This is a genomic window from Psychrobacillus faecigallinarum, assembly GCF_014836595.1.
Classification (GTDB): Bacteria; Bacillota; Bacilli; order Bacillales_A; family Planococcaceae; genus Psychrobacillus; species Psychrobacillus faecigallinarum.
The window spans coordinates 403700-519042 of sequence record NZ_JACSQO010000002.1; the positions used below are offsets into that span (position 1 = coordinate 403700).

At 36.2% G+C, this 115343-nt stretch carries 128 protein-coding genes, 1 pseudogene and 1 riboswitch (2 of these 130 running past the window's edge); of the genes and pseudogenes, 107 read left to right on the top strand and 22 right to left on the bottom strand.

Annotated elements, in window-relative coordinates:
• The 4 genes from greA to H9650_RS20635 form a co-directional block, all read left to right on the top strand.
• Positions 1–354: the 3' portion of a transcription elongation factor GreA gene (gene greA / locus H9650_RS06650; RefSeq protein WP_144535801.1), read on the top strand. It extends 120 nt beyond the left edge of the window; only the last 354 of its 474 coding nucleotides appear in the window; the start codon falls outside the window, past its left edge; the stop codon is at positions 352–354.
• A 168-nt stretch (positions 355–522) separates the two neighbouring features.
• Positions 523–1188 (top strand): YrrS family protein, encoded by a 666-nt coding sequence (locus tag H9650_RS06655; protein WP_151109372.1) that lies wholly within the window; start codon positions 523–525, stop codon positions 1186–1188.
• A gap of 83 nt (positions 1189–1271) precedes the next feature.
• Positions 1272–1964: a 5'-methylthioadenosine/S-adenosylhomocysteine nucleosidase gene (gene mtnN / locus H9650_RS06660; RefSeq protein ID WP_144535805.1), complete on the top strand. Its 693-nt coding sequence runs from the start codon at positions 1272–1274 to the stop codon at positions 1962–1964.
• A gap of 66 nt (positions 1965–2030) precedes the next feature.
• Complete coding sequence (locus tag H9650_RS20635) at positions 2031–2156, top strand: hypothetical protein (protein WP_255475375.1); 126 nt, start codon at positions 2031–2033, stop codon at positions 2154–2156.
• Positions 2157–2162: 6 nt separating this feature from the next.
• Here the strand turns inward: H9650_RS20635 and sigK are convergent, their stop codons facing one another.
• Positions 2163–2891, bottom strand: a complete 729-nt coding sequence (gene sigK, locus H9650_RS06665) for an RNA polymerase sporulation sigma factor SigK (RefSeq protein WP_144537143.1) — start codon at positions 2889–2891, stop codon at positions 2163–2165.
• Between the two features lie 113 nt (positions 2892–3004).
• Complete coding sequence (gene pssA, locus H9650_RS06670) at positions 3005–3544, bottom strand: CDP-diacylglycerol--serine O-phosphatidyltransferase (protein WP_144535807.1); 540 nt, start codon at positions 3542–3544, stop codon at positions 3005–3007.
• An 88-nt stretch (positions 3545–3632) separates the two neighbouring features.
• On the opposite strand from pssA, the gene H9650_RS06675 reads away from it, so the two are divergent.
• The 12 genes from H9650_RS06675 (at position 3633) to H9650_RS06730 (ending at position 13040) form a co-directional block, all read left to right on the top strand.
• Positions 3633–4415, top strand: a complete 783-nt coding sequence (locus H9650_RS06675) for a phosphatidylserine decarboxylase (RefSeq protein ID WP_151109374.1) — start codon at positions 3633–3635, stop codon at positions 4413–4415.
• A 37-nt stretch (positions 4416–4452) separates the two neighbouring features.
• Positions 4453–4974: a YqeG family HAD IIIA-type phosphatase gene (locus H9650_RS06680; protein WP_144535811.1), complete on the top strand. Its 522-nt coding sequence runs from the start codon at positions 4453–4455 to the stop codon at positions 4972–4974.
• Positions 4971–6074: a ribosome biogenesis GTPase YqeH gene (gene yqeH, locus H9650_RS06685; protein WP_191696847.1), complete on the top strand. Its 1104-nt coding sequence runs from the start codon at positions 4971–4973 to the stop codon at positions 6072–6074. The genes H9650_RS06680 and yqeH overlap by 4 nt, the downstream gene beginning before the upstream one ends.
• Positions 6075–6085: 11 nt before the next feature.
• On the top strand, positions 6086–6901 hold the full coding sequence (gene aroE, locus H9650_RS06690) for a shikimate dehydrogenase (protein WP_191696848.1): 816 nt from the start codon (positions 6086–6088) through the stop codon (positions 6899–6901).
• A 1-nt stretch (position 6902) separates the two neighbouring features.
• Entirely contained in the window at positions 6903–7208 is a 306-nt protein-coding gene (gene yhbY, locus H9650_RS06695) for a ribosome assembly RNA-binding protein YhbY (RefSeq protein ID WP_144535817.1), read from the top strand.
• The gene (locus H9650_RS06700; protein ID WP_151109378.1) at positions 7205–7777 is read left to right on the top strand and encodes a nicotinate-nucleotide adenylyltransferase; all 573 of its coding nucleotides are present in this window, start codon (positions 7205–7207) and stop codon (positions 7775–7777) included. The genes yhbY and H9650_RS06700 overlap by 4 nt, the downstream gene beginning before the upstream one ends.
• Positions 7767–8342, top strand: coding sequence for a bis(5'-nucleosyl)-tetraphosphatase (symmetrical) YqeK (gene yqeK / locus H9650_RS06705; protein ID WP_151109380.1), 576 nt, complete (start codon positions 7767–7769; stop codon positions 8340–8342). Before H9650_RS06700 ends, yqeK begins: the two co-directional genes overlap by 11 nt.
• Positions 8339–8692, top strand: a complete 354-nt coding sequence (gene rsfS, locus H9650_RS06710; RefSeq protein ID WP_144535823.1) for a ribosome silencing factor — start codon at positions 8339–8341, stop codon at positions 8690–8692. The genes yqeK and rsfS overlap by 4 nt, the downstream gene beginning before the upstream one ends.
• Positions 8692–9429 (top strand): class I SAM-dependent DNA methyltransferase, encoded by a 738-nt coding sequence (locus tag H9650_RS06715; protein WP_191696849.1) that lies wholly within the window; start codon positions 8692–8694, stop codon positions 9427–9429. The genes rsfS and H9650_RS06715 overlap by 1 nt, the downstream gene beginning before the upstream one ends.
• A gap of 79 nt (positions 9430–9508) precedes the next feature.
• Positions 9509–10126, top strand: coding sequence for a helix-hairpin-helix domain-containing protein (locus H9650_RS06720; protein WP_191696850.1), 618 nt, complete (start codon positions 9509–9511; stop codon positions 10124–10126).
• Positions 10127–10194: 68 nt separating this feature from the next.
• The gene (locus tag H9650_RS06725; RefSeq protein ID WP_151109386.1) at positions 10195–10776 is read left to right on the top strand and encodes a ComE operon protein 2; all 582 of its coding nucleotides are present in this window, start codon (positions 10195–10197) and stop codon (positions 10774–10776) included.
• A gap of 11 nt (positions 10777–10787) precedes the next feature.
• Positions 10788–13040, top strand: coding sequence for a DNA internalization-related competence protein ComEC/Rec2 (locus H9650_RS06730; protein WP_191696851.1), 2253 nt, complete (start codon positions 10788–10790; stop codon positions 13038–13040).
• Between the two features lie 53 nt (positions 13041–13093).
• Here H9650_RS06730 and H9650_RS06735 read toward each other — a convergent pair whose 3' ends face one another.
• Positions 13094–13228 (bottom strand): YqzM family protein, encoded by a 135-nt coding sequence (locus H9650_RS06735; RefSeq protein ID WP_144535833.1) that lies wholly within the window; start codon positions 13226–13228, stop codon positions 13094–13096.
• Between the two features lie 154 nt (positions 13229–13382).
• Here H9650_RS06735 and holA point away from each other — a divergent pair, with 154 nt between their 5' ends.
• The gene (gene holA, locus H9650_RS06740; protein WP_151109390.1) at positions 13383–14387 is read left to right on the top strand and encodes a DNA polymerase III subunit delta; all 1005 of its coding nucleotides are present in this window, start codon (positions 13383–13385) and stop codon (positions 14385–14387) included.
• Between the two features lie 171 nt (positions 14388–14558).
• Here the strand turns inward: holA and rpsT are convergent, their stop codons facing one another.
• On the bottom strand, positions 14559–14807 hold the full coding sequence (gene rpsT, locus H9650_RS06745) for a 30S ribosomal protein S20 (RefSeq protein ID WP_144535837.1): 249 nt from the start codon (positions 14805–14807) through the stop codon (positions 14559–14561).
• A gap of 160 nt (positions 14808–14967) precedes the next feature.
• Between rpsT and gpr the strand changes: the two genes are divergently transcribed.
• The 7 genes and pseudogenes from gpr to lepA all read left to right on the top strand — a co-directional run bounded on the left by gpr (position 14968) and on the right by lepA (position 23937).
• On the top strand, positions 14968–15978 hold the full coding sequence (gene gpr, locus H9650_RS06750) for a GPR endopeptidase (protein ID WP_191696852.1): 1011 nt from the start codon (positions 14968–14970) through the stop codon (positions 15976–15978).
• 54 nt (positions 15979–16032) lie between these two features.
• On the top strand, positions 16033–16854 hold the full coding sequence (gene spoIIP / locus H9650_RS06755; protein WP_151109393.1) for a stage II sporulation protein P: 822 nt from the start codon (positions 16033–16035) through the stop codon (positions 16852–16854).
• A gap of 384 nt (positions 16855–17238) precedes the next feature.
• Entirely contained in the window at positions 17239–18030 is a 792-nt protein-coding gene (locus H9650_RS06760) for a M15 family metallopeptidase (protein WP_151109395.1), read from the top strand.
• 701 nt (positions 18031–18731) lie between these two features.
• Positions 18732–19948 (top strand): annotated as a pseudogene (locus H9650_RS06765) (ATP-grasp domain-containing protein).
• A gap of 18 nt (positions 19949–19966) precedes the next feature.
• Positions 19967–20407, top strand: coding sequence for a CotY/CotZ family spore coat protein (locus H9650_RS06770; protein WP_151109397.1), 441 nt, complete (start codon positions 19967–19969; stop codon positions 20405–20407).
• 66 nt (positions 20408–20473) lie between these two features.
• Positions 20474–21508 carry a YheC/YheD family endospore coat-associated protein gene (locus H9650_RS06775; RefSeq protein ID WP_191696853.1) on the top strand — a complete coding sequence of 345 codons (1035 nt, stop codon included), beginning with the start codon at positions 20474–20476 and terminating at the stop codon, positions 21506–21508.
• A 599-nt stretch (positions 21509–22107) separates the two neighbouring features.
• On the top strand, positions 22108–23937 hold the full coding sequence (gene lepA, locus H9650_RS06780) for a translation elongation factor 4 (protein ID WP_144535845.1): 1830 nt from the start codon (positions 22108–22110) through the stop codon (positions 23935–23937).
• Positions 23938–23990: 53 nt separating this feature from the next.
• On the opposite strand, the gene H9650_RS06785 is transcribed toward lepA, so the two are convergent.
• On the bottom strand, positions 23991–24323 hold the full coding sequence (locus H9650_RS06785) for a DUF3889 domain-containing protein (protein WP_151109401.1): 333 nt from the start codon (positions 24321–24323) through the stop codon (positions 23991–23993).
• Positions 24324–24601: 278 nt separating this feature from the next.
• On the opposite strand from H9650_RS06785, the gene hemW reads away from it, so the two are divergent.
• The 21 genes from hemW (at position 24602) to recO (ending at position 45814) form a co-directional block, all read left to right on the top strand.
• Positions 24602–25735, top strand: coding sequence for a radical SAM family heme chaperone HemW (hemW, locus tag H9650_RS06790; RefSeq protein WP_151109403.1), 1134 nt, complete (start codon positions 24602–24604; stop codon positions 25733–25735).
• Between the two features lie 95 nt (positions 25736–25830).
• Positions 25831–26868 carry a heat-inducible transcriptional repressor HrcA gene (hrcA, locus tag H9650_RS06795; protein WP_144535851.1) on the top strand — a complete coding sequence of 346 codons (1038 nt, stop codon included), beginning with the start codon at positions 25831–25833 and terminating at the stop codon, positions 26866–26868.
• Positions 26869–26885: 17 nt separating this feature from the next.
• The gene (grpE, locus tag H9650_RS06800) at positions 26886–27458 is read left to right on the top strand and encodes a nucleotide exchange factor GrpE (protein WP_151109406.1); all 573 of its coding nucleotides are present in this window, start codon (positions 26886–26888) and stop codon (positions 27456–27458) included.
• A gap of 90 nt (positions 27459–27548) precedes the next feature.
• Entirely contained in the window at positions 27549–29378 is a 1830-nt protein-coding gene (gene dnaK, locus H9650_RS06805; protein ID WP_151109408.1) for a molecular chaperone DnaK, read from the top strand.
• A gap of 149 nt (positions 29379–29527) precedes the next feature.
• Positions 29528–30649: a molecular chaperone DnaJ gene (gene dnaJ, locus H9650_RS06810; protein WP_144535857.1), complete on the top strand. Its 1122-nt coding sequence runs from the start codon at positions 29528–29530 to the stop codon at positions 30647–30649.
• 13 nt (positions 30650–30662) lie between these two features.
• Positions 30663–31607: a 50S ribosomal protein L11 methyltransferase gene (gene prmA, locus H9650_RS06815; protein ID WP_151109410.1), complete on the top strand. Its 945-nt coding sequence runs from the start codon at positions 30663–30665 to the stop codon at positions 31605–31607.
• 13 nt (positions 31608–31620) lie between these two features.
• Entirely contained in the window at positions 31621–32361 is a 741-nt protein-coding gene (locus H9650_RS06820) for a 16S rRNA (uracil(1498)-N(3))-methyltransferase (protein ID WP_151109412.1), read from the top strand.
• Between the two features lie 15 nt (positions 32362–32376).
• Positions 32377–33717 (top strand): tRNA (N(6)-L-threonylcarbamoyladenosine(37)-C(2))-methylthiotransferase MtaB, encoded by a 1341-nt coding sequence (gene mtaB / locus H9650_RS06825; protein ID WP_144535863.1) that lies wholly within the window; start codon positions 32377–32379, stop codon positions 33715–33717.
• A gap of 511 nt (positions 33718–34228) precedes the next feature.
• Positions 34229–34900: a deoxyribose-phosphate aldolase gene (gene deoC, locus H9650_RS06830; RefSeq protein WP_144535865.1), complete on the top strand. Its 672-nt coding sequence runs from the start codon at positions 34229–34231 to the stop codon at positions 34898–34900.
• A gap of 102 nt (positions 34901–35002) precedes the next feature.
• Positions 35003–35176: a 30S ribosomal protein S21 gene (gene rpsU, locus H9650_RS06835; RefSeq protein WP_004227078.1), complete on the top strand. Its 174-nt coding sequence runs from the start codon at positions 35003–35005 to the stop codon at positions 35174–35176.
• A gap of 165 nt (positions 35177–35341) precedes the next feature.
• Positions 35342–36670 carry an NfeD family protein gene (locus tag H9650_RS06840; RefSeq protein WP_445322752.1) on the top strand — a complete coding sequence of 443 codons (1329 nt, stop codon included), beginning with the start codon at positions 35342–35344 and terminating at the stop codon, positions 36668–36670.
• An 11-nt stretch (positions 36671–36681) separates the two neighbouring features.
• Positions 36682–37668, top strand: coding sequence for a flotillin-like protein FloA (floA, locus tag H9650_RS06845; protein ID WP_186318093.1), 987 nt, complete (start codon positions 36682–36684; stop codon positions 37666–37668).
• Positions 37669–37695: 27 nt separating this feature from the next.
• Positions 37696–38148 carry a hypothetical protein gene (locus H9650_RS06850; protein WP_191696854.1) on the top strand — a complete coding sequence of 151 codons (453 nt, stop codon included), beginning with the start codon at positions 37696–37698 and terminating at the stop codon, positions 38146–38148.
• Between the two features lie 289 nt (positions 38149–38437).
• Entirely contained in the window at positions 38438–39547 is a 1110-nt protein-coding gene (locus H9650_RS06855; RefSeq protein ID WP_191696855.1) for a sporulation protein YqfD, read from the top strand.
• Positions 39544–40500, top strand: a complete 957-nt coding sequence (locus tag H9650_RS06860; protein WP_144535874.1) for a PhoH family protein — start codon at positions 39544–39546, stop codon at positions 40498–40500. The genes H9650_RS06855 and H9650_RS06860 overlap by 4 nt, the downstream gene beginning before the upstream one ends.
• Before the next feature lie 190 nt (positions 40501–40690).
• Positions 40691–42799, top strand: coding sequence for an HD family phosphohydrolase (locus tag H9650_RS06865; protein ID WP_191696856.1), 2109 nt, complete (start codon positions 40691–40693; stop codon positions 42797–42799).
• Positions 42800–42819: 20 nt separating this feature from the next.
• A complete protein-coding gene (gene ybeY, locus H9650_RS06870; protein WP_144535878.1) occupies positions 42820–43305 on the top strand; it encodes an rRNA maturation RNase YbeY in 486 nt (161 codons plus the stop codon).
• Positions 43292–43657: a diacylglycerol kinase family protein gene (locus H9650_RS06875; RefSeq protein ID WP_151109418.1), complete on the top strand. Its 366-nt coding sequence runs from the start codon at positions 43292–43294 to the stop codon at positions 43655–43657. Before ybeY ends, H9650_RS06875 begins: the two co-directional genes overlap by 14 nt.
• Before the next feature lie 14 nt (positions 43658–43671).
• Positions 43672–44082 (top strand): cytidine deaminase, encoded by a 411-nt coding sequence (locus tag H9650_RS06880; protein WP_191696857.1) that lies wholly within the window; start codon positions 43672–43674, stop codon positions 44080–44082.
• Entirely contained in the window at positions 44066–44986 is a 921-nt protein-coding gene (gene era, locus H9650_RS06885) for a GTPase Era (RefSeq protein ID WP_144535884.1), read from the top strand. Before H9650_RS06880 ends, era begins: the two co-directional genes overlap by 17 nt.
• Positions 44987–45028: 42 nt before the next feature.
• Positions 45029–45814 (top strand): DNA repair protein RecO, encoded by a 786-nt coding sequence (recO, locus tag H9650_RS06890; RefSeq protein ID WP_154310641.1) that lies wholly within the window; start codon positions 45029–45031, stop codon positions 45812–45814.
• Positions 45815–45894: 80 nt separating this feature from the next.
• Here recO and H9650_RS06895 read toward each other — a convergent pair whose 3' ends face one another.
• Positions 45895–47277 (bottom strand): glycine--tRNA ligase, encoded by a 1383-nt coding sequence (locus H9650_RS06895; protein WP_144535888.1) that lies wholly within the window; start codon positions 47275–47277, stop codon positions 45895–45897.
• A 328-nt stretch (positions 47278–47605) separates the two neighbouring features.
• Between H9650_RS06895 and H9650_RS06900 the strand changes: the two genes are divergently transcribed.
• The 9 genes from H9650_RS06900 (at position 47606) to H9650_RS06940 (ending at position 57088) form a co-directional block, all read left to right on the top strand.
• Entirely contained in the window at positions 47606–48244 is a 639-nt protein-coding gene (locus H9650_RS06900; RefSeq protein WP_151109423.1) for a helix-turn-helix transcriptional regulator, read from the top strand.
• A gap of 11 nt (positions 48245–48255) precedes the next feature.
• Entirely contained in the window at positions 48256–49065 is an 810-nt protein-coding gene (locus H9650_RS06905) for a pyruvate, water dikinase regulatory protein (RefSeq protein ID WP_144535892.1), read from the top strand.
• 215 nt (positions 49066–49280) lie between these two features.
• Positions 49281–51113: a DNA primase gene (gene dnaG / locus H9650_RS06910; RefSeq protein WP_151109425.1), complete on the top strand. Its 1833-nt coding sequence runs from the start codon at positions 49281–49283 to the stop codon at positions 51111–51113.
• Between the two features lie 32 nt (positions 51114–51145).
• On the top strand, positions 51146–52273 hold the full coding sequence (gene rpoD, locus H9650_RS06915; protein ID WP_144535896.1) for an RNA polymerase sigma factor RpoD: 1128 nt from the start codon (positions 51146–51148) through the stop codon (positions 52271–52273).
• Between the two features lie 160 nt (positions 52274–52433).
• Positions 52434–53000 (top strand): hypothetical protein, encoded by a 567-nt coding sequence (locus tag H9650_RS06920; protein WP_191696858.1) that lies wholly within the window; start codon positions 52434–52436, stop codon positions 52998–53000.
• 260 nt (positions 53001–53260) lie between these two features.
• Positions 53261–54400, top strand: a complete 1140-nt coding sequence (locus H9650_RS06925; RefSeq protein WP_191696859.1) for an acyl-CoA dehydrogenase family protein — start codon at positions 53261–53263, stop codon at positions 54398–54400.
• 141 nt (positions 54401–54541) lie between these two features.
• Positions 54542–54925 (top strand): cytochrome c550, encoded by a 384-nt coding sequence (gene cccA / locus H9650_RS06930; protein WP_144535902.1) that lies wholly within the window; start codon positions 54542–54544, stop codon positions 54923–54925.
• Between the two features lie 349 nt (positions 54926–55274).
• Entirely contained in the window at positions 55275–55967 is a 693-nt protein-coding gene (locus H9650_RS06935) for a tRNA (adenine(22)-N(1))-methyltransferase (protein WP_191696860.1), read from the top strand.
• Positions 55968–55969: 2 nt separating this feature from the next.
• Positions 55970–57088, top strand: coding sequence for a Nif3-like dinuclear metal center hexameric protein (locus H9650_RS06940; protein ID WP_191696861.1), 1119 nt, complete (start codon positions 55970–55972; stop codon positions 57086–57088).
• A gap of 52 nt (positions 57089–57140) precedes the next feature.
• Here H9650_RS06940 and H9650_RS06945 read toward each other — a convergent pair whose 3' ends face one another.
• Positions 57141–58118, bottom strand: coding sequence for a 4-hydroxy-3-methylbut-2-enyl diphosphate reductase (locus H9650_RS06945; RefSeq protein ID WP_151109431.1), 978 nt, complete (start codon positions 58116–58118; stop codon positions 57141–57143).
• Between the two features lie 68 nt (positions 58119–58186).
• A complete protein-coding gene (gene vrrA / locus H9650_RS06950; protein ID WP_144535910.1) occupies positions 58187–58876 on the bottom strand; it encodes a VrrA/YqfQ family protein in 690 nt (229 codons plus the stop codon).
• 104 nt (positions 58877–58980) lie between these two features.
• Between vrrA and H9650_RS06955 the strand changes: the two genes are divergently transcribed.
• Both H9650_RS06955 and H9650_RS06960 read left to right on the top strand, forming a co-directional pair.
• Positions 58981–60279 (top strand): DEAD/DEAH box helicase, encoded by a 1299-nt coding sequence (locus tag H9650_RS06955; RefSeq protein ID WP_144535912.1) that lies wholly within the window; start codon positions 58981–58983, stop codon positions 60277–60279.
• Positions 60280–60291: 12 nt separating this feature from the next.
• The gene (locus H9650_RS06960; RefSeq protein ID WP_151109435.1) at positions 60292–61179 is read left to right on the top strand and encodes a deoxyribonuclease IV; all 888 of its coding nucleotides are present in this window, start codon (positions 60292–60294) and stop codon (positions 61177–61179) included.
• Between the two features lie 28 nt (positions 61180–61207).
• Here H9650_RS06960 and H9650_RS06965 read toward each other — a convergent pair whose 3' ends face one another.
• Positions 61208–61468 carry a hypothetical protein gene (locus tag H9650_RS06965; protein ID WP_144535916.1) on the bottom strand — a complete coding sequence of 87 codons (261 nt, stop codon included), beginning with the start codon at positions 61466–61468 and terminating at the stop codon, positions 61208–61210.
• A 102-nt stretch (positions 61469–61570) separates the two neighbouring features.
• Here H9650_RS06965 and H9650_RS06970 point away from each other — a divergent pair, with 102 nt between their 5' ends.
• The 3 genes from H9650_RS06970 to H9650_RS06980 are packed head-to-tail and all read left to right on the top strand — an operon-like array spanning position 61571 to position 63590.
• Positions 61571–62338 (top strand): metal ABC transporter ATP-binding protein, encoded by a 768-nt coding sequence (locus H9650_RS06970; protein WP_154310647.1) that lies wholly within the window; start codon positions 61571–61573, stop codon positions 62336–62338.
• Positions 62335–63183: a metal ABC transporter permease gene (locus H9650_RS06975; RefSeq protein ID WP_191696862.1), complete on the top strand. Its 849-nt coding sequence runs from the start codon at positions 62335–62337 to the stop codon at positions 63181–63183. Before H9650_RS06970 ends, H9650_RS06975 begins: the two co-directional genes overlap by 4 nt.
• Positions 63180–63590 carry a Fur family transcriptional regulator gene (locus H9650_RS06980; RefSeq protein WP_144535922.1) on the top strand — a complete coding sequence of 137 codons (411 nt, stop codon included), beginning with the start codon at positions 63180–63182 and terminating at the stop codon, positions 63588–63590. Before H9650_RS06975 ends, H9650_RS06980 begins: the two co-directional genes overlap by 4 nt.
• Positions 63591–63915: 325 nt before the next feature.
• Here the strand turns inward: H9650_RS06980 and H9650_RS06985 are convergent, their stop codons facing one another.
• The 5 genes from H9650_RS06985 to H9650_RS07005 form a co-directional block, all read right to left on the bottom strand.
• Positions 63916–64533 carry an NAD(P)-dependent oxidoreductase gene (locus tag H9650_RS06985; RefSeq protein ID WP_191696863.1) on the bottom strand — a complete coding sequence of 206 codons (618 nt, stop codon included), beginning with the start codon at positions 64531–64533 and terminating at the stop codon, positions 63916–63918.
• A 168-nt stretch (positions 64534–64701) separates the two neighbouring features.
• Complete coding sequence (locus H9650_RS06990) at positions 64702–65280, bottom strand: hypothetical protein (RefSeq protein ID WP_154310650.1); 579 nt, start codon at positions 65278–65280, stop codon at positions 64702–64704.
• Positions 65281–65291: 11 nt separating this feature from the next.
• Positions 65292–66419: a flavodoxin-dependent (E)-4-hydroxy-3-methylbut-2-enyl-diphosphate synthase gene (gene ispG / locus H9650_RS06995; RefSeq protein WP_144535927.1), complete on the bottom strand. Its 1128-nt coding sequence runs from the start codon at positions 66417–66419 to the stop codon at positions 65292–65294.
• A gap of 84 nt (positions 66420–66503) precedes the next feature.
• A complete protein-coding gene (locus H9650_RS07000) occupies positions 66504–66839 on the bottom strand; it encodes a hypothetical protein (RefSeq protein WP_144535929.1) in 336 nt (111 codons plus the stop codon).
• Between the two features lie 49 nt (positions 66840–66888).
• Positions 66889–67389 carry a DUF1189 family protein gene (locus H9650_RS07005; RefSeq protein ID WP_154310652.1) on the bottom strand — a complete coding sequence of 167 codons (501 nt, stop codon included), beginning with the start codon at positions 67387–67389 and terminating at the stop codon, positions 66889–66891.
• A gap of 170 nt (positions 67390–67559) precedes the next feature.
• Between H9650_RS07005 and H9650_RS07010 the strand changes: the two genes are divergently transcribed.
• The 9 genes from H9650_RS07010 (at position 67560) to phoU (ending at position 77615) form a co-directional block, all read left to right on the top strand.
• Positions 67560–69191, top strand: coding sequence for a Na/Pi cotransporter family protein (locus H9650_RS07010; protein WP_318245393.1), 1632 nt, complete (start codon positions 67560–67562; stop codon positions 69189–69191).
• Positions 69191–69670 (top strand): DUF456 domain-containing protein, encoded by a 480-nt coding sequence (locus tag H9650_RS07015; protein ID WP_144537147.1) that lies wholly within the window; start codon positions 69191–69193, stop codon positions 69668–69670. The genes H9650_RS07010 and H9650_RS07015 overlap by 1 nt, the downstream gene beginning before the upstream one ends.
• Before the next feature lie 115 nt (positions 69671–69785).
• A complete protein-coding gene (locus H9650_RS07020; RefSeq protein WP_144535934.1) occupies positions 69786–70394 on the top strand; it encodes a superoxide dismutase in 609 nt (202 codons plus the stop codon).
• Between the two features lie 123 nt (positions 70395–70517).
• A complete protein-coding gene (locus tag H9650_RS07025) occupies positions 70518–72755 on the top strand; it encodes a peptidoglycan D,D-transpeptidase FtsI family protein (RefSeq protein WP_144535936.1) in 2238 nt (745 codons plus the stop codon).
• Positions 72756–73242: 487 nt separating this feature from the next.
• Positions 73243–74217 carry a PstS family phosphate ABC transporter substrate-binding protein gene (locus H9650_RS07030; protein WP_151109447.1) on the top strand — a complete coding sequence of 325 codons (975 nt, stop codon included), beginning with the start codon at positions 73243–73245 and terminating at the stop codon, positions 74215–74217.
• A gap of 93 nt (positions 74218–74310) precedes the next feature.
• Positions 74311–75243 carry a phosphate ABC transporter permease subunit PstC gene (gene pstC, locus H9650_RS07035; protein WP_151113636.1) on the top strand — a complete coding sequence of 311 codons (933 nt, stop codon included), beginning with the start codon at positions 74311–74313 and terminating at the stop codon, positions 75241–75243.
• Positions 75244–76122, top strand: coding sequence for a phosphate ABC transporter permease PstA (pstA, locus tag H9650_RS07040; RefSeq protein WP_144535939.1), 879 nt, complete (start codon positions 75244–75246; stop codon positions 76120–76122). It abuts the gene before it with no gap.
• A 12-nt stretch (positions 76123–76134) separates the two neighbouring features.
• Complete coding sequence (gene pstB, locus H9650_RS07045) at positions 76135–76935, top strand: phosphate ABC transporter ATP-binding protein PstB (protein WP_191696864.1); 801 nt, start codon at positions 76135–76137, stop codon at positions 76933–76935.
• Positions 76936–76955: 20 nt separating this feature from the next.
• Positions 76956–77615, top strand: a complete 660-nt coding sequence (phoU, locus tag H9650_RS07050; RefSeq protein ID WP_154310655.1) for a phosphate signaling complex protein PhoU — start codon at positions 76956–76958, stop codon at positions 77613–77615.
• Between the two features lie 57 nt (positions 77616–77672).
• On the opposite strand, the gene H9650_RS07055 is transcribed toward phoU, so the two are convergent.
• Together H9650_RS07055 and H9650_RS07060 are read right to left on the bottom strand one after the other, a co-directional pair.
• Entirely contained in the window at positions 77673–78134 is a 462-nt protein-coding gene (locus H9650_RS07055; protein ID WP_191696865.1) for an endolytic transglycosylase MltG, read from the bottom strand.
• Positions 78134–78484: a hypothetical protein gene (locus H9650_RS07060; RefSeq protein ID WP_144535947.1), complete on the bottom strand. Its 351-nt coding sequence runs from the start codon at positions 78482–78484 to the stop codon at positions 78134–78136. Before H9650_RS07060 ends, H9650_RS07055 begins: the two co-directional genes overlap by 1 nt.
• Positions 78485–78659: 175 nt before the next feature.
• Between H9650_RS07060 and rpmG the strand changes: the two genes are divergently transcribed.
• From rpmG to H9650_RS07085, 5 genes are all read left to right on the top strand, one after another.
• Positions 78660–78809, top strand: a complete 150-nt coding sequence (rpmG, locus tag H9650_RS07065; RefSeq protein ID WP_053588882.1) for a 50S ribosomal protein L33 — start codon at positions 78660–78662, stop codon at positions 78807–78809.
• 69 nt (positions 78810–78878) lie between these two features.
• Positions 78879–79469: a 5-formyltetrahydrofolate cyclo-ligase gene (locus H9650_RS07070; RefSeq protein WP_144535949.1), complete on the top strand. Its 591-nt coding sequence runs from the start codon at positions 78879–78881 to the stop codon at positions 79467–79469.
• Positions 79466–79666 (top strand): YqgQ family protein, encoded by a 201-nt coding sequence (locus H9650_RS07075; RefSeq protein WP_151109459.1) that lies wholly within the window; start codon positions 79466–79468, stop codon positions 79664–79666. The genes H9650_RS07070 and H9650_RS07075 overlap by 4 nt, the downstream gene beginning before the upstream one ends.
• A 218-nt stretch (positions 79667–79884) precedes the next feature.
• Positions 79885–81786: an LTA synthase family protein gene (locus tag H9650_RS07080; RefSeq protein ID WP_144535953.1), complete on the top strand. Its 1902-nt coding sequence runs from the start codon at positions 79885–79887 to the stop codon at positions 81784–81786.
• 95 nt (positions 81787–81881) lie between these two features.
• The gene (locus H9650_RS07085) at positions 81882–82991 is read left to right on the top strand and encodes a YqgU-like beta propeller domain-containing protein (protein ID WP_144535955.1); all 1110 of its coding nucleotides are present in this window, start codon (positions 81882–81884) and stop codon (positions 82989–82991) included.
• Positions 82992–83034: 43 nt separating this feature from the next.
• On the opposite strand, the gene H9650_RS07090 is transcribed toward H9650_RS07085, so the two are convergent.
• Complete coding sequence (locus H9650_RS07090) at positions 83035–83214, bottom strand: DUF2759 domain-containing protein (protein WP_144535957.1); 180 nt, start codon at positions 83212–83214, stop codon at positions 83035–83037.
• A gap of 152 nt (positions 83215–83366) precedes the next feature.
• Here H9650_RS07090 and H9650_RS07095 point away from each other — a divergent pair, with 152 nt between their 5' ends.
• Positions 83367–84005 carry an MBL fold metallo-hydrolase gene (locus H9650_RS07095; protein ID WP_191696866.1) on the top strand — a complete coding sequence of 213 codons (639 nt, stop codon included), beginning with the start codon at positions 83367–83369 and terminating at the stop codon, positions 84003–84005.
• Positions 84006–84097: 92 nt separating this feature from the next.
• Here the strand turns inward: H9650_RS07095 and H9650_RS07100 are convergent, their stop codons facing one another.
• Positions 84098–84337 (bottom strand): DUF2626 family protein, encoded by a 240-nt coding sequence (locus tag H9650_RS07100; protein WP_144535961.1) that lies wholly within the window; start codon positions 84335–84337, stop codon positions 84098–84100.
• A 141-nt stretch (positions 84338–84478) separates the two neighbouring features.
• Entirely contained in the window at positions 84479–85159 is a 681-nt protein-coding gene (locus tag H9650_RS07105) for a helix-turn-helix transcriptional regulator (RefSeq protein WP_191696867.1), read from the bottom strand.
• Between the two features lie 387 nt (positions 85160–85546).
• On the opposite strand from H9650_RS07105, the gene comGA reads away from it, so the two are divergent.
• The 14 genes from comGA (at position 85547) to H9650_RS07175 (ending at position 98466) form a co-directional block, all read left to right on the top strand.
• On the top strand, positions 85547–86563 hold the full coding sequence (comGA, locus tag H9650_RS07110; RefSeq protein WP_191696868.1) for a competence type IV pilus ATPase ComGA: 1017 nt from the start codon (positions 85547–85549) through the stop codon (positions 86561–86563).
• A complete protein-coding gene (comGB, locus tag H9650_RS07115) occupies positions 86544–87605 on the top strand; it encodes a competence type IV pilus assembly protein ComGB (protein ID WP_191696869.1) in 1062 nt (353 codons plus the stop codon). The genes comGA and comGB overlap by 20 nt, the downstream gene beginning before the upstream one ends.
• Before the next feature lie 12 nt (positions 87606–87617).
• On the top strand, positions 87618–87947 hold the full coding sequence (gene comGC, locus H9650_RS07120; RefSeq protein WP_144535969.1) for a competence type IV pilus major pilin ComGC: 330 nt from the start codon (positions 87618–87620) through the stop codon (positions 87945–87947).
• A complete protein-coding gene (gene comGD / locus H9650_RS07125; protein WP_144535971.1) occupies positions 87934–88374 on the top strand; it encodes a competence type IV pilus minor pilin ComGD in 441 nt (146 codons plus the stop codon). Before comGC ends, comGD begins: the two co-directional genes overlap by 14 nt.
• Complete coding sequence (locus H9650_RS07130; protein WP_191696870.1) at positions 88364–88675, top strand: hypothetical protein; 312 nt, start codon at positions 88364–88366, stop codon at positions 88673–88675. The genes comGD and H9650_RS07130 overlap by 11 nt, the downstream gene beginning before the upstream one ends.
• A complete protein-coding gene (gene comGF, locus H9650_RS07135; protein ID WP_191696871.1) occupies positions 88648–89100 on the top strand; it encodes a competence type IV pilus minor pilin ComGF in 453 nt (150 codons plus the stop codon). The genes H9650_RS07130 and comGF overlap by 28 nt, the downstream gene beginning before the upstream one ends.
• On the top strand, positions 89081–89287 hold the full coding sequence (locus H9650_RS07140) for a hypothetical protein (RefSeq protein ID WP_144535977.1): 207 nt from the start codon (positions 89081–89083) through the stop codon (positions 89285–89287). Before comGF ends, H9650_RS07140 begins: the two co-directional genes overlap by 20 nt.
• Positions 89288–89301: 14 nt before the next feature.
• Positions 89302–89814, top strand: coding sequence for a shikimate kinase (locus H9650_RS07145; protein ID WP_144535979.1), 513 nt, complete (start codon positions 89302–89304; stop codon positions 89812–89814).
• 117 nt (positions 89815–89931) lie between these two features.
• A riboswitch (glycine riboswitch) is annotated at positions 89932–90026 on the top strand.
• A gap of 193 nt (positions 90027–90219) precedes the next feature.
• Positions 90220–91323, top strand: coding sequence for a glycine cleavage system aminomethyltransferase GcvT (gene gcvT, locus H9650_RS07150; RefSeq protein WP_144535981.1), 1104 nt, complete (start codon positions 90220–90222; stop codon positions 91321–91323).
• Positions 91324–91347: 24 nt separating this feature from the next.
• The gene (gene gcvPA / locus H9650_RS07155; RefSeq protein WP_191696932.1) at positions 91348–92694 is read left to right on the top strand and encodes an aminomethyl-transferring glycine dehydrogenase subunit GcvPA; all 1347 of its coding nucleotides are present in this window, start codon (positions 91348–91350) and stop codon (positions 92692–92694) included.
• A complete protein-coding gene (gene gcvPB, locus H9650_RS07160; protein ID WP_191696872.1) occupies positions 92687–94147 on the top strand; it encodes an aminomethyl-transferring glycine dehydrogenase subunit GcvPB in 1461 nt (486 codons plus the stop codon). The genes gcvPA and gcvPB overlap by 8 nt, the downstream gene beginning before the upstream one ends.
• An 811-nt stretch (positions 94148–94958) precedes the next feature.
• Positions 94959–95618, top strand: a complete 660-nt coding sequence (locus tag H9650_RS07165) for a suppressor of fused domain protein (RefSeq protein ID WP_191696873.1) — start codon at positions 94959–94961, stop codon at positions 95616–95618.
• Positions 95619–95800: 182 nt separating this feature from the next.
• Positions 95801–97702, top strand: a complete 1902-nt coding sequence (locus H9650_RS07170) for an ABC transporter permease subunit (RefSeq protein ID WP_191696874.1) — start codon at positions 95801–95803, stop codon at positions 97700–97702.
• A complete protein-coding gene (locus H9650_RS07175) occupies positions 97657–98466 on the top strand; it encodes an alpha/beta fold hydrolase (protein WP_191696875.1) in 810 nt (269 codons plus the stop codon). The genes H9650_RS07170 and H9650_RS07175 overlap by 46 nt, the downstream gene beginning before the upstream one ends.
• A gap of 257 nt (positions 98467–98723) precedes the next feature.
• Here the strand turns inward: H9650_RS07175 and H9650_RS20410 are convergent, their stop codons facing one another.
• The 3 genes from H9650_RS20410 to H9650_RS07185 form a co-directional block, all read right to left on the bottom strand.
• Positions 98724–99419, bottom strand: coding sequence for an ATP-binding protein (locus H9650_RS20410; RefSeq protein WP_318245396.1), 696 nt, complete (start codon positions 99417–99419; stop codon positions 98724–98726).
• Between the two features lie 27 nt (positions 99420–99446).
• The gene (locus tag H9650_RS20415; protein WP_225215976.1) at positions 99447–99986 is read right to left on the bottom strand and encodes a hypothetical protein; all 540 of its coding nucleotides are present in this window, start codon (positions 99984–99986) and stop codon (positions 99447–99449) included.
• A 70-nt stretch (positions 99987–100056) separates the two neighbouring features.
• Positions 100057–100440 (bottom strand): rhodanese-like domain-containing protein, encoded by a 384-nt coding sequence (locus tag H9650_RS07185; protein ID WP_144535993.1) that lies wholly within the window; start codon positions 100438–100440, stop codon positions 100057–100059.
• 102 nt (positions 100441–100542) lie between these two features.
• On the opposite strand from H9650_RS07185, the gene H9650_RS07190 reads away from it, so the two are divergent.
• The 19 genes from H9650_RS07190 to H9650_RS07280 form a co-directional block, all read left to right on the top strand.
• Entirely contained in the window at positions 100543–101379 is an 837-nt protein-coding gene (locus tag H9650_RS07190; protein WP_191696876.1) for a lipoate--protein ligase family protein, read from the top strand.
• A gap of 159 nt (positions 101380–101538) precedes the next feature.
• A complete protein-coding gene (locus H9650_RS07195) occupies positions 101539–104106 on the top strand; it encodes a vitamin B12-dependent ribonucleotide reductase (RefSeq protein WP_225215954.1) in 2568 nt (855 codons plus the stop codon).
• Positions 104107–104275: 169 nt separating this feature from the next.
• On the top strand, positions 104276–104695 hold the full coding sequence (locus tag H9650_RS07200) for a hypothetical protein (RefSeq protein ID WP_144535998.1): 420 nt from the start codon (positions 104276–104278) through the stop codon (positions 104693–104695).
• Between the two features lie 70 nt (positions 104696–104765).
• Positions 104766–105830 carry a M24 family metallopeptidase gene (locus tag H9650_RS07205; protein WP_144536000.1) on the top strand — a complete coding sequence of 355 codons (1065 nt, stop codon included), beginning with the start codon at positions 104766–104768 and terminating at the stop codon, positions 105828–105830.
• 15 nt (positions 105831–105845) lie between these two features.
• A complete protein-coding gene (gene efp, locus H9650_RS07210) occupies positions 105846–106403 on the top strand; it encodes an elongation factor P (RefSeq protein ID WP_144536002.1) in 558 nt (185 codons plus the stop codon).
• A 683-nt stretch (positions 106404–107086) separates the two neighbouring features.
• Complete coding sequence (locus H9650_RS07215) at positions 107087–107296, top strand: SpoIIIAC/SpoIIIAD family protein (protein ID WP_144536004.1); 210 nt, start codon at positions 107087–107089, stop codon at positions 107294–107296.
• Between the two features lie 3 nt (positions 107297–107299).
• Entirely contained in the window at positions 107300–107683 is a 384-nt protein-coding gene (locus H9650_RS07220) for a hypothetical protein (RefSeq protein WP_151109493.1), read from the top strand.
• Positions 107684–107697: 14 nt separating this feature from the next.
• Entirely contained in the window at positions 107698–108609 is a 912-nt protein-coding gene (locus H9650_RS07225) for a stage III sporulation protein AE (RefSeq protein ID WP_151109495.1), read from the top strand.
• Positions 108609–108764: a hypothetical protein gene (locus tag H9650_RS07230; RefSeq protein WP_191696878.1), complete on the top strand. Its 156-nt coding sequence runs from the start codon at positions 108609–108611 to the stop codon at positions 108762–108764. Before H9650_RS07225 ends, H9650_RS07230 begins: the two co-directional genes overlap by 1 nt.
• 241 nt (positions 108765–109005) lie before the next feature.
• The gene (locus tag H9650_RS07235; RefSeq protein WP_144536008.1) at positions 109006–109245 is read left to right on the top strand and encodes a hypothetical protein; all 240 of its coding nucleotides are present in this window, start codon (positions 109006–109008) and stop codon (positions 109243–109245) included.
• Position 109246: 1 nt separating this feature from the next.
• Positions 109247–109780 (top strand): SpoIIIAH-like family protein, encoded by a 534-nt coding sequence (locus H9650_RS07240; protein ID WP_144536010.1) that lies wholly within the window; start codon positions 109247–109249, stop codon positions 109778–109780.
• A gap of 247 nt (positions 109781–110027) precedes the next feature.
• Positions 110028–110537 carry an acetyl-CoA carboxylase biotin carboxyl carrier protein gene (gene accB, locus H9650_RS07245; protein WP_144536012.1) on the top strand — a complete coding sequence of 170 codons (510 nt, stop codon included), beginning with the start codon at positions 110028–110030 and terminating at the stop codon, positions 110535–110537.
• A gap of 33 nt (positions 110538–110570) precedes the next feature.
• Entirely contained in the window at positions 110571–111920 is a 1350-nt protein-coding gene (accC, locus tag H9650_RS07250) for an acetyl-CoA carboxylase biotin carboxylase subunit (RefSeq protein ID WP_191696879.1), read from the top strand.
• 15 nt (positions 111921–111935) lie between these two features.
• Positions 111936–112328 carry an Asp23/Gls24 family envelope stress response protein gene (locus H9650_RS07255; RefSeq protein WP_144536016.1) on the top strand — a complete coding sequence of 131 codons (393 nt, stop codon included), beginning with the start codon at positions 111936–111938 and terminating at the stop codon, positions 112326–112328.
• Positions 112329–112441: 113 nt separating this feature from the next.
• Positions 112442–112819: a transcription antitermination factor NusB gene (gene nusB / locus H9650_RS07260; RefSeq protein ID WP_191696880.1), complete on the top strand. Its 378-nt coding sequence runs from the start codon at positions 112442–112444 to the stop codon at positions 112817–112819.
• 25 nt (positions 112820–112844) lie between these two features.
• Complete coding sequence (gene folD / locus H9650_RS07265; protein WP_191696881.1) at positions 112845–113699, top strand: bifunctional methylenetetrahydrofolate dehydrogenase/methenyltetrahydrofolate cyclohydrolase FolD; 855 nt, start codon at positions 112845–112847, stop codon at positions 113697–113699.
• A gap of 60 nt (positions 113700–113759) precedes the next feature.
• Complete coding sequence (xseA, locus tag H9650_RS07270) at positions 113760–115112, top strand: exodeoxyribonuclease VII large subunit (RefSeq protein WP_318245397.1); 1353 nt, start codon at positions 113760–113762, stop codon at positions 115110–115112.
• A 1-nt stretch (position 115113) separates the two neighbouring features.
• A complete protein-coding gene (gene xseB / locus H9650_RS07275) occupies positions 115114–115335 on the top strand; it encodes an exodeoxyribonuclease VII small subunit (RefSeq protein ID WP_144536024.1) in 222 nt (73 codons plus the stop codon).
• Positions 115328–115343 carry the beginning of a polyprenyl synthetase family protein gene (locus H9650_RS07280; protein ID WP_191696883.1) on the top strand. Its footprint extends 866 nt past the window's final position, so 16 of the gene's 882 nt are visible here — the first part of the coding sequence; the start codon lies at positions 115328–115330; its stop codon lies off the right edge, out of view. Before xseB ends, H9650_RS07280 begins: the two co-directional genes overlap by 8 nt.

A 115343-nucleotide genomic window follows, 5' to 3' on the forward strand; every position in this document is an offset into this window, starting at 1 on the left:
AGCTTTGGGGATCTATCTGAGAATTCAGAATATGATTCTGCTAAAGAAGACCAAGCATTCGTAGAAGGAAGAATTTCTACCATTGAATCCATGATAAGAAACGCTGTTATCATCGAAGAGGAAGGCAATAATGATATCGTTTCTTTAGGAAAAACGGTTACTTTCGTTGAAATACCAGATGGTGATGAAGAAAGCTATACAATCGTTGGATCTGCAGAAGCCGATCCTTTAGAAGGACTTATCTCAAACGATTCACCAATTGCTAAAGGCCTTTTAGGAAAGAGCACTGGAGATAAAGTGAAAATCATTACTCCGGGTGGAGAAATGGACGTAGAAATCATCTCTATTTCATAATTGGAAGATATTTTATACAAGAGGGGGTAAACAATTTATGTTTGCCCCTTTTTTGCCGTCTTGATAGTATTAAAGTTGATAGACAAAAGTGGGTAATTAAAATGAAACTTAAACCTTTTATTCGCGTCTATTAAATTATAGTTCTCTATCTTTAAAAGGAGGAAGAGTATGCCAGACCAAAACCAAAGAGTTAATTCGCGCTTAAACAATCGAAAGAAAAAAAACAATACAATTTTGAATGTGTTAATCGGAATAGTACTTCTGTTAATTATTGTAGTTATAGTTAATTTAGTGACAAGTGATGATGACAAAAACAACAGTGCAACAGGGAAAGAGGATACTGAATCTGTTTCAGATATCAAAGACTCTGAAGAAGTGCCAGAACAAGATAAAGAATTGACTACGGAAGAAATTGAAGAAGATAGTGAACAAAATGAGCCCACAACGGAAGACAATGATTCAGCTAATGAACCAGATTCTTCTACCAATAGCTCTCTTGTAACGACAGAAGAATCAGGAGATCCCAATGTTGAATCTGTTATGGTAGACTCGTCCTGGGAGCCCATCGGCACGTCACAAGCGGGTGAACATGTTTCAAGCTATGACAAGGATTCGGTAGATTGGAAGGAAAAGGTCGATGCTCTAGCTTACGCTGCAAACTTAGATCCTTCTAGTATGTATGTTAAATTCCTAGGCAATGGAGGTAGCCCTCAAAAGTCTATAGGAACTGTTACATCTAAGGATGGTTCTGAAATTTATCGAATATCGTTAGAATGGGTTGAAGGACAGGGATGGAAGCCAACTAAAAAAGAAAAGCTCAAAGCTGTAAAATAACATTATAAATTGGGAGCGGTACTTGACTAAAGTGCCGCTCTCCTTTACTTTAAAAGAAGTACTTTTTGAAAGGGGTTATTATTATGAAGATTGCAGTAATCGGAGCAATGGAAGAAGAAGTGGAACTATTAAGAAATACGATTGAGAATTCAGAGACTAAAGAAATTGCAAATAGTGAATTTACAACTGGTACATATAAAAATCATGAGATTATATTGTTGAAAAGTGGAATTGGTAAAGTAAATGCAGCGATGTCTACAGCTATTCTCTTGAATGAGTATAAGCCCGACTATGTGATCAATACAGGTTCAGCGGGTGGATATGACCCTCATCTAGAAGTAGGAGCAATAGTCATCTCAGATGAAGTGAGATATCACGACGTAGACGTTACTGCTTTTGGATATGAAATAGGACAAGTACCTCAGCTACCACCTGCATTTAAATCCGATGAGCGTTTAATGAAGCTTGCAGAAGATGCTGTAAATGAAATTGGTGAACACCAAGCAGCTACTGGCTTAATTGCGACAGGTGATACATTTATGCATAACCCAGACAAAGTTGAAATTGTTCGAAACTACTTTCCTAAGATGAAAGCGTGTGAAATGGAAGCGGCAGCTGTTGCACAGGTTTGTCACCAATTTTCAGTGCCTTTTGTGGTAATTCGTGCATTATCTGACATTGCCGGTAAAGAATCATCAATCAGTTTTGATGAGTTTTTACCTGTAGCAGCAAAGCATTCGACAGAAATAGTATTACAAGTAATTGGGAACATTTAAGTTGTCATTATTTTGACAAACTAAGGCATAGAATACATATAATTTGCATTTCCATTATATGCTATGATGAAGGTATCAAAACGCTTTCACATCAGTCTAGGGGGAGATCAAATGGTTTTTATTATGGCTATGTCTGTTTTAGTTACAGCTGTTTTAGCATTTGTAATGATTGCAGAAACAAGTGAAGATTAAGTTCCTCTAAGCTCTTTTGGTGTTTGATGCATCAAGAGAGTTTTTTTCATGAACATAATATTGATATAATTTGACGAGTGCACGCTTTTCTATTCGTGAGACATAGCTTCTGGATATTTTTAATTGTTTGGAAATCTCTTTTTGTGTCATCGGCTCATGACCTAATAGTCCATACCGACGCACGATGATATCAAGCTCTCGTTTTTCTAACTGAGATAAGTGTTTATATAATCGATTTGTATCCTCCTCTTCAACAAGCTGTTCGTCAGAGCTTTTGTCTAGCCCTTGCAGTAAATCAGTTATTTCTAAGGAATGACCATCCTTATCCATTCCGATTGGCTCATGTAAAGAAATATCCTTTTGTACTTTTTTTAATGAACGTAAGTACATTAGAATCTCATTTTCAATACAGCGTGCTGCATAAGTAGCTAATTTTGTTTTTTTGGTAGGTGTATAGCTATTTACGGCTTTCATCAGACCAATTGTTCCTATTGATATATAGTCGTCTAAAAGCTCGTGTTTAGGGTGAAATTTTTTTACTACATGCGCTACAAGACGCATATTACGCTCTATTAGTTCATCTCTTGCTGTAAGGTCTCCATCTAGAAAACGTTGAATCATTACTTGTTCTTCTTCCGGGGAGAGTGGTTGATGGAACGCCTGCCCTTTCAAATACCCTAGCACAAGTGGCAAATCGATGACAATGTTTATAAATGCGGTTAGAAGACCAGAAATCTTTTTCACCTCCATCTAGTTATACATTCAATATATGTGCAAATCCGACAAAATATGAAAAAAACGACTGCATTTGCAGTCGCTTCTAGAAAATATTATTTCTTGAAATTGTATTAAACTTTTCTCAATGTAAAAGTGCTAATCATTAAAAGTGCAAGTATAATAAATAAGAACATAAAGGTAACAGGTGGAACTAAGTCGATTGCAAAATAGGAAAGAGTCAGAATAACTCCGGCTACGGTAATCGGAAGACCTGTAAAAAATCCATTTGACTCTGAAATATTGAAGCGTGCCAATCTAAAAGCTCCACACGCGATGTATATAACAGTTATAATCATTCCTGCAACACTAAAATTTTGTAATACTAATGAGTACATTAAAAGTGCGGGTGCTATTCCAAAAGAAATAATATCGCTCATAGAATCTAATTGTTTGCCTAGCTCGGATTCCAAGTTGAATCTCCTAGCTACCATTCCGTCAAAACGATCTAATAAACCTGCTATAAATATAAATAATACGCTAAAAGAGTAGTATTCATTTACTGTAGCCATAATAGCTGCTCCACCAAACGCTAGATTGCCAATCGTAATCATATTGGCAGCTTGTGTTTTCAGTTTTTTTAATGTTTGAGTCATAGCATTTTGTAAATACATTGCAAATCACTCCTTTACAAATAACATATTTGTTCATTATACTTCGAGTAAACAAAAATTGTAAGTAAATCTTTATAGGGAGACCAAAATGAAAGAAAAATTATACCAATCTATGATTGAATTAACAAATGGTAGATGGTCATCATCTTTAATCAAAGGTTTTGCCCAGTCTAATCTTAGCAAAAAAGTTATACCCGCTTACATTAAATATTTTAATATAGATATAGATGAAATACCATGTCATGTCCATGAATTTTTGACATTACATGATTTTTTTATTCGTTCATTAAAAAAAGATAGTAGAATGATAGATCAAAGTGAGTCTGGAATAATAAGCCCTGTCGACGCAACCATTGAAACTTTTGGTGATATAACGTATGATGGAATTTTTCATGTTAAGGGAAAAGCGTATACGCTTTATGATATGCTCGGCTCCACAAAAATAGGTAAAGAATATGAGAATGGTAAGTTTATGATCTTATATCTTAGTCCTGCTGAATATCATCGCATTCATGCCCCGGTAGACGGTAAGGTTACTCGGCAATATTTGCTAGGAAAGAAATCTTTTCCAGTCAACAAATGGGGCTTAGCATATGGAAAGGAAACAATTAGTGGAAACTATCGTTTGTTGACTGAGCTCCAGATGCCCAATGAAAAGCACTGCTTCCATGTTAAGGTGGGGGCTATGTTTGTGAATTCCATCGAACTAACAAACAAAGGCACCGAATGGAGAAAAGGAGAGGAAGTGGGATATTTTTCCTTTGGCTCGACTGTTGTCTTATTGTTTCAAGAAGGCAGTATCGAGTTCTCCAAAGAAATTGGTCCAGGAAAGTTTGTTCAAATGGGTGAGAAAGTCGCAAATATGCTATAATCGTTAAAGAAAAAGTGTCGAATTGGAGTGTTCGTCTTTGTATTCAAATTTTATACCAAGTGAGTTCGTTAGAAGTGTATTTCATATAACACCTGAAATGTTGAAGGAAAAAGGTGTTAAAGCAATTATTACAGATTTGGATAACACATTAGTAGAATGGGATCGTCCAGATGCAACCCCTAAACTAATTGAATGGTTTTCTGCGATGAAAGAAGCTGGAATTCAAGTAACCATTGTTTCAAATAACAATGAATTACGAGTGAAATCGTTCGCAGACCCATTAGGGATTCCTTTTATATATAAAGCGAGAAAGCCTTTAGGAAAGGCTTTTCGTCATGCGCTGAGTATAATGTCTGTAAAAAAAGAGGAGGTTGTAGTTATCGGAGACCAACTCTTAACAGACGTTTTCGGAGGAAATAGACAAAAGCTCCATACTATTTTAGTAATACCGGTTGCAAAATCAGATGGATTTGTTACCAAGTTTAACCGGATGGTTGAAAGAAGAATTTTTAGTTACTTGGACAAAAAAGGACAAGTTACATGGGAGGAAGAAGCGTGACAGAAGCACCAAAGTGTATCGGTTGTGGAACAGTTATCCAAACCGAAGTTGTAGGAGATCCGGGATACGCTCCTGTTTCATCCCTAGAAAAAGAAGATATTATTTGCCAACGTTGTTTTCGATTAAAGAATTACAATGAATTACAGCCTGTATCATTAACTGACGATGACTTTTTAAGAATATTAAATGGCTTAGGCACGCAAAAAGGTTTGATTGTTAAAGTTGTTGATATATTTGATTTTAACGGAAGCTGGCTACCAGGCTTACATCGTTTTGTCGGGAACAACCCTATACTATTAGTCGCAAATAAAGCAGATTTATTACCTAAATCAGTTAAGAAAAATAAAGTAATCAATTGGATGAAACAAGAAGCTAAGAAATCAGGCCTTTCTCCGATCGACGTTTTGTTTGTTAGTGCTCATAAAGGTACGGGAATGCCTGAAGCTATGGACGCAATTGAACATTATCGTAAAGGTGAAAATGTCTATGTTGTAGGATGTACTAACGTCGGGAAGTCTACTTTTATTAACAGAATTATTAAGCAGGCCACTGGAGAAGATGCAGTAATCACTACGTCACATTTTCCCGGAACAACTTTAGATATGATTGAAATACCTTTGGATGACAAAAAAGCACTTTATGATACGCCGGGGATTATTAATCATCATCAAATGGCTCATTACTTAGATCCGACTGAACTTAAATTCATCACGCCTAAAAAAGAAATAAAGCCTAAAGTTTTTCAGCTTAATAACGAGCAAACTCTTTATTTGGGTGGATTATCCCGTTTCGATTTTATTAAAGGCGATCGTTCAGCATTTACTTGTTATATAGCAAATGATATTCCAATTCATCGTACTAAGCTGGATAACGCTGAAAACTTATGGAAAGAGCATCGAGGAGAGTTATTGTCACCTCCTTCGGAGAAGTTTACAGATTTACTACCTCCATTAGTTCGCCATGAATTCAAGATTAAAGAAGACAAAACAGATATCGTGTTTTCAGGACTTGGATGGATTACTGTGCAAAAAGGTGGAGTAATTGTAGCGGCTCATGCACCTGCAGGAGTAGAAGTGTCCATTCGTCCATCTCTTATATAGGGGGAAATACTATGAAGAAATGGTTTGCAGTTATAGGAAATCCGATTGCTCATTCGTTATCTCCATATATGCATGATTATTGGCTTTCGTCACAAAATATTAATGCTAGCTATATTCCCATACAAGTCGAGGATGGAAAGCTTGAGCAGGCTGTACAATCTTTAAAGCTACTAGGCTGTAGTGGTTGGAATGTTACAGTGCCATATAAGGAGGCAATTATTCCTTTTTTGGACCAAATAGATGAGTCAGCCGTAGGAATCGGTGCAGTTAATACAGTAGTAAAAACAGAGAGTGGACAATTTGTAGGCTATAATACCGATGGCTTAGGATTTATACGTTCTTTGGGCCAGACCGAGAACACAAATCGTATATTAATTCTTGGTGCGGGAGGAGCAGCGAGAGGTATCGTTTATGCCTTTAAGCAGCTTGGCTATCAAAAACTATCTATTGCGAACCGTACGAAAACCAACGCAGAAAAACTCGTACAAGAGCTCCAATTTGGACAAGCTATAACTTTTCAAGAGGCAGAGGAACAATTGCAAACATTTGATATTGTGATTCAAACTACACCTCTTGGCATGAAAAATAACACTAAAACGCTTCCCATAAATTTAAAGGGGATAAAAGAGAATGCAATTGTTGCTGATATTGTATATAATCCTTTAGTTACCCCTTTTTTAGAGGAAGCAGAAAAATATAATGTTCGAACAATTAATGGACTAGGTATGCTTGTACATCAAGGTGCCCTAGCCTTTTCATATTGGAACGGAAGTTATCCGAATACCAATGATATGATTCAACGATTGACAGAGCAATTAGGAGGATAATATGTTAACAGGTAAGCAAAAAAGATTTTTACGTAGTCAAGCGCATCACCTTTCACCAATATTCCAAGTAGGTAAGGGTGGCGTTAATGATGCAATGACAAAGCAAATAAGTGAAGCTTTAGAAGTGCGTGAATTGATCAAGATCAGTATCTTACAAAACTGTGAGGATGAAAAGCAAGAAGTTGCAGAAGCTCTTGCAAAAGGTGCTAGAGCAGAGCTTGTTCAGTTAATTGGTTTAACGGTAGTTCTTTATAAGCCTTCTAAAAACAATAAACGAATTGAGCTTCCTAAAGCGAGTAAGGCATGAAAAAAAAAGTAGGGATATTGGGAGGAACATTTAATCCTCCACATATTGGCCATCTAATCATTGCTAACGAAGTGTTTCATGCACTGGGTTTACATGAAGTGAGACTAATGCCAAATGCAATTCCCCCTCATAAGTCAAAAGATATACGCATTACCTCTGAACAACGCTTAAAAATGCTAGAAATTGCTGTTACTGATATTGCTTATCTGGCTATAGAAAAAATAGAGCTTATTCGAGGTGGAACCTCTTATACATTTGACACTATGAAAATTTTAGCAGAACGGGAAGCAAATACTGATTTCTATTTCATCATTGGTGGGGACCAGGTAGAATATTTACCAAAATGGCATCGTATAGACGAGCTATTAAAAATAGTTCAACTTGTTGGTGTTGCAAGACCAAGCACCTCTATAGAGACTGCATATCCTATTACTACACTAGATATACCCCAAATCGATATATCTTCTTCTGTCATACGAAAACGTTTGGAAAACGGAGAAACGACGAGGTTTCTTCTCCCGGATAACGTAAGAGATTACATTGAAAAGGAGAAGCTTTATGAGATTTGAACATATTCTAGAGCAAATGAAAAATCGTATGCCGGAGCGACGTTATATCCATACAAGAGGTGTTGCAGAAACTGCTATTCAACTAGCGGGTAAATACGGAGCAGATACTGAAAAGGCAGAAATTGCCGGAATTTTACATGACAGTGTGAAATATGCCGAAAAAGAGTGGTTGAAAAGTATAATCATATCTGAAAACATGGATGCAAAATTATTAGAATTTCACCATGAATTATGGCATGCTCCGGTAGGAAGCTACGTAGCGAAAAAAGAATTTAATATCGATGATGAGGACATACTAAATGCCATAAAATTTCATACCACTGGCAGAGCTGGAATGTCTGATTTAGAGAAGATAATTTATATTTCCGATATGATAGAACCTAGTCGTAATTTTCCAGGAGTAGAGGATTTACGAAAAATAGCGAATATAGACCTAGAAGAGGGCATGCTAAGTTGTGTGCAGCATAGTATGGCATTTCTAATAAAAAAAAGACAGCCGGTTTTTCCGGATTCATTTCATTGTTATAATGACTTGATACAAAAGAGAGGAAAAGTGAAAGAATGACTTCAAACAAAACATTAGTCGAGATTGCTTATAAAGCTGCCGATGACAAAAGAGCAGAGGATATTGTTATATTAAATATGCAAGGAGTATCATTACTTGCTGATTATTTTCTTATTTGCCACGCTAACTCTGATCGTCAAGTTCAAGCGATTGCAAAGGAACTTTTTGACCAAGCGAGCAAAGAAGGATACAACGTTAAACGCATGGAAGGCTTTGATGAAGCACGTTGGGTATTAGTGGATATGGGCGATGTAGTAGCTCACGTATTTCACAAGGATGAGCGTTCTTATTACAACCTAGAGCGCCTATGGGGAGATGCTCCTATGATCGAAGTAGGGCAAGATGCTTAATGTCTACTTATGATCAGTTTGCCTTTATCTACGATTCGTTGATGTCAGATATACCATATGACAAGTACGCCGAATGGGTGCAGGGTAAAGCACCAGTTTCGGAAAATAAACGACTAGTTGATATAGGCTGCGGCACAGGAGTACTAAGTGTAAAGTTTGCAAAAGCTGGCTATGAGGTTATCGGCATTGATTTATCTGAATCAATGCTGACTGTAGCCCAAAACAGAAGCCTTGAGGAAAACGTTAACATTTCTTTTTTGTGCCAATCTATGGCTGAGATAGATGGGATAAACGATGCAGATATAGCAGTAATAGCTATAGATTCTATCAACTATCTAGAGACCTTAGAAGAGACAGAACAGACCTTTGCTCGAGTGTATGATTGTTTAAATGATGGAGGTCAATTGTTTTTTGATATCCACTCATTATTTAAAATGGATAATATATTCCCAGAAGGACCTTTTACTTACGAGGATGACCAGGTGGCATATATTTGGCATACAGAGCAAGGCGAGGAAGCTCATTCTATCTATCATGATATAACCTTTTTTGTACGTGGAGAATCTGGCTACTATGAGCGATTTGAGGAATCTCATTATCAGCGCAGCCACCCTTTAGAAATATATTTCGACTTACTCCAAATGAGTGGGTTTTCTAACGTCTCTGTTTCAACCTCTATTTTTGGCGAACAGTCAGAGGATGAAGTAGAGCGGTATTTTATTCATGCAATAAAATAATACTTTTCAAAAAGAGGTAAATTTAGTATATTTTGTATAACTCCATATATTTACCTCTTTTCGAAAGAGGATGATTGCATTGAATTCCAAATTTAAATTGATACACATTAAGAAATTTCTGCTCCCAATAATAGTTTTAACCTTTCTCCTGTTTATTTTAATCCAAAAGCAATTTAACTCAGCAAACCCCTCCGCTGAGGAAATTCAACCTTCCCTATTAACTAAATCTAATTTCCCTGAAGAAGAAACAACTGAATACGAAGAGAATACCACTATTTTTGTCGAGATTAAGGGCGCTGTTTCAAGGCCTGGAGTCTATGAGCTAGAAGTTGGTGACCGTGTTTTAGAGGCTATCTCACTTGCTGGAGGTTATAAGCCAGAAAGTGATAGTAAAATGATTAATCACGCTCAAAAAGTGGAGGATGAAATGATTATTTATGTTCCTGAGTTAGGTGAAGTAATGGAAGACTCATTTAACATCTCCTCATCCAATTCTTCTGACCAATTAGTTAATATTAACAAAGCAGATGTACAAAGTTTAACTACTCTCCCAGGAGTTGGCCCATCTAAGGCTGCAGCTATTATTACCTATAGAGAGGAGAGTGGGGGCTTTAAGGTAAAAGAAGACTTGTTAAAGGTGACAGGAATAGGTCAGAAGACTTTTGAGAAAATAGAACCCCATATCAAAGTGAATTAAATGACCATATTGAAGTTTAGCCACTAAAGCACTAAACTTAAAGAAGTACTAGTATGGGAGGTATTTATATGGAGCGAATCACTTGGGACCAATTTTTCATGGCACAAAGCCATTTACTTGCTTTAAGAAGTACATGTACTCGGTTAGCAGTTGGAGCAACGATTGTTCGAGATAGACGTATTATGGCTGGAGGCTATAATGGTTCAATCTCTGGTGGAGAACATTGTATTGATCATGGATGTTATGTAGTGGACAATCATTGCGTTAGAACAGTACACGCTGAAATGAATGCGTTATTACAATGCGCAAAATACGGTATTACTGTAGGCGGCGCAGATTTATATGTTACTCATTTTCCATGTTTACCATGTACAAAATCGATTATTCAAGCAGGCATTTCAAGATTATATTATGCACAAGACTATAAAAACAACGACTATGCGATTGAATTACTTAACAAAGCTGGAGTAGAAATTATTCATGTTCCTTTCGATGAACGCAAAATTGATTTTTTGAGTGATGAAAAGGTAAACCTATATATGGAGCTAATTGTAAAGCTTAAGGAGAAGGGCGCAAGTGAAGAAGAATTATTGCCATATGAAAGGAAGGTGGCTGAATTATTTGGATTGGAGCAATCCGAGGTAATGTAATATATTTTGCAATGTCGATTTTACTGGCCACTATAGCTGCTTTTGAATCGACATGGCTATTGTTCTTTTTTGTAATCCTATTTTACTGGTTTCTTTATAAGCAAATTCCTATTCTTTTATCTTCTAGTATAATAGCTATTGGGATTTGTACATTTTTCCTTGTAGAACTCGTTAATCCTGAAAATATAACTAAAAACGATGTAAACACTATCACATGGACAGATAATTATCGTATTAATGGTGGCTTTATAAGAGGTTTTGCAGCTTCTGATTCCGGTCAAAAGTGGTATGTACAGCTTAAAATATCAGATGAGCAGGACAAGGTTTTTTTCTCAAACTATTCTCTAACTGGATGGGAGCTTCAAGTCAAGGCTAACTCACCGTTGGATCAACCCCTAGCTCATCGATATGCGTTTGACATGGAATCTTATATAAAAAGCCATGGAGCGGTTGGTCAATTAAATATTGATGAATACGAGCTGGTAAGTAAAAAATATAGTTTTCGAGTTTATATGGCTGAGCAACGATATAGGATTAAGCAGCATATTCAAAGGACCTTTCCAAATTCTCTTCAAGCGGAGGCTGAGGCTCTATTAATTGGCAGTAGAGAAAGTATGCCACCTGAACTTCAAGATGCCTATCAAACATTAGGAATAACTCATTTATTTGCTATCTCAGGCCTCCATGTAGCATTAGTAGTGCTACTTCTTCATGAAGTATTAATACGTCTCGGAGTACGAAGAAAAACAGCTAATTGGTTATTAATCATTGTTTTACCGCTTTATGGGCTTATTGCTGGTGGAGCGCCTTCAGTGTGGAGGGCGGTATCTGTGACAGAAATTCTTTTAATAAGCGGTCTTTTCAAAAAAAAGCTTGTCATTTCTGACGCATTTTCTTATAGCTTTATTGGTTTTCTTCTTTATTCTCCATGGATAATTTATCAAGTAGGATTTCAGCTATCCTACTTAGCTGCTTTTTCTTTAATATTTTCCGCGAGCATGTTAAAACTAGGGCGCTCTTATATAACTCAATCATTTATCTTAACAGCTGTTTGTCAGCTTATAGTTTATCCTATTTTAATATATCAATTCAACGAAATTTCTCTATCCTCTTTTATAGCCAATCTTTTGTTTGTCCCTCTATTTTCATTTATTGTACTTCCTATCAATATTATTTTACTTTTAATCACCTTTCTTTCTCCATCTATATGTAATCTTGTTTTTTTATTCTACGAACCAATTCGCCTATTACTGGACGATTTTATCCTCTATATAGGATCGTTTCCATATCAGGTTTGGAATCCTATTCAACCGAAAGTTTGGTATGTAGTAATAGCATATGTGAGTGTCATTACTTTTTTTATTCAATTGGAAAGAATGAAATCTATAAAGAATGGCTTGCTCGTTCTTTTTACCCCAATCATTTTATTGCAACTAGCGCCATATTTAGATTCTTCGACTCGAATTACCTTTTTAAATGTAGGACAAGGAGATTCTATTGTTATTGAAATGCCTTATAGAGAAGCAGTCATTATGATAGATACTGGAGGTGTGCTTAGATTCGACCAAGAGGCTTGGAAAGAGTCTAATAATAAGTACGAGGTTGGAAGACAAGTTGTTGTTCCCTTTTTAAAGGGAAGAGGGATAAGGAAAATTGATACAATGGTGTTATCACATGCAGATGCAGATCATATGGAGGGCGCCGAGGAGGTGCTTCAAGAAGTTAAAGTTGGAGAAATACACATTACACCTGGCTCCTATGAAAAAGCTATTATGCATGATTTAAGAGAGGAAATAAACTTAAAGCAAATACCTGTCATAGAAAAATTTACAGGTGAGAGAATTGAATCTTCTTACTATAACCTATCTTATTTATATCCGATGGATAACATATATGAAGGAAATAATGATTCATTAGTTTTATCTATGAGTAACGATTATTTTAAAGGGCTTTTTATTGGAGATTTAGAAAGAGAGGGAGAAATAGTATTAAGTTCTGCTTATCCTGACATCCTCCAGGATCAGACTGTACTTAAGTTAGGACATCATGGTAGTAAAACATCTAGCACGCAAACTTTTTTGGAAGTGGCTAATCCTCATTTGGCAGTTATTTCAGCAGGCTTTAACAATAGATATGGGCATCCGCATTCTGAAGTTTTGGAACGATTGCATACTTTAAAAATTCCATTTTTGCAGACCGGTATAGATGGAGCTATAGAGATAATTATATCAAAAGAGGGAGAAGTAACTATTTCTACTCATTAAAATTTGAAAGAGAAAAGGGTTTTGTCTGTGAAAGACAAAACCCTTCTCGTGTATTATCGAGAAACAAACTCGATAACTACTGCAATAATAAACATAATGGCAAAAAATCCAAAGGAGACTACAAAACCTACGCCAGAGTCGATTGCGTCATTACGTTTCGACTGTACATTTTGTTCAAATTCATTCATTGTTAACCCTCCTATTTCCACATAATTATAAAGGATAGTGCTCAAAAAATCTACACACAAACTTTCTTATTTCCCTTTAATTATATAATGTCACAAAGTTTTCACCATATTTACGCTATAATATATATATCTAAAAGTAGTAAGGAGCACCAACATGATTTCAGAAAAGTGGATGGAAATTTCAAAAGGAAATATTTCAAATGTATATTTATTATACGGAACAGAAGCATATTTCATAGAAGAAACTATAAAAAAATTGAAAAATAAACTTGAGGATGAAGGAGAGCCAGAGATTATCTACTTTGATTTAGAGGAAAGCAATGTAGAGCAAGTTTTATATGAGGCAGACACACTTCCTTTTTTCTCAGATAAAAAATTAATTATCGCGAAAAATACATTCTTCTTAAAAGCTACGGAAAAGGGAAAAGAGAAAATCATTCATGATACGGCATTGCTGGAGAACTGGCTAAAAAATCCTTCTCCCTCCGCTATAGTAGTTTTTGTAGCTCCGTATGAGAAGCTGGATGAACGGAAGAAAATCACAAAGGCGATGAAGCAGGCTTCTAATGTAATAGAGGCAATGAGTTTACAAAATCATGATTTAAAAAGCTGGGTTTTACATGAAGCTTCAAATGAAGGGAAAAGTATATCAGAGGAAGCGGTAAACCGTTTAATTGAAAATGGAGGAACAAATTTAGTTCACTTAAAAACGGAAATCTCTAAAATTGCCACTTTTATTGGCGAGGAACAAGAAATCGATGAGGAAACTGTTAAGTCATTACTGGTTCGTACCCTTGAAGAGGATGTTTTTACACTGGGGAATGCTTATTTAGCAGGCCGAAAAAGTGAAGCAATTGAGATTTATCATGACTTATTGAAGCGAAAAGAAGACCCTTTAAAGTTAAATGCGCTTATAGCTACTCAGGTGAGATTAATGATACAAGTAAGCCATTTGAAGAAAAAAGGCTATCATGCCCAACAAATTGCCACTCAATTGAAGGTACATCCTTATCGTGTGAAGCTATTGTTCGATAATCCATTACTTCATCAAGAGGAGAAGTTGATTCACACATTAAATGATTTAGCTACTGTTGATCTTCAGTTGAAAACTTTAAGTACAAATAGAGATCGTATTTTAGAATTGTTTTTATTGAAGTAGTAGAATCTGTCTGGTTTTGGCCTGCTCCAAACGCTAATCTTGTTTTTTAGCACATGTCATCTAATTCTCAAGAATATAGATTTTTGAAATCAAACTAATTGTCGAATAATAAATATAAAAAAGCAAAAAATAAAGACTGACCGAGTTTGAATTCGGATCAGTCTTTTTTTATTACGCTTTTTTCATTAATTGAGCTTTCTTACGAGAAGCTGCGTTTTTATGAATTAAACCTTTAGAAGCTGCTTTTTCAACTTGTTGAATTGCAGTTTTAATAAGTTCTTTTGCGTTTTCATCGTTATTAAGTGCAGCAGTGTCAGCTTTTTTTACAGCAGTACGCATAGCTGATTTTGCTTTTGCATTTTGAGCGTTTAAAGTCTCGTTTTTCTTAACACGCTTGATTGCAGATTTAATGTTTGGCATACCTTTCACCTCCTAATAAGGTCTGAGATGATACATTTTTTTGTTGGTAACAGTTTATACAACAAGCATTATTTTAACAAACGAAAAAACAAATTGCAATATATAAATGCAAAGAATATTTACTTGACACTTTGAACAAACTATTTTAGAGGTGATTATAATGTGGGGAAGAACAGATTTAATCGATGAATCGGAAGAAATGGTGAAACACCGTACAGAAAGTCAGAAAGCTAAATTAGACAATTCAGAAGGTATTAAATTTGATGAGGGTCGCAATGGAGCGGTACTTATTACTTCCATTGAAGTGAACGAAGAAGGTGAAAAACAGATTGGTAAGAAACAAGGGAAGTATATTACCTTGACTGATCTGACCCTTAGTCCACACGATGAGAAGAGTTTTGAAAACATAGCGAGGACTTTCATTGATCATCTTCGAGATATGCATAAAGAGTTTAGTTTAACAGATGAATCCAAAATATTAATAATTGGACTTGGAAATGCGACAGTTACACCCGATGCTATTGGACCAAAAGCAATTGAATACCTACAAAATTCTTCTTTGACTAATAATGAAAAAGTGAAAGTTGTTATGTATGCTCCAGGTGTAACTGGTCAAACCGGTTTTGAGACAAGCGATTTTGTCAGTGCCATAAGCGAAGCATTTAAGCCTGATCTTATTCTTGTGATGGATGCTTTAGCTGCAAGAAATAGCGAACGTCTTTGTAAGACTATACAAATTACAAATACAGGTATACACCCTGGTTCTGGTGTAGGAAACCAGCGCAAGGAAATATCAAAGGAAGTTTATGGTGTTCCTGTTACAGCAATTGGAGTACCAATGGTTGTAGACGGTCCAGTGTTATATGCAGATGCAGTTGAGCAAGTCATTCATCACGTGGCAGCACGCGTGGAGGAGAAGGGAAAACCTTCTTCTGCCCTATCTGTTACTCCAATGGTTTCAAATAAGACAAACATCGATAAAAAAGTGCTTGAGCCTATTTTTGGAGAATGGGTTGGTTGGTCTACTGAAGAGAAAAGACAATTATTTGAGGAAGTTTTTGTTGGAAAAAATCCTTCTTTATTTGTTACACCAAAAGAAACTGATTTATGGGTAGAACAGTATGCATATATGCTTTCCACAGGCATTGAAACATGGATTACAAGTAAATAGGTCGTTCTAAAATTCCTTCTCTTCTCATACGATTGTGTGAGGAGAGTGGAACCTATGACTAATACCTTAAAGAAGCTGACTAGCATTTTATTACTCTTATTTTTAGCCCCTATCATCATTGCAATAATCCAAACACCTCTTATGACCGAAACGACAACGGAAAAAGTAACTGAAAAGAAAAAAGAGGAAATACCTGTTGTATATGCAGCGCAAATTGAAACACCCCCTGTTACTCAGACACAAACGGTAGCAGAAATTTTGCCACCTCGAAAAGCTTTCGTCTATTTTACACATTGGCAAGAAGCATTTAAACCAATATTAGCTGCAAGTGGAGAAAAGATCGAGATATATCATCAAGAAAAGAATATTACTAACTTTCAAGAACAAATTACGGCTCAATTTGCTTTTCATCAAGTAGAAACAGAATTCCTTTCACTTGAAAATCCATCTGAAACTAAAAACTATAATTCTGTAAGACCTTTTGTGAAAGATGCATTATCCCAAAGTAACTATGATATTATTTTAGATATTCATAGAGACTCTGCAAAGGCTGCAACCACTACTTTACAGGTGGGAGAAGAGAGCTATGCCAAGCTTATGTTTGTCGTTGGAGGAGAACATGAAAATTATAAATGGAATCTCCAGCTAGCAAATAAGTTAACAGAAGAGCTAAATACATTGGTTCCGGGAATTGCTAGGAAAGTAACTGTTAAAGTCGGTGATGGTGTAGATGGAGTATATAATCAGGATCTCAATAAAAACTCTGCGCTCATTGAGCTTGGTGGAATTGACAGTACAGAAGTGGAGTTAAATAGGTCAATTGCTATATTAGCGAAAGCTATTTCAAATATTCTTAATGAACAAGTAGTATCTTAGCGTAGTGGAATTGCTTAGCTATATTTAAAAGTTGAAAGGGCTAATGAGGCACCAGTTTGAAATTCATCCCATAATGGATCTTAAGAAAAACATATAGATAAAAGTATGCCGTGAACTCAAGTGTTCCCGGTATTTTTTTATGGAAAATAAATGTGTCGCTTTTGATGTAGTTTTTTGCATTATGAAGTAATCAATTTAGAATTAGCAAACTAATTATTCGATAGGTTGCGTTAATAGCTTAAACTTAATAGATTTTGCTGAATACAATAAATATAGGGATGCTTTTACGCTAGCTATATTAACAGATGGTTGTAAATCGCAAGCCTATCTATCCTTTTAAAAAAAGGTGATTACAAACTTAAAGTGAATTGAGGTGAATAAAATATGGTGGTATCACTTGAAGAACTGATAAAACGCTCCATTAATCGGATGGGAGCTGTTCATCCTTCTCTAAAGGAATATACAATTGAGCTAATAAAACGTTGTTACAGTGAAGGTATCCATATACAAATATCCTCTGGATTTCGTTCCAAAGAAGACCAAGCATATATTTATGGTCAAGGAAGACCGAACTTCATTTGGAATGGCAAAAAATACGGCTCAAAGGGTAGTATAATCTCCAATGCTGCCCCAGGGACGTCCATTCACAATTATGGACTGGCTATTGATTATTTTTTAGTTACTGATGACGGAAACAAATCAATATGGACAGTTAATGAGAATTGGAAACGTGTTGCAGAAATCGCAAAGTCTATGGGCTTTGAATGGGGTGGAGATTGGACAAGCTTTAAGGATTACTCGCATTTGCAATATAACAAAGGTTTATCCATTGCTCAATTGAAGGCCGGGCAAAGGCCTATCTTTCCTTTGATTAAGGTAGATGATAAGGAAGTTACAGACACTGCTAAAATCATGTGGGGTAAAACTGAGCTTAAAAAAGGTCAAATAGGTAAGCTCACAATTCTGAAGCCCATTAATCTGTGGACAGAAAAAGAGGGAAAGCTAGTAGAGGTCCGAATTTTAAATCCAGGAGAGGAATATCGGGTTTATAATTATCGAGAGTTACATGGGGGTCAATATAATGTCGGGGATAACCATTGGGTAACAAAAATGGATGGATATATTAAATATGAAACACCATCCAAGGCAGTTCTAGAACAATTAAATGGGAAATGATAATAGCCTCGCTCACTTAACGTGGGTGGGGTCTCTTAGTTTCATAATTCTATATTTACATTAACAACCACGAAGAAATGGTATTTATGTTATTTGGGAAGAGAATCTTTTTTTGGATGCTATAGTGAAAAGAATTCGAGAGAGTATGTCTATCTCAACCTAAGGCATTAATAACAAATTTAAATAAGTTCTACCATAGAGGTACGCTATTCTCTTATATTTGCGTTTTATGGAGTTATAAAAAATAAGTTGATAGAATGGTCCAACTAATTTTTATGATCTTGTAATGATTTAAAAATGGCTTTAAATAGAGTCGTATAATTGTTATTTTCTATTTAGATTTTGGTCTATGTTAGGTGCATCGGTATAGAGTAAAAGAGGCAGTTCAAATAAACATGTCTTAAGTAACCCTAAAAAAATAATGCAGAGGAAGGGTAAGTCGAGATCACTCGCGGTTGATTATGTCTTAACTGTTCGCTCCTTCCAGTAAAGTCAGCGCTTGTCACTACAATCTACCAAGTGACAAATGTTCGTATTTTAATGATAAAGTGCTGTTTATGAAATTTAACTTTAAAATATTTCATTTATTTATTCTTAATATGTAGGTAAGTTGTCCTAAACAAATCAAGCTGCTATCGAATAAACTGCTTAAGGACTAAAGATACTAAGAAAGTCACTAGAAAGGTTGATAATACAAAATTATGAAAACCATTATTTTTATAGGTAGTAATAAATCGGGTTCAAGTAGGGAGGCAATAAAAGCTGCTGAGAGGCTAGGTTTTTTTACTATATTGTTAACAGATAGGGAATTGCAATTTAAAAACAGGCCTGATTTTCCCGATGTTCATCAATTGGTCTTTGTTGAATTGACCAATTATAATTTGTTAAAGGAAAATATAAAAGCAATACAATCACAAGGGAAAAGAATAGAAGCTATATTGAGTTTTATTGATCCTTACGTCCATGTAGCGGCTCAACTCTCAAAAGAATTTGAATTGACTGCTGTGCCCCCGGAACCTTTAGCGAAAATGGAGGATAAGCTTTTAACACGTGAACTATTAAAAGATCTTCCTGTCTCCCCCTATTTTGCAAGGATTGTAAAAGATGACTCTTTAGAAGACTTTATCGATAGACAAAAAGAGTCATTTCCTCTCATTGTAAAAACACCCGTATCATCTGGTTCTAAAGATGTTTTATTTGTCAAAGATGAAGAAGAATTAGTTCTCTCCATTAATAATCTATTTAAAAAAGGAAGTAATGAAGTATTATTAGAGGAATATTTAGATGGACCTCAATATTTGATTGAAGCTTGTGTTTACAATGGTGAAGTTCATATCATTGCAGTCCTTGAACAAGAAATTTCTTTCTTAGAACGTTTTATTGTTACTGGTTATTCTTTGTTAGGGGAAATGGATGAAGCCTTTTATAACGATATATATAAAACTGTGTGTTTGATTTTAGAGCGTTTTGAAATGGATAATGGATCTTGTCATTTAGAAATGCGATTAATTAATAATGAATGGAAATTAATTGAAATAAATCCTCGTATTTCTGGTGGCGCAATGAATAGAATAATTGAACTAGCATATGGAATTAATTTGGTTGAAGAGACAATAAAAATATTTTTAGGACAAGAGCCTAACTTCGAAAAAAATACAGCAGGTTTGTGTATGCTCAGTATTTAACGAGTCATTCTACAGGGAAATTAATAAAGGTCACAGGAAAAAATCGCAGTTCCCGGCTACCGGGAGTAGAGGAAGTTTTTATAAAGCCTAAAAAAGGGAAAATACTCCATCCACCTCTATCCATGGGCGATCGCTATGGTTATGTATTGGCTTCTTCAGACAATAAAGAGGAAGCAATGAGCATTGCGAAAGAGGCCGCAAAAGAAATTCGTTTTTATATTGAACCAGTATAACTTTTGGAGTGAATAATAATGATTAGTAACGGAGAAACAAACTCATATGAGGGCGAATCAACCAGTAACATTAAATCCATATTGAAAACAGTCTACGAAATGCAAGTCAAGGCAAAATTACCAATCTTTAAAGGTATACTTCACGATACCATTCCAATTGTTTTTAATTCTTCTGACGCTACTGAACCTTATTTTGCTTACGGTATAACCTCAACTTGTCAAACCTCATTTAGAACTTGCTTTTTCCGTATTGAAGACCTAGTCCACTCGATTGTCCACTTATCATTATTATATCCAATTGATATAGAAGGAAATTATACTGATACTATACGCATGCCATATGGTTTAGAAAAAACGCAAATTAATGTGATTGTATCCGTTCAAGATTTTTGCAGTATCCAGTGCATCAATCCGAATCTAATTAATCGTCAAAGTATAATAATTGGAGATAAATGGTGATAAGTAAAATAAATTTTTTATAATAATTATCAGTGATATTTTGTAAAAGGAGTTGAGAAAGACATCATGACTTTAATCGGTATGATGCATCATAGAGCGGAACCAGAGAAAGTAAAGAAGGCATACGCCTATTCGGTTGTAGCTAAAGCAGAAGGGGTGGAGTTTTTTTACTGTACACCAGGGAAAGTGGATATAAAAAACCAAAAAATAATGGGTAAATATTATGAAAATGGTATGTGGATTGAAAAGGAATACCCTTTTCCAGACGTTATTTATAATGCGAGTTATCCTTTAAGTAAAAAAGCAGAGAGAATAGTCGACTATTTATCTGAAAGCATCCCATTTACAAGTCATTCAATTGGAAGTAAATTAAGTGTCTATAAAAGGGTGACGAAAGGTGAGGAATTTAAACAATACCTGATTCCTACACTCGAACTAACAAGTGTCAAAGATTTACTAGATATGATTAATTTATATTCAAAGATTATTATGAAACCTACTTCTGGACACCAAGGCGAGAGTGTTCTCTTTATTGAAAAAGAAGAGGATGAATTCAAAATTAATGACGCGGGCAAAATCTCAATATATACGAAAGAAGAGTTGCTAGACTTTGTATCACATAAAATCCAAGAACAAGAATATATAGTTCAGAGGTTTATATCATGCCAGATAAAATCAGGCCATGTATACGACTTACGTTTGCATGTTCAAAAAAATGGAGAAGGCAAATGGGTCATAACATCGATATACCCCCGTATTGGACCATTAGGAAGTATTACATCAAATTTAGGTAGTGGCGGTTATACTGCTTATCTGGACCGTTTTTTGCAAAAAGAGTTTAATGATGACTGGTTTAATATTAAAAGAGAACTTGAGCATTTTTCGTTAAGCTTTTCTAACCATTTTGATGCATTATACGATGGTTCTCCACTCGATGAATTAGGAATCGATGTTGGAATCGATGAAAACCAAAGACTATGGTTATTTGAAGTAAATTGGCGACCAGGAATTCCAATAATATTTAATAGTGAATTAGACGTAGCAAGAAATACGATTCATTACGCCAAGTATTTAGCTCTTAATAAAAAGAAATATTTTTGAATAGAGGTTTAGAGAAGTCAAGCTGCCTGTATTTTTTGAAAAGCACATTTATTATAAGACTGTGTACAACATTGAAGAACTACACTAGCTAAAAGAAGACAGTTAGGCTTAAGAAAGTGATTTTAAAAGAAAAGGGGATAACTAGAGTCTTAAAAATACATTTTTAAAAACAAAATTAAAGCTTCTCTTCAACTAAAATGTGCTTAGTTGAAGAAGAGTTTTAAAAATAATAATCATTTTAAAACTGTATTTTGAATACCCCAAAAAGAACATTTGTATAATATAATCTCGAAGTGCATTTATTTTTGTTGTTAACACATGATCGAAAATTTCAGTGAGTTAACCTAATGATTGAAAAAGTTAGTTATCCTAATTCTAATAAAATACTTACTCATTCCTGTACATTCGCCCCTGTTATATATATTTTTGTTGCCCAATATAGCCTCAATTATGCTTATTAAAGAATGTAATTTTCCATAGAATGAAATTCCTCCATTCTTTCAAAACATTGAAATATAAGGGTTTTAAGCTTGTTGTTGTTGTAATATACATTCTTTTCATAGTATAATTCATAATAGTTTAATTAGGAGTGAACATGCATGAATAATGAAGAAAGATTGGCACGACAGAAAAAAATCCGTAATTTCTCGATTATCGCCCATATAGACCATGGGAAGTCGACACTTGCGGACCGTATTTTAGAAAAAACGAAAACATTAACATCTCGTGAAATGAAAGACCAATTGCTTGACTCTATGGATCTTGAAAGAGAACGAGGAATTACGATCAAATTAAATGCAGTACAGCTTAAATACTTGGCACAAGATGGGGAAGAATATATTTTCCACTTAATTGATACTCCTGGACATGTCGATTTTACATATGAGGTATCTCGAAGCTTAGCAGCCTGTGAGGGTGCTATATTGGTTGTCGATGCTGCACAAGGTATTGAAGCTCAAACATTGGCAAACGTATATCTAGCTCTTGATAATGATTTAGAAATTTTACCAGTTATCAATAAAATAGATTTGCCCGCTGCTGATCCAGAACGTGTGAAAAAGGAAGTTGAAGAGGTAATTGGTTTAGATGCTTCTGAAGCTGTGCATGCATCAGCAAAAGCTGGAATTGGTATAGAAGAGATTTTAGAGCAAATTGTGGAGAAGGTTCCTGCACCAACAGGTGACCCGGAAGCCCCACTACAAGCACTAATTTTTGATTCTCTTTATGACCCTTACCGTGGTGTAATTGTCTATATCCGAATCATGCAAGGAACAGTTAAACCGGGAGACCGCATTAAAATGATGTCATCTGGCAAGGAATTCGATGTGGTTGAGACTGGAGTATTCACACCAAGAACGACACAACGTGATGAACTGACAGTAGGGGATGTTGGCTTCTTAACAGCTTCTATGAAGGATGTCGGTGATTCAAGTGTTGGGGATACCATTACTTTAGCGGATAATCCAGCTACAGAGGCATTAGCTGGCTATCGAAAAATGAACCCGATGGTATTCTGTGGATTATACCCAATTGATAATTCAAAGTATAATGACCTTCGTGATGCTTTAGAAAAGCTACAGCTGAATGACTCTGCATTAGAATTCGAACCAGAATCCTCTCAAGCTTTAGGATTTGGTTATCGTTGTGGTTTCTTAGGACTATTACACATGGAAATTATTCAAGAGCGTATTGAAAGAGAGTTCAAAATTGACCTTATTACTACAGCACCAAGTGTTATCTATAACGTAAAACTAACTAGCGGTGATACACTTAAAGTAGATAATCCTTCTATGATGCCAGATGTTCAAAAGGTTGACTCCATCGAGGAGCCTTATGTAAAAGCTTCTATTATGGTTCCAGAAGATTACGTAGGATCAGTTATGGAGCTTTGCCAACGTAAACGTGGTAACTTTATTACAATGGACTTTCTATCATCTGCACGTGTAAATATTATTTATGAAATTCCACTTTCAGAAATAGTGTATGATTTCTTTGATTCGTTAAAATCTAGCACTAAAGGATATGCTTCCTTTGACTATGAGCTTATCGGCTACAAGGAATCTAAGCTTCAAAAGATGGATATTTTATTGAACGGCGAAAAAGTAGATGCATTAAGCTTTATTGTTCATAAGGATTTTGCATACGAGCGTGGAAAGCTTATTGTAGAAAAGCTGAAAGCCTTAATCCCAAGACAGCAGTTTGAAGTACCTGTTCAAGCAGCAGTGGGACAGAAAATTATAGCTCGTTCTACTATCAAATCTATGGGTAAAAATGTTTTAGCTAAATGTTACGGCGGAGATATTTCTCGTAAGCGTAAGCTACTTGAAAAACAAAAAGAAGGTAAAAAGCGTATGAAACAAGTTGGATCTGTGGAAGTACCGCAGGAAGCCTTTATGGCAGTTCTGAAAATGGATGAGCCAAATAAATAAGTTTCCGTTAACCTAACCATGGAGAGGCGTATCAGCTCTCCATGGTTTTATATTTATTGGGGAGTTTCCTGGAACTCTATCTTAATCAATTCTCCCGTAGAGGTAGTATATTCAATACTTACAAAAACACCAAACTCTTTGCTGCCATCCTTTATCCAGAGCTTAAATCTCTCAATTGTTGAATTTTCTTTTGTTTCTCTTCCTTCGTACAAGTAGTCAATAATAGACGCATTTGGATATTTTGACTGAGTCTCCTTTACTGCAAGATTCCCCCATTTAGCATAGGCTGGAACTGCTTCTTGAGCATTTACATTGGTTGATAAACTAATCGGAACAGAGACTCCAGCTATAAGTATTCCGAGGGTGAAATAGATTTTTCTAAGCATTTAACTTCAGCTCCTTTTTCTATAAGATGAGCATATTATTTAAAGTCATTCTTCCTATAAGAAGTAAACAAATAGCTTAGTTAGAATAATTTGCTCAATTCATCTAGCGAGTACGCTAATTTCAATAGTTTGAAGGAACATAGAATATAAGCTATAATTTATGTATACAAAGATTGAAAACGTGAAAATTTTAATGCTTTGATAAATATCATGGGGAAGGAGGCACTGTTTGCCTCCTTCTTCGTATTTTATAAAAGAACATAGAAAGAAGGCTTAGAATGGTTCGTGGAGTGTATATACATATCCCTTTTTGTCATCAAATATGTAATTATTGTGACTTTAATAAATTTTATTTTCATAATCAGCCAGTCGATGAGTATATCGAGTCGTTAGGAAAAGAAATGGCACTTTGGCAAGACGATTTAGCGAAAGCTAAGATAGAGACAATTTTCCTTGGAGGAGGAACACCTACTGCCTTGTCGCTTGAACAGTTAGAACGTTTGCTTACTCTGATACATCAATATATTCCGCTTGAACACGTAAAGGAATTTTCTTCGGAAGCAAATCCAGATGAGCTAACTCTGGAGAAAATGCAGCTAATGCGAAAATTTGGTGTGAATAGATTAAGTATGGGAGTGCAAACTTTCAATCAGGACTTGTTAAAAATCTTAGGAAGAACACATTCTAATAATCACGTTTATGATGTTATTCAATACGCAAAACAGACGGAGTTTCCTTCTATAAGTATTGACTTGATGTATGGTTTACCTAATCAAACCATGGAGCAGTGGAAGGAATCACTCCAGGAGGCATTCCGTTTGAAGATTCCTCATATTTCAGCATATTCCTTACTCGTAGAGCCAAAAACAATATTTTATAATCTCCTTTCAAAAGGCAAACTTTCCTTACCAGGAGAGGATTTAGAGGCTGAAATGTATGGCTATTTAATGGATGAAATGAAGAGAAATGGATACAAACAGTATGAAATTAGCAACTTCTCATACGAGGGAAAGGCTTCAGAACATAACTTACTGTATTGGAATAATGATGAATATATTGGTTTGGGAGCAGGTGCACATGGATATGTGAACAGTATTAGATATTCTAATCATGGCCCCCTAAAAAAATATATGCAGCAGCTAGAGATAGGTGAAAAGCCTGTAATGATGCAAAAAGAAGTGACTTATGAAGAGAAAATGGAAGAAGAAATGTTCCTCGGACTTAGAAAGAACCAGGGAGTTTCCCTATCCAATTTTGAAAAACGGTACGGTAAAAGTCTTTACGAGGCTTACGGTAACGAAATAGAGGAGCTTCTAAAAAAGGAACTTATAGAAATAAAAAATGATTACGTATTTTTAACTAATCGAGGAAGATTTGTTGGCAACGAAGTATTTCAATATTTTCTAAAATAATTAATACTTAATCGTTGACAGTTTTCTTTAGATTTGATAAGTTTTATATGAGTATTAGCACTCTCTATAGATGAGTGCTAACAGAGGTGATGATCATGCTAACTAACAGGCAATTGTTAATATTGCAAGTAACGGTAGATGATTTTATTGAAACTGCTCAGCCAGTTGGATCTCGTCAACTTTCGAAGAAGGAGGAAGTACCTTTTAGTCCTGCTACTATTCGAAACGATATGGCGGATTTAGAAGATATGGGTTTCTTAGAGAAAACACATACTTCTTCTGGCCGCGTACCTTCAGAAAAGGGCTATCGTTATTATGTGGATAATTTATTAACTCCACAGCTTATTTCCAAAGATGAGATCAAACAAATTCGTTCTATTTTTGAAGAAAGAATGGTAGAGACAGAGCAAATAATTCGAAAGTCAGCAAACATTTTGTCTGAGCTAACGAACTATACCTCTATTATGTTAGGCTTAGATGTTAGAAAGCATCGGGTCAAACGGTTATCTATTGTGCCATTAACGGATGATTCTGCAGTTGCTATTATTGTTACCGACAGTGGACATGTGGAAAATCGTGTATTTTCTATACCTGAAAATTTTACTGCTTCAGATATTGAGCGTATGGTCAATATCATTAATGAGCATCTAGTTGGAGTTCATTTACACGAACTACAATCTAAGCTAGAGATTGTGACTCAATCAGTGCTTCGTCAAAATAGTGGACGTTTAAACGCTCTAGTTGGATCTTTAAACAAAGCTATGACTATTGAGCACGAGGATAAAGTTTATTATGGCGGTAAAATGCAACTTTTAAGCCAACCAGAATTTAATGATGTAGAAAAAGCAAAAAGTATCATGTACTGGATGGAACACGTCAATGAGTTCCCCGGACTATTCCATTTGAACAAAAAAGGCATCAATATCAGTATTGGTTCTGAAAACAATCAATTTGGAATGGACAATTGTAGTATCATTACAGCCTCTTATGATATTGGAGAGGAACAAAGTGGCTCTATTGCTATAATTGGCCCCACAAGAATGGACTATAGGCGTGTAGTATCGTTATTAGACGTGATAAGTGGGGACTTGTCTAGAGAGTTGTCTAGGATATTACGTGGTCAACATGGATAAAGGAGAGTTGCTGCTAAATGGAAAACAAAAACGAAAATGTAAATGAAGAAGTAAAAACAGAACAAGAGACTGTTACTCAAGAAGTAGTAGACGAAACGACAGAGGCGACTGAAAATAATGAAGCTGTCGAGGTAGAAGAAGTAGATGAATTAACTCTTCTCAAACAACAATTGGAAGAAGAGCAGGATCGAGTTATTCGTATTCGTGCAGACTTTGAAAATTACAAACGACGTGTTCAATTAGACAAAGAAGCAGATTATAAATATCGTGCCCAAGCATTGTTGAATGATCTTTTGCCGGTTTTAGATAATCTAGAGCGTGCTCTAGCAGTAGAACCAAAAACAGAAGAGGCAGTTTCTTTAGCTAAAGGTGTAGATATGGTTTACCGCTCTCTAGTGACTGCAGTTGAAAAAGAAGGCTTAGAAGCAGTGAAAGCTGAGGGAGAGCCTTTTGATCCGAATTTACATCAAGCAGTTATGCAAGAGAAGGATGACACGAAAGAATCTGGCATTGTCCTTCAAGAATTACAAAAAGGTTATAAATTGAAAGATAGAATACTACGTCCATCAATGGTTAAAGTAAACGAATAGTAAATTCAAACAGATTTTTATTGGTGCCATTTTGGTCACCAATTATATTATAAATTGCATATAAACAGTATTTATTAGGAGGAAAATTGTATGTCAAAAATTATCGGTATTGACTTAGGAACAACAAACTCATGTGTATCTGTACTAGAAGGTGGAGAACCAAAAGTAATTCCAAATCCAGAAGGAAATCGTACGACACCATCTGTAGTTGCTTTTAAAAACGGCGAAAAACAAGTTGGGGAAGTAGCAAAACGTCAATCTATTACAAATCCAAATACAATTTCTTCAGTTAAACGTTTAATGGGTACAAGTGAAAAGGTTTCTGCTGAAGGAAAAGAATACACTCCACAAGAAGTTTCTGCTATGATTCTTCAATATTTAAAAGGATTCGCTGAAGAATATCTAGGAGAAAAAGTAACTAAAGCTGTAATTACTGTACCTGCATACTTTAACGATGCTGAGCGTCAAGCTACAAAAGACGCTGGTCGTATTGCAGGACTAGAAGTAGAACGTATTATCAATGAACCTACTGCAGCAGCTCTAGCATATGGTTTAGATAAAATGGATCATGATGAAAAAATTCTTGTTTATGACCTTGGTGGAGGTACTTTCGACGTTTCTATCCTTGAACTTGGTGATGGAGTATTTGAAGTATTAGCTACTGCAGGGGACAACCGTCTTGGTGGGGATGACTTTGACCAAATAATCATGGATTACTTAGTACAAGAATTTAAAAAAGAAAATGGTATTGATCTCTCTAAAGATAAAATGGCGGTACAACGTTTGAAAGATGCAGCTGAAAAAGCGAAAAAAGATCTTTCTGGCGTTACATCAACACAAATCTCACTACCGTTTATCACTGCTGGAGAAGCTGGTCCACTTCACTTAGAATTGACAATGACTCGTGCAAAATTCGATGATCTTACTGCTCAATTAGTAGAGCGTACAATGGTACCAACTCGACAAGCATTAAAAGATGCTGGATTATCTTCATCTCAAATTGATAAAGTTATCTTAGTTGGTGGATCTACTCGTATTCCTGCTGTACAAGAAGCTATTAAGAAAGAAACAGGTAAAGAACCACATAAAGGTGTAAACCCAGATGAAGTAGTAGCAATGGGAGCAGCAGTACAAGGTGGAGTTTTAACTGGTGACGTAAAAGATGTAGTACTTTTAGACGTAACACCACTTTCTTTAGGGATTGAAACAATGGGAGGAGTATTCACGAAGTTAATCGATCGTAATACAACAATTCCGACATCTAAATCACAAACTTTCTCAACTGCTGCTGATAACCAACCAGCTGTAGATATTCATGTGTTACAAGGTGAACGTCCAATGGCAGCAGACAACAAAACTCTTGGCCGCTTCCAACTTGCTGATATTCCACCAGCACCACGTGGAGTACCACAAATCGAAGTTACATTTGATATCGATAAAAATGGTATCGTAAATGTTAAAGCTAAGGATCTTGGAACTCAAAAAGAACAAACAATTACTATCCAATCAAACACTTCATTATCTGACGAAGAAATTGATCGTATGGTAAAAGAAGCAGAAGCAAACGCTGAAGCAGATAAAGTTCGTAAAGAAGAAGCGGAAGTTAAAAATGAAGCAGACCAACTAGTATTTATGACTGAAAAAACTCTAAAAGATCTTGAAGGTAAAGTTTCAGATGATGAGAAAAAATCAGCAGAAGATGCAAAAGAAGAGCTTAAAGCAGCTTTAGAAGCTGGAAACTTAGAAGACATTAAAGCTAAAAAAGACAAGTTAAATGAAATCGTTCAACAACTTACAATGAAGCTTTATGAACAAGCACAAGCTGATGCAGCTGCTAATGGACAACAAGAAGGCGGACCATCTGATGACGGCGTAGTCGATGCAGAGTTTGAAGAAGTAAACGACGATAAAGACAAGTAATGTCGACCAGAAAAAGTCAAAGACCGTTTTCGGCTTTGGCTTTTTCAATGTCTGTAATATGGAGAAAAACGCTAATTGTTTTGCTATTACGAAATTGTCCATGTTACAATTATCTTTATGTGTAAGTTAACAGAGCAGGAGAGTGAACTATGAGCAAACGTGATTATTACGAAGTACTTGGTGTAGCCAAGAGTGCATCTGGGGACGAGATAAAAAAGGCATATCGTAAATTGTCTAAGCAATATCACCCAGATTTAAACAAGGAAGCTAATGCAGAAGAGAAATTCAAGGAAATCTCCGAAGCGTATGAAGTTTTAAGTGACGACCAAAAACGTGCACAATATGATCAATTTGGTCATGCGGGACCAAACCAAGGATTTGGTGGTGGTTTCAGTGGTGCAGATGGTTTTGGATTTGAAGATATATTCAGTTCATTCTTTGGGGGCGGAGGAACACGTCGTCGAGACCCAAATGCGCCAAGAAAAGGGAACGATCTTCAATACTCTATGACTATAGAATTTGAAGAAGCAGTTTTTGGTATGGAAAAAGAGATTGAAATATCTAAAGAAGAAACTTGTGATACATGTAGTGGTACTGGAGCTAAACAAGGTACTCATCCTGAAAAATGTTCGCACTGTAACGGAAATGGTCAAGTGAATGTCACTCAAGACACTCCTTTTGGTCGAATTCAAACGAAGCGTGCATGTAACTACTGTGAGGGTACTGGGAAAATCATCAAAGAGAAATGCTCAACCTGTCATGGTAGAGGAACAGTTAATAAGCGCAAAAAGATTAAAGTTACTGTACCAGCTGGTGTAGATGATGGGCAACAGCTACGTGTAAGTGGTCAAGGTGAGCCAGGAGTAAACGGTGGTCCTGCTGGTGACCTTTATGTAGTATTCCGTGTAAAAGCCGATCCTCGCTTTGAGCGTGATGGCGACGATATTTATTACGAGCTACCTTTAACCTTTGCTCAAGCGGCACTAGGAGACGAAGTAGAGATTCCAACTGTTCAAGGAAAAGTTAAGCTTAAAATTCCTGCAGGTACACAGTCTTCTACAACATTCCGTCTTAAAGGAAAAGGTGTGAAAAATGTACATGGCTATGGTGTCGGTGATCAACATGTTATCGTAAAAGTAGTTACACCTAAAAAGCTTACAGAAAAACAAAAACAATTACTACGTGAATTTGCGGAAATCAGTGGAGATATTCCGGAAGAACAAGGTAGTTCATTATTTGATAAAATCAAAAGAACAATAAAAGGCGAATAAGGAGTTGGAGCAAGTGAAATGGTCGGAGCTATCTATTCACACTACTAATGAGGCAGTGGAAGCGGTAAGCAATATTTTGCATGAGGCTGGTGCAAGTGGAGTAGTTATTGAGGATTCAGAAGAATTGGTTAGAGATAGAGAAGATATCTTTGGAGAAATCTATAGCTTAAATCCAGATGATTTTCCGGTAGATGGTGTGCGAATAAAAGCTTATTTAGCCGAAACAAGCTTTTTATTGGAAACAGTAGAAGAGATTAAGGTTGCGATCAACAACTTGCTAAATTTCAATATCGACTTAGGACATAATATAATCACAGTAACAGAAGTTGACGAGGAAGATTGGGCAACGGCTTGGAAAAAATATTACCATCCTGTAAAAATCTCTAATCGATTTACTATTGTCCCAACATGGGAAGAATATGAAAGAGTTAACTCAGACGAGTTAATTATTGAGTTGGATCCTGGTATGGCCTTTGGTACAGGTACACATCCAACGACTGTTATGTGCTTGCAAGCACTCGAGAAAACAGTTCAGCCAAATACTTCAGTAATTGATGTTGGAACTGGCTCAGGAGTTCTGTCAATAGGAGCAGCAAAGCTAGGGGCTTCTTCGATTCATGCTTTAGATCTTGATGAGGTAGCAGTAAAATCTGCAAAAGAGAATATTGCCATTAACAGAGTGGATGATATCGTTCAAGTTACTCATGGGAACCTACTTGATAATGTAACTGAACAAGCAGATATTGTTGTCGCAAATATACTAGCCGAAATTATTATGACCTTTACAGATGATGCCTATTCTATTGTTAAGCCTGGTGGACTATTTATCACTTCAGGTATTATTGCGACAAAGAAAGAAGATGTAAGAGAATCTTTACAGCAGTCAGGCTTTAAAGTGGATGAAGTCATGATGATGGAAGACTGGGTTACAATTATTTCTAGAAAGCCTGTAAAGTAAAGGGGTAATTATCTTGCAACGTTATTTTACAAAAGAGCCTGTAGGCGAAAACAATACTGTTACTATAACTGGAGAAGACGCGCATCACATGATTCAGGTGATGCGTATGTCTCCTAGTGACCATGTATATATAGTAAGTGAAAAAGATACTTATATTATGTCGATTGTACAAGGGACCTCTAAAGAAGTATTGCTAGAAGTCGTTGAAAAGCTGAAAGTTACAAACGAAATGCCTTTGCAAGTTTCAATTGTTTGTGGGCTACCTAAAGGAGACAAACTGGAACTTATAACTCAAAAGGGAACCGAGCTTGGTATGCATTCACTTTTCCCATTTGAAGCAAAGCGATCTATTGTAAAATGGGATAAAGCAAAAAACGATAAAAAGATTGGCAGACTTCAAAAAATTGCTAAAGAAGCAGCAGAGCAATCGCATAGATCTTTTATTCCACAGATACATAATCCTGTAACGATGTTGGAACTTTTAGAAATTGCTAAACAGTATGATGTTAAATTTGTAGCAGATGAAGAAGATGCTAAACTAACAGAACGACAAAAGTTTGCCGACCAATTAAAAAAGGTGTATGATAAACAATCGATACTGATTGTTTTTGGTCCAGAGGGTGGATTGGACAGACAAGAGGTAAGGCAATTATTAGAAAATGATTTTAAACCTATTGCACTTGGACCTAGAATTTTAAGAACAGAAACGGCGCCATTATATGCGCTTGCTGCAATTTCCTATGAATATGAATGAAAGAGGTGTAAGGATATGTCATCCGTTGCATTCCATACATTAGGCTGTAAAGTAAACCATTACGAAACAGAGGCTATTTGGCAACTGTTTAAGGATAATGGTTATGAACGTACGGATTTTGAAAAAAAATCTGATGTGTATGTAATAAATACTTGTACTGTAACGAATACAGGAGACAAAAAAAGCAGACAGGTCATTAGACGTGCTATTCGTCAAAATCCTGATGCTGTTATTTGTGTTACTGGATGTTATGCTCAAACTTCCCCTGCTGAAATTATGGCTATTCCAGGAGTAGATATTGTTGTCGGTACTCAAGAACGTACGAAAATGCTTGGTTATATTGAACAATATAAAATGGAGCGTAAACCGATTAATGCAGTAGGAAACATTATGAAAAATCGTGTATATGAAGAGCTAGATGTGCCTTCATTTACTGACCGTACTCGTGCATCCTTGAAAATCCAAGAAGGTTGTAACAATTTCTGTACATTTTGTATCATTCCATGGGCTCGTGGTTTGATGAGATCCAGAGACCCTCAAGAAGTAGTAAGACAAGCCCAGCAACTAGTTGATGCAGGGTATTTAGAAATCGTGTTAACTGGTATTCATACTGGTGGATATGGAGAAGATTTAAAGGACTATAATTTAGCTCAATTATTACGAGATATTGAGATGAATGTTAAGGGCTTGAAGCGTTTAAGAATTAGTTCCATTGAAGCAAGTCAGCTATCAGACGAAGTGATTGATGTATTAAAAGAATCTAAGATTGTAGTGAGGCATTTGCATATTCCTATACAATCGGGTTCCGATACGGTTCTTAAAAGAATGCGTCGTAAATACACGATGGAATTCTTCGCTAATCGCTTGGATCGCCTAAGAGATGCTCTTCCCGATTTAGCGATCACTTCAGATGTAATTGTAGGATTCCCAGGAGAAACGGAAGAGGAATTTATGGAAACATATAACTTTATCCGTGACCAAAGATTCTCTGAATTGCACGTTTTCCCATATTCAAAACGTACTGGTACACCAGCAGCTAGAATGGAAGACCAAGTAGATGAAGAGATTAAAAATGAACGTGTTCATCGCCTAATAACACTGAATGACCAATTGGCGGTAGATTATGCTTCTCGTTTCGAAGATGAGGTACTTGAAATTATTCCTGAGGAAGTAGTAAACAATGAATCAGGAGAGTCATTTGTAGAAGGATATACAGATAATTACTTAAAAGTTATTATTCCAGGTACGGAAGAGTTAATAGGTAAATTAGTGCGCGTAAAAATAACCCGGGCTGGATATCCACAAAATGAAGGACAGTTTGTACGAATATTAGAAGAAGTAAAAGAACTAGTGTAACATTCATACTAAGCTTCTAACCTTAGACAAAGTACCCTGAGAGTTCAATTCTCGGGGTACTTTGTCATTTTTGAAGATAATTGAGTTCATATCTCCCCTGAACTCTAAGGGTTAGTAGTATCTACGAAAAGTCAGACGGTCAAACTGCTCAATCGGTAGCATGTGTTCAAGGTCATTGATTTGGTTTATTGTCCTCATGATATTTAACACGTTAAACCTTAATGTCATAGTAGATTTAGAAATTCAACACTTATTGATGTGCAAATGCTAGTCACTGAAGTGGAAGGAGCTAAGAATCCTACGAGGACAGCGCGCGGATCCGTTGCATTCAGACTTGCCCGTGAAAAGCAAGACGCTTGAAACTAAAATCGACGATTACATATTATGTAGTAAAAATAAAAAAACTATTTGTTTTGTTTACAGTCTGAAGCTAGTATGGCTTTCACACTAGCTTTTTTTTGTTTTTATCAGTAATATTAAGAGGTACGTACAACTGGAAGGAGTTTATATGATGACACAAAACATAGCCGCATTAATAGATCATACTCTATTAAAACAAGACGCAACAAAAACACAAATTGAAAAACTTTGCGAGGAAGCGAAACAATATAACTTTGCTTCTGTTTGTGTAAATCCTTCATGGGTAAAATTAAGCGCATCTTTATTAAAAAATTCACCTGCTAAAGTTTGTACAGTTATTGGCTTTCCATTAGGAGCTACTACTAGTGAAGTTAAAGCTTTCGAAACAACTAATGCTATCGATAACGGTGCTGAAGAAATTGATATGGTTATCAATGTAGGTGCTTTAAAGGATGAAGATTATGATTATGTCCAAAAAGACATAGAAGCAGTAGTTAATGCTGCAAAAGGCAAGGCAATAGTGAAGGTAATTTTAGAAACTTGCTTGTTAACGGATGAACAAATTATTAAAGCTAGTGAGTTATCTAAAACTGCTGGGGCAGATTTTGTCAAAACTTCTACTGGTTTTTCTACTGGAGGAGCAACAGTCAGCGCAGTGAAAATCATGCGTGAAACAGTTGGACCAGACCTTGGTGTCAAAGCTTCTGGTGGAGTTCGAAGCCTTGAAGATCTTGAAGCGATGGTAGATGCAGGAGCTACTCGAATAGGGGCAAGTTCTGGTATTGAGATTGTAAACGGATTAGAAAGTAAATCTGATTATTAATTAATGCCAAAGTATTGACCAAGACTTTATTATACGGTATAATTTTTTAGTACATAACACTTGGTTATGTACTGACGTGTGTTCGGAGGGAGGGAAAGAGAGATGTCAAAAACTGTCGTTCGCAAAAACGAATCGCTTGAAGATGCTCTTCGCCGCTTCAAACGTACTGTATCTAAAAGTGGTACAATTCAAGAGGTTAGAAAGCGCGAGTTTTATGAAAAACCAAGCGTGAAACGTAAAAAGAAATCAGAAGCTGCACGTAAACGTAAGTGGTAATTTAATCCCAACCATCCCTACGTTCAAAACACGTACTGTATGATTAAAATTTACAATTATGTAAACCGAGAAAATTTATTTTCTCGGTTTATTTTAATTTATTGAAACTTTTTTGATTTTCAACCGTAAACAGTAATATACATATAGAAGAAGGGAGGTTTAAGTGTGAGATTAGCGCGGCTGTTTATTTCTTTTTGCTTATTACTTGCCGCATTTGCAATGGTTGTACCCTCTTTTTCAGCAGACACTCAGACTGTCTATAAGGTTCCTATATACGAAGAAGTAGAAGACGGCTTATATGCTTTCTTAAAAAGGTCTATAAAAGAAGCGGAGGAAGCAGAAGCAGATGCTATAATTTTTGATATAAATACTCCTGGTGGATTCGTAGACTCGGCAGAGAAAATCGTGAATTTGTTAGATTCAACACCTATTAGGAAAATAGCCTATATTAATTCGCAGGCATTATCGGCTGGAGCCTATTTAGCTCTACACACAGACGAGATTTATATGTCACCTAATGGGTCGATGGGAGCAGCAGCAGTTATTGATAGCGCCGGAAATGCTGCTGACATGAAGGCAACTAGTGCCTGGAAGGCTAAAATGAGAAATGCAGCTGAAAGAACCGGCAAAGAACCTATTTATGCTCAAGCGATGGCAGACGAGTCTGTTGATCTTCCTGAGTACAGAGCGGGAGAAGGACAATTGTTAACGCTTTCAGCAAGAGAAGCAATAGAAGTCGGTTATTCAGAGGGAACGGTTGCTACTTTTGATGAATTGCTTAAAAAAAGCAATTTAACAGGAGCGAAAGTAGTTGAAACAAAGGAAGCTTTTGTAGAAACGCTAGCAAGAATTGTAACTAACCCAGTAGTAGTGCCGATTTTATTATCTCTTGCCAGCTTAGGGCTAATCCTAGAGTTATATTCTCCAGGTTTTGGAGTACCTGGAACGGTAGGTTTACTTTCTTTAGGTCTATTCTTTTACGGGCATCTTGTAGCAGGATTAGCAGGATATGAAACCTTTGTTTTACTGGCACTGGGAATCCTGCTAGTAATAGCCGAATTCTTTATTCCTGGTGGGATTATTGGTATATTAGGTTTAGTAGCTATATTATTTAGCATAATATTAGCAGGTGGTAATCTTTTTTATATGAGCGTTGCGGTTTTAATAGCAATAACAGTAGCTATAATAGGAATGGTGATTATTGTGAAATTCTTCGGAAAAAAGGTTAGGTTATTAAACAAAATGATTTTGACGGATGCAACTACTACTGAAAAAGGATATGTGTCCAATCATAATCGTTTAGATTTAGTTGGAAAAATAGCTGAAACGATGACACCGCTTAGACCTTCTGGGACTATACGTATTGAGAACGAGCGCATCGATGCTGTATCCGACGGAAGTTTTATCGGAAAGGATAAGCAAGTGGTTATTATTAAGGTTGAAGGCTCTCGAATAGTTGTTCGAGAAGCAAGAGAAGGGGAGGCAACACAATGATTAGTGGTAGCATGATAGGTACAATAGTAATAATTGTCATAGCTTTCATCCTATTATCGGTATTTTTAACATTTTTCCCGATAGCATTATGGATTTCAGCTATTGCAGCAGGAGTTAAAATTAGTATTTTTACACTAGTAGGTATGAGATTACGTCGAGTAATTCCATCTCGTATTGTAAATCCTCTTATTAAAGCACATAAGGCTGGATTGAATGTAACTATCAATCAGTTAGAAAGCCATTACTTAGCTGGTGGTAACGTTGACCGAGTTGTCAATGCGCTTATCGCTGCACATCGTGCAAATATTGAGTTATCATTTGAACGTGCAGCAGCAATTGATTTAGCAGGCCGTGATGTACTAGAAGCAGTACAAATGTCCGTTAACCCGAAAGTAATTGAAACACCATTTATTGCAGGTGTTGCGATGAATGGTATCGAAGTAAAAGCAAAAGCACGTATTACAGTTCGTGCCAATATTGACCGTTTAGTCGGTGGTGCTGGTGAAGAAACAATTGTAGCTCGTGTTGGTGAGGGTATCGTTAGTACAATTGGTTCGAGTGTAAGCCATGAACGCGTATTAGAAAACCCGGATTTAATTTCACAAACAGTTCTGTCTAAAGGGCTAGATTCTGGTACAGCATTTGAAATTCTATCGATTGATATTGCGGACGTTGATGTCGGCAAAAACATCGGTGCTGAATTACAAACAGAGCAAGCAGAAGCAGATAAAAAGATTGCTCAAGCTAAAGCAGAAGAACGTCGTGCAATGGCAGTAGCCTCAGAACAAGAGATGAAAGCGAAAGTTGTAGAGATGCGCTCTAAAGTCGTAGAGGCAGAAGCAGAAGTGCCACGTGCAATGGCTGAAGCTTTACGCGAAGGTAATATGGGTGTTATGGATTATATGAATTATAACAACATCAAAGCAGATACTGGTATGAGAGACTCTATCAGCAAGGTTGGAAATGATAAACCTTCCACTGATGAGTTAAAAGACTAGTATTAGCGCAGAAAGGAGGACTTCTCCTTGGAAGGTTTAATACTACCCTTAATAATTATTATTCTTACTTCATTGTTTGGAAGAAAGAAGCAGGAAGAAAAACCTGCACCTAAGCCTGCACAGCCCAATATACAAAGGGCTCCACAGCAAAAGCCGGTTGCTCAAAATCCTTTTAAAAGCTTAGGGGATTTAGCGAAAGAGTTTCAACAGGAGCAACAAACCAAAATGGAAAGAAAACCTCTTTCTGTACCTAAAGAAATACGGGTAGATGCTCCTCCGGTTATAGAAAAGGTCGGAAGGGAAGTAGGAAGAGACCAAGGTGTTCCGAGGTCAACTGGCCGTCTTTCCGTACATCAAGTCAGCCAACGAAATGCTGCTAAAAATTCGGTTGTTCAAAATATTATGCCCGATACAAAAGAAGAGCTAATGCGTGCTATAGTTTTATCGGAGATATTAGCTCCTCCAAAATCAAAAAGATAAATCATGAACACCCCTTTACATGCATAAATTCATGTAAAGGGGTGTTTTTTATCAAACAATTATTTCCACTCCACGCGAGTATTATGATTGATAATTTTGATGACATTATTTTAGATTATGAAATTTCGCTTCTTCGATTATCAGATACGGAGTTAGTCTGTTCCTACAATCATCATCTACTAGAAATACAAGCTGAACGTTTATTTATAAAGTCGATGTCAATGGAACGCCTTCATCTTCAAGTAGATAAACTCCAGTGCTTTAAACTTACTAGGAAGGACAACGGCTAATGTCAAAACAACTAGTACGTATCCAATTAGCAAGCACCACTGATCAGTTTGTTTTGTTTCAGAAGTTATTGTCTCACGAAATCGAAGTGTATCGAGTTTATAGCACGGAGGATAGTTTGTTCTTCTCCATTCAGAAAAAAGATTTGAAGCAATTTAGGAAAATACGAAAAACGCTGAAACTTCCTGTAAAGCTAAAGGACGAAGCAACAAGCGGCACTATTTCCATATATTCTTATTCCATTATTGGGGTAATCTTTTTTTTCATAATACCGCTGATCTTTGCACAATTTATATGGAAGGTCAACATTGATTCATATACGCCAGAGAGTAACATCATGATAACGGAACAGTTAAAGGAAATGAAAATTAAAGAAAGGATGCTTATTTCTTCATTACCATCTGAACAAGAAATTAGGCAGAAACTTCTTTTGAAGCATAAGGAATTTTCTTGGATTCATTTTACTCAATCTGGTTCAACTTTAACAGTCACCCCTATGCTTGCCCCGGTAACAAATGAGCGAGAAGTGAAAAATGCACCTCCCTCTCATCTTATCGCTAAAAGAAGTGGAGTAATTACAGACTTTGAATTAGTAAAAGGGGTACGAGCGGTAGAAAAAAATACTGCAGTTAAAAAAGGTGATATTCTTGTTAATGGATTTGTAACTCAAGGTGACAAACGGATAATTACAAGTGCTGAGGGTAAAGTGTACGCAAGCTATTGGATAGAGCTTAACTTTGAACTTCCAAGAAAGGTCACTATTATAAAGCCTACAACACGAGAAGTGCTCATTCAAAAAAAGACAGATGATAAGAATGACTTTTGGAAGGAAATAGCTATGCCACGGTTTTTGCAGCCTTATTTTAAAGCAGGGTATGTACAAGGTAGTGAGGTGGTCTCTTATGATCTAAATGAGGAATCAGTTAAACATCTAGTACGTCCTTTATTATTTCAAAAAATCATGAATGAATTACCTATTGGCACTCAAATATTAGAAGATAAAGTTTTACAGATGTCTATTGAAAATGATAAAGTGAAAGGGAAGATATTATTACTAATAAATGAAAATATTGCAACACCACAAGTTATACCCCAAGGAGACGACACATGAGCCAACAAAAACAACTAGACATTAATCTGCAAGACCCAACCGAAGCAGTTATGCTGCTAGGTATTTCAGATAAAAATATTAAGCTTATTGAAGAAGAGCTAAAGGTGCAGTTGATTACTAGAGGCGAGTTGATACAAATTGCTGGAGAAGAACAAAATGTGGAAGATGCAAGACAGTTAATCATACAGCTACTACTTGTAATTAGAAAAGGTATTAATATTAACCTTCGTGATGTTTCAACTGCAATTGAAATGAGCATTAATGGAACTATTGAGTATTTCGCAAGCCTCTATGATGAAGAGATTGCTCGGAATACAAAAGGGAAAGCAATTCGAGCGAAGACAATTGGTCAAAGAGAATATATTCAAGGTATTAGACATTCTGATTTGACATTTGGAATCGGGCCAGCTGGAACAGGGAAAACCTATCTTGCTGTAGTAATGGCAACCCAAGCCTTAAAAAATGCACACGTTAAGAGAATCATTTTAACCCGTCCAGCAGTCGAAGCAGGTGAAAGTCTAGGATTTCTACCTGGAGATCTAAAAGAGAAGGTAGACCCTTATTTACGCCCGTTATATGATGCTTTGCATGATGTGTTAGGTACAGAACAAACAGATCGCCTGATGGAACGAGGAACTATAGAAATTGCTCCTCTTGCTTATATGCGTGGGAGAACCTTAGATGATGCATTTGTGATTTTGGACGAAGCTCAAAATACAACAAAAGCTCAAATGAAAATGTTTTTAACCCGACTAGGCTTCGGATCTAAAATGGTGATTACTGGAGATAAAACCCAAATCGATTTGCCGAAGGGTGCCGAGTCAGGCCTAATTGTTGCTGAAAAAATTCTCCATAAAGTTTCAGGAATCCATTTCCAATATTTAGAGCAAGGGGATGTAGTACGTCATCCACTAGTAGCTAAAATTATTTCTGCATATGAAGAAAATCAATAATATATTAAAACAGCTGTCAACAATAGACGGCTGTTTTTTTGTTTACTGATTCACATACGTTTTTCTAAAGATATATATTTACATTCATGCTAAACTTTTTTAAAGCTATAACACTCTAAATAGATTAATTGTTCAATTGTTTTGTATATAAGGTATAATAAAGAGAATAGTAGAGCAAGGGGATGAATGGATGAAGTCGTTAATAATGAAATGGAAAAGATGGCGAGAAAATAAATACCTCCCTATAATTATTATCCTTCTAACTTCTATCAGTATGTTCCTATTAATAAAAGGAAGCGTACAAGAAAATACATACGATATATCTTTAATGAATTTAGCCCCTGAAACTATTCGGTCCGTAAAAACAATGGAAGATCCTGTGAAGACGGAGGAGGAAAAAGAAAGGGCGGCTGCTGAAGTATCTCCTGTATACCAATTTCAAGAAGAAACGGCAGAAAATCAATCAACAATTGCCGAATCTATCTTTGACAGTGTATTAGATGTAAAAGGAGAAATTTCCCCTGATGAACCTGAATCAGCAGTTGAAAGTTTACAAAAACTTAAAAAAGAGATGAACGTGCTAACAGAAAATGATAGCTTTGTGCCTTTGACAGATGATGCTTTAAACATATTACTAAAGCAAAATCCCGCTACGCTTAACGAGGCGAAAGAAAAGCTGCCAGTTTTAGTAGAAGAGACTTTAAATGAACCAATCCGAACGGAAAACTTGGCCATAGAAAGAGATAAAGTCGTTCAAAAAGTACGTACTACATTTAATTTTCCTGATGACGTTATGAATGTCCTCATTTCAATTGCACGTGGCTCCATCATAGCGACAGAAATAAAAAATGATGAATTAACCGATCTTCGTATCGAACAAGCTAAGGCCAGTGTTGAGCCTACAAGAATTTTACAAGGTCAAATACTTGTACAAAAAGGTGAAATCGTTAGTAAAGAGGTATATCGTCAACTAGAGTTATTAGGTATGCTGACAAACAAATCATCCTATAAGCCATACATAGGTGTATCGCTATTTGTTTTACTTACGATGTGGGTTCTTTTTGGACAAACAATTCGTGTAAAAGAATCTAACCTTCACAATACAAAAAATCTGATTGTTGTGGCTTTTAGTGTTATTGTATCCGTGTTGATGATGAAAGTGCTACAATCAGTAGCGTACAATTTTGATATCATTATTGCATTTTTGTTCCCGACTGCTATGGTATCCATGTTAGTTTATATATTAGTCAATGAACGAGCAGCCTTTATTTCTAATTTTGTCGTAGCTGCTTATGCTGGTATTATTTTTCAAGAGGGATATACGAATATTTTTCAAATGGAAGTGGCGTTATACATACTTTTTGGTGGGATAGCGGGCATTTTTGCTATGCAGCATATGTATAACAATTCACAGATTCTGCGTTCAAGCTTAATAGTGGCCTCAGTTAATTTAACGTTTATATTATTTTATTTGTTGATGACCAAAACCACTTATGAGTTTACAGATATTGCATTCTATATCGGGGCAGCATTAGTTTCTGGTGTGTTATCAGGTGCACTTACTCTTGGTATTTTGCCTTTTTTTGAGTCAGCTTTTGGTATACTTTCTACTATGAGGTTGATTGAACTTTCTAGTCCGAATCATCCCTTGCTAAAGAAAATACTGACAGAAACACCTGGTACGTATCATCATAGCCTAATGGTGGCAAACTTAGCAGAAGCGGCCTGTGAGGCTATAGGGGCAAATGGCTTACTTGCTAGAGTTGGTTGCTATTACCACGATATCGGTAAAACTAATCGTCCAGGCTTTTTTATAGAAAACCAAGTGAATGGTTATAATCCGCACGATAATCTATCGCCGGAGGCAAGCAAGGATATTATTATTTCTCATGCTGTAGATGGAGCAGACATTTTGAAAAAAAATAAGCTTCCTAAAGAAATTATTGATGTTGCTGAGCAGCATCATGGCACAAGCCTATTAAAATTCTTTTATCATAAAGCAAAAGAAATGAATCCGAATATTGAAGAAGGATCTTTTAGGTATCCGAGTCCAAAGCCACAAACAAAGGAAATAGCTATTATTTCTGTAGCTGATAGCGTAGAAGCTGCTGTTCGCTCAATGAAGGAACCGAATGCAGAAAAAATACACCGCCTAATCCAATCAATTATTAAAGATAAGGTAATTGATGGACAATTTGATGAATGCGATTTATCATTCAAGGAAATAAAGAAAATTGAGGAAAGTTTCTGTTCAACGATGAATGGTACATTCCATTCCAGAATAGAATACCCCAAATAATCACTAAGGAGTAAACAAACATGCTAGTTATGGATTTAATGGACGAAACAAATACATTATCCGAAGAAGCAGTTGCATTAGTTGAGAAAGTACTTCAATCAGCAGCAGATCAATTACATGTAAAAGATGGAAGTGAAGTTAGTGTCACTTTTGTAACTAATGATGTAATTCAAGAAATCAATAAAAACTATCGAAACAAAGACATGCCTACAGATGTAATCTCATTTGCAATGGAAGAAATGGGTGAAGGAGAAATAGAAATAAAAGATGCAGACCTTCCTACATTGCTTGGAGATATAGTTATTTCAGTAGAACGTACAACGGAGCAAGCAGAGTCGTATGGACATTCTTTTGAAAGAGAGCTTGCCTTCTTAGCTGTTCATGGATTTTTACATTTGCTAGGGTACGATCATGGAACAGAAGAAGAGGAAAAGGAAATGTTTGGTTTACAGGAAAATATTTTACAAGCTTTTGGTTTAAAGCGTGAAGGCCATGAACTTTCATAAATTTGGTAAGTCATTCGTCTATGCTACTCAAGGAGTATTACAGGCTGTTAAAACAGAACAAAACTTTCGCTTACATTTACTGGCAGCAGGTATAGTTTCGTTAGCGGGTATATTCACCGGGCTCTCTAAATGGGAGTGGATCATTGTTGTCATGCTCATTTTTGGGATGTTCATGATAGAATTGGTTAATACGGCGATTGAAAGGGTTGTAGACCTTGTATCACCTGACTATCATCTATTAGCCCAGCAGGCAAAGGATATTGCTGCTGGAGCTTGTCTAGTCTATGCCATCTGCACAGTAATTATAGGTTTAATCATATTTATACCGAAATGGTCGGTAATCTTATTTTAAAAGGTGTGTTCATCATGGATAAAGAGAAATTATTAGAAGCATCTATAGCAGCGAGAAATAAAGCATATGTTCCTTATTCAAAATTCCCAGTAGGTGCAGCTCTGCTAACGGTTGACGGTGAAATCATATTAGGTTGCAATATTGAAAATGCGTCGTTTGGATTAACAAACTGTGCAGAAAGAACAGCAATTTTTAAAGCCGTTTCTGAAGGCAAAAAGAACTTTGCAGCTATTGCTGTTTCCGGTGACACCGAGGGCCCAATTTCTCCCTGTGGAGCTTGCAGACAAGTTTTAGCTGAATTTTGCGATGCGAATATGCCAGTATTTTTAACAAATTTAAAAGGAAATGTAACAGAAACAACGGTATCTGAGTTATTACCAGGAGCTTTTACAACGGAGGATTTAGATTATGCAGCAAAACAATGAAGGTTTTAAATCAGGTTTTATATCAATTATTGGACGTCCAAATGTAGGGAAATCTACATTTTTAAACCGTGTTATCGGTCAGAAAATAGCAATTATGAGTGATAAGCCTCAAACCACTCGCAATAAGGTACAAGGAGTTCTTACATTAGATGAAAGTCAAATGATTTTTATCGATACGCCCGGTATCCATAAACCAAAGCATAAACTTGGAGATTTTATGTTAAAGGTTGCTAAAAACACATTACGCGAGGTTGATGTAATATTATTTATGGTAAATGCTACAGAGCCAAGAGGTAAAGGTGACGAGTTTATCATAGATTTGCTTGAAAAAAATGAAACACCTGTATTTTTAGTTATTAACAAAATTGACCAGGTGCATCCAGATGATTTGATAGGAATCATTGAGTCTTATAAAGACAAATATGATTTTGCTGAGATTGTTCCAATTTCCGCTCTTCAGGGTAATAATGTGGAAAGGTTGCTAGAGACGATTCAATCGTATTTGCCGGAAGGTCCACAATACTATCCAGCTGACCAAGTAACAGATCATCCAGAGAGATTTATTATTTCTGAGTTAATACGAGAAAAGGTATTACATTTAACAAGGGAAGAGATTCCACATTCAATTGCAGTAGTGATTGATAAAATTAAAAAAGAAGAAGACACAGATAAAGATATGATTCGTGTAATGGCTACAATTATTGTAGAGCGAGATTCCCAAAAAGGTATTGTAATTGGTAAAAAAGGTGCTCTTCTTAAAGAGGTTGGAACAAGAGCGCGTCATGACATAGAAATGCTATTAGGAACCAAAGTATTTCTAGAACTATGGGTGAAGGTGCAAAAGGATTGGCGCAATAAATCCGCCCACTTAAGAGACTATGGGTTTAGAGAAGACGAATATTAAGAATAGGACTTATAGAGCAAGCTTAGAAGGAAGGGAAGGCTTTTGCTTCAAAAGGTAGAAGGGATTGTCTTACGAACCTCATCTTACGGAGAAACAGATAAAATAGTAACTATTTTCTCACGAGAATTAGGGAAAAGGGCAGCTATGGCTCGTGGTGCTAAAAAGCCGACGAGCCGGCTCTCTTCTATTTCTCAGCCATTTACTTATGCATATTTCTTAATTCAGCAAGGAAGAGGTATGGGATCTCTGCAGCAAGGAGAAATTATTGACTCAATGCGTGTAATCCGGGAAGATATTTTTACCACCGCCTATGCAAGCTTTATCATGGAGTTAGTTGATAAGTTAATAGATGATGAGTCACCAAAACCGCATGTATTTACGATTTTACAGCAAGCGTTAGAGGCTATAACTGAAGGCTATGACCCAGAGGCAATTAGCTTGTTTGTAGAATGGAAGATGTTACCTGTTGCGGGCATATATCCTGTACTTCATCAATGTTCCAATTGTGGATCTACAGATGGAGAATTTGCATTTTCCTTCGCTCAGATAGGTTTCTTATGTCATCGTTGCTTTTCCATTGATCCATACTTAATTCGGTTAACCCCAGCTCAGGTTAAGCTAATCAGAACGTTTTATACGGTCCCGATAGATCAGGTTGGTAAGCTTTCCTTAAAAAAAGAAACAAAAGGATTTATAAAAAAAATTGTGCGAACAATTTATAATGAGCAAGTAGGAGTACGTTTAAAATCTCAAGGGTTTTTGGATCAAATGGAAAAGACCCCAGAGTTCTATAATAACCCTCAAAAGGATTCTTCTTCGGAAGAGTAATTTCGAAGGAGCATTTTTTTGTAAAAATAAGAAAAAGGAGAGAAAGTGAATTTTTCACTTTCTCTCCTTTTATGCATTAATTAGAATTGTAATTGCTCTTCAATATAAGCTTTTACATCTGCTATTGGCATTCTAGTTTGTTCCATAGAATCGCGGTGACGAACTGTAACTTGGCCATCTGTTTCTGAATCGAAGTCGTATGTGATACAGAATGGTGTGCCAATTTCATCTTGGCGACGGTAACGTTTACCAATTGATTGTGACTCATCATAGTCCACCATGAAATGCTTGCTAAGATCAGAGAATAAAGCAGTAGCGCCTTCAGAAAGTTTTTTAGATAAAGGTAAGATTGCGGCCTTAATAGGAGCAAGAGCAGGGTGGAAGCGCAGAACTGTACGTTGATCGTCGCCTTCTAGTTGCTCTACATCATAAGCTTCACATAAGAATGCTAAAGTTACACGATCAGCTCCTAAAGATGGTTCGATACAATAAGGGACATATCTTTCATTTGTTATTGGATCGATATAATTGAAGTCCTCACCAGAGTGTTCCATATGCTGCTTCAAGTCGAAGTCTGTTCTGTCAGCAATTCCCCAAAGCTCTCCCCATCCAAATGGGAATTTATATTCGATATCTGTTGTTGCATTGGAGTAATGTGATAACTCCTCGTCAGAATGGTCTCTTAGACGTATGCTATTCTCAGAAACACCTAAATTTAAAAGCCATTCTTTGCAATAATTGCGCCAGAACTCAAACCATTCCATATCCTCGCCAGGCTTACAGAAGAATTCTAATTCCATTTGTTCAAATTCTCTAGTACGGAAAGTGAAGTTACCAGGAGTGATTTCATTACGGAAACTCTTACCTACTTGGGCAATACCAAATGGCATTTTTTTACGCATAGAACGCTGCACATTTTTGTAGTTTACAAAAATACCTTGCGCAGTTTCTGGACGTAAGAAAATTTCATTAGTAGACGATTCTGTTACTCCTTGGAAAGTTTTAAACATTAAGTTGAATTGACGGATCTCTGTATAATCATAAGCACCACAAGAAGGGCAGACAATCTCATGTTCTTTCATAATCTCTTCCATTTTTTCAAAGGAAAGACCGTCTACAACCATTTCTATTCCTTTTTTATCTAATGCATCTTCAATAATTTTGTCTACGCGGTGGCGTGATTTACATTTTTTACAGTCAATCATAGGATCATTAAAGTTGCCTATATGTCCTGAAGCAACCCAAGTTTTTGGATTCATCAGAATTGCTGCATCCAAACCAACGTTATATGGTGATTCTTGAACGAATTTTTTCCACCAAGCTTTTTTTACATTATTTTTTAGTTCTACTCCTAAAGGACCGTAATCCCATGTGTTTGCCAAACCTCCATATATTTCAGAGCCTGGGAATACAAAACCTCTTTGTTTTGCTAAACTAACTACATTTTCCATTGAAAATTCCATTTGACATACCTCCTATTTGATAAATATTCTTTTAAAGTAAAATGAGTACAAAAAAACTCGTCTCCGGGCTACAATAGCCCGGGGACGAGTTTATAACCCGCGGTTCCACCCCGATTGATTGTTTGTACAATCCACTTTAAAAGCTTAAGCTCCGAGCTGCCGTTTCCTGTAGGTGTGGTCTTACACTATCACCACTCGCTAAAATAACAGTACTTATAATGCTCTTCAACGCTTTAATATTATTGATGATTGTAACATATGCTTCTTTATTTAGCAATGTGATGCATAATGGTATATAATTATTTAGAATAAGTATAATTTTGAGGCGGTGAGTCCAATCGAACTCAACAAACGGCAGGTCGAAATTTTGGACATTGTAAAAGGGAATGGGCCTATTACAGGTGAACAAATAGCAGAACGACTTAGTTTAACAAGGTCTACACTTAGACCGGATCTCGCGATTTTAACGATGGCTGGTTTTTTAGATGCTCGTCCACGTGTTGGATATTTTTATTCTGGTAAAAAAACCAGTCAGGCTATTTCAGATAATATTGCACAGATGCTAGTAAAGGATTTTCAATCTATCCCCGTTGTTGTTGAAGAAGGTATGTCAGTTTACGATGCAATATGTCAAATGTTTTTAGAGGATGTTGGATCGTTGTTCGTGGTAGATAAAAAGTCTGTATTGTCGGGAGTTCTTTCAAGGAAAGACTTTTTACGTACAAGTATTGGAAATCAAGATCTAACCAAAATGCCGGTACATATGATTATGACAAGAATGCCTAATGTGACGTATTGTTTAAAAGAAGATACATTGATAGAAGTAGCTAATAAACTAATGAGTCGACAAATCGATTCTTTACCAGTTGTTAAAGAAACTAAAGATGGTTTAGAGATTGTCGGGAGAATAACAAAGACAAATATTACACGAGCTTTCTTATCTTTAGCAGATGACCATGATTTATGAGGAGTGAAAAAATGAAAATGTTAAACCTGTTTATCGTCTCAGATTCTATAGGAGAAACGGGTGAATTAGTTGCAAAGGCTGCAATCAGCCAATTTAGACCTGGCTTGCAACATACAAAGCTAAAAAGATTTACCCATATTGACTCCATGGACCACATTAAAGAGATAACTGCTTTGGCTAAAGAACAGAACGCTTGTATTTTATATACATTAGTTCAGCATGATATGAGAGAGGCAATTGTGACGTATTGCAAGAAGTACGATTTGCAATGCGTAGATTTAATTGGGCCTGTTATCAGTCTGCTCGAAAAAAAATTAGATGAAAAGCCATTTGAAGAGCCTGGTCTTGTTCGCAAACTAGATGAAGACTATTTTAAAAAAATAGAAGCAGTGGAATTTGCTGTCAAGTATGATGATGGAAGAGATCCTAGAGGGCTTTTACAAGCTGATATAGTATTGATTGGTGTCTCAAGAACTTCTAAAACTCCATTATCTCAGTATTTAGCTAATAAAAGATATAAAGTGGCTAACGTACCACTTGTTCCCGAAGTAGAGCCACCAGAGGAACTTTTTCAAATAGATCCATTGAAGTGCTTTGGATTAGTTATTACTCCGGATAAACTTAATTCGATTCGAAGAGAAAGACTTATCGCTATTGGTTTGAAGGATGATGCGAGCTATGCGAAGATAGAACGTATAAATGAAGAGATTGAACACTTTGAACGTATCGTCAATCGAATTGGATGTCAGGTAATAGATGTGACTAATAGGGCAGTAGAAGAAACTGCTAATCTAGTCATAAATCAAATCCAACAAAAATAATTTGAAATATTAAAGACCGATTCACGAATGTGAAAAGGTTTTTTTATGTACGAAAGCGAATAAAGTATAGATTAATATATTGAAATGTTTTATAATAATTCTTTGTGGAAAAAAGAATTATTTCGTATTTTTGTGTAATTATTTTGTCGATTCTTGCAGGATTTTTCTTAAGTCTCTCGAATTAATACTAAGTAGCAAGTAAAGATGGTGAAATAATGACGAATCGTATAGAAGAAGAAGTAATCGAACAAGTTAGAAATAACACAGATATTGTAGATGTAATCAGTGAGTATGTTCAACTTACGAAGAGAGGTAGAAACTTCTTCGGCCTTTGTCCTTTTCATGGTGAACAAACCCCATCTTTTTCAGTCACACACGAAAAGCAAATTTTTCATTGTTTTGGCTGTGGAGCCGGAGGAAATGTAATTACGTTTTTAATGGATATTGAAAATCTCTCATTCCATGAAGCTGTTAGTAAGCTTGGTAGTCGTCTCGGTATGGAGATTGAACATAAGTCAGCTCATAGTATAGAGGAAAAAGCACCAGTCTCTAAAGAAGTATCTCTTATGAAAAAAGCGCATGAGTTTGCTAGCGAATATTTTCATCATCTGTTACTTCACACGGAGGAGGGAGAAAATGCATTACATTACTTACAAGAAAGAGGGTTTTCTACCGAGCTTATAGAAAAGTATAAAATAGGCTGGTCACTACCTAGCTGGGATGCTCTTACTACCTTATTAGAGAGAAAAGGTATGGATTTACAAGAAATTGAGAAAACTGGACTTATTATAAGAAAAGAAAATGAGCTGAAGTATTTTGACCGGTTCCGCGGAAGAATTATGTTCCCTGTTTTCGATGAAACCGGACACGTAGTGGCGTTCTCTGGAAGGATACTACACAAGAAAGAAAACGAAGCAAAGTATCTAAATAGTCCAGAGTCTCCTATTTTTCAGAAAAGCCAAATTCTCTATAACTTAGATAAAGCAAGACTTGATATACGTAAGCAACGCAATGTGATTATTTTTGAAGGCTTTTTAGATGTTATTTCAGCATCAAAAGCGGGTATAACAAACGGTGTTGCAACAATGGGAACCGCTTTAACGTCTCAACATATAACCAAGCTCAAGAGATTAACTACCAATGTCACTCTTTGCTTCGATGGTGATAAAGCTGGAATGGAGGCTGCTCGTAAAGCTGCAACATCTCTTCAAGGCCAAAGTATTCAAACTGAGGTTGCAATTATTCCTGATGCAATGGATCCTGATGACTATATAAAAAATTATGGAGAAGTAGCCTTTAGGGAAAAAATTATTGACAAACCTCATTCTTATCTTTCATTTATGATGATTGTGTCAAAGAGGGACAAGAATTTTAATAACGAAAATGATACGCTTCAGTATATTCAAGAGATATTGGAAATACTGAGTGATAGAAACTCTACTGTAGAGCGAGATCTCTATATTCGCCAGCTGTCTCAAGAGACAAACGTATCAGAAGAAGCGATATATCAACATTTGCGCAAAATACAGGGGAAAAAAGCAAAAGAAACTAAAAGCAATCATTCTCTTCCTATTGCGTCTCCTCAAGAGCTGCCGAAAAAGAAACGAACCATTTCAGCGGATGAAAGAGCGGAAAGAATATTGTTGGCACATATGCTTCACAACCCTCAAGTAATTGATATTGCAATAAGTAACATCAATGATGGCCCATGTTTTATAAGAGATGCATATGAAGCTGCATATGTTCGCTTAATGGGTTATTACGAAGATTATCCCGATGGTGATTATCAAAGGTTTTTAGAAGTTTTAAATGATGGTGAACTAAGAAAAATAGTTATGGAAGCAGCGCTCTCAGAACGTGATCCAGAGCATGAAACGGAAGAAGTCATGGACTGTTTGCGCCATATTAGAAAATACCGGATTGAGCAGCAAATAGAACGTAAGCTACATGAAGCTAAAGAGGCTGAAAAAATGTCGGATATAACTAAAGCTCTCCAGCTGGCACAAGAGGCCATTCAGTTAAAGAAATCTTTAGTAGATTTTCAATAAATAATCATCCGGTAGTAAAAGGAGGAATTCTTATGGCGGACAAGTCTGAACGTACAAAAGAAACGGATATCGAATTATCATTAGAAGATGCAAAAAAACAATTAATCGAACTAGGTAAAAAAAATGGTGAGGTAACTTACCATGATATAGCCGACAAACTTGCTTCTTTCGATTTGGAATCAGATCAAATCGAAGAGTTCATTGAGCATTTAGAGGGCAAAGGAATTGAACTTGGTCGTAAAGACGGAGATGAAGAGGATTTAGATCGTTTGATGAAAGGGAAAGAAGAAGAAACCTTTGATCTCAATGATTTAAGTGTTCCACCTGGCGTTAAGATCAATGACCCTGTTCGTATGTATTTAAAAGAGATTGGCCGAGTAGATCTGTTGAAGGCTTCGGAAGAAATCGCACTTGCTGAAAGAATCGAGCAAGGAGATGAAGAAGCTAGAAAACGTCTAGCAGAGGCAAACCTACGCTTAGTTGTTAGTATTGCTAAACGCTATGTGGGACGAGGAATGTTATTCTTGGATCTAATTCAAGAAGGTAACATGGGTCTTATTAAAGCAGTAGAGAAGTTTGACCACCGTAAAGGGTTCAAATTTAGTACTTATGCAACTTGGTGGATTCGACAAGCGATAACTCGTGCAATTGCTGACCAAGCTCGAACAATTCGTATTCCAGTGCACATGGTTGAAACAATTAACAAGCTAATTCGAGTTCAACGTCAGTTACTACAAGATTTAGGACGTGAGCCTTCACCGGAAGAAATCGGAGAAGAGATGGATCTTCCAGCAGAAAAAGTACGTGAAATCTTAAAAATAGCACAAGAACCAGTTTCCTTAGAAACACCTATTGGGGAAGAAGACGATTCTCATTTAGGAGATTTCATTGAAGATGCTGATGCACAATCACCTTCTGATCATGCAGCATACGAACTTCTTAAAGAGCAATTAGAAGATGTGTTAGACACTTTAACAGACCGTGAGGAAAATGTATTACGTTTACGCTTTGGATTAGATGATGGGCGTACGAGAACTCTTGAGGAAGTTGGCAAGGTTTTCGGCGTAACACGTGAACGTATTCGACAAATTGAAGCGAAGGCTTTAAGAAAGTTACGTCATCCTTCTAGAAGCAAACGCTTAAAAGATTTCTTAGAATAATAAAGAGGCATCCTAAAAAGGATGCCTTTTTTACAGTAATAAAATACGAAATATTTCCAAAAGTTGCAATCAACCTGATACATAGAAAGATATAAACTCAAAGTCTTCAAACACAGATTATCCAATTGGCATAAGGAAGAGAATGGAAAAGAGGATTAGTATGTCAGTTCAAAAAAAGCAAATAATACTGAATGAAATAGCTTTCTGGAAGCAAAATAAACTTCTCCCGGAGCATTACTGTGATTTTCTTACTGCTCTTTATGCACAAGGGGAGAAAGAAGAAATAGAAGTAAACAATCAAGCAGTTTTGGAAAAGGAAAAGAAAAAAGCATCTTTAAAAATGAATGGAGTTATTTTTCTTATAGGACTAATCACTTTAGCGATCTTAACCGCACTATTAACTATGACTTCAAACATACTACCGATTATATTTGCTGGAGTTGCTGTGATATTATTTGTCTACATTGCTATTAAACTAGCAAAAAATAACTCTCTTTTAACCCCACTCTTATTTGTTTTTTCTGCATTGCTTTTGCTAGGGGTTACTTTCAAAATTTGGGAAGCCTACTTTATAAGTGAACCAAATATATTATTATTTATGATTATCGCTAATTGTATTTTATGGCTTCTTTCTGGAGTATTTTTGAAGCTAATTTACTTCACTATCTCCGGTATAGTGGGAATAATCTTCATACTAGTTTATATAGCTTATATATATATCGTATAGATAATTTATGTATTAATTGGAAATCTGGTAATTTTGAGTTTGTTTTTAATTTTAATAGGAAGCCAAACCTTCTTGCCTGTAAATAAGCAGGAAAGGCTTGGCTTCCTATTTTTATGTACCAATTCTTATAATAAATCTTTCAATTTATTGTGTAATAATTATTACTAGTGACATAGAATCGCTTTTTAATATGCTAATTTCCGCAATCTTTTGTATAATAAAAAAGTAAGCGTTTTTATTTACAAAGGGGATGGAATAAAATGAATTTTGATTTAACTCAGGAACAACAGATGATTCGCAAGACTATTAAGGAGTTTGCTAACGAAGTTGTAGCTCCTGGAGCTATTGAGCGTGACAGAACAAAGCATTTTCCGAAAGAAGTCTTTAAACAGTTAGCTGACATGGGGATGATGGGCTTACCGTTTTCAGAAGAGTATGGTGGAGCAGGGGCAGATACAGTGAGCTTTGCTATTGTAACAGAGGAATTGAGTCGTGCATGTGCCTCTACAGGCATTACTTACTCGGCACATATTTCACTAGGAGGAGCTCCGCTTAGCTTGTTTGGAACAGAAGAGCAAAAGCAAAAGTATTTAGTTCCAATTTGTACAGGAGAATCCTTTGGTGCGTTTGGTTTAACGGAGCCTAACGCTGGATCTGATGCAGGAGGAACACAAACAACTGCCAAAGAAGAAGGCGATGATTTTGTTATAAATGGTAGTAAGGCATTTATAACAAATGCTAGCTATGCAAAGCATCTTGCTTTGACTGCAATAACGGATATTAAGGATGGTAAAAAGGAAATATCAGCAATTATAGTTCCTACAGATGCTGAAGGGTTCACTGTTATCGACAATTATGAAAAAATGGGTTTGAATGCATCTAATACAACGGAATTGGTAATAGATAATGTAAGAGTGCCTCAAGAGAATTTGTTAGGTAAGCGAGGAAATGGATTCAGACAGTTTTTAGTTACCTTAGACGGTGGACGAATTGGTATAGGAGCAATGGCAGTTGGTATTGCACAGGCAGCTTTTGATCGAGCTCTACAATATTCTAAAGAGCGTAAGCAATTCGGAAAAACTTTATCAGAATTTCAAATTACGCAATTTAAGCTTGCCGATATGGCCATGAAAATAGAATTAGCAAGAACTATGGTTTATAAGGCAGCTTGGTTGAAGGATCAAGGACGTGCTTTTGGTAAAGAGGCATCTATGTGTAAATTATATGCGTCCGAAATTGCAATGGAAGTGGCAGATCAAGCAATTCAACTGCATGGAGGATATGGATATATGAAGGAGTATGAGGTGGAACGCTTTATGAGAGATGCAAAACTACTTGAAATTGGAGAAGGTACATCTGAGGTCCAACGAATGGTAATTGCTAGACATATTGGTTGTTAATTTTAAAAAAATATGTCGATTTTGTCACAAAGCTATAAAACTTCTTCAATAACACTTTTCGTTTTCGACACAATGGAGTACAATATGAGTGTTGACTAATTCTATATTAGAAAAGAATGTATCAAAGAAGGAGGGTTAACTATGCAAAAGAATCCAATTATTCCATTTATATTAATTATGGCATTTGGTATCGGTTTAATTTTCTTCCTATCTATCGATGGCGTAGGTAACAAAGAAGAAATCACTTCAGAACATGAATCTGCTGAAGGTGGAGAATCTGCTGAAGGCGGAGAAGATGCTGCTGCTGGAGAATTCGATCCTGAAGCACTTGCTCAAGGAAAATGTATTAGCTGTCACGGTAACTCATATGAAGGTGGAATGGGACCATCATTAGTTGGTACTGCACTATCGGAAGATGAAATCAAAGACGTTTTAGCAAACGGTAAAGGCGCTATGCCTGCTGGCTTAGTACCAGAAGCAAACCTAGATGAAATGGCTACTTGGATCAAATCTTTAGGTAACTAATATTTCGATAAAAGACCTCGGATTCTTTTTAAGAATCGAGGTCTTTTTTTAGTGTTGCTTTTTATGAATGACAAGAACGAATATAAAATAACATATTCATGTGAATTTTATTAAATGATTAAAATTTGAGCAAGAATCGTAAGACATGATTTTTGTTAAAAGTGTGGAAAAGCGATAATCTATCAATACAGCTCTTCAATAAAATTTCATTTGTAATTAAGAATCCATTCAACGACATGTTAAATCTCAAACTAGGGCAGTGTTATACTTTTATATAAATGGAAACTATCACTGCAAGTACTCGAACGCATTTTTTATTTTTGTTATAATAACTTTAGAGGTGTAAAGAATGAATGCAAAAAATTTATCAGATAGACTAAAAACAGTAGCTTCCTACGTAGAAAAAAATACTATTTTAGCTGACATTGGAAGTGACCATGCCTATTTACCATGTTATTTAGTGCATCAATCCACTATCACAAAAGCGATAGCGGGTGAAGTTGTAAAAGGACCATATGAATCTGCCTTAAAGCAAGTTAAAAATGAAGGTTTAGAAAATCAAATAGAGGTCCGTTTTGGAGACGGATTACAAGTTATTAATGAGGAAGATCACGTAGGCACGATTACTATTGCTGGGATGGGTGGTCCATTAATCGCTTCCATCTTAGAAGCTGGCAAGCATAAGCTAACGAATGTCCACACGTTAATTCTCCAACCTAATATCCACGCAAAGGCAATCCGTGAATGGGCAGTCAAAGAAGGCTGGAAAATCGAAGAGGAAACTATTCTAGAGGAGCATTCTAAAATATATGAAGTAATCGTATTAAAAAAAGGGAGCATGCCTCTTACTGAGCAGGAGCTCTTAGTTGGACCAATATTAATGCAAGTCAGAACAAATATATTTAAGAAAAAATGGTCAGTTGAAGTGAAGGAATGGGAAAGAATATGGACACAATTAAAGACTATCCCTAATTCCACTGAAGTTGAACATAAAATAATGGAACTAGAGAACAAGATGTCAATTGTTAAGGAGCTGTTGTAATTATGAAGCAAACAAATGGACAGCATCTTATTTCCTTTTTTGAAGAATGGGCTCCTCGCTCTTTAGCAGTAGAAGGAGATTCTGTAGGTCTTCAAATTGGAAGGTTAGATAAGCCAGTTACTAAGGTCCTTGTAACATTAGATGTCAATAACGAAGTGGTGGATGAAGCAATTGAAAAAGGATGTCAGCTGATTATTGCTCATCATCCGCCTATCTATAATAAACTAAAAAATATTAGAACTGATTTACCTCAAGGACGTTTATTTGAAAAGTTGATAAAGCATGAAATTGCAGTCTACGCAGCTCATACTAATTTGGATATTGCAACAGGGGGAGTAAATGATTTATTGGCCGATGCCTTGAAGTTAGAGAAAGTTTCCATTTTAGAGCCGACTACTGCTGAGAAGCTAATGAAGCTAGAGGTCTTTACGCCTAAAGAAGCGACTGAAGCCGTGAGAAAAGCGATTGGGGAGGCAGGAGCAGGTAAACTAGGTGACTATGATAGTTGTAGCTTCACAACTCCCGGAGAGGGCCGTTTTAAGCCAAATAGTGAAGCAAAACCTTATATAGGAGAGGCAAATAAACTAGCAGTAGTTGAGGAAGATAAAATCGAGGTAGTGTTCCCGGCTACAAAGAAAAATAGAGTCCTAAAAGCCCTGCTAAATGCTCATCCATATGAAGAACCAGCATACAATTTGATGGAACTTGATATAGAAGTCAATGAAAAGGGACTTGGAAGAATAGGTTTACTACCAAATTCAGTCTCATTGGGGGATTATGCAAACACCGTTAAATCTCAATTAAATGTTCCATTTGTTAGGGTAGTGGGAACAATGGAAAAACCTGTTCAAAAGGTTGCAATATTAGGCGGAGATGGCAACAAATATATACAAATAGCGAAAAGAGCAGGAGCAGATGTATTGGTCACAGGTGATTTATATTTCCATATTGCACAGGATGCCCTGGCAATAGACCTTGCTATTATTGATCCTGGACATCACATAGAGCAGATCATGAAAAAAGGCGTCTCAGATTACATGAATGCTAAATGTGAGGAAAAAAAATTGGACTGTATTTTTATTGCATCACAATTATCTACTGAGCCCTTTCGAATAATTTAAGGGATAAGTGTCCACACTAAAACAAAAGCTGCTTCTCAAGGAAGCAGCTTTGTTAATTGATAGAATATGGTTCAATTCGAATAACTGGTTTAGGAATCTTAATTTTTGGAAGAATTTTTTCAGGAAGTACTTTCTTTGAAGTATCATGAGTTGATGGATCATTCGGATCAAACTTTTCTAGAAATTGAATAACTTCCTTTACAATCGGAGTTGGTGTGGATGCACCAGCAGTAACCGCAACATGATTGACATTTTCTAGCCATTCCAATTTTAGGTCGGAAATATCACCAATTCGGTACGATGGTGTTCCTGCAATCTCCTCTGAAACTTGAGTGAGTCTGTTAGAGTTGTTGCTCATTGGGTCGCCAACCACAATAAGAAGCTCTGCTTTGCCAGCCTGTTCAGCAACTGCCTCTTGTCTTACTTGAGTTGCTAGACAAATTTCTTTGTGAACTTCAATGTTAGGGAATTTTTCTTTTAATTTATCCATCAAATGAACAACATCCCATTGAGACATTGTAGTTTGGTTCGTCACTAATAATTTCTCGTCAGGTAGGGATAGATTTTCAATGTCTTCAATTGTCTGCACTAAATGTACTTTACCTGGAGCAACTCCGATAGCGCCTTCTGGCTCGGGATGTCCTTTTTTCCCGATATAAATAATCTCAAAGCCCTCTGCTGTTTTTTCTTCGATTAAGTCATGGGTAACAGTAACATCAGGACAGGTGGCATCTATAGAAACTAAACCTTTTTTACGTGCCAGTTCTTTTACCTCTGGGGAAACACCGTGAGCAGTAAAGATAACGGTACCCTTCTCCACTTTGGATAGGATATCTAAACGATTTTCTCCATCCAGTGTAATAATTCCGTCTTGCTCAAAAGCATCGGTTACATGTTTGTTGTGAACAATCATTCCTAATATATAAATTGGCCGTGGAAGAGATGAGTCCATCGCAGCGTTACGTGCAATAACCATAGCATCCACCACACCATAACAATATCCTCTAGGCGAAATTTTTTGTACAATCATTTTTAAGAAACTCCCTTCAATACGAGCATACTCATATTATAACGGAGGTTAAGGTTGATTACAAAGTATTAAAACGGCGGCTGGAAGATTCGAGGTAGCGAGGCACCTCCAGTGGAAGCTACCGCGCTTGCTGCTCTTGCTACCGGGGCTGCAGCCGCCGCCGAAGCTGTAGTGGCTGCAGTTGCTGCTGCTCCTGCAGCAGGAGCAGCTGTGAAGCCTCGATAAAGTCTCAATAGTGCAGGTACATTCTGTATCATAGGTGCCCATTGTTTGACCATAGGTGTTAGTTGTTGAGCTGTATTAATAAACTTATCAGCAGTCTGCAAATAAGACATCGTTTTACTGCTTAGACCGCTAGCCCCTGCAGCAGCAGTTCCAGCGGCACCAGCAGCGCCAGCCGCTGCTGCGGCTTGCCCAAAGCCTTGTGGTCCTGGTCCAAAACCTCCGGGAGGACCACCTGGCGGTCCTCCCGCATTAAATCCTCCACGAGGAGGTCCTTGCCCAAACATGCCAGCTCCAGGGGGAGGACCCTGGCTAAAACCGCCTCCAGTAGGTGGAGCTGAAGAACCACCATTGCCTCCTTGGAAATGTCTTACTAAATTAGTAAGAGGTCCGCTCGCCGGTCCATTACTAGGTCCACTTGGAGCTTCACCGAAATTTTGTGGAGGAGGAGGGGCATTCTGGAAGGAATTTTGATTGCCAAAATTAGAAAAGTCATTCCCTCTTTGAGCGAATGGATAAAAAGATTCATAGCGCAATTTGTTTCATCTCCTTTCGAACATACAGACTATTCTATTCTATGCAAATTATCCGTTTTATGTACAATCGTGTTACAATAAAGATATGATAGGGAGGGACTCAAATGTCCAAATACACAGATTATAATTTTCAACCGTTTTTACAAGAAGCAATAAATAAATTAGGCTTCCAGGAACCAACACCAATTCAAAAAGAAATCATTCCTTTAGTATTAAAGGGGAAAAGTGCGATTGGTCAAGCACACACGGGGACTGGAAAGACTCATAGCTTCTTGATACCGATTGTTGAAAAAGTAAATGCTAGTAAACAAGAGGTACAAGCAATCATAACTTCTCCAACAAGAGAACTTGCAACTCAAATATATAAAGAGTTGAACAAGTTAATAGAGGGTACAGAGATTCAAACTAAGCTATTCATAGGAGGAACAGACAAGGCTCGTTCAATCGAAAAGTTAAAAACACAGCCACAAATAGTCGTTGGTACACCAGGTCGACTTCGTGATTTAACTGTTGAACAAGCGCTTTTAGTTCATACTGCAAATGTATTAGTAGTGGATGAAGCAGATTTAGCATTTGATTTAGGTTTTATAAACGAAATAGATCAGTTCGCATCACGTATGCCTGATCAATTAGAGATGTTTGTATTCTCTGCAACTATTCCAGAAAAACTACAACCATTCTTGAAAAAATATATGGACTCTCCTGTGCATATTAAAATAGGTGACAAACGCCCAGTAGCAGATGGTATTGACTTTACTGTTGTACCTGTACGTAGTAAATCTCGTAAAAAACGATTATTAGATGTTATTGAAGGTATCAATCCTTATTTGGCAATTATCTTTGCTAATACAAAGCAAAATGCCGATGAAGTTGCAAATTACTTACAAGGTAACGGCGTAAAAGTAGGCGTTGTACATGGAGATATCTCTCCTCGTGATCGTAAACGCGTGATGAAACAAATTCATGAATTAGAATATCAATATATAGTTGCAACAGACTTAGCAGCTCGTGGAATTGATATTCCTGGAGTAAGCCATGTCATCAATTATGAAATTCCAGAGGACTTAGAATTCTTTATTCACCGAGTTGGTAGAACGGCTCGCGCAGGGCTAACTGGGACAGCAATCACATTGTTTGAACCATCTGATGAGGATGCGTTAAACCGTATAGAAAAAATGGGCATTACATTTGAACACAAAGATGTAAGTAACGGTGAATGGACAGAGCTAAAAGAACGCCATGCGAGAAAGAATAGAACAAAAGTAGAAAATGAAATCGATGCTAAAGCGAAGGCGCTAGTCCGTAAACCTAAAAAAGTTAAACCAGGCTACAAGCGTAATATGAAATGGGAAATGGACAAAGTGAAGAAAAGAGAGCGTCGCATTAAAAACCGTAAGAAATAAGGAGGGACTTCCATGCTACTAGGATCACATGTTTCCATGAGTGGTAAAGAAATGCTTCTGGCATCTAGTAAAGAGGCAGCATCATACGGTGCAAACACATTTATGATATATACTGGAGCACCTCAAAACACACGTAGAAAACCAATTGAGGAATTAAATATTGAGGCTGGATTACAGCATATGAAGGAAAATGACATCTTTAATATTGTGGTTCATGCACCTTATATTATTAATTTAGGAAATACCACAAAGCCAGAAACATTTGCTTTAGGTGTAGAATTTCTCCAAAAAGAAGTGGAGCGTACTGCTGCGATAGGTGCAACACAAATTGTTCTTCACCCAGGAGCTCATGTAGGCGCTGGAGCTGAAGCAGGTATACAAAAAATTATAGAAGGCTTGAATGAAGTTTTGACAACTGAACACCCTGTCCAAATTGCATTAGAAACAATGGCAGGTAAGGGATCAGAGTGTGGAAGGACTTTTGAAGAGCTTGCTCAAATATTCGATGGTGTTACAAATAATCATCGATTGTCAGTTTGTATGGATACATGCCATATACATGATGCTGGCTATGACGTAGTAAATGATTTTGATGGTGTATTAAATCAGTTTGACAAACTTATTGGAATTGACCGTTTAAAAGTGTTGCACATTAATGATAGTAAGAACGTTTGTGGAGCAGCTAAAGACCGTCATGAAAATATTGGATTTGGTGAAATTGGATTTGAGGCACTTCAATATGTTGTGCATCATCCACAGCTTACAGAAATACCTAAAATACTAGAGACGCCTTTTGTTGGTGTAGATGCTAAATCGAAAAAAGCTCCTTATAAAATGGAGATTGAGATGCTTCGTTCTAAATTATTTGACCCTAAGGCATTAGAATTACTTACTGTGTAATATTTAAATTGTCTGGCACCTTCTCTTTTCAACGAAAAGAGGAGGGGCCTTTTTCTTTTAACTGCTCATAAAGAGTAATAGCGCGCTTTTCACCTAAAATTTGAATCAGTTTTTGCTGGATGGCATTAGGTACTCCTAATACTAGCCAAGTTATAGAAATTTCTTGAAGCAAAGGATGAACTCCCTCTATTTCTTTATCCGACAGCTTCACGTCAAATCCTTTTAGGATTTGTTTAAATTCTTTTTTAGTACAGTTTTGTAGTTGAATTATAAACTTCCCAATATCCATATGAACATCCTTTCAAGCAATTTTATTTACACAATACGATTTATCCTCTATACTTTATCATTGTAAATCGTAATCATTCTGAATTAGAATAGAGGAAACAAAGTGTCCTTACCATTAATCAAATTACATAATATTTCTTATAAATACGAACAAACACAAGCGTTAATCGATATTAACTTAGTCATTGAGGAAGGAGATTTCCTAGCCATTATTGGTCCTAACGGTTCTGGAAAGTCCACACTTCTAAAGATTATACTAGGACTGTTAAAGCCAACAGATGGAGAGGTATTCCTATTTGGAAAGCCTGCTCATAAATTTAAAGAGAGAGAATGGATAGGCTACGTATCTCAAAAGTCGAATTCGTTTAATACGGGCTTTCCTGCCACAGTAAGTGAAGTGGTTAGAAGCGGAATTGTTAAACAAACAGGTCTTTTTAAGCGTTTCCCTAAGAATATTAAACTTCAAGTTCGACAAGCATTAAAGGCAGTAGGAATGGAAGATTTCGCTGATAAAAATATAGGAGAGCTTTCTGGTGGCCAGCAACAGAGAGTATTCATCGCAAGAGCAATGATTAGTAATCCTAAGATATTAATATTAGATGAGCCTACAGTTGGAATTGACAGCAAAAATGTTCGTTCATTTTATAATATGTTAGTACACTTGAATCGTGAACATAATATTACTGTCATACTAGTTACCCATGATGTTGACGCCGTTTCAACTAGCATCAGTCATGTGGCATGTCTAAATCAAAGAATGCACTTCCATGGTTTTAAAAAAGACATGGAATTGATGAGTGAAGAACAATTGGAAGCATGGTACGGTCATTCGGTCCGTAAAGTTGAGCACCAAGGTGAGGTACAGTCATGATAGAATCTATTTTTCAATACGAATTTCTTCAAAATGCATTTGCTTCGGGGTTGATTATTGGAATTATTGCTCCTCTGTTGGGCGTGTTCATCGTTGTAAGAAGGCTATCACTGATAGCAGATGCATTGAGCCACGTGACCCTTGCAGGGATAGCAGGTAGTCTTTACTTAAGCCAATCGATTGGGGCACTAGCGCTACTTAATCCATTATATTTAGGAATAGTTGCTTCGGTTACGGGCTCACTTTTTATCGAAAGGCTGCGTCGTCTATATAAACATTATGAAGAATTGGCAATTCCCATCATTATGTCAGCAGGCTTGGGTTTTGGTGCTATATTTATTTCTTTAGCTGAGGGATTCAGTTCAGATTTGTTTAGTTACTTATTTGGTTCCGTATCTGCCGTCAGCAGACAAGATTTATGGATAGTTATTAGCATTTCAATTGTTGTGTTATTATTTTTAGGGCTATTTTTTAAAGAACTTTTTGTTTTATCATTCGACGAAGAATATGCAAAGGCTTCAGGTCTTCCTGCTAAATGGATCCATATGCTTTTCATGGTGGTAACAGCTCTAGTGATTGCTGCATCTATGAGAATTGTCGGTATATTACTTGTTTCTTCGCTTATGACACTGCCTGTGGCAGCAGCTATGAGAATATCCAAAAGCTTTAAGCAGGCTCTTATTCTATCTGTAATTTTTGGCGAACTAGCTGTTGTCATTGGACTAGTAAGCGCGTTTTATTTGGACTTAGCCCCAGGTGGAACTATTGTAGTTACTTCTATTATTATCTTGCTTCTAGCTATTTTAGCTAAAAAGGTGGGAAGAAAAGGAGCGGTTGCAACATGAACATAGAAAAAGCATGGGATCTTTTAAAAAAAGAAGGCTTTAAGAAAACCGATAAGCGAGAACAGATTCTCGATATTTTTTCTAAAACAAGTAAGTATATTACAGCTAGAGATATATTAGATGTCATGATGGAGGAACACCCGGGTATGAGCTACGATACAATTTACCGTAATCTTAATACTTTCGTAGAGCTTGGTATTTTAGAAGAAACAGAGCTGGCAGGGGAAAAGAACTTTCGAATGCAATGTGAAGTAGATCATCATCATCACCATTTTATTTGTTTAAAATGTGGCAACATTAAAGAAATCAATTTTTGCCCAATGGAAGTGCTTCAAAATAGTATACCGGGGTATGAGATAGAAAATCATAAATTTGAGATTTACGGAAACTGTCCAGAATGTCATTGAGAAGTGTAAGCCTTTAATGGTTTACACTTTTTTGTTGCCAGGGGATTTTATTAAATTTTTTAAATGGAGCTCAATTGTCGTAAAACCTTCTCGAGAGAAGGGACATGAAGGGGATTGTAGTAAATTTCCGTAGGATTGTCGTAAAATAGAGACCTATTGTAGTAAACGGAGCTCGAATTGTCGTAAAACTTTTCTGAGAGAAAGCGTAGTCAGGAAAAGCATGGTGAGTGAAGAATTTAAGCCACTATTATTTGCTGCTTGTGGTGGCTTATTTCCTTCTCAAGTATGTGTCCACGATTGTTAGTTTCATTTATCTTAAAAGGTTTTAGCTACTAATTCCTACAGAAGTGTTTTCGTACTCGCTATTAGTTAATGCCTTATAGATGAAATCCGCAACATCTGCTCTAGATATAGATCGCCCTGAATTAGGAACACTTGAAGTAGATTCTTTATAATTACCAGTAAATGCTTTATCTGTTAGTCCCATTGGTCTAACAATTGTATAAGTTAAATCATTCGATTTAATGTAATCAATTGCATTTTTATGGTCGGCTAACACGTTACCCAGCATTTTCATCATCATTTTGCCCATTATCCCTGGTATTTCATTTTCCACACCTGCAGAGGCAGTATAAATAATTCGTTTCACATTATTCGCAACCATTCCATCAGCTATATTTTTTATCATATTTTCTAGTTGAGTAGATTTTTTCATCCCAGTAGTGGATCCTAAACATGAAATAACTGCTTCCTTGCCACTTATAGCTTCCTCGACAGCTTTCTTGTCAAAAGCGTCACCTTGAATAATAGTCAGATTTTCATGCTCCATCGCTAGCTTAGAAGGGGTCCGTATGTATGCTGTGACAGAGTGACCCTTGTCTAATGCTAATTTAGTAAATTTTTTGCCTACACCGCCACTTGCTCCGAATATAATAATATCCATGTCTATTTCCTCTTTTCTAATGTTTTGTATTACTTATCCTATAATCAGGAAACACCTATGTCCGATTACAAGTAAGTTTGTATTGATTAAGTAACATTTCAATTGAAGCTTGAAAATACTATCTTACCTAAAAAAAGGGATAACCCTTAACAGGTTACCCCTTTCATATTACTTAATAGCCATCGAAAATTCTTTTTCAATCCAATTATTTGCTTCAATCCAGTTATTCACTCGGATGACACCCTTAGGAGCGGGTTGTTGATTATATGGAGTGTTGAACAATAAAACTGGAATATCTAGCTCTTCATTAATTTCTACAGCATTGTCATGCTTGTCTTCAAAGAATACATGTACGCCATGTTTTCTGGCAGTTTCTATTTTGTTGTGAGTACCGATCAATTCGATATGATCATATAGTAGCTCTTGCTCTTTAAACCAGTTTAAAGTTACGTCCATGACGTTTTCTCCACGAGCAGAGATAAAGTATAGCTCATACTTTTCCTTCCAAGCAGATAAAACTGCTTTAGCATCTGCTTGAATAGGGGAGGTAGCGTAGATTACTGACTCAGACGACTTAAACCATTCATAAAATTCCTTTTGGTCTACTTCAAATGCCTTTGTTAAATCGTACTCTTTAATATCCTCTAACTGTAAATTACATTTAAAAGCATCATTTATATGTGGAAGCAAAGAAGTAGGACAAGTGACTGTCCCATCTATATCTATGCCGAATCGTACATTCGTCATTGTATCTCTCCTTACGCTTGTTGTGTTTCAGCATCCTTTTGTTGTTTATCTAGCTCTTGTTGTGCAAAATACTCAGCAGCAATTTTATCAATTTCGATTTTTAGCTCTTCAACCATTGTTTCCTCGGGAACTTTACGAACAGTTTTACCTTTCCGGAACAAAAGACCTTCTCCTCGTGCACCTGCAATACCTATGTCAGCCTCACGAGCCTCACCAGGTCCGTTTACTGCACATCCTAATACTGCTACTTTAATAGGTGCCTTAATATGAGAAATGTATTCTTCTACTTCATTTGCAATAGAAATTAGGTCTATTTCGATTCGTCCACAAGTCGGACATGATATAAGTGTTGCAGCGTTAGAAGAAAGACCGAATACTTTTAAAAGCTCTCTTGCAACCTTTACTTCTTCAACTGGATCTGCACTTAAAGATACACGCATTGTGTTACCAATACCCATCGCTAGAAGTGTTCCAAGGCCAGCAGCACTTTTAATAGAACCTGCAAACAATGTACCTGACTCAGTGATTCCTAAGTGAAGTGGGTAGTCAAATGCTTCAGAAGCCTTGCGGTAAGCTTCAATTGCTAAGCTAACATCAGAAGCCTTCATCGAAACAATAATGTCATGAAAATCTAAGTCTTCTAGAATTTTTATATGGTGAAGAGCACTTTCTACCATACCATCTGCTGTAGGATAGCCATACTTCTCTAGAATTTTTCTTTCTAGAGAACCAGCATTAACACCGATTCGGATTGGAATACCTTTTGCTTTAGCCGCATTTACTACAGCTTCTACTTTTTCCTTGCGCCCAATGTTACCTGGGTTAATACGAATTTTATCAGCACCTTGTTCGATAGCGATTAGCGCTAATTTATAATCAAAATGGATGTCCACTACTAATGGAATATTAATACGTTTTTTTATCTCGCCGATCGAATAAGCGGCACGTTCATCTGGACAAGCTACACGAACGATTTGACAACCAGCTTCCTCTAGGCGTAAAATTTCCGCCACAGTTGCTTCTACATCATGTGTTTTAGTTGTAGTCATACTTTGGATAAAAAGCTCGTTACTGCCACCTATAGTCAAGTTTCCAACTCGCACAGGACGAGTTTTGGAACGATGAATTATTTCACTCATGAAATTCTCTCCTTCTTGAGGCTTTATGCCGTCACTATCCACCATTTTATCAGTCTTTCAAATGAATTGACAAGGAAGAAACCTCTAATTTTCTTTTTTACAGTTTGTTTGCGATGTATAAACAGGTAAAAGTACTTTTTCTCCTACATGGAATGACTGGTTTTTTAAATGAGGATTTAGCTCATAAAAATCATTTAAACGTTTAGTAAATGAAATATCTTCACTAGTAGGATAAATCGCAAATAAAGAATAGATAGTTTCCCCAGGCATAATCTCTGCAACAATATAGTTAGGAGATTCAATGCACTTCTCCATTTGTATCTCACTCGAATATGCTAATGGGATAGTTCCCTCAAACAAATCTACCTTAATAATATAAAACGAAACAAGTAACGCGATGGTTGCTAAAAATAGTTTCATTAAAAATCCCCCCTAACGAACTCTATGTCGCAGGAGGGAACATTATGCATTATCTCTTGATAGGATAATATTTTAAAGACATAAATAAATAGACAAACGTAATGACATAGATTACTAATTGAAAATAATCATTAGACCATTGCAGTAATGCAAAAAGGATGGAAAGCAACATTGGAACAGTGCTGGCAAATAGAGTCGTTCTCCATAAATGACGATATTCGCCACGTCGTTTTAATAAATGAAGTATTAGGGTACCTATATAGGCAAAGATACTAATACGGACAAATATCAACATAGTATTTAATACAAACAAAAATATAAAAGCGAACGGATAGATCAACCATTGAATATCCGCAAAATATTCAATAAGTCCCTCAACATTTTGTTGTTGTTCTGAAATACCATTTATAAATCCGTAAAAGGAGAAAGCTGTCATTAGAAATACATAGATGAATATGTATTGCATAACCTTTCCAATAGGTATAAGTCGAAATGCCGCAATTTTTTTAGGGCTATGTAAGCTTGCTTTAAATAATTGATATAGATTCATAGATATCACCCTTCCTACTTCATAATATCATCTTCAGAATGAAGAAAACAAAGTAATTTATTTGCTTTGTTAAGATATTGTAAAGAATGGTGAGTATGTGTTTACATAAGCTTAATAATTTCATCATAATAGAAATGTATTAATTTTCCGAAATAGGAGTTGAGCACATCGTGGAATTGAACTGGCAACAAATGCTATTTGAATTTTTTGGGGGACTAGGTATATTTTTGTTCGCCATTAAGTATATGGGTGACGGTTTACAAAAAGCAGCAGGAGAACGGTTAAGAGATATATTAGATCGCTATACTACCAATCCTTTTATGGGGGTTTTAGTTGGTATTATTGTAACCGTATTAATTCAATCTAGTTCAGGTACAACTGTTATTACTGTTGGACTAGTAAGTGCAGGGTTTATGAAGCTGCGACAAGCAATTGGTGTTATTATGGGTGCTAACATAGGAACAACCATTACTGCATTCATCATTGGTTTTGATGTAGGTGGCTATGCACTTCCTATTATGGCTGTAGGAGCTTTTTTAATCTTCTTTTTTAAGAAACATGTTGTACAAAATGTTGGGGAAGTCATTTTTGGATTTGGGGGATTATTTCTAGGTCTTGAATTAATGAGTGGAGGCATGCAGCCTTTAAGAGAGTTAGAGGCGTTTACAGATTTTACACTGGCGATGAGTGACCATCCATTCCTTGGTTTATTGTCAGGAACAATATTTACTCTAATAGTTCAAAGTTCAAGTGCCACCGTTGCTATTCTTCAAGGGCTTTATGCAGAAAATCTACTATCTCTCCAAGGTGCCTTACCAGTTCTTTTCGGGGATAATATAGGAACTACTATTACAGCGATTCTCGCATCTTTAGGTGCTTCTGTTGCTGCAAAGAGAGCTGCAGCGACCCATGTTTTGTTTAATGTAGTAGGTTCAGTAATTTTTATACTTTTATTAATACCGTTTACTATATATATTGAATGGATATCTGGTGTTCTTGATTTAGAGAGTAAAATGCAAATAGCCTTTGCACATGGTTCATTTAACGTGGCAAATACGATTATACAGTTCCCATTAATAGGCGCTTGGGCATATTTAGTAACTAAGTTAATACCGGGAGACGATGTTTCCATTGAATATAAACCAAAACATTTAGATGTTAATTTTATCGAACAGTCACCATCTATCGCAATTGGGCAGGCTAAAGAAGAAATCTTGCGGATGGGCGCTCTAAGTGTTCAAGGTTTAGAGAATACATACGCTTATTTAAAAACAAAAAACAAACGAAATTCTGATCTAGCTTATCAAATAGAGGATGCATTAAATAATTTAGATCAAAAAATTACAGATTATTTAGTGAAAATCTCTTCTCAGCCATTGTCCGATCAAGATTCTGGAAGACATAATATGCTTATGGATACGGTAAGGGATATAGAAAGAATCGGAGACCACTTCGAAAATATTTTGGAGCTAATCGATTATCAAGAGGTTCATCGAATTATTTTAACGGAAGATGCATTGGAAGATGTATCGGAAATGTTTGAACTGACTATACAAACAGTCGAAAAAGCGATAGAGGCTTTGAACAATAACGACGATAAACTTGCGACTGAAGTAGCTGAACAAGAAAATGTTATAGATAAAATGGAAAGACAATATAGAAAAAATCATATTTTACGTGTAAATGAAGGGAAATGCTCGGGTCAAGCTGGTATAATGTTCGTAGACATTTTAAGTAATTTAGAGCGGATCGGAGACCATGCATGTAATGTGGCCGAGGCCGTATTAGGGAGACGTGTATGATAGAGATTATTGGTTGGATTTTAGTTATAGCTAGTTTTATAATAGCTTTTGTTGGTACTTTTTATCCTATTATTCCTTCAGTAGTTTTTATGCTATTGGGTTATATCTTGTATGGATTGTTTTTCTCTTTCAACGAATTGACTTGGCTATTCTGGGCTATTCAAATATTATTTGTCGTTCTTTTGTTTGGAGCAGATATGGCAGCGAACGCATTTGGAGTTAAAAAGTTCGGAGGAACGAAGGCGGGAGTTTGGGGGAGTACAATTGGATTGTTGTTTGGACCATTCGTTATCCCAGTTGCTGGTATAATTATCGGACCCTTCCTGGGAGCTGTTATCGCAGAACTAATAGTGACAAGAGAAGGATTTAAACAAGCGACCAAATCTGGAATAGGTTCTTTAATCGGTTTCCTAACATCCTCTGTTGCTAAAATAGTAATTTTAACAATTATGATTGTAATTTTTGTTTTCTTTATTTAACTCAGTCAAAAGTAGGAGAAAAATTTAGTCTTTTTTATTTGAACGTTTGTTCATATTTTGATACGCTAATAAATGGATAGAAAATTACTATATTATTTCTTAGGAGGAAACTATAATGGCTTACGAATTACCACAATTACCTTACGCTTACGATGCACTTGAACCACATATCGACAAAGAAACGATGAATATTCATCATACGAAGCACCACAATACTTATGTAACTAACTTAAACAATGCAGTTGCAGGAAAAGCTGATTTGGAAAACAAATCTGTTGAAGAACTTATTGCTAACATTGATGCTCTTCCAGAAGACATCAAAACTGCAGTACGTAACAATGGTGGTGGGCATGCTAACCACTCACTATTCTGGCAACTTCTTTCTCCAAACGGCGGAGGAACTCCAACTGGCGAACTAGCTCAAGCAATCGATGCTAAATTCGGTAGCTTTGACGCTTTCAAAGAAGAGTTTGCGAAAGCAGCTACAACTCGTTTCGGTTCAGGCTGGGCTTGGTTATCTGTAGCAAACGGAGAATTAGAAATTTCTTCAACTGCTAACCAAGACTCTCCAATCATGGAAGGTAAAACTCCATTATTAGGTTTAGATGTATGGGAGCATGCATACTACTTAAATTATCAAAACCGTCGTCCTGATTACATTTCTTCTTTCTGGAATGTTGTAAACTGGGACGAAGTTTCAAAACGCTATTCAGCTGCAAAATAATTTTTCCTGCAATAGGAATATATTTTATAAAATGAAACTTAGCACACACTTTTTCGTCTAAAAGTGTGTGCTTTTTATGTTACAATAAAATAAGATAAAATTATTCAACAAGTAGGTGAAATCATGCGAAAAACAACTAAAAAACGTGCACAGAGTATGAAGGCGAAACAAAGAGCAAATCTAACTTTTCGTATGAACATTCTTTTCTTTTCTATTTTTTTACTTTTTACAATTTTAATATTAAGACTGGGCTTCCTTCAAATTGTAAAAGGGGAGAACTATGCACGTGATCTAGAGCGGACCGAGGAAGTAGCTGTTAATACAAGCGTTCCCCGTGGACGATTATATGATAGTGAAGGACGAATATTAGTTGATAATAAGCCTCAAAAGGTAATAACTTATACTAAGATGCAGACAACTACTTCTGCGGATATGTTAAAAACCGCTAAAAAATTGAGCAAGTTAATTGAAAAAGATACGAAAAATATTACAAAAAGCGATCGACAAGACTATTGGTTGCAAAAGAATGACGAAGAAGCTAAAAAACTTGTGACAGATAAAGAAAGACAGGAAATAGAAAATAACGAAGAGTTAACGAAGGCTGAAAAGAATAGAGCAATCGACCGTCTTCAACGTAGTAAGCTTACGGAAGAACAGCTTAATTCCTTTACACCTGAGGAAGAGGAAATTATTGCTATCTATAGAGAAATGGCTACCGGCTACGCATTATCCCCTCAAATTATTAAAGGTGACGAAATGAATAAAGAGGAAGGAGATATACTCGAGGTCACAGCGGAAGAATTTGCAAGAGTTTCTGAGCGTCTAGGTGAGGCGGATATGACAGGTGTAAATACGACAACTGACTGGAGACGAGTAAAAAACTCCACTTTAGCTGTTTTGGGAAGCGTTTCTTCCCCGAAAAAAGGACTTCCTAATGAGCGCCTGAATTATTTCCTATCTAGAGACTACACACGTAATGATCGTGTAGGTACTTCCTATATAGAACAACAGTATGAAGAAGTACTGCAAGGGCAAAAATCTGTTGTAAAAAATATTACAGATGGTAAAGGTCGAGTAATGGATGTAGAAACAGTATACGAAGGAAAGCCCGGAAATGAGCTTGTTCTAACTACAGATAGTCAAGTTCAACTAGAAATGGAAGCTATTGTAGAGAAACAGTTGCTTCAAATGAAAAACAATAGGGGAACGGATTATTTAACCAGTGCTTTTTTAATCATATTAGATCCTTATACTGGTGATGTTCTATCTTTAGTTGGGAAGAAATTAGAAAAAGAAAATGGCAAATGGGTAGCTAATGATTATGCATATGGAGCTTTTAAAACAGGCTATGAGCTTGGCTCCACAGTAAAGCCGGCTACCGTATTGACTGCATATAGAGAAAATGCAATTGAAGTTGGGGAGTATTTAGTCGATGAACCTATTCGAATAAAGGGTTCGAGTCCTAAAAGTTCTGTATTTAATAGAAACGGCAGAATCCGATTAAATGATTTAACGGCATTGGAACGATCCTCCAACGTGTACATGTTTAAGATTGCATATGCATTGGCAGGTAAGACGTATCAGCCAAACCAACCGATTTATTTTGGAGAGGATGCATTTTTGAAAATGCGTAATGGATATGCGCAGATGGGATTGGGAGTTCCAACTGGGATAGATTTACCAGGAGAATCCACTGGTTTTATCGGTCAAAATGAATCTGGTAAATTACTAGATTTAAGTATCGGACAATATGATACTTATACTCCTTTGCAATTAGCTCAATATACTGCAACTATTGCTAATGGCGGTACACGTATACAGCCACATATCGTGAAGGAAATTAGAGAGCCTTCTGAGGATGGGGTAACTCTTGGTAAGTTAGTGAAGGAAATAACTCCTACAGTTTTAAATGTGATAGATAATTCTCAGGAAGAGATTAACCAAGTCCGAAAAGGGATGCAAAGAGTTTACTTTGGAGACAAGGGTACAGGTAGAGGAGCTTTTGGAAGTGCTCCATTCACTGCTGCAGGTAAAACAGGGACTGCTCAATCGTATTATAAAGATAGTACAATGGAGAAATCAGTGCAAACAGTTAACTTAACTCATATTGGCTTCGCCCCATATGATAATCCTGAAATTGCTTATGCGATTGTAGTGCCTCAAGCATTCACTGAATCCACCTATAAAACAAATTATACAAGTGCGATGGCAAGAGAAGTTGTAGATACTTACTTTGATATTCAGAAGAAAAAGAACGAATTAGAAACTAATGATTCTACTTCTACACCTTCTATAAAACCTGCCTTTACAAATGATCAAATCGATGAAAGTGATGAAAAAAATAAAACAGATGAAGAATAATGAAAACTGATCCTAGATGGAAAATCAGACAAAGTACCCCGAGAGTTCGCCTCTCGGGGTACTTTGTCTATTTTTGAAGTTATTTAAGTCAAGTCCTCTTGAATTTTATGTGCGGTACTTCTGTATCCAAAATGAATCTTCAAAAAAGCTACACGCCATATATATTTTAATCTCTTTTATTGTTTATTGCTTCGTAAGTATGCCAATACATATTGAATAATGGTCACTTTAAATAACAAACAGGGTTCAACACTTGGTCTCTCAATAGCAGAGTAAAGATGCTTAAAACTTTCGATACATCTATAGTGATTCTTCCATAAGAAGTAGAAATACGAAGTTGATTAATAACTATAATTTAAACTTAATTCTCTAAAAATTATCTAATTTTAATTTACAAAATATTTACACTACCTTTATACAGACTCAATATCAAAGCCTTAAAGTAAAACTTGTAAGACAGAAAACATACTTTAGGGGGATTTACCTGATGAAAAGCTGGAAGTACTTATTAATGACAACTATGGTAGGATCAGCACTTGCTCTAGGGGCTTGTGGAACAGATTCAACAGAAGAGGCAGAAACGGATACGGAATCCGCATCCTCAGCATCGAAAGATTCTCAAGAAGAAGCTGTCTTAGAAGGAAAAGTTTCTGGAGATGGATCTAGTACAGTAGCACCTATACTGGAAGCAGTAGTTGAAGAATATTCAACAGAGCAATCAAAAGTACAAGTAACAGTCGGGGTATCAGGTACTGGTGGAGGCTTTGAGAAATTCATAGCTGGAGATACAGACTTCTCCAATGCATCACGCCCTATAAAAGAAGAGGAAAAGCAAAAATTAGATGAAGCAGGAGTAGATTTCACGGAGTTCCAAATTGCATATGACGGTTTATCGTTAGTAGTTAACAAAGACAATGATTGGGTTGACTCTTTAACAATAGAAGAATTGAAGAAAATGTGGATTGAAGATGGAACAGAAAAAAAATGGTCTGATATCAATCCGGAGTGGCCAGATGAAAAAATTGTTTTCTATTCACCAGGCACAGACTCTGGTACTTATGACTATTTTGACGAAGTAGTATTAGATGAGGCAGATTTAGTGAAATCTGCACAGCTTTCAGAGGATGACAATGTGCTGGTTCAAGGCGTTCAGGGAGATAAAAATGCAATTGCTTTCTTTGGATATGCTTATTACCTAGCCAACCAAGATACTTTAAAGGTTGTTAAAGTGGAAGGTATTGAACCTACAAACGAAACAATTGAATCTGGTGAATATTCTCCGCTATCTCGTCCATTATTTGTTTATGCTAAAAATAGTGCCATCAAGGAAAATCCAGCATTTTATGATTTCATGAAATACACGATTGAAAAAGCAGGAGAAATGGCAGAAGCAGTAGGTTACGTAAGCCTACCTGAAGAAGAATATGAAAAAGGCTTGGCAGATTTAGAAGCTCTTAAATAAACAGAAGATTTTCATGGAGAAAGACATGAGTAGCTTCCGGCTACTCTTTTCTTTCGTTTGGTAAAAGGGGGATATACAGTGGTACAAAAAAAGATGATGGATGGAACATCAGTTCAAGATCTAATTGCAAAATCTAACAAGAAAAGATCGAAAAAGTTAATAGAGAAGGTTATACCAATAGGTCTTATGCTAATTGCATCGGTCTCTGTCCTTACAACGTTTGGAATCATTCTAACCTTAGTTGTAGAAACTAGTATTTTCTTTTCTAAAGTACCAATAACCGACTTTTTATTAGGTACAGAATGGTTTCCATTTGCTAATACAGAGCAAGTATTCGGAATTCTCCCTTTAATAGCTGGAACTTTAAAGGTAGCATGTATAGCAGGGATTGTAGCTGTGCCCTTTGGTATTGGATCAGCTATTTTCTTAAGTGAATATGCCAGTGATCGTACAAGAAGAATTATCAAACCCATCTTAGAAGTGTTAGCTGGTATTCCAACCATTGTTTATGGTTTTTTTGCTTTAACATTTGTAACACCACTTTTACAGCAGCTTATACCAGATTTAAAAATCTTTAATGCTTTAAGCCCTGGAATTGTCGTTGGAATTATGATTCTGCCAATGATTGCGTCCTTATCAGAGGATGCGATGTCTTCTGTTCCAAAGTCAATCCGAGAAGGGGCCCTGGCGATGGGCTCTACAAAATTGGAGGTTTCCTTGCGGGTTGTATTGCCAGCAGCATTATCTGGAATTATAGCCTCTATCGTGCTTGCACTGTCTAGAGCAATCGGTGAAACGATGATTGTATCTTTAGCAGGTGGGTCTACACCAAAGTTTGATTGGAATGTAACCGAATCTATTCAAACAATGACAGCCTATATTGTTCAAGTTTCCTCGGGTGATGCTGGCTATGGAACAACCATCTATTATTCCATTTACGCAGTGGGCTTCACATTGTTCTTATTTACACTTTTCATGAACTACTTAGCTCACGTTATTTCGAAAAAGTTTCGGGAGGAATATTAAATGAGATACGTGGATCATGAGTCAGTGATTAAGAGAATGACAGGAAGACTAACATTAAATAGAATTTTTAAGTTTATCTTTTTTTTAGCTACTATGTTTGCGTTATTAGCATTAGGTATATTATTTTATCGAATAATCTCACAAGGCATTGGTTATATAACCCCTGAATTTTTCAATAATTTTGGCTCTCGTTTTCCTGAAAAAGCTGGTATAAAGGCGGCTTTAGTTGGTTCTATTTGGTTAATGTGTGTGGTTGCTCCAGTTTCCTTAATATTAGGAGTAGGGACAGCAATCTATCTTGAGGAATACGCAAAGAAAAACAAATGGAATGATTTTATTCGAATGAATATATCCAATTTAGCTGGAGTTCCTTCTGTAGTTTTTGGTCTACTCGGTTTAACAATTTTCGTCCGTGCGTTGGCATTAGGGAATAGTATCTTGGCAGCAGGATTTACAATGAGTTTACTAATATTACCGGTCATTATCGTTGCTTCACAGGAGGCAATTCGTGCAGTTCCAACAGAGGTAAGAGAAGCTTCCTATGGAATGGGAGCAACCAAATGGCAAACCATTTTAAAAATAGTTCTTCCTTCAGCCATTCCTGGCATTCTAACAGGAGCAATATTAGCATTGTCTCGTGCAGTTGGAGAAACAGCTCCTTTAGTAGTAATTGGAGTTCCTGTAATTATCCACTTTCTTCCTGATGGAGTAATGAGTCAGTTCACTGCACTTCCTATGCAGATTTATGATTGGGCTAAAAGACCACAGTTAGATTTTCAATATGTAGCTTCTGCAGGGATTTTAGTATTAATGATGTTTTTATTGATCATGAACTCAATAGCAATCTTTATAAGGAACAAATTCCAAAAACGTTATTAGGGGGACTCTTAAATGCTTAAAACTAAAACGACCAAACATACAACGAATCAGTCAATATCTAAAATTGTATACGATACACAAGGACTAAATTTATGGTATGGTACTCATCATGCTTTAAAAAATATAAACCTTCAGATTCATGAAAACGAAGTAACAGCTATTATTGGACCTTCAGGCTGTGGTAAATCTACGTATATTAAAACGTTGAATAGAATGGTAGAATTAGTACCAACAGTAAAAACATCCGGACATATTATATATAGAGATAGAAACATCCTTGACGCAGGCTATGGAGTAGAGGAATTGAGAACAAGGGTAGGTATGGTTTTTCAAAAGCCTAATCCTTTTCCAAAGTCCATCTATGACAATATCGCCTATGGTCCAAGAATCCACGGCATTAAAAACAAGAAATTACTAGATGAAATTGTAGAAAAGAGTCTTCGTGGAGCAGCTATATGGGATGAGGTAAAGGACCGATTAAATACGAATGCATATAGTTTGTCAGGTGGCCAACAGCAAAGAATTTGTATTGCTCGTTGTCTAGCGATTGAACCTGACGTAATACTAATGGATGAACCTACATCTGCGCTTGATCCTATCTCTACATTAAAGGTAGAGGAGCTAATCCAGGAGTTAAAAAAGGATTATTCTATTATCATCGTGACACACAATATGCAACAAGCAGCTAGAATTTCTGATAAAACGGCATTTTTCTTAAATGGAGAAGTAATTGAGTTTGACAAAACGGATGTTATCTTTTCAACTCCGGAGGATAAAAGAACAGAGGATTATATTTCAGGACGTTTCGGATAAAAGAAAGGGGTCAAATGATTATGGTAGGAAGAGAGAAGTTTGATGCGGAACTTAAACATGTCCAGCAGCTTTTGTTAGAAATGAGTAATACGGCTATTCAAACGATTGACAAAGCGATGGATTATTTGCTGGCTAATGATATTGAAGGCGCATTAACCATTATAAATAATGACATCCATATTAACCGTATGGAAGAAGAAATTAATGATCGAGTAATTTTATTGATTGCAAAGCAACAGCCAGTAGCTACAGACTTACGAAGACTTATGGTGTTGGTGAAGATTGCAGCCGATATGGAACGTATTGGGGACTATGCAGTTAATATTGCAAAAGAAACCATACGCATAGGAAAAGATGAGCATATAGCTCCTATTCATCTGTTAGATGAGATGCGAGTAAAAACTATCTCGATGTTAGAACAAACCTTAACAGCTTTTATCAAAGAAGATATGGAAGAGGCAAAAGCCATCGCAAAGCTAGATGATGAAGTTGATGAAATGTATGGGCACGCGATTAAAACCTTATTAGCAGTAGGAGTAAACGAACCAGCTCATCTTAGTCAAGTGACACAGCTCTCCTTTGTGTGTCGTTACTTAGAAAGATCCGCGGATCATGCTACTAACATGGCAGAACGTCTTTTATATTTATTAAAAGGAAGACATTACGAGTTAAACAACTAATCAGACGTTTTATAATAAGAAGTAAGGTAGGCATCCCATTTATAGGATGTCTACCTTTTAGTTTGTTATCAGCTCAGTTATTTGCTTGATGGTCATTTTGGAATCCACTTCATACGTTCCTATTTGAATTCGTGAAGACAATCCTTGGTCAACAATATAATTTTCAAAATCCATTTTATTTTGAATAACTCCTGCTTCTTCTAATACTAAACTAATATCAGAAGAGGTCATACCAGACTTTATAGCTAAGCTAAAAGTATTAACAGTAGGGGAGGAAACTTCTTGTTTGCTTACCTCTGTTTCATTCTGTTTAGGTTGTTCCTTTTGAGCATTGTTTAAATTGAGCTGCAGCTGGGCAAGTTGTTTTTTTACCTCAGACAGCTCTTGTTGTGATTGTTTATATGCTTGTGCGTCGCCTGCTGAAGAAATATCTTCATTAGATAATCTGTGCTCTAATTGTATAATTGTGCCTGCTAGGAATAATCCGATACCTAAAAAGCGTATGGCTGTTTTTTTCATTAGCGTGTACCACCAATCACAGATTTAACTTCTTCAACTGTCAAAGAGGAGCGGCTACTAATGTCCTTTAAAGAATACCCCTGTTTATGTAGTTCTAACACCTGGTTTTTAATGATTGCATGAACTACTGGTTTTGTAGCAACATTTTTTTTAGGTGCTGTCTTTATTGGATCAATTAGCAATTCCTCTTCGATTACCTTTAATCTACGTTTTAGAGCGCTCGTTTCTTGATAGAGAGTAAAAGAAAGATCCTCGACCTCGGCCTCCACTTTTTTTGAACCATCTTTGATAAAGAAAGAAAGTGCCATTAAAATTATTCCAATGATTATTATAATGATAGAAAAGTCCATAATTTTCACCTCAAATTTAAATATCCTGTACTCATACTACCATATCCTAAAAAACTTTAAACAAATTCTTCTATAATATTGTAGATTTTCTTCAATTGTGTGCTATAATTGGTTAGTCGTATAAATCATGCTCAAGTTTTATATTTAATCCTGGCAAAGAGTGGGAGGGACAACCATGCGCGTTAATATTACATTAGCTTGTACAGATTGCGGAGAGCGCAACTATATTTCTAAGAAAAACAAGCGTAACAATCCAGAACGTCTTGAACTTAAAAAATATTGCTCTCGTGAAAAGAAAATGACTCTTCATAGAGAAACTAAATAATAACCTAAACCAAAACCATAAAGGTTTTGGTTTTTTTCTTCGCAAATAGATGCTATTGGAGGTATTAAAATGTCCAAACAATTAATGAGAAAAAACATGAAGGATAAACTGTCTAGATTAGACAGCGACTTATACATATTATATTCCGAGCAAATTAAAACAAATTTTATAAAGGAAATTTCATCCTTAAATGTTCGTACTATTGGATTAACCATATCAGCTTTCCCAGAGGTAAATACTGAAGGGATTATACATGCTCTTTGGGAGTTGGGAAGAACAGTTGTTGTGCCAAAATGTACTCCGCAGGATCGTTCGATGACCTTTTATCGTATAGAAGACTACAATCAACTGGAGACCGTTTATATGAATTTAAAAGAGCCTAATCCTAAATTGACCACAGCAGTTGAACCAAGTTCAATTGACTTGCTAATAGTGCCTGGAATTGTGTATAGTAAATCAGGGTATAGGATAGGATATGGCGGAGGATATTATGACCGTTTCTTATCCAATTACAAGGGAAAGTCTATGTCTTTGGCTTTTGACATGCAATTAGTTGATGAAATTGTGTCAGAAGACTTTGATCTTCCAGTAGATAGCATTATTACCGAGCGTACAACAATAATGTGTAAGGAAAATAGGGAGATGGGTGGATTAACTTGAAATCCGTATATGATGTTATGCAACTGTTAAAACGCTTTGGGATATTTGTATATACAAAAGACCGAATCGCGGATCTTGAAATAATGGAAGAAGAAATAAAAGAACTGTATTCTATGCAGATGATTGAAGCACAAGATTTTCAACTAGCCATTTTGTTATTAAGACAGGAAAAAGGTAAATTAAGTAAGTCTTTATAACTACAAATGCTATATGAATATGTGATAAAAAAGCTATCTTCTAAATTAAATGAAACTTATTAGGTTTTAATCCGTCTAACATAGGGTAAGTAAAAATAGGTTTTGTAAATTTATATTAAAATTCCATTTCATTAATATTGATTTATTTTGATGAAAGGATTAATATATACACTGTTACTTTTACTCATAGAAAGAGTGAATAGGGGAGGATGTAGGCAATGAAGAAAACCTGGCCAACACATTCTATTCTTGTAATTGCAATTGTGGCAACGTGGATAAAAACGTATACTGTGTACCACACGAGCTTTGATATGAAAATCGAGAATATAATGCAACAATTTATTTTATTTATTAACCCTTTAAGCTTTTTGCTTATCGTTTATGGAATTTCGTTATTTTACAAATCCACGAAGGCCAGAAATAGACATATAGTAGTTGTTAGTGTGATACTTTCAATAGTACTTTATGCAAACGCAGTTTTTTATCGTTTCTTTACAGATTTCATCACCATACCAGTCTTGTTCCAAACAAGTAACTTTGGTGATTTGGGATCTTCAGCTGCAGCAAGTATCTTCTTGACTGATATCTTCTATTTCACTGATGTTGCGATTATTTTAATAGCAATTAAATGGTTAAAAATAGGTGAAAAAAGTAAGGTTATTAAAGCTTCAACTAGAAGAGCGTATTTTGTACTTTCTGCTGCTATTCTATTTTTAAATTTAGGGCTTGCTGAAATTGAAAGACCACAGCTTCTAACAAGAAGCTTTGACCGTGAAATGCTAGTAAAAAATCTTGGTTCATATAACTACCACTTATACGACATCTTTATTCAGTCTAAGTCACACGCACAGCGTGCACTTGCAGATGGAAGTGAATTAGTCGAAGTTAATAACTATGTACGTTCAAACCAAGCAGATCCAAATGAAAAAACGTTTGGTTTAGCTGAGGATAGAAATCTTATTGTTGTTTCGATGGAATCTTTACAATCCTTCGTATTAAATAACGATATGAACGGACATGAGGTAACACCGTTTTTAAATTCTCTAACAAATGATAAGGATACTTTTTACTTCTCCAATTTCTATCATCAAACTGGTTTAGGTAAAACGTCCGATTCAGAATTTTTAGTAGAGAACTCTCTTTATGGTTTAGGCGGAGGAGCAGTATTTTTTACACACGGAGAAAATACATTTCATTCAATGGCTGAACGTTTAAATGACGAAGGTTACTTTACAAATGTTATGCATGCAAACAAGAAAAGCTTTTGGAACCGTGATATGATGTATCAGTCACTTAACATTCAAAAGTTCTATGATGTCATGAGTTATGATGTGAATGATGATAATTCAGTAAACTGGGGTCTTAAGGACATTCCCTTCCTAGAGCAATCTGTCGACTTAATGACAGACATGCCACAACCTTTTTATTCACGTTTAATCACTTTAACTAATCACCATCCTTTTACATTAGATGAAGAAGATATGTTAATACCTGAATATGATTCGAACTCTGGAACACTAAATAGATATTTCCAATCAGTTCGTTATATGGACGAATCCTTAAAAATATTCTTTGATGATTTAAAAGAAAAAGGATTATATGATAATTCTATTATTGTAATGTATGGTGATCATTATGGAATTTCTGAAAATCATAATGCTGCAATGTCACAGTATTTAGGTAAAGAGATTACTCCATATGAATCTGCTAAATTACAAAGTGTACCGATGTTTATCCATATCCCAAATAGTGGAGCTGGAGAAGAAGTGAGTGAAATTTCAGGGCAAATTGATTTGCGACCTACAATCTTACATTTGTTAGGTGTTGAAACGAACAAAGATATGCAACTAGGTGCAGACATTTTTTCTGAAGATCATGAGGAATTTGTTATTAACAGAAATGGTGGATTTATTACTGAGGACTACGTATATGCTGGAAACACTTGTTATGAGAATGGTTCAGGTATAGAGGTAGATGTGGAAAACTGTCAGACGTATATTGACAGAGCTACTCAGGAGCTAGGTTACTCCGATAAAATTATCAATGGAGACTTACTACGATTTTATGATTTAAAAACTGGTAACCTCTTGATTGATGAAACTAAAGAGTCGGCAAAATAGGTTATTTTTAAAAGCACAGACAAAAAAGTCTGTGCTTTTTTATGAAACAAAAGTCTATTTGAAACGTCTAATTTGTAAGGTGAGGGGGGAGATTGTTGAAAAAAATTGTGTTCTTGATTTTTTGTGTAATTCTACTACAAGCGTGTAAAGAAAAAGAGCAGCCATCGGTAGAAACCCCTGATGACGTCTCCCAGCAACAAACCCCAGTTAAAGAAGTACAAAATGAGTCCAATGAAACAAAAATGCCATCAATCCACTTGGAGCGTTCAAAATTTCACAGCGTGGTCGGTTGGTTGTCAGATGATGAAATTTTATTTGTTTTAGTAGATAAAGGTCATTGGATATTGAAGTCTTACTCGATATCTAAAGAGGAATGGAAAGAAATTTATAGAACGAACGTCCCAATTATACAAGGGAAAATTCACCCGAACAAGGAAATGATTCTATTACATACTTCTAACAATTCTTCATCTGCAGAGGTGCAATTATTACATAAAAGTGGAGTTGTAGAACAAAGTCTCTCCTTTGAATCAGCAGAGCTTTATATGGATTGGCATCCAACTAACTCTAATTTAATAGTGTTCTCTACGTTTTATGAGGACTGGACTTATAATGCTTTTGTTTATGAAGGGTCTACACAAGAATTGAAAGCTATAGATGTTGAAAATCCTTTTGTTAAATGGTTTGATGAGGAAAATTTAATGGTCTTCGACTGGAGTGGATCGAGCTTAGATGGTAGTTCATTGAAACTTTATTCAACAGCTGATCATGAGATTCAAGATACAAAATGGGAACATATAATAGATGTCCAGAACTTTGGTGAATCTATGTTATATATCCAAGTAGATGAAGAAAAGATGGAATTTAAGTATCACTTAGAAGACAAAAATAGTGGGGAAATGTTTGAATGGGTCTCTCCTGCAGTAAGTAATTATTCAGAATGGGTAATTCCTACAATATCGATAACTTCCCCAAACAGTTTCATTGCTTTTCAATCAAAAAAGGCAGGGAATATGGACGAAACGAACGAAAAAAGTATTATAGCAGGCTACACAGTAAAAGGGGAAGAGTTATTTGGCGATATTAACGAGCGTCCAATAGACTGTTCACCGAGTGGTAAGGTTTGTTTAGGTGGACATGAGAAAGAGCAATGGATTTCATTGAAACCTCTAAAAGAAGCAAAATGGTTAAATATAATCGAATAGAAAAAGCTGCTATACAGTTGTATAGCAGCTTTTTCTTTGCATTTTAGTGTAAGCTTGGTGGAAATCCTTGGTTTATTATTGTCATAACAGTAAAGAAACCAAAAACTGCAAATGTACCAAAGTTAAATAAAACACTTAGTAAATTTTTCTCTTTGAGAGCTTGGAAAGTGCCTATAATACCTAGCACTGCAACAAGACCAAAAATAACCATTAATAAGTTCATGAAAGACACTCCTTCCGACATATTAAATGAATGTCGCGATTGCATATTCCTCTTCTATTGTAATTGTTATCTCTTCTTTTGTCGAGTAATAAAAGTGGCGAAAGATTGAACAATGGATGCACTTTCGTTTAAAATAGAAGGGAGGTGAATTTATGTTAAATATACGTACATATCCATTGGGTTTTATTCAAACGAATTGCTATATCATTTCTAATGCAAAAAAAGAGTGCTTAATTTTTGATCCTGGTGGAAATGGAGAGAAGCTTGTAAAGGAGTTAAAAAGACTAAATTTAAAGCCGATTGCCATTCTCCTAACCCATGCACATTTTGACCATATTGGAGCTGTAGATGATGTTAGAGAAGTATTCAGTATACCAGTTTATATACATCCTTCAGAAAAATCTTGGTTAATAGATCCAGGAAAGAATGGATCTGCTAAATACGCCGAAATTCCGAATATTTCTGCCAAGGAGGCAGACTTCTATTTAAGTAAAGAGGAGAAAACAAGTATAGGCGATTTTGAATTTTTCATTTCTCACACCCCAGGACATTCACCGGGTAGTTTAACTTTTTACTTTGAGACAGAGGAATTTGCTATTGTAGGAGATACGTTATTTCAAAATAGCGTCGGTCGCACCGATCTCCCAGGAGGGAACGAGAAGCAATTGTTACACTCCATACACACAAAGCTATTAACGCTCCCAGAAGCAACTGTAATCTATCCTGGGCACGGACCTGCGTCAACTATCCAGGATGAAATGAACTCCAACCCGTTCTTGAATGGATTTTAATCAAAAGTAAATTTCAACAAGGGTTGTTTAACCCCAAATAAAAAGCGAATTTAAAAAGCAGCCTCCAATATGGAAGCTGCTTTTGGACTTAATTAATGTCCACCTGGTACATGTATGAATGTAGTGTAGTATGTAAAGCCGGCGAAGAAGAACATTAAGTAAGCCCCGAAGATGTACATATACATACGCTCAGATAGGTTTAAGAACCCTAAAAGAAGGAATAACCCCGTATTTGCTAAAAATAGTAAAGAAGCTTCTGACATATCACCTAAATAAAACATAACTGCAAAAATCCCTGTCCAGAAAGCCATTACTTTATACATATTGCCCAATTGTAGTCCCTCCTTTTGCAAAGAATACAAATAATTCTCCTATTCATTATAAATGAAAGTGTTCTTACATGTAAACTGATTATTAAACATCTACATTGGAATAACATAAGTTTGTCACAAATAAGATACATCTTCACCTCATTATAGGACTTCCACATGATATACGCAATTAATACAGTGATTCTGTTTGCTTTCTAATTGAACAAAGGTATTCTCAGGGAAAAGAGTATCAAATTGTCCCTTTAGGAAAGATTCATGTAATATACATATAAAATGTGGATATTTATTCAAATAATCCTTATAAGGACAATTAAAGATGGAAAAGTTAATAATTTTTTTATTCTCTTTTTCAGTTACGTTCGGGATATAACCAATCGAATGGGCTGTTTCTTTCATAATTTCTAGTTTATCTTCAAAAGTTAGTGTATCCACTTGTTTATGATTTATCGCTTTGTGACCGTTTTGATAAGCGATATCCTTTGCTTTATCAATAGCTGCATCACCCATAGCATCAACTAATTCCAATAACCATTCAAGTAATAAATGATTCTCCTGTTTGGGAAAGCTTAAGTGGATAGGGTCCTCTGCAAGCACATAAACTCGTGCAGGACGACCGCCTTTTTCATTTTTAACAAATTTAGATGTCAGCAGCTTCGCTTCGTTTAGTTTCGTAAGATGTAGTCTAGCAACATTGGGGTGAATCCCGAACTGTTGTGCAATTTGCTGAACGTTCACTTCTTTATTTTCTTTTGTAATATATTGATAGATTGAGTACCTGGTCTCATCAGCAAGGGTACCAGTTAATTTTAATGTGTCGGACAAGTAAATCCCACCTTCCATTAACTTTATTATAAGGGAGAAATTAATAATGACAAACTAATATAAAGTAAACAACTCAATAATTCCTATTTATTTTACAAAATATGATAAAGACGAAGATAGAATAAAGATTATATCATGAAGTATAATTTATTTTCGCTTTAGACAGAAGCTTTCTGTGAGGTAAGTGATAATCCTCATCGGTTGCTGTCGCACTGCTAGTAGTTCAAATCAAGAAAGTGCAAAACGTTTGTGTATTTAAATACCAGTATTATTTAATTTATCAATTACAAATATTTTCAAAAATCACTTTATTTATTTGGAGAAAGGAAGTATACTATGTTGTACAAGCTTTTGCGGCCAAGCTTGTAACTGGGGAAAGGATAGATAATGCAACAGGAAGAAAATATAGTGGAACAAAAATGCTTTCAGCTATTAAAGAAAGCTCATCAATTTGGTGCTTCAGATTTTCATATGATCCCTAATGAAGAAATCTACACATATTCTTTTAGAAAAAATTCCCAAATGTTTGAGGCAGGTCAGCTCCCATTAAATCTTGGTGAAAAAATCATCTCATACTTCAAATTTTTATCCTCTCTTGATATTAGCGAAAAACGCAAACCACAAAGCGGTTCCTTTCAACACATATTTAACTCCCAAAAGTTTTCATTTCGCGTTTCCACTTTACCATCCGTATACGGAAAGGAAAGCCTTGTCATTCGTCTACAGCAGCATAATAATGCCAAAATTATTCATTCGCTATCCTTGTTCAGGGGTGCCTCTGAACAAATCGTAGAATTAGCAAACAAGCGTCAAGGTATGATCCTTTTTGTTGGACCAACTGGCTCAGGAAAATCCACGACGATGTACTCGTTAACTAAGTATTGCGCAGAAAATATGAATCGGCATGTTATCTCGCTAGAAGATCCAGTAGAAAACAGTCAATCTTATTTACTACAAATTCAAGTGAATGAGCGATCTGGTGTGACATATGCCAAAGGTCTAAAGGCTATTTTAAGGCATTCACCAGATGTAATTATGATAGGAGAAATAAGAGATAAAGATACTGCTAAGGCTGCAATTCAAGCATCTTTAACGGGACATTTAGTAGTGTCCACAATTCATGCAAGGGACGGAATAGGTGCCTTATACAGATTAATGGATTTAGGTATTAGCTTAGATGAGCTGAAACAAACAGTAACTGGAATTGTTACTCAAAGGTTAGTTACAGTAATTAAAACTAATACGCCTGAATTATCAGCTATATTCGAAATTATATCTGGTGATATGTTGGAAGAAGCTCTAACTTCCTTGAGTTATGGCAGTAGCTTTAAAATACCTTTTCCGCTAACTCTTTCTTATCAAATTGAAAGGGGGAAAAGGGAAGGTGTTATTAAAAACACTTAAAGCTTATTTTCATAAAAAGAATGAAATTGTACCGGTATCACAGCAAGCCACCTTCCTTAATAGATTGAGCGAATTACTGAAGGAGGGTTATATTTTTCATGAAGCTGTTACGATGCTTTTGCCGTTTCATGTTAAAAATGTAAATGTAGTTCAAATGAAGGTGATGGACATTCAAAAAAGAGGGCAGAGTATAGTAGAGGTATTCAGGATGCTTGGATTTCCTAATCGGTTATTGCTCCCTCTTCATTTAGCATCTCAGCATGGCCATCTTGCAGAGACTACTGAAATTTTAAGTATCAATGCCAAATTTATGGAGCAAGCAAGAAAGCGGTTAAAGAGCCTATTAATGTATCCTCTTTTTTTGTTTGTTGTCATTTTTTTATTGTTTACTGTTTTTCGAATATATTTTCTCCCTAATATGGAATCTTTACTTTCCAAAAATCAACCCCAACCTCAAAGCTCACTTGCGCTTACCAATACGTTATTAAACCTTCCTAACATATTCCTTACACTTTTAATTTTCATGATAGTTTTTATAGTATTGCTATGGTTCATATTTAGAAACAAAAGTGTTGAATTTAAAATAACACTTCTTAAAAAAACACCGATTATCAATAACTGGTATCGTTTACTGTTAACTAGAGTATTTTCGAGAGAAATGGGTGTACTTCTAGAAAGTGGTTTATCTCTTCAAGAATCCTTTGGAGCATTAATTAATCAGAAGGAAAACAAATTACTTCAACATATAGTATCTGAGATGAAGGAAAAGGTGATCTACGGTTCTTCCTTCTCTGAGGGGGCTGTATTAGTAGATAATTTCACAGTAGACTTTCATCAATTTATCGTACATGGGGAGAACAACGGATACTTAGGTAAGGAATTGACTTTATACAGTGATTTTATGAATAAACAAATGGAGGCAAGGCTATCTAGATACCTTAGTATCATCCAACCAGTAATGTTCCTAATAATAGCAGTCTTTATAATAGGTGCTTATCTAGCTATATTACTACCAGTTTATGAAATGATAAATATAATTTAAAGGAGCAAGTTTATGTGGATAATCTTAAAAAATGAGCGGGGCTTTACACTAATAGAAATGATGATTGTATTGCTAATCATATCTGTTTTAATATTAATCTCTATTCCTAACGTTACCAAACATTCTGCCAACATAGATAAAAAAGGATGTGAGGCATTTGTGAAAATGGTAGAAGGCCAAGTACAAGCATATAAAATTGATAAAAATGTGACCCCTACGTTGAATGATTTAAGTGTGGCAGAGTATCTAGGTGAGAACAACAAAAATTGTCCGGGAGGGGAAGAAGTTATTATAGTAGATGGGAAAGTTTCAATAAAGGATTCAGGCAATGGTGGCGGTTAAGTTAAACCAAGATGGTTATACCTTAATAGAGGCTATCTTGATGCTATTGATCGTTATGGTAATTACGTCAGCAGTTATTTATGGAGCAAACGATAAAATAGAGGAATTGGAAGAGAAAAGATTTTTACATCAGTTTCATCTAGATTTACAACAAGCTCAATCGATTGCCATAGGTAATCAACAATTGATCACATTAGCATTTGACGAGAATAGAACTAGTTACTCCGTAAAACAATCGGGAACTATACTACTGGAATGTAGCCTGCCATCTCATATGAGTTTGTCTATAGATAGTTATTTAAAGGGACTACGCTTTCAAACTAATGGTGCTGTCAATCAATTTGGGAAATTTTCATTCCTTACTAAGAAGGGAACTAAAATAGTGACAGTTCATATTGGTTCAGGCAGGGTAAGCTATGAATTGTAAAGGATTTTCTTGGGCAGAAACATTATTGACACTGTTTATAACATTTATGGTGGCTACTATGTTAATACCTCTTCTTACGAAGATGAGTGTGCAGCTAGAGGATAAAAAGAGGAAATACCATTCGGCTGTGGTCATGAATGAAGCTGCCAAAATGTTCATAACTGAAAATATAACAGGTGGATCACGCACCATTGAAAATATTGAATATCAATTTCGTGTAGATTTCAAGCAAATTTGTATTGAGTACAAGGGGGTTCGGGGGGAGAAAGTAAATTGTGTAGATACCTCACAAACAAACTAAGTAACGAAAAAGGTTATACTTTTATTGACGGAATTTTACAGCTTAGTGTGTTTATCATTTTTGCTCAAATATTTGCGCTTATTATGTGGTCGTTATATACAACAGAAAAGAAGGTAGCTGATCCATCCGAAATTGAATGGGCATTATTTATACAATATGTGGAAGCTTATTTGAATGATGTAGAGAATTTTATAGTTCAAAGTGAGCAACCTGGAATTCGTTTTTATAAGCAGGGTATAGAATATGATGTGGAATACTCATCTAATGTCGTAAGAAAACAAATAAATAAACTTGGTCATGAGCCACTTCTATTAAATGTCCAAACATTAAATGTGATCGCTGAAGGACAAAAGATTACATTTTTCGTTACTTTTTTTAATGGACAACAAAAGGAGCATACTTTCTATGTTACGTATTCTACTTGACCAAAAAGGTGCATTATTATTAGCTTCCACTATCCTGCTATCTATAGTTTGTTTTTCGGTTTTAACTATAACTGCAGCATACCAATCCAAATATCGAACATATGATTCGTTGGAAATCCGTCATATTAGTGATACTATCAATAAAATAAGTAATTTTATTGAGCGTGAAAATAATCCTGGTATGTAGTGAGTTGATAAAAAATGTACAAGATTTATTTAGTGGGTTTTATGGGCAGTGGTAAAAGTGCTGTCGGGAGAAGACTGAGCTATCTCTTGAAGATGCCCTATTATGACATGGACAAAGAAATTGTCAAAAGACAGAAAATGTCGATTCCTGAAATATTTGAACAGCATGGAGAGGCCTATTTTCGAAATTTAGAGACCGAATTTTTACTAAATTTTCGAAAAGAATCTTGTATTATTTCCACGGGTGGAGGTGTAGCGACACTCGATAGAAATATTAAAATTATGCGAAACAATGGATTGGTGTTGTTTCTTGATGCTACCTTTGAAGACATTTGGATACGCATAAAGAACGATAAAAATAGACCAATCGTTCAAAGAAGCACGAAGGAAGAATTACAGCTACTTTTCAACACCCGTAGGAGAAGTTACAAAAAGGCTGCCCACATAACGATTCGTACGGAAAACAGGCATCTTCGTCAAATAACAGAATATGCAGGATTTCAAGTAAATCGTCTTAAAGGCGAATGATTCATTGTTTTCATATATTTTCGTTCGGTTTTTAATAAGTTTATCAAAAATGATTGCGCTCTCTTAGGTTCAATGTTAGGATATAGACAAAGCTAGTGTTTTGTCTATATTTAGCGGATGAATATATGGGGAGAGAACGCATCAGCTGCGTCGCCGAAGGAGCAAGTAATTACTATTATGAATCTCTCAGGCAAAAGAACTCGTATAGGACGCAACTCTGGAGAGTGCTTTCGTTATGAACGGAAAGCCACCAAAGGGGAAAGCCATTTATGGTAAACTTTCAGGTGCCAGGACAGAGAACCCTTTTTACGTTAAGGGGGTTTTTCTGTCCTTTTTTGCGATTAAGAAACCATTTAGCTTTTTTTCACTTATGCTTTTTCTACCTATTAAAAGGAGGAATTTAAATTGTCAGAACAGTTAAAACGTACGCCTTTGTTTGATGTCTATTCATCTTACGGAGGGAAAACAATCGATTTTGGTGGCTGGGAGCTACCAGTTCAGTTTTCAAGTATTAAAGAAGAGCACGAGGCAGTACGTACGAAAGCTGGATTATTTGATGTATCCCATATGGGTGAAGTTTTTGTAAAAGGTCCGAACAGTGAAAGCTATTTACAAAGTCTTGTTACCAATGACATTTCAAAATTAGTGAATGGCCAAGCACAGTACAATGTGATGTGCTATAAAGACGGTGGAATTGTCGATGACCTCTTAGTTTATAAACTGGAAGATCAACATTATTTGTTAGTTGTTAATGCTGGTAATATTGAAAAAGACTTTGAGTGGATGAAACAAAATACTATTGATGGTGTTGAGTTGGACAATAGATCAAATGATTATGGCCTGTTAGCTCTGCAAGGTCCTAAAGCACAAGAAATCCTTCAAAAGTTAACTTCTCAGGATTTAACTGAAATTAAATTTTTCAGATTTAAAGATAATATAGACGTTTCTGGCAAACAAGTACTAGTTTCTCGAACTGGCTATACAGGAGAAGACGGGTTTGAAATCTATGCAGCTAGCAATGATATGAAAGATTTATGGAGCAGTATTCTAGAAGCAGGTAAAGAAGAAGGTTTACTACCTTGTGGACTAGGTGCTCGTGATACACTTCGCTTTGAAGCTTGCCTACCATTATATGGCCAAGAGTTGTCGAAGGATATTACTCCTCTTGAAGCAGGGCTTGGCTTTGTTGTGAAGTTAAATAAAGAACAAGATTTTAATGGCAAATCAGTTTTAGTAGAACAAAAAGAAAATGGTGTGCCTAGAAAGAGTATTGGAATTGAAATGATTGATAAAGGAATTCCTCGTACGGGTTATCCAATCTTTGCAAATGATAAGCAAATTGGTTTTGTTACTACGGGAACTCAATCTCCTACTTTGAAAAAGAATATTGGTCTGGTTTTAATTGACGCAACATTTGCAGAAATTGGTCAAGAGGTAGAGGTTGAAATTCGCAACAAGCGACTAAAAGCAGTTACTATACCTACTCCATTTTATAAAAGAGAAAAATAAGCCAAAGAAAGAGGTTGTCCATTGATGAAGCATCGTTATTTACCAATGACTGAACAAGATCAAAAGGAAATGTTACAAGTAATCGGCATTTCTTCTATTGATGAATTGTTTGCTGATATCCCAGAGAAGGTTCGTTTTAAAGGTGAGTATAATATTAAACCTGCAAAGGCAGAATCTGCTCTTTTAAAAGAATTAAGCCAGCTAGCTGCTAAAAATGCAGATAGTAAACAGTACGCTTCTTTCTTAGGTGCCGGAGTATATGATCATTTCAAGCCAATCGTTGTGGATCATGTTATTTCACGTTCTGAATTTTATACAGCTTATACACCATACCAACCAGAGATATCTCAAGGTGAGCTCCAAGCTATTTTTGAGTTTCAAACAATGATTTGCGAATTGACTGGAATGGACCTTGCAAACTCGTCAATGTATGACGGTGGTACAGCTTTAGCTGAAGCAGGTAACCTTGCGGCAGGACACACAAAACGCAAGAAATTAGTTGTTTCTGAGGCAATCCATCCTGAATACATTGATGTAGTTAAAGTCTATGCAAAGGGTCAAAATGTGGATGTGGTTACTGTACCGATGAAAAATGGAGTAACGGACCTAGCTAAGCTAGAAGAAACTGTCGATGAGGATACTGCGGCTGTTATGGTTCAATATCCGAACTTCTTCGGTCAAATTGAAGATCTAACGAAAGTTGAACAAATAACACATGCAAAAAATGCATTGTTTGTTGTTTCTGCTAATCCGCTTGCTTTGGGTGCCTTGACACCTCCAGGTAAATTTGGAGCAGATATTACAGTTGGAGATGCGCAACCTTTTGGTATTGCTGAAGCATTTGGCGGACCGCACTGTGGCTTCTTCGCAGTAACTTCTAAATTAATGCGTAAGGTACCAGGCCGTCTTGTTGGAGAAACAACTGATGAGGAGGGGCGTCGTGGATTTGTATTAACGCTACAAGCTCGCGAACAACATATTCGTCGTGATAAAGCTACTTCTAATATCTGTTCTAACCAAGCCCTTAATGCTCTTGCCGCATCTGTAGCAATGACTGCCCTTGGTAAAAAAGGTGTAAAAGAAATGGCTATTCAAAATATTACTAAGACTCATTATGCGAAGCTAGCATTTGAAAAAGCTGGTTTTGAGGTTCCTTTCCAAGGGGCACATTTTAACGAAATCGTAGTTAAAGTTAATGGCTCAATAGCTGATGCGAATAGTAAGCTTCTTGAAAAAGGAATGATTGGTGGGTTTGATCTTGGCCACATTTATTCTGATCTAAAAAATCATGTGTTGATCGCAGTAACTGAGCAACGCACAAAAGAAGAAATAGATACACTCGTTCAAGAAATGGGGGCTCTTTATGCATAAGGACAATCAACCACTAATTTTTGAAATAACAAAAGAGGGTAGAGTAGGATATAGTCTTCCTGAATTAGATGTCCCAGAAGTAGATTTATCCGAAATATTACCTGTAGGGATGATGCGTGAAGAAGAGGCACAGCTTCCAGAAGTATCAGAACTTGACCTTATGCGTCACTATACAGCGTTATCTAATCGTAACCATGGAGTGGATACAGGCTTTTATCCACTTGGTTCATGCACGATGAAATACAATCCAAAAATCAATGAATCTGTTGCACGCTTCCCAGGATTTGCGAACATACACCCACTTCAAGATGAATCAACAGTGCAAGGTGCAATGGAAATGTTGTATGATCTACAGCAATCTCTAGTAGAAATCACAGGTATGGATGAAGTTACACTACAACCTGCTGCAGGAGCCCACGGTGAATGGACCGCTCTTATGATGATTCGTGCATTCCACGAATCAAATGGTGATACACAGCGGACAAAAGTAATTGTGCCTGACTCTGCACATGGTACAAATCCAGCTTCTGCTACTGTAGCAGGATTTGAGACAATCACAGTTAAGTCAAACGAAGATGGTTTAGTAGATTTAGAGGATCTTCGTCGTGTCGTAGGTCCAGATACTGCTGCCCTAATGCTTACTAACCCTAATACACTAGGATTATTTGAGGAACACATTTTAGAGCTAGCTGAAATTATCCATGGTGTAGGCGGTAAGCTTTACTATGATGGTGCAAACTTAAATGCTGTTATGTCTAAAGCGCGTCCAGGAGACATGGGCTTTGACTGCGTTCATTTAAACTTGCACAAAACATTTACAGGTCCTCATGGCGGTGGTGGTCCAGGTTCTGGACCAGTAGGAGTGAAAGCAGATTTAATTCCTTTCCTTCCAAGCCCAGTTCTAGTTAAAGAGGACAACAAATACACATTTGACTACAATCGTCCACTAACAATTGGCCGTGTTAAGCCGTTCTATGGTAACTTCGGTATCAATGTTCGTGCATACACTTATATTCGTTCTATGGGTCCAGATGGGCTAAAAGCAGTAACAGAATATGCAGTATTAAATGCTAACTATATGATGAGACGTTTGGAAGCTTATTACGACCTTCCTTATAACCGCCATTGTAAGCATGAATTCGTCTTAAGTGGTCGTCGCCAGAAGAAATTAGGAGTTCGTACATTAGATATGGCTAAGCGTCTGCTTGACTTCGGATATCATCCACCAACAATCTACTTCCCATTGAATGTAGAGGAAGGCATGATGATCGAGCCAACTGAAACTGAATCGAAAGAAACATTAGATGCATTTTGCGAAGCTATGATTCAAATAGCTAAAGAAGTGGAAGAAAATCCAGAAATCGTTCAAAATGCACCACATACAACGGTCATCAATCGTTTAGACGAAACAAAGGCAGCTCGTAAACCTGTTTTAAGATACACAAAATCATAATTATCAAGTGCGATCCTAAGGGGTCGCACTTTTTTTATAGGAGTATTGCTTAAAATGGCTATACAATAGTTGTAATCTAGTAATTATATGAGGAGATGAGATGTATGAAAATAATAAGGTTACCTTATTGCATCTCTGAAGTTAAGGGCATAATAGAAAAAGTCGAAGAAGGGGGGGGAATACCGTTCCCCATTCCTTCTTAAAAGGACGAGCCAAATTGTGTAGAAGATAATGTGAAAACAGTTATTAGAAAAAAATTAAAAAGAATAGGAACCATTAATATTAGAATTACACCTACGACAGTAACGGATAAATTTTAATAAGGCTCTTTTTCACTTCTTTTTCCAAAAAGACACCACCTATATTATTGATGATTACTATTAAAGTACAAAAAATCTATTGTAACAATTCTATCATTTTTTAAAATATTCATATTATTGATGTGTGTTGTTTCATAATCGAGAAGAAGCAAGGTCACAACGTATTGGTCTTATTGATACGTTCTTTTTATTTCTCCAAGTAGTTTTAGTTTGTTGAACGGTCATAAATTTTTCTATCCGGTTATAAAACCGTCGTGAACGGTTATAAAAAATTCTATCCGGTCATAAAACCTCTCTGAACGGTCATAAAAAAATCTATCCGGTCATAAATCACTTTTCCGCGCAATTTCCATATTGAAATCTGCCAAATCTGAAACTTAATGGTCCCATTTCTCGTAGAATTAATAACTTATTCACCCATTTAGGGAGTGAAGCATTTATTTTATACAGATAGCTTTTAATATAATTACAGATGAGAGGATGGATGTACTATGAATTTAGAAGAATATAAAAAGCGAGCAGCAAAACAAGGGGATTGGTCACCGGGTTGGGATGCAATAGATGTAGTCTTTGATCAGCTTTATCCAAATCAGGAGCCAGCTCATTTTGGAACTAATCTACATTCTAGGGTTATGTTTGGCGGAGATGAATATATTGACGGGTATAGTATTTATCAATCTCCTAATGGATATAAGCATATTGTGACTTATGGAATGACCGAGTTATACGTGGACGAACAAGCAGTTGGTGGTGAATGGAGTGGTTGGGGATATGAAATGACTATTAAGCTGTCGGAGGAAGAGACAGAAGACTGTTTATGGGCAATATCTATGCTTTCTAATCTCGCTAGGTATACCAATACACAGAAAAGACCGTTTGAACCTTTACAGTATGTAGCAGGAAATGGAGGTTCTCTGCATATTGGAGTAGAATCTGCTATTACAGCTCTGCTTATTGTGGAAGACACAGAGATTCTAGGTATAGATAGCATTCATGGAAGAGTAGATTTTATACAGTTGGTAGGAATCACGCAAAGAGAATTAGATATGTTAATAAAGGATCCAACAAATGCAGAAATTTTAGTCGAAAAAATGAAGAAAGAAAATCCTAATTTAGTTACAGATATGAATAGGAACAAGTCATATATATAATAGCTATGTATCTTACTAACAATGTAAAAACATCTACATAAAATCTAAATTTTAACATTTTTGAAACTTTTAGCTAAAAATTACGTATAACCCTTTAGAACATTAAAAGAGACTTTTCTAGGGGGGAAAATATGCGTAAATGTTTCAATTTATTAGGAAAGTTTCTTTTAGGAGTTTTGGGCATGGTTTTAATTAGTAGTGTCCCTGTTGTTTTGTTTCAAATAGGTAGCATATTCGATTTTTCTTTATATTTTCATACAGTGCTAGAGGTGAGCAAAAGTTTAGTTTTACCATCTCAATGGTCTCTTAGTTATTTTGTTATTGAAACAGGTGAATCTATTCCTATAAGCTTAGGTAATTATTTTAAAGGGCCATATTTGTATTCTATGACTATTTTGATTGCCTCGTTGGTTTTTTCTATGTTTGTTTCCTTTATTTTGGCTATTCTCACAACTATTTCAAAAGGGCCAATTCAAAAAGTCTTATTAAAATTAGCAAACTTACTTACTGCTGTACCCGATTTCGCTTATATATTTCTTATCCAAATAGCAGTAGTCCAGATATATAAAATGTCTGGTTATCGCATTCTTTCCTTTTATAGCTTAGGAGGAGAAGTTATTTATGCTGCGCCAGTTATTTGTCTTTCAGTAATTCCGACCATTCTTTTTTATAAATTATTTGTCCTTTTATTTAATCAAGAGATGGGAGAGCCATATGTAGAGCTTGCTAGATCGAAGGGTCTATCCAAGCTAGAGGTTCTGCTTAGGCATTGTACCTCTAACGTCTTACAAAGTGTCTTTTTTCAATCAAAGTCAATTGTCTGGCTTACTCTGTCTTCCTTATTTATCATAGAGTATCTTTTTGGGATTCCGGGGATTCTGCATTATTTAAGAAATGATTTCACTCCAAAGGGCATTGCGTACATACTTTTATCTATATTTATACCATTTTTTCTTTTTTATTCGATTGGAGAAAATACGGTTAAGAAGGGTCAGCGAGAAAAAAGTGTTCTTTTCGAAGGGTTGCGAGTTTCATTCATGGATTCCCTCCAGTGGAAGAATCTTTTTCGTTATAAAACTAAAAAAAGGGTGAGCATATTCGCTCTCCTCACTCAGTATATGAATATAACAATTCCATTAATGATTGTTTTTTGCCTGCTAAGTGTAAGTGTAGCATATTATTTTTTCTATGATGACCATGTGGAACAGATAAATTTTTTATATGACGAGACCGGATCTCTAATCGGGAGGTCGCCACTGCCTCCATCTAGTAGTGTTCTTTTAGGCACGGATCCACATGGATATTCCATTTTCCAACAACTACTTGTTGGAACAAAATATACTATTGTGTTCACTCTTCTAGTCGCTACTGTTAGAGTGTTTGGAGGATATGTTTTTGGTTTTGTTTATGCTTTCTATTTAAAAGCTAAATGGAGAAAAGCCATTAATAGTATAGCTGACGGGCTGCACTTTTTACCTTTAACATTATTAATGTATATTTTGCTTCTACCGATTTTAATCGCCTATTCTGGTGAATGGCAAACTACACTGTGGGAAAGATTGTTTATCCAAGTTTTTATCTTGTCTGTGCTAGTACTTCCGATTACTACTAGTCTTATTGGCAACGAAATGAATGAGGCGATTAAAAAAGAATATGTACAAAACTCTGCTGTAATGGGAGGGTCTTTAATATGGATTGTACTAAAGCATATTAATCCACAAATAGGTAGGAAACTTTGGTTATATTGGGCCCAGCACATAGTGCAAGTACTTCAAACACTCGTACATTTAGGTGTTTTATCCATTTTTGTTGGTGGAGCAATTAACTTTCTTGATAGCCCTAGACTATCACGAGAAATTTACGAATTGTCAGGAATGATTTCCATATCGAAGGAAGTATTTCTAACAAAACAATTGTGGCTCATAATACCTCCGTTAGCTATATTTATGTTACTTATTTTTTGTTTTCAGAAGATAGCAGATGGCATCTCAGATAAACAATTACAGTCTGGAGGACAAAAGAAAAGGCGGGAAATAAAATGGTCCTATATTACAAGGAATTTGGCCAAGAGAACGACGAAATAATCCTATTTCTACATGGTGGAGGAGTAGCGGGGTGGATGTGGGATAAGCAGGTTCAGTACTTTAAAGAAAACTATCATTGTATTGTACCAGATCTCCCTGGTCATGGCCAAAATAATGAGAGCGAATTTGTCTCTATAGAGGATTGCGCTTTTCAACTCATACATTTACTTCAGGAACAGCATGAAGATAAGAAGAAAATTGTTGTTGGTTTTTCGTTAGGAGCACAAATAGCTATTCAAATGCTATGTATTAACAAAAGTTTAATAAACTGTGCAATGATTAATAGTGCACTCGTAAGAAAGATACCACTTGGAAAGCAAATGGTTAAACCTTCGTTAAAGTTAACTTATCCGTTCATAAAGAGTAGAACCTTTTCTAAGCTCCAAGCAAAGACTTTGTATATAGGAGAAGATAGATTTGAACAATACTTCAAAGAGAGCAACCAAATGTCTTTAAACACCCTTACAAGAGTTCTTGAGGAGAATATGTCCTTTCATATTCCATTCGAATATTCTAATGTAAAAACTAGACTATTAATAACTGTTGGAGATAAAGAAAAAAAAGTGATGAAAAATTCGGCGGGAGACCTATTAAACAAACATGATTGTGCAAATGCGATTACTATTAGTGGTATAGGCCATGGAATTCCATTAGCAGCTCCAGAATTTTTCAATGATATATTAGAAAATTGGTTGAAGGGAGGGAATGTACTTACAAACACGGAGGAAATAAAGAGAAGTGGGAGTACTCCAGAGATAAACTGAAGTAATATTCGTCTATCGATTAGATAGTCTCTCGTTTAATTACTAGAGGTGGAGCGGGAGGTAATATCTCCATTCTGCGCATATAATAGGACGATTTTAAGTATGATGTCTCTCTCACAAACTATATATCATTCTATATAGAAGAAACTCAATATTTTTTCAAGTCGAAATATAATATTCATACATTTATTATGTATATAAAGTTATATAAATAAAGTAAACACTCCTACTAAAATCCAGGAGTGTTTATGCAGAAATTAGAAGCCGATAGAATGATCGTCCTCTTCCCAGTCATTTTTAAGAGTACGTTTGTTTTGTTGAATTAATTCGTTAATACGTTTTTCGTATCCAAGCTCCCCATCGTAATGCCAATTCAATGCAATGGACATGTACAATTCGTTTAATTGGGAAACAGATAAGCCCTTTGAACGTTTAGCTATATCTGTCAATACTTCTTCAGTAAAAATCTTCTTTTTATCTACCTTACGTAAGTAATTTTCTCTTACCTTTTGCGGTGGTGAAGGAATTTCATAGGCACGATCAAATCTTCCAGCTCGGTTAATAAGTGCAGGATCAATCTTTTGAGGGTAGTTAGTGGTTCCAATGATAAATAGCCCTTCGCGAGATTGTGTTCCGTCTAGCGTGTTTAAAAAGACGGAGCGTGTATACTCAGGCATCGAGTCAATATCCTCTATTACAAGAATAGCTGGTGCTAATCTTGTAACTATCCCAAAAACCTCTTGGATTGAATGGCTTCCTGTGAATTCAGTGATTTGCCAATATACCACCGGAGCCTTTGTAGATCCTGTTATAGATTTAACTAATGTTGTTTTTCCATTGCCGGGGGAACCATAAAGTAAGATACCCCTTTTGTATGGAAGACCGTATTCCTTGAAAAAATGACCGTCCTCATTAAAAAATTCATCGATAGAACGAAAAATATCTTGTTTAATATGGTTCTCGAGTAAAACTTCCTCTCTTTAAACGGCAGCTTGCTCCCCATATTTTCTTCGTTGTACCCCGTGTTCCGTGTCTACCAAATAGGTGACAGATTGCATGAGAAGTTCACGTAGCTTTTCGTTTATTTCTTCTAAAAAGTAAAGGGCACCTTCAGGGGAAGTGGAAAAGAAAAAATATTCAGGCCAAGCATTCCCTCCCGAAAAATTAAAGGCCATTGTTACGGCCACTTGATATTCAGGAAATAAAATAACCGTATTTTCAAAGGTACTGACAATCTCTAGCTTGCTCTCCATCGAAAGTGAAGATTTATTGGCAATTTTACTTAATGGCTTTGCTTCATAAATATTTCCTAAAATTTTGTATTGAATCAGTTCATTTTCCATCATTTCGATTAGACTGTTATCTAATTGAATTATATGATCTCCTATATCCACTAATTGCCAATTGCCCTCATAATTTTCATTTAAGAGCTTAATGACTCTCCGTGTTAAAATAGCAAAATCCTCATAGTTTGGGTGTAACTTTCTAAATTGTTCTTCGTTAGAAAATAATACCTTCATTAGCCAATCCCCCTATGTAAAAGCTCTAAACAAAAAAGGTTCCTCTTGGTAAGAAGAACCTTATGTTATATTATTTGGATTTTATCTTTCCAGTCCAGCTTTTAAAACCACCTTGTAATTGGTTAAGCTGCGTGTAGCCTTTTTTCTTTAAGAACATGGCTGCGCGTCCACTTCTTGCGCCATTTCCGCAATAAAGATATACTGGCTTATCTGGTCGAATTTCTTTGTGACGTTGACGCAATTGAGATGATGGTATATTTCTTGCACCAAGAATATGACCTCCATCAAATTCCTTTGGTTCACGCACATCGATTAACTGAGCTTTTCGATAACCCTCGATGAATTGTTCCTGCGTAAGGTTTGTAACTGTTTTTTTTAGTCGGTATGCTGAAATTCCAGCATAAACTAATAATACGACCAATATTGCTATGATAATATAAAGAGTCTCTAACACGGTCTTTCCCCTTTCTATACTTCCAATATCTATTATAAAAGATTTGCTAGATACAATTCAATCATTTTGGTAAAATGAATAGCGTTGTTAGGGGGGAGAAGTTTGGAAAAAACAAAATGGTACTTTATTGATTCAGGTCCGTGCGCCCCATCTTATAATATGGCGCTTGACGAAGCACTTCTAGACTGGCATAGTGAAGGTTTGATTCCACCTGTGATTCGATTTTACGAATGGAATCCTGCAACTCTATCAATTGGTTATTTTCAATCGGTAGAAAAAGAGATAGATATGGAAGCAGTTCGCAGGCTTGGTTTAGGATTTGTTCGAAGACCAACAGGTGGGCGAGGAGTTCTTCATGAGCATGAACTTACATATAGCGTCATTGTTTCGGAAGACTATCCAGATATGCCAGCAACAGTCACGGAGGCATATCGAGTAATCAGTGAGGGACTGTTGAAAGGATTTCAGAGTCTTGGATTAGAAGCTTACTTTTCTATTCCTAACACTCCTGATAAGCTACAAGCTCTAAAGAATCCTAAAACTGCCGTTTGCTTTGACACACCTAGTTGGTATGAGCTAGTGGTGGAAGGTAAAAAGGTTGCAGGTAGTGCTCAAACTAGACAAAAAGGTGTTATATTACAGCATGGAGCGATACTTTTAGATTTAGACGATGAGAAACTAGTTCAAACTTTTAAATTTTCTACGGATGAAGCACGTGAAAAGGTGAAAAAAAGTATAAATCAAAAAGCTGTCGCTATAAACAAATTATTACAAAAACCGATACCTATAGACATGTGCAAGGTTGCTTTTAGGGATGGATTTTCAGAAGCTTTAAATGTTGAATTGGTGCCATTTAGCTTAAATGAGAAACAAATTGAATATGTGAAAACGTTGGAAAAACGGCGTTATGCAAATGACGAATGGAATTTAAAAAAATAAAAGTCTTAAAGGCATATGGTCAAAATGAGGAATAGGAATTAATGCTTAAAATTTAATTTGCCAAATTAAATCACTTTACACCTCTATATGTAGTACCGTATGATATATAAAGCTACTACATCTTGTGTCAATGCGAGTTGTAGAAAGGAGGAAAAACAATTGGTAACTACTACTAATGAAACTAATATGAAATTAAATGTAAAAGAATTAAATCGAGATATCGAATTATTTCCTCAAGTCCATCCAATAACAGAAGATATGAATCTAACACACAAAGGTGTATCTCGATTGGTAATGATTGACAGATATTCATTCAAGGATACTGAAAAGAAAACGCTAAAAGTAGGAGATTTTGTCGTTTTAACAGTAAAGGAAGACCCTAAGTTTCCTGCTAGAGGTCTCGGTTATATTGTCTCTATTAACGATGAAGATAAAACGGCGGAAGTATTAATCGAAGAAGACTATCGTAGTGCAATAGATGATAGCTCTAAGATAAAATCAGGCATCGTTCGCCGTCCTTTGAGTGTAATTGAAAAACCGTTAGAAGTTTATTATGAACAAATTGCTAAGCGTAATGCAACTGGACTTGCTTCTGTAGAAGAAACGGAAGAAAAGAGAGTTGAATGGTTTGGAAAGTTCTATCAACAATTAGTTTCCCTTAAATTTATACCTGCTGGACGAGTATTATATGGAGCGGGTACAGGAACAGATGTAACTTACTTCAATTGCTATGTTATGCCTTTTGTTGCTGACTCACGAGAAGGAATCAGTGATCACCGTAAACAAGTAATGGAAATCATGAGTCGCGGTGGAGGAGTAGGTACAAATGGTTCTACTCTTCGTCCACGTAATACATTGGCTCGTGGTGTAAACGGTAAATCATCAGGGTCTGTATCTTGGTTAGATGATATTGCTAAACTTACTCACCTAGTAGAACAAGGTGGTTCAAGACGCGGAGCACAAATGATTATGCTTGCGGATTGGCATCCAGATATTGCGGAATTTATCATTTCTAAAATGCAAAATCCACGTATTCTTCGCTTTTTGATCGAGAACACTAAGGATGAAACCATTAAACAACTTGCAAAGGACAAGCTTAAATTTAAGCCTCTTACTGCACAAGAAGAAGCTATGTACCAGGGAATTGTTAACTATAAAAACATTCCAGGCTTAGGAGGCTTCAGCGATGAGATTATCCGCGATGCAGAAACAAAACTGCGTGACGGAGGTACTTTCTCAGTTCATAACCCTGAGTTTTTAACTGGAGCAAACATTTCTGTAACTCTTACAGATGATTTCATGAAGGCTGTGGAAGAGGACGGGAACTTCGACCTTCGATTCCCAGCAACAGAATCCTATACAGAAGAAGAAATGACCTTCTATAATGAAAACTGGCATAAAATTGGTGACGTTCGCGAGTGGGAGCGTATGGGCTACAAGGTTCGTACATACCGTACAGTGAAAGCAAAAGAATTATGGAACCTTATCAATATCTGTGCAACTTATTCTGCAGAGCCAGGTGTGTTCTTTATCGATAATGCTAACGATAAAACGAATGCAACTGCATATGGACAAAAAGTTGTCGCTACAAACCCATGTGGAGAGCAACCACTTGCACCATACTCAGTGTGTAACCTAGCTGCAGTAAACCTAGCGCAATTTGCTAACAAAGATACTAAAACAGTAAATTTTGAAGCATTAAAAGAAACTGTTCGTGTTGGTGTTCGTATGCAAGATAACGTCATCGATGCTACTCCATATTTCTTAGAAGAGAACAAAATTCAAGCTCTAGGAGAAAGACGTGTGGGTCTTGGAGTTATGGGATTAGCAGACCTTTTAATCTATTGCCAAAAAGAGTATGGTTCGGAGGAAGGTAATCTCCTTGTGGACGAAATCTTTAAGACAATTGCTGTAGCTGCTTATGAAACATCTGCGGAACTTGCAAGCGAAAGAGGAAGCTTCCCATTCTTGACTGGAGAGACGGAAGAAGAAACGAACAGACTTCGTAAGGCATTTACGGAAACTGGATTTATGCAAACTATGCCCCAAGATATTCGTGAAGCAGTGCTTGAAAAGGGAATTCGTAATTCTCATTTATTAACGGTTGCTCCTACTGGCTCTACTGGAACAATGGTTGGAGTATCTACAGGATTAGAGCCTTATTATTCATTCACGTATTACAGAAGTGGCCGTTTAGGTAAGTTTATCGAAGTAAAAGCGGATATCGTACAGGAATATTTAGATGCAAATCCAACTGTAAAAGAAGATGAATTGCCAAACTGGTTTGTTACTGCCATGGAATTACCACCAGAAGCACATGCAGATGTGCAATGTATCATCCAACGTTGGATTGATAGCTCTATCTCGAAAACAGTAAATGCACCTCGGGGCTATACTGTAGAACAAGTAGAGGCAGTTTATGAGCGATTGTATAGCGGTGGAGCAAAAGGTGGAACAGTTTACGTAGATGGAAGTCGTGATTCACAGGTATTAACGCTAAAAGCAGAAGAAAACACAGTAGATGATGATGCAGTAAAAGAAGAAAAAGTAATGGAAAAACGTCCGATTGTCTTGATCGATACGATTCAGGATTTACGTTCTACAAACGTAACAATAGGATCTGAAGTTGGAAACACTTGTCCAGTCTGTCGTAAAGGTACGGTAGAGGAAATGGGTGGATGTAACACTTGTACAAATTGCAATGCACAGCTAAAATGTGGACTGTAAATATTATAGAAGAGAGCATATGCAGATTCTGCATATGCTCTTTTTTTACATGTAAAACTACTGCTTTAAAGACTTATTTTTTTATGAATCTTCTATAGGAAATGTTTTTCTTATTTTGTTTAGTAAAACTAGGAAAGGCACAAACTGATTAAAAAGGAGGATGTTGTGCATGAAAAGTTTATCTTTTTTTACGAGCTTAGCAGCTGCTGTTGTAGTTACTGCATTGCTTAAATTTTTACATTTATTTCACTTTGTTAAATGGAATCCAGTAGGTTATTCAAAATCCTTCGAGATGTTCGATGATACAAATGTTTATCTTCGCTGGTTAGTTTTGTTTCTAGTTATTTGGGCAATAAGTTTAGTGATTTATTATATAAGTATTTTGACAGCGAAAGTTCCAGTTGCTATTTCAAGTATCATTTTTGGGATTATACTAGCATTTATCGTAGAGTGGCTGATTAGTGATGCTACAATGATTAAAACGATAAAAAAAACATCCATTCCCTTTATTTGCATCGTCGTTATAGGTGTGCGATTTCTAATGGAGTCAGCCATATTCCATTCCAAGGATCAGCCGATTGGAAAATGAAAATTTACCCACTCCCTTTCCTATGATAAAATAGACAATAGAGTTTATTTTGATAATGAGAAGAGGGCTAATGATGAAATTAGAAAAGCTGCGTTTAGCATTAGAAGAAAGAGGCGTGGATGCATTATTAATCACAAACGGGTACAATCTACGATATCTTACCGACTTTACTGGTACGGCAGGTGTCGCAATTGTATCTAAAGATGATGCAGTGTTTATCACAGATTTCCGTTATACCGAACAGGCTGCTAGTCAAGTGAAGGATTTTCGTATTGTTCAGCATACTAAAACTCTATTAGAGGAAGTCTCTAACCAAGTAACAGAAATGGGTATTAAATCACTAGGCTTTGAAAAAGATGATGTGACTTACAGCGTTTATGAATTATATAAGCAAGCTGTTTCATCAGATCTTGTACCTTTGTCGGGAGTGGTTGAAAAAATTCGCTTGATAAAGACGGACGAAGAGATTAGTATAATAAAGGCAGCTTGTCGTATAGCTGATGAGGCATATGAGCATATTGTGACTTACATAAAACCTGGCATGACGGAACTACAAGTCTCGAATGAACTGGAATTCTTTATGCGTAAACGTGGCGCTACTTCCTCTTCTTTTGATACAATTGTAGCTTCAGGGACACGTTCTGCATTGCCACATGGAGTAGCAACAGACAAAGTAATCGAAGTTGGAGATTTTGTTACATTAGATTTCGGAGCTCTTTATAATGGTTATATCTCTGATACAACCCGTACTCTTGCAGTAGGAGAGCCGAGTGAAAAACTAAAAGAAATTTATCAAGTAGTTTTAGATGCTCAATTATTAGCTCTTGAAAAGGTTAAACCAGGAATGACTGGAAAAGAAGCAGATGCGATCGCACGAGACTATATCGCTTCAAAAGGATACGGGGAAGCATTTGGCCATTCACTTGGTCATGGTATCGGATTAGAAGTTCATGAAGGACCTGGATTATCATTCAGATCGGACATTGTTTTAGAACCAGGCATGGTTATTACAATAGAACCTGGGATTTATCTACCGAACATAGGTGGAGTTCGTATAGAAGACGATGCACTCGTGACTGAGAATGGCCTAGAAAAGCTAACACACTCTACAAAAGAATTATTAATATTATCGTAATTTGGAGGAAATTAAATGATTTCAGTAAATGATTTTAAAACAGGTTTAACAATCGTAGTAGACGGCGTTCTTTACCGTGTTCTAGACTTTCAACACGTAAAGCCGGGAAAAGGTGCTGCATTTGTTCGTTCAAAACTGAGAAACTTACGTAACGGCTCTGTGAATGAAAAAACTTTCCGTGCTGGAGAAAAAGTGGAGAAAGCTCAAATCGATAACAAAAAAATGCAATACCTTTATGCAAGCGGAGATCAACATATCTTCATGGACACGGATTCATACGAGCAATTAGAGCTTAATGAAAACCAAATCGAATATGAATTAAAATTCCTTCGTGAAAACATGGAATTACAAGTAATACAATACCAAGGAGAAACACTTGGTGTAGAATTACCAAAATCAGTGGAACTAGAAGTTATAGAAACTGAGCCAGGAATCAAAGGAGATACTTCTGGTGGTGGTTCAAAAACTGCTAAATTAGAAACAGGTTTAGTTGTTACAGTGCCACTATTTATTAATGTGGGTGATAAACTTATCATTAATACTGATGAAGGCTCATACGTTTCAAGAGCATAATATAATCAAAAAAGGTATCAAGAGGGAAACCTCCTGGTACCTTTTTATATTGAACTAGAAACATACTCTATTTTCAAACGCAATGCCTCTTGAAGTTAATTGGAAAGTTTAGAGCGTTTGCTGGATTAGCTCAATATATTATTCCCTTTACCGGATGCAAGTATTCTTTACGGTAGCGAACTGGTTGGATTATACAGCTAGCTAAAAACTTCCGAGTAGAGCACTTTTGTTTCCTTTTATACTAGTTTACAATCTATAGTTGCCTATTCCTACAATGACATTGGCTCGCTTTTTAATTCATAGTTTTATCCATAATCATTATAAAATAATCGCTAATTTTTTTGAATTTAATTAATTCCAAAATAGCATTTTTCTATAAAACGACCATTTGTCAGTCTGTTTATTGGAACGACAGGCGGCGAATCTGTGGTAAGCCACGATGATGGCTTATCGTTCATGCTGCGGAACACATACTCTTAAAGTGAAAAATCAATTATACTTTATTCATCGCAAAGTATATGTATATAATTGTGTACTTTTTTATTGTTCGTATTTTTATACATAAATAGAAACTATGAATTTATTCAATTTGTTACATATAGCGGACTAGGTATTTCCTTACTATTCGTTCATATTCTCCACCTGTCCCACATATAGTACGTAATAGGGAAGGGGGAGGCATTGTGGAACTTCACGATGTACTTCGAGTTGCGGGTATAGGCTTATTGATAGCAATTCTTCACTTGTTTTTTGAATCGACAGGGAAAAAAGAGTTTGCATTTTTTTTGTTTTTTGTAGGATACATTTACATGACAATAGAATTGCTTCGTTTACTAAGGCTGTTCTTTTATGAAATCTCCTCATTTTTAGAATGGCTTGTTATGACGAGTTAGCAAATGATTGTCTATATTACTATTATAATAGCATTTTGCTTGTTGCAGTTAGTTAAAGAAATCTACCCCAAACTTCACTCCCTTATTTATACCATTTATATTTTTCTCTTTTTAACGTATTTAACTACTTCAATCATTATTCCTTTTATTAATCAGTATATCTCCAGTGTTCCAGAAGCGATTCTACCAATCGTAAAACTATTATTGTTCTCAGTTATCCTCCTATTTATTTCGCAAATTGTTGAAGAACTCTTAGAGGACTATGAGTACACTAGTTTGGCGTCACTGATTACATTCACGACTAAGGCAATCTTACTTATCGTATGGCTCCAACATATGAAACAATTTTATGAAAAGTTTTTTTCAGTTATGGGACTACTCTCTTGAAGGAATGAGCAGTAATGGATGAAATTATTGCAACAATTTTGCAACCAGCAAAAGAAGTAATACAAACGTTCGTTTATATTCTCCTGTTCGGTTTTGCGTTTATGTGTTTGGAATGGCTTATTCCCAGCAGTAAAAGGTTATTTAAATTATTGTTTATTTTTATTATTTGTTTTTACTGTTTGGAGCCTGCCTTTCGAACAGTAAAAATGGTTCAAGTAGTAACAGGTGAGCTGGTACACGTGTTTTTGGGAGTCTATCCAGTATTAACGGCAGGGATAGCTTTATCTGGAGGGGCATTTCTAGTCACTCTATGGAACCCGGTCGTTTTGCTGTTCTCAACCTTTACATCTATTATGGTAGATAAAATTATGATTCCTGCATTATTAGCAGCCTTTCTCTTTGATTTAATCACTAGGATTCAACCTGCCATTTCTTTTTCTAAAATGTCAGATTTAATCCGTATGACTTTGGTGGGAGCCACCTCCATCATGCTTCTGTTATACAGTCTATTTATAACGGTCAATGGTGTGATTACTTGGTCAGTGAGCGGGGCTGTAAATGAAACAGTAAAAAGATTGATCTCTAACAATATACCTTTTGTTGGTTCTTTGCTTACCGAAAGTATCAGTACAATGAAAAGCTACTCATCTACAGCTTCTGCTATCACAGGAAATTCTATTTTGGTATCTATATTAGTTTTAATATCTATTCCAACGATACAAACAATTCTAATTGCGTTTCTATATCGCTTTCTCAGTGCAATTCTTGAACCTTTTGTTGATGGGCAGATTAGCGGTCTATTAGATGATATTGGAAAAACATTATTTGTACTTTCGATTATCTCCGTATTAATAGCCTTTGCGTTTTTCTTTACAATAATTTTAATCATGCTTTTTGCCAAACTATTGATAGGTGTGAAGGGTTAATGGTAGATTTCTCAGCATTACTATATGGAATTCTCCTGATTGTCATAATTGGAGAAATTCTATCTATCTTAATCGAGCAATTGGACAAGGAGAGAACAGGCTTTTTCATAAAACTTTCCATAATCGTATGGATTATCTCCTTTTTCTTCATATAAATAGATTGTGTTGCATAAAGTATGTTATCCAATATGAAAAGAAGGGTGAACTACTATCTCATTAAAACAAAAACCCACTTTTCGTTTTGTAGTTATAAGTTTAGCAGTATTAGTCATTAGTCTCTTATTTTCAGAGATTTTTGGGCTGACGGATGACGTAAAAAACAATTCCACCCCTCCAGAAGCTCAAACGAAGGATGAGCTCTCAGAAATACTTGAAAAAATTCATGGGGTTGGCAAGGTGTCTATTTACTTTCATTACGCAGAACGATCTGAAAATAAAAAGGAAAGTGATTCATCATTTTTCCAATGGACAAGTGAGAGCAAGATGGAAAAAGAAGAACTGATTGGAATACTGGTAGTTGCGGAAGGAGCGAGCGATAATCGTATAAAAAACAATCTTATAAAAACCCTTTCATCTGTTTTGCAAATATCTCCACATCGAATAGTGATAGAAGAAATGGAATTGGAGGATAAATAATATGAATATTAAAAAGAGATCCGTTTGGTTTTTAACTTTATTAAGCTTAGTTGCAGTGGTAACCGTGTATTACGCAACAGAAAAACCATCCCCTTTTGATGGAATTGCTTTATTTTCAAATGACTCGGTAGAGGATGTTAAGTTAGTAGAAACAGCTTCCACAAATGAAGAATCATTTGTTTCTCACAGTAATGCTTATGAAGAGTTACGTATGGAAGTTCAAGAAAAACGTAGTCAACTCCATGAGCAACTTGAATCTAAGGTTGCTTCAACTGAATTTACAGCTGAGCAAAAAAATGAGGCATATTCTCAAATTGAGCAGTTAGTGAAAATAGATTCAACAGAAGCGATGTTGGAGCTTATCATAAAGTCCCTAGGCTATGATGATGCCTTAGTTCGTATAGAGGACAACAAAGTGTTGATTGATGTAGTTTCAAATGAGCAATCCTCAAAAAAGGCTTCTGATATTGTTTATGCAGTGAAGAGAGAATATCCTCAAGCTTATCAAGTAGAAGTAAAATTTGATGGTCTGTAAGAGAGGTGCCTATAACGGGCACTTTTTTTCTGTTTATACTATATATAACAATTTATGGTTTAATTTTTTTAAATAAATTCACTAATATAGCGTATTAAAGTTACTGTATAAAAGGTAGTTTTTGGTTTGTTTAAGTCTGTTATTCCCTAAAAGTAATGAACATTTAAACGTTTCTATTCCCAATTAAACTAAAAACGACTAAAATGAAAAGGGAAGTATTAAATAGTAATTAAGGGAGATGGGCTAAATGAAGATCCAAGAAATCAGAGAAATTATTAAGCTAATTGATCAGTCTACACTAGATGAGTTTTCATATGAATCAGAAGGAACTAAAATTAAGATTAAAAGAGGGGATAAAAACTCTCACAAATCGACTATTCAATCATTAGAAAGCTCATCAGTTGGAGAGGCTTCGAAAGTAGAAACAATACAGGCTCCGGTTGTTAACGAGGCTCCAAAAGTAGTAGAAACAGAAAATCAAGTAGCAAAACTAGCTCCAGTTGAAGAAGATAATAGTTCTTTACATAAAATTACTTCTCCAATGGTCGGCACATTTTATCAATCTTCTTCTCCAGATACGCCTGCATATGTACAAGTTGGTAGTAAAGTGACTGCTGACTCAATCGTATGTATCGTAGAAGCGATGAAACTATTCAATGAAATTGAAGCAGAAGTAGACGGAGAAATTGTGGAAATCCTAGTTAAAGACGGACAATTGGTAGAATATGGCCAACCTCTGTTCCTAGTAAAAGCATAAATAGGGAAACAAAAGAGGAAAGGGGTAAGCATCATGAAAAAAGTGTTGATTGCCAATCGTGGCGAAATAGCTGTTCGTATAATTAGAGCATGTAAAGAACTTGATATTGAAACTGTTGCTGTATATTCTGAAGCGGATCGAGAGGCTTTACATGTACAACTAGCAGATGAGGCTTATTGTATAGGGCCTAGATTATCGAAAGACTCCTATTTGAACTTTTCAAATATTATCAGTGTGGCCAAGTTAACTGGCTGCGAAGGCATACATCCGGGTTATGGATTCTTAGCCGAAAATGCTGAATTTGCAGAGCTTTGTGAGGAGTGCGACATTAAGTTTATTGGTCCTACATCACAAGCGATTAAAAGCATGGGTATAAAGGATGTTGCTAAGGAAACTATGCAAAAAGCAGGAGTACCGACTGTTCCTGGATCTAAGGGAATCGTTGAAACCGAAGAGGACGCACTAAAAGTAGCAAATGAAATAGGTTTTCCAGTCATCATCAAAGCGACCGCTGGTGGTGGTGGTAAAGGAATACGAGTAGCAAAAGATGAAGCAGACTTGATCAAAGGGATTAAAATAACACAAAAAGAAGCGGCAGCAGCATTTGGTAACCCTGGCGTTTACTTAGAAAAATATATAGAGGTATTTCGTCATGTAGAGATTCAAGTGCTAGCAGATTCTTATGGAAATGCAGTGCATTTAGGAGAGAGAGATTGCTCCGTGCAAAGACGTATGCAAAAGCTTGTAGAGGAAGCTCCATCTCCAGCACTATCTGAGGAACTGCGCGCTGAAATGGGTAATGCAGCAGTTAAAGCTGCCCTAGCTGTTGGTTATGAAAGCGCTGGGACGGTTGAGTTTATCTTTGACCATATCAACCAAAAGTTTTACTTTATGGAGATGAATACCCGAATTCAAGTGGAGCATCCTGTTACGGAAATGATAACTGGCATAGATCTAATAAAACAAATGTTAAAAGTTGCAGCAGGAGAAAAATTGCCTTTCGCACAAAAAGATATTAAACTTAATGGATGGGCTATAGAATGTCGTATCAATGCAGAAAACCCAGATAAAAACTTCATGCCATCTCCAGGACTTGTTGAATTTTATTTACCGCCAGGTGGACTGGGGGTAAGAGTGGATTCAGCAGTATACCCAGGCTATACGATTCCACCGTTTTATGATTCTATGGTGGCTAAACTTATCACGTATGGTGAAACGAGAGAAGAGGCAATTGCTAAGATGAAGCGCGCACTTGGAGAATTTGCAATCGAAGGTGTGGAAACAACAATTGCCTTTCATGAAAAGCTCATGAATCACGAGGTATTTGTATCTGGAGATTTTGATACAAAGTTTTTAGAGAAATACGATGTGATGAATTCATAAAAAGGAGTGAGCCATATGACAGAAACAACCGAACAAAAATTTGTTCAAATGACTCCTGAAGGCAAAGAGTACTTAGGAACAATTGAAATTGCTCCTGAAGTAATCACAGTAATTGCTGGAATTGCTACAAATGAAGTAGAGGGTATCGCGGGAACGCGAGGAAACTTTGCTGCAGGAGTAGTAGAAAGATTAGGAAAAAAGGTGCATGGTAAAGGCATTAAAACAGAAATAACAAATGATGGTTTGTATATTGACGTATATTGTCTAGTAAAATACGGTGCTTCCGTACCAACTGTTGCAAGAGAAGTCCAATCCCAAATACGCCAAGCAATTGAGAATATGACTAGTTTAGTTCCAAAAGAAGTAAATGTTCATATTACTGGTGTGCAATTTGAAGCTACAGAATAATAGAAAAGGGCTCCCTAGGGGGCTCTTTTTCTTATTTTCTTCTTTCTAATAAGCACTTTCTAAAAAAATATGCTATTATGGGTTAGATAGCTACATTTAAAGGAGAACAAATAATGAAACGTAGAAAAGCAAGGGAGCTAGCACTGCAGGCAATATTCCAGCTAGACAATCATGAAATTACAATAGAAGAAGCTATAGGGCATGTTACTGAAGAAAATGACCCTTTTTTAACAGATTTAGTAAAGGGTACAATTGAACATAAAGAAGAAATCGATGCCTCTTTATCAGACAAGCTAGAAAACTGGTCTTTATCCAGATTGCCAAAAATCGAAAGAACAGTTCTTCGTATAGCTGTTTATGAATTATTATATGCAAACGAAGCTCCAGCAAAAGTAGTTATAAATGAGGCATTAGAAATATGCAAAATTTATGGAGACGAAAAATCAAGTCGATTTGTTAATGGAGTACTATCCAAATATACAGAGCAATAATCTTCAACATTAAGGAGCGTTTATAGTGGCAGATAATCTAATTAATGGAAAAGAAATAGCTGGAAAAGTTACAGAAAAAGTAAAAGAACGTGTAGATAATCTAAAAGCAAAAGGTATTACACCAGGATTAGCTGTTGTATTAGTTGGTAGTGATCCAGCTTCTCAAACCTATGTGAACAGTAAAACTAGAACATGTGAAAGACTTGGTATGTACTCGGTTATGATTGAGCTGGAAGAAACTATATCTGAAGAAGAGCTTTTAAATAGTGTTGAAAAGCTAAATCAGGACGAAAAGATACATGGCATTCTAATTCAGTTGCCTCTCCCTAAACAAATCAATGAGGATCGTGTAATTGCAGCTATATCTCCATTGAAAGATGTAGATGGATTTCATCCAGTAAGCGTAGGAAAGATGATGATTGGTCAGCCGACCTTCCTATCTTGTACACCTTTTGGTGTGATGAAACTATTAGAATATAGCGACGTTGAAATAGAAGGAAAACACGCTGTGGTTATTGGGCGAAGTAACATCGTTGGAAAACCAATGGGTCAGCTCCTTTTACAAAAGAATGCTACGGTAACTTACTGCCACTCAAAAACGAAGAACTTACATAACCATACAAAGCAAGCTGATATATTAATAGTGGCTACAGGTCAGCCGAAAATGATTGACTCTAGTTACTTAAAAGAAGGCGTAGTTGTAATTGATGTTGGAATACATCGAAATGAAGACAACAAGTTATGCGGTGACGTAGATTTTGCTTCTGCAAAAGAAGTAGCATCTAAAATTACTCCAGTTCCTGGAGGAGTAGGACCAATGACTATTGCTATGTTAATGGAAAATACATGCTTGGCTGCTGAGAATACACTAGATAAATAAGCTAAAAGCTGTTCTACAGTAGAACAGCTTTTAGCTTGTCATCAAGTAGTAGGAGTTGATATTATGTCTCATACATATTTAACTGTAAAAGCTTTAACTAAATACATAAAAAGAAAATTTGATGCAGATACCCATTTGCGTGATGTGTACGTTAAAGGAGAACTTTCCAATGTGAAGGTACATTCTAGTGGTCACATCTATTTCACTCTAAAAGATGAGTCAGCTCGTTTAACATCTGTCATGTTTGCTATGAATGCTCGAGGTCTTAAATTTGTACCTGAGAGTGGTATGAATGTGTTGGTGCGTGGGGATATAAATGTATTTGAGGCAGCAGGTCAATATCAGCTATATGCATCTTCTATACAGCCGGACGGGATAGGTGAACTTTTTCTTGCTTTTGAGCAGTTAAAGAAAAAGCTTGAACAAGAAGGTCTTTTCCATCCTAGCAGAAAAAAACAGCTGCCAGCTTTCCCTAAAAAGATTGGTGTTGTTACTTCAAAGACAGGAGCAGCGATACGAGATATTTTGACTACTTTGGAAAGACGTTATCCAATTTGTGAGGTACTCGTTTTCCCAAGTATCGTTCAAGGCCCACAGGCAGCGCCTTCAATAGTGAAGTCTATTAGGGAGGCAAACGCCTTAGGTGATATTGATGTGATGATAGTGGGAAGAGGAGGAGGCTCCATTGAGGATCTTTGGGCATTTAATGAGGAAATAGTTGCTCGTGCTATTGCAGAGAGCAAAATTCCCATTATTAGTGCTGTTGGCCATGAAACAGATACGACTATCGCTGACTTTGTATCTGATTTGAGGGCACCTACTCCTACGGCAGCAGCAGAAATGGCAGTACCTAGTAAAGAGAACTTAATGAAGAATATTTTGTCTTACCAATCGGCTAGTCTTCATTTTGTTACGAAAAGACTTGCCGATGAAAAAAATAGATACCGTAGGGCTATTACTTCGCCTGTAATGGCAACTCCAGAAAAACTGTATCGTCCTTTTATAGAAAGGTATATTCGGGCAGAACAACAACTTCATAAAGAAGTTAAACGGATATCACAAGAAAAAAACAGGAACTTTTTTCAGTTAGAAAATAGATTTAAACAACTTTCCCCACAAAAGCTTATAACGATACAGTCAAAAACATTACAAACAAGTACCAATCAACTTACACAAGCAATGATTGCATCCTTTGAAAAAAATCGACAACAGTTTACTGGTTCGTTAAGAACTTTGCAGGCGTTAAATCCTTTGAAAATTATGGATCGCGGATATAGTATTACTTACAAAGAAGGCATATTAGTTAAGTCTGTAGAAGATGTCCAACAGGGTGATTCTATTTTTGTAACATTATCAGATGGTCAAATAGAGGCTACAGTTCAACAAGCAGTTAGTAAAGAGGGGGTAAAATAGCATGGCAAAAAAAGAAATTCCATTCGATGAGGCAATGCTACAATTAGAACAAATTGTACGACAGCTAGAACAAGGGGATGTTCCTCTTGAAAATGCGATTGAACTTTATCAAAACGGAATGGAACTATCTAAATTGTGCAGTGATAAATTACAAAGCGCTGAGAAACAATTAGTATCTTTCATGGGCGAAAATAAAGAAGAAGCAGGGAAAACTGATGAGTAACTTAAATA

Bases quoted from the DNA above. Each gene is read 5' to 3' on its own strand.
- rpsU (WP_004227078.1), top strand. From the start codon at position 35,003: ATGTCAAAAACTGTCGTTCGCAAAAACGAATCGCTTGAAGATGCTCTT.
- H9650_RS07200 (WP_144535998.1), top strand. From the start codon at position 104,276: ATGAAAAGTTTATCTTTTTTTACGAGCTTAGCAGCTGCTGTTGTAGTT.
- H9650_RS06855 (WP_191696855.1), top strand. From the start codon at position 38,438: ATGTCAAAACAACTAGTACGTATCCAATTAGCAAGCACCACTGATCAG.
- H9650_RS06865 (WP_191696856.1), top strand. From the start codon at position 40,691: ATGAAGTCGTTAATAATGAAATGGAAAAGATGGCGAGAAAATAAATAC.
- dnaJ (WP_144535857.1), top strand. From the start codon at position 29,528: ATGAGCAAACGTGATTATTACGAAGTACTTGGTGTAGCCAAGAGTGCA.
- rsfS (WP_144535823.1), top strand. From the start codon at position 8,339: ATGACTTCAAACAAAACATTAGTCGAGATTGCTTATAAAGCTGCCGAT.
- H9650_RS07000 (WP_144535929.1), bottom strand. From the start codon at position 66,839: ATGAAACTATTTTTAGCAACCATCGCGTTACTTGTTTCGTTTTATATT.
- deoC (WP_144535865.1), top strand. From the start codon at position 34,229: ATGACACAAAACATAGCCGCATTAATAGATCATACTCTATTAAAACAA.
- H9650_RS07205 (WP_144536000.1), top strand. From the start codon at position 104,766: ATGATGAAATTAGAAAAGCTGCGTTTAGCATTAGAAGAAAGAGGCGTG.
- holA (WP_151109390.1), top strand. From the start codon at position 13,383: ATGATTTCAGAAAAGTGGATGGAAATTTCAAAAGGAAATATTTCAAAT.
- mtnN (WP_144535805.1), top strand. From the start codon at position 1,272: ATGAAGATTGCAGTAATCGGAGCAATGGAAGAAGAAGTGGAACTATTA.
- H9650_RS07030 (WP_151109447.1), top strand. From the start codon at position 73,243: ATGAAAAGCTGGAAGTACTTATTAATGACAACTATGGTAGGATCAGCA.
- rpsT (WP_144535837.1), bottom strand. From the start codon at position 14,807: ATGCCAAACATTAAATCTGCAATCAAGCGTGTTAAGAAAAACGAGACT.
- cccA (WP_144535902.1), top strand. From the start codon at position 54,542: ATGCAAAAGAATCCAATTATTCCATTTATATTAATTATGGCATTTGGT.
- H9650_RS06770 (WP_151109397.1), top strand. From the start codon at position 19,967: ATGATTAGTAACGGAGAAACAAACTCATATGAGGGCGAATCAACCAGT.
- rpmG (WP_053588882.1), top strand. From the start codon at position 78,660: ATGCGCGTTAATATTACATTAGCTTGTACAGATTGCGGAGAGCGCAAC.
- H9650_RS07175 (WP_191696875.1), top strand. From the start codon at position 97,657: ATGGTCCTATATTACAAGGAATTTGGCCAAGAGAACGACGAAATAATC.
- gpr (WP_191696852.1), top strand. From the start codon at position 14,968: ATGTGGGGAAGAACAGATTTAATCGATGAATCGGAAGAAATGGTGAAA.
- pssA (WP_144535807.1), bottom strand. From the start codon at position 3,544: ATGTATTTACAAAATGCTATGACTCAAACATTAAAAAAACTGAAAACA.
- gcvPA (WP_191696932.1), top strand. From the start codon at position 91,348: ATGAAGCATCGTTATTTACCAATGACTGAACAAGATCAAAAGGAAATG.
- H9650_RS06760 (WP_151109395.1), top strand. From the start codon at position 17,239: ATGGTGGTATCACTTGAAGAACTGATAAAACGCTCCATTAATCGGATG.
- H9650_RS06945 (WP_151109431.1), bottom strand. From the start codon at position 58,118: ATGATTGTACAAAAAATTTCGCCTAGAGGATATTGTTATGGTGTGGTG.
- comGA (WP_191696868.1), top strand. From the start codon at position 85,547: ATGCAACAGGAAGAAAATATAGTGGAACAAAAATGCTTTCAGCTATTA.
- H9650_RS07165 (WP_191696873.1), top strand. From the start codon at position 94,959: ATGAATTTAGAAGAATATAAAAAGCGAGCAGCAAAACAAGGGGATTGG.
- H9650_RS20415 (WP_225215976.1), bottom strand. From the start codon at position 99,986: ATGAAGGTATTATTTTCTAACGAAGAACAATTTAGAAAGTTACACCCA.
- pstA (WP_144535939.1), top strand. From the start codon at position 75,244: ATGAGATACGTGGATCATGAGTCAGTGATTAAGAGAATGACAGGAAGA.
- H9650_RS07130 (WP_191696870.1), top strand. From the start codon at position 88,364: ATGAATTGTAAAGGATTTTCTTGGGCAGAAACATTATTGACACTGTTT.
- H9650_RS06700 (WP_151109378.1), top strand. From the start codon at position 7,205: ATGAAAAAAAAAGTAGGGATATTGGGAGGAACATTTAATCCTCCACAT.
- comGD (WP_144535971.1), top strand. From the start codon at position 87,934: ATGGTGGCGGTTAAGTTAAACCAAGATGGTTATACCTTAATAGAGGCT.
- mtaB (WP_144535863.1), top strand. From the start codon at position 32,377: ATGTCATCCGTTGCATTCCATACATTAGGCTGTAAAGTAAACCATTAC.
- H9650_RS07090 (WP_144535957.1), bottom strand. From the start codon at position 83,214: ATGAACTTATTAATGGTTATTTTTGGTCTTGTTGCAGTGCTAGGTATT.
- H9650_RS06860 (WP_144535874.1), top strand. From the start codon at position 39,544: ATGAGCCAACAAAAACAACTAGACATTAATCTGCAAGACCCAACCGAA.
- nusB (WP_191696880.1), top strand. From the start codon at position 112,442: ATGAAACGTAGAAAAGCAAGGGAGCTAGCACTGCAGGCAATATTCCAG.
- accC (WP_191696879.1), top strand. From the start codon at position 110,571: ATGAAAAAAGTGTTGATTGCCAATCGTGGCGAAATAGCTGTTCGTATA.
- era (WP_144535884.1), top strand. From the start codon at position 44,066: ATGCAGCAAAACAATGAAGGTTTTAAATCAGGTTTTATATCAATTATT.
- dnaK (WP_151109408.1), top strand. From the start codon at position 27,549: ATGTCAAAAATTATCGGTATTGACTTAGGAACAACAAACTCATGTGTA.
- phoU (WP_154310655.1), top strand. From the start codon at position 76,956: ATGGTAGGAAGAGAGAAGTTTGATGCGGAACTTAAACATGTCCAGCAG.
- H9650_RS06775 (WP_191696853.1), top strand. From the start codon at position 20,474: ATGACTTTAATCGGTATGATGCATCATAGAGCGGAACCAGAGAAAGTA.
- H9650_RS06940 (WP_191696861.1), top strand. From the start codon at position 55,970: ATGAAGCAAACAAATGGACAGCATCTTATTTCCTTTTTTGAAGAATGG.
- dnaG (WP_151109425.1), top strand. From the start codon at position 49,281: ATGACGAATCGTATAGAAGAAGAAGTAATCGAACAAGTTAGAAATAAC.
- H9650_RS07220 (WP_151109493.1), top strand. From the start codon at position 107,300: ATGATTGTCTATATTACTATTATAATAGCATTTTGCTTGTTGCAGTTA.
- comGC (WP_144535969.1), top strand. From the start codon at position 87,618: ATGTGGATAATCTTAAAAAATGAGCGGGGCTTTACACTAATAGAAATG.
- yhbY (WP_144535817.1), top strand. From the start codon at position 6,903: ATGTTAACAGGTAAGCAAAAAAGATTTTTACGTAGTCAAGCGCATCAC.
- H9650_RS07225 (WP_151109495.1), top strand. From the start codon at position 107,698: ATGGATGAAATTATTGCAACAATTTTGCAACCAGCAAAAGAAGTAATA.
- H9650_RS07170 (WP_191696874.1), top strand. From the start codon at position 95,801: ATGGTTTTAATTAGTAGTGTCCCTGTTGTTTTGTTTCAAATAGGTAGC.
- H9650_RS06980 (WP_144535922.1), top strand. From the start codon at position 63,180: ATGAACATAGAAAAAGCATGGGATCTTTTAAAAAAAGAAGGCTTTAAG.
- gcvPB (WP_191696872.1), top strand. From the start codon at position 92,687: ATGCATAAGGACAATCAACCACTAATTTTTGAAATAACAAAAGAGGGT.
- H9650_RS06905 (WP_144535892.1), top strand. From the start codon at position 48,256: ATGAAAATGTTAAACCTGTTTATCGTCTCAGATTCTATAGGAGAAACG.
- H9650_RS06880 (WP_191696857.1), top strand. From the start codon at position 43,672: ATGGATAAAGAGAAATTATTAGAAGCATCTATAGCAGCGAGAAATAAA.
- aroE (WP_191696848.1), top strand. From the start codon at position 6,086: ATGAAGAAATGGTTTGCAGTTATAGGAAATCCGATTGCTCATTCGTTA.
- H9650_RS07230 (WP_191696878.1), top strand. From the start codon at position 108,609: ATGGTAGATTTCTCAGCATTACTATATGGAATTCTCCTGATTGTCATA.
- H9650_RS06875 (WP_151109418.1), top strand. From the start codon at position 43,292: ATGAACTTTCATAAATTTGGTAAGTCATTCGTCTATGCTACTCAAGGA.
- H9650_RS07145 (WP_144535979.1), top strand. From the start codon at position 89,302: ATGTACAAGATTTATTTAGTGGGTTTTATGGGCAGTGGTAAAAGTGCT.
- hemW (WP_151109403.1), top strand. From the start codon at position 24,602: ATGGTTCGTGGAGTGTATATACATATCCCTTTTTGTCATCAAATATGT.
- H9650_RS07140 (WP_144535977.1), top strand. From the start codon at position 89,081: ATGTTACGTATTCTACTTGACCAAAAAGGTGCATTATTATTAGCTTCC.
- floA (WP_186318093.1), top strand. From the start codon at position 36,682: ATGATAGGTACAATAGTAATAATTGTCATAGCTTTCATCCTATTATCG.
- H9650_RS20635 (WP_255475375.1), top strand. From the start codon at position 2,031: ATGAAGGTATCAAAACGCTTTCACATCAGTCTAGGGGGAGATCAAATG.
- lepA (WP_144535845.1), top strand. From the start codon at position 22,108: ATGAATAATGAAGAAAGATTGGCACGACAGAAAAAAATCCGTAATTTC.
- H9650_RS06920 (WP_191696858.1), top strand. From the start codon at position 52,434: ATGTCAGTTCAAAAAAAGCAAATAATACTGAATGAAATAGCTTTCTGG.
- H9650_RS06965 (WP_144535916.1), bottom strand. From the start codon at position 61,468: ATGGATATTGGGAAGTTTATAATTCAACTACAAAACTGTACTAAAAAA.
- rpoD (WP_144535896.1), top strand. From the start codon at position 51,146: ATGGCGGACAAGTCTGAACGTACAAAAGAAACGGATATCGAATTATCA.
- ybeY (WP_144535878.1), top strand. From the start codon at position 42,820: ATGCTAGTTATGGATTTAATGGACGAAACAAATACATTATCCGAAGAA.
- H9650_RS07255 (WP_144536016.1), top strand. From the start codon at position 111,936: ATGACAGAAACAACCGAACAAAAATTTGTTCAAATGACTCCTGAAGGC.
- H9650_RS06990 (WP_154310650.1), bottom strand. From the start codon at position 65,280: ATGACGAATGTACGATTCGGCATAGATATAGATGGGACAGTCACTTGT.
- H9650_RS06715 (WP_191696849.1), top strand. From the start codon at position 8,692: ATGTCTACTTATGATCAGTTTGCCTTTATCTACGATTCGTTGATGTCA.
- hrcA (WP_144535851.1), top strand. From the start codon at position 25,831: ATGCTAACTAACAGGCAATTGTTAATATTGCAAGTAACGGTAGATGAT.
- H9650_RS06975 (WP_191696862.1), top strand. From the start codon at position 62,335: ATGATAGAATCTATTTTTCAATACGAATTTCTTCAAAATGCATTTGCT.
- H9650_RS07095 (WP_191696866.1), top strand. From the start codon at position 83,367: ATGTTAAATATACGTACATATCCATTGGGTTTTATTCAAACGAATTGC.
- spoIIP (WP_151109393.1), top strand. From the start codon at position 16,033: ATGACTAATACCTTAAAGAAGCTGACTAGCATTTTATTACTCTTATTT.
- H9650_RS07070 (WP_144535949.1), top strand. From the start codon at position 78,879: ATGTCCAAACAATTAATGAGAAAAAACATGAAGGATAAACTGTCTAGA.
- H9650_RS07005 (WP_154310652.1), bottom strand. From the start codon at position 67,389: ATGAATCTATATCAATTATTTAAAGCAAGCTTACATAGCCCTAAAAAA.
- ispG (WP_144535927.1), bottom strand. From the start codon at position 66,419: ATGAGTGAAATAATTCATCGTTCCAAAACTCGTCCTGTGCGAGTTGGA.
- H9650_RS06955 (WP_144535912.1), top strand. From the start codon at position 58,981: ATGTCCAAATACACAGATTATAATTTTCAACCGTTTTTACAAGAAGCA.
- H9650_RS06655 (WP_151109372.1), top strand. From the start codon at position 523: ATGCCAGACCAAAACCAAAGAGTTAATTCGCGCTTAAACAATCGAAAG.
- H9650_RS06675 (WP_151109374.1), top strand. From the start codon at position 3,633: ATGAAAGAAAAATTATACCAATCTATGATTGAATTAACAAATGGTAGA.
- H9650_RS07025 (WP_144535936.1), top strand. From the start codon at position 70,518: ATGCGAAAAACAACTAAAAAACGTGCACAGAGTATGAAGGCGAAACAA.
- H9650_RS06730 (WP_191696851.1), top strand. From the start codon at position 10,788: ATGTCGATTTTACTGGCCACTATAGCTGCTTTTGAATCGACATGGCTA.
- pstC (WP_151113636.1), top strand. From the start codon at position 74,311: ATGATGGATGGAACATCAGTTCAAGATCTAATTGCAAAATCTAACAAG.
- H9650_RS06725 (WP_151109386.1), top strand. From the start codon at position 10,195: ATGGAGCGAATCACTTGGGACCAATTTTTCATGGCACAAAGCCATTTA.
- accB (WP_144536012.1), top strand. From the start codon at position 110,028: ATGAAGATCCAAGAAATCAGAGAAATTATTAAGCTAATTGATCAGTCT.
- yqeK (WP_151109380.1), top strand. From the start codon at position 7,767: ATGAGATTTGAACATATTCTAGAGCAAATGAAAAATCGTATGCCGGAG.
- H9650_RS06785 (WP_151109401.1), bottom strand. From the start codon at position 24,323: ATGCTTAGAAAAATCTATTTCACCCTCGGAATACTTATAGCTGGAGTC.
- H9650_RS07060 (WP_144535947.1), bottom strand. From the start codon at position 78,484: ATGGACTTTTCTATCATTATAATAATCATTGGAATAATTTTAATGGCA.
- H9650_RS07055 (WP_191696865.1), bottom strand. From the start codon at position 78,134: ATGAAAAAAACAGCCATACGCTTTTTAGGTATCGGATTATTCCTAGCA.
- efp (WP_144536002.1), top strand. From the start codon at position 105,846: ATGATTTCAGTAAATGATTTTAAAACAGGTTTAACAATCGTAGTAGAC.
- H9650_RS06925 (WP_191696859.1), top strand. From the start codon at position 53,261: ATGAATTTTGATTTAACTCAGGAACAACAGATGATTCGCAAGACTATT.
- H9650_RS07240 (WP_144536010.1), top strand. From the start codon at position 109,247: ATGAATATTAAAAAGAGATCCGTTTGGTTTTTAACTTTATTAAGCTTA.
- H9650_RS07020 (WP_144535934.1), top strand. From the start codon at position 69,786: ATGGCTTACGAATTACCACAATTACCTTACGCTTACGATGCACTTGAA.
- H9650_RS06895 (WP_144535888.1), bottom strand. From the start codon at position 47,277: ATGGAATTTTCAATGGAAAATGTAGTTAGTTTAGCAAAACAAAGAGGT.
- H9650_RS06985 (WP_191696863.1), bottom strand. From the start codon at position 64,533: ATGGATATTATTATATTCGGAGCAAGTGGCGGTGTAGGCAAAAAATTT.
- H9650_RS06935 (WP_191696860.1), top strand. From the start codon at position 55,275: ATGAATGCAAAAAATTTATCAGATAGACTAAAAACAGTAGCTTCCTAC.
- xseB (WP_144536024.1), top strand. From the start codon at position 115,114: ATGGCAAAAAAAGAAATTCCATTCGATGAGGCAATGCTACAATTAGAA.
- H9650_RS06960 (WP_151109435.1), top strand. From the start codon at position 60,292: ATGCTACTAGGATCACATGTTTCCATGAGTGGTAAAGAAATGCTTCTG.
- H9650_RS06735 (WP_144535833.1), bottom strand. From the start codon at position 13,228: ATGAATGAATTTGAACAAAATGTACAGTCGAAACGTAATGACGCAATC.
- grpE (WP_151109406.1), top strand. From the start codon at position 26,886: ATGGAAAACAAAAACGAAAATGTAAATGAAGAAGTAAAAACAGAACAA.
- H9650_RS07080 (WP_144535953.1), top strand. From the start codon at position 79,885: ATGAAGAAAACCTGGCCAACACATTCTATTCTTGTAATTGCAATTGTG.
- pstB (WP_191696864.1), top strand. From the start codon at position 76,135: ATGCTTAAAACTAAAACGACCAAACATACAACGAATCAGTCAATATCT.